Here is a 112119-nt window from a genome sequence, read left to right as displayed (position 1 = left end):
GTGCTGCTGCCCAACCTGTACGGCGAGCACGGCCGACCCTGGTACAACTCGGCCGTCGCCACCTTCTGCCGGGTCCTCGCCGAGGGCGGCCGGCCGGAGGTGCACGCCGACCGACAGCTGGACCTGGTGCACGTCACCGACGCCGCCGCCCGACTGGCCGGCGTCGCGGCGGCCGGCTCCTGGGACCCGGCGCTGCCGGCCCTGCGGATCGGCGTCCGCGACCTCGCCGACCAGCTCACCTCGTACGCCGGCGTCTACCGCACCGGCGAGATCCCGCCGCTGCGCGACCGGCACGACGTGCGGCTGTTCAACACCTACCGGTCGCACTGCTTCCCGGCGCACTACCCGTTGGCCCTGCCCACCCGGGCCGACGCCCGGGGTGCCCTCGTCGAGACGGTCAAGGCGCACGGCGGAGCGGGGCAGACCTTCTGCTCGACCACCCGGCCCGGGATCACCCGGGGTGAGCACTTCCACCTGGCCAAGGTGGAGCGGTTCGTGGTGTTGCGCGGCACCGCCGAGATCAGCCTGCGCCGCGTCGGCGACACCGACGTCGTCCGGTTTCCGGTCAGCGGCGACCAGCCCGTGGTCGTCGACATGCCGACCATGTGGGCGCACAACATCACCAACACCGGCCCGGACGAGCTGCTCACCCTCTTCTGGACCAACGAGCTGTTCGACCCGGAACGGCCCGACACGTGGCCGGAGCCGGTCGGCGACGAACACCTGGTGCCGGTGGGCGCCCGGTGAGTGACAGGCGGAGGAAGACCACATGACCAGGGTGATGACCGTCGTCGGCACCCGTCCCGAGATCATCCGACTGTCCCGGGTGCTCAGCCGGTTGGACGACACCGTCGACCACGTGCTCGTGCACACCGGGCAGAACTGGGACACCACCCTCTCCGACGTGTTCTTCAAGGAGCTGCGACTCCGCGAACCGGACCGGTTCCTGCGCGTCGACACCACCTCGTTGGGCCGGGTGCTCGGCGGCGTCCTGGTCGGCATGGAGGCGGCGATCGCCGAGCTGCGACCGGACGCGCTGCTCGTGCTCGGCGACACCAACAGCTGCATCGCGGCGCTGATGGCCCGGCGGATGCGAGTGCCGGTCTACCACATGGAGGCCGGCAACCGCTGCTTCGACCTCAACGTGCCGGAGGAGACGAACCGGCGACTCGTCGACCACGTCGCCGACTTCAACCTGGTCTACACCGAACACGCCAGGCGTAACCTGCTCGCCGAGGGCCTGCACCCGCGCCGGATCCTGCACACCGGCTCACCGATGCGGGAGGTGCTGGAGCACTACCGGGCACCGATCGCCAGCTCGACCATCCTCCGGCAACTGGAGCTGGACGACGGCCGGTACTTCCTGGTCAGCGCCCACCGGGAGGAGAACGTGGACCGGCCCGACCGGCTGCGGCGGCTGCTGGACTGCCTGGTCGCGGTCCGCGACCGCTGGGGCTACCCGGTGCTGGTCTCCACCCACCCGCGCACCCGCAAGCGGTTGGAGGCCCTCGCCCCGGACGCCACCGCGCTGGACGGCATCGCCTTCCACGACCCGTTCGGTCTGCTCGACTACGTGCACCTGCAGACGAAGGCGTTCTGCACCCTGTCCGACAGCGGGACGATAAGTGAGGAGGCCGCCATCCTCGGCTTCCCCGCGGTGACCCTGCGGGAGTCCATCGAACGCCCCGAGGCGCTCGACGCGGGCGGGATCATCATGACCGGTCTCGACCCGCAGGGGGTGGTCGAGGCGGTCGAGGTCACGGTGGCGCAGGTCGCGGCGGACGGCGTGCCCTGCCCGGCCGACTACCAGGTGCCGGACACCTCGCGGCGGGTGGTCGACTTCATCCTCTCCACCGTGCGCCGGCACCACGACTGGGCCGGCATCCGGCACTGAGCCGCCACCACGGGCGGTCGGTGGTCCGGCGGGACCGGCCACCGGCCGCCCCGCGGCGTGCTCAACGCCGCCGGCCCGCCACGTCCTCGACGATGTCCGCCACCTCGGCCGCCGCCCGCAGGTCGTCGAAGGACGTCAGGACGTGGCGGCGGGCCAACCGGCCGCACAGGCTGAGCCGGCCCGCGACCCACCCCTGGTACGCCGAGTCCAGCGCCGCCACCAGAGCCGTCGGATCACCCGGCGGGACGACCCAACCGGACCGCTCGGTCACCGCCTCGGGCAGACCACCGGCCGCGCTGACGATGCTCGGCACACCCATCGCGCCAGCCTGTACCGCCGCGCCGGGGCCGTCGCCGAGGGACGGGGACACGCTGACATCCGCGGCGGCGTAACAGGGCCGCACGTCCGGGACCGACTCCACCCAGGTGATCCCGGGGTCACCGGCGACGCCGAAGCGATCCTCGAGCTGCCGCCGGTAGTCCTCACCGGTAGCCGTCCAGCCGCCACCGACCAGCAGCAGGTGCGCGTCCGGGTGCCGGCGACGAAACGTCCGCCAGGCGTCCAGCAGCACGTCGTGCCCCTTGACCCCCCGACCCGAGTGGATGAACCACCTCGGCGGGTAGACGTGCGCGACCATCACCACCAGGAACACGCCCTGGTCGATGCCCAGCTCGGCGCGGAGCTTCGCCCGCTGGTCCGGGCCGGTGGCGTCCGGGCTGAACGCGTCGGTGTCCACCCCGTACACGGCGACCGGGCGACGCTGCGGCGGACACCCCAACTCGCCGTAGCGGGCGGAGGCGTAGCGGCAGCCGCAGATCAGCACGTCGTCCAGCCGCCACAGCAACCACTCCGCCGAGCGGACCAACCGGGATTCCAGGTACGCCGGGTTGGCCACCATGTGCACCCGGCGGAGCGGCAGGCCCAGCGTGGCCAGTCGCACCGCGTACGCCGAGGCGATCAGGTGGTACTGCACCACGTCCGGGCGCAACCGGCGCAGCAGCGCGCGCAGCAGCAACAGCCCGATGGGCGCGTACCGGCCCATGGTGAAGTCGTACGGGGAGCTGAGCACGTCGACCCCGCGGCGCTCCAACTCGTCGGTGAGTCGGCCGGCTCCGCGCGGCAGCACGACTGTCACCTCGTGCCCCCGGTGCCGCAACTCCTCGACCTGCGGCAGCAGCCACATCCCGCCGGTACTGGTCTTGACCAGCACCGCGATCCGGAGCTGGCGGACGCCGAGCGGCCGGCTCGCGCGGGGACCGACGCTCACCGGGCCGGGACTCCCTTGACCACCGCGCCGGCGGGTACGTCGCGGACCACGCAGGCCCCGGCGCCGACCGTGGCGCCCGCGCCGACCCGCAGCCTCTGCAACACCACGGCACCGGCCCCGATCAGCACCCCGTCGCCCAGGTGGCAGTCGCCGGAGACCGCCCCCAACGGGTTGACCGACACGTGGTCGCCCAGCGCGCAGTCGTGCGCCACCGCGCTGTTCTGGTTGAGGTGCACGTGCCGGCCCAGCGTGACGTTCGTGGTGACCCGCGCGCCCGGAAACACGATCAGGCCTTCGCCGTACACGGTGTCCGGGCCGACGGTGGCGTCCGGGTGCACCAGCACCGCCGCCGGCAGCCGGTACGCGGTCAGCCGCTGATCCACCGACCGTCGCGCGGCCGGATCCCCGATGCCCAGCGCCAGGTGGGTGCCGGCGGGCTGCTCGCCCAGGCGGGCACTGCCACCGAGGTAGGGCACCTCCAGCCGCTGCACCCGTTTCAGGTTGACCTCGCTGGGCTGGTCGTCGACGAAGCCCCGCACCCGCCACACCGGGCCACCACGGGCGGCGGCGTTGACGGCCCGGACGATGCCGAGCACCTCGCGGCCGTGCCCGCCGCAGCCGACGATGACGATGTCCAGGCTCACCGGCGGCCCTCTGCCGGTCCGCGACCGCCGGCAGTGGCCAGCTCGGCCGGGCCGAGGAACTCGTGGGCGGTGGCCGCGCCGGCCGCGGTGATCCCCTCCCGGAGCAGGACTGTTCGTACCGTGCGCAGCAGGATCCGCACGTCCAGCACGAGCGAGCGGTGCCGCACGTACTGCACGTCGAGAGCGAAACGCTCGTCCCAGCTCAGCGCGTTGCGCCCGTACGCCTGCTGGAGACCGGTGATGCCGGGGCGCACCTCGTGCCGGCGGAGCTGCTCCGGGCTGTAGCGGCTCAGGTACGCCGGCAGCAGGGGACGCGGCCCGACCAGGCTCATCTCGCCGCGCAGCACGTTCCACAGTTGGGGCAACTCGTCGAGACTTGTCGTCCGCAGCCAGCGGCCGAAGCTGGTGAGTCGGACGGCGTCGTTGGCGGGTGCCTGGTCCTCGCCGCCAACGGTCATCGAACGGAACTTGACCAGGCGGAACAGTCGACCGTGCCGACCCGGGCGGGCCTGCCGGAACAGCACGGGCCGACCCATGGTGACCAGCACGGCCAGCGCCACCGCGGCGAGCACCGGCGTCGCGAGCAGCAGGCCGGTGGCGGCCAGAACCACGTCCAGCATCCGTTTGACGGTGTCGTAGGGCCGGTTCATCGGTGTCCGTCCAGAAACTCGGTGGTGGCGGCGAGCACGCGCTCGACCTGGTCGTCGGCGAGGGCGGAGCCGCTGGGCAGGGACAGGCTGGTGGCGAACAGGCGGTCGGCGGCACCGGTCTGGGCGACCTGCCGGTCGGCGTACACCGGTTGGCGGTGCATCGGTTTCCACATCGGGCGGCACTCCACGCCGTGGCCGGCCAGGTGCTCGGCGAGTTGGCCGGGCTGCCAGCCGGTGCGCTCCGGTTCGATGACCACGGAGGTCAACCAACAGTTCGAGCCGGGGTCACCGGCGCCGAGGATCCGAGTGCCGGGCACGCCGCTGAAGAGCCGGGCGTACCTGTCGCGCAGCGCCCGCCGTCGGGCGACCATGGCGTCCAGTCGGGTGAGCTGGGCGCGGCCGAGCGCGGCCAGCAACGTGCTGAGCCGGTAGTTGTAGCCCACGTCGCGGTGCTCGTAGTGCGACACCGGCTCGCGGGCCTGGGTGGCCAGGTGTCGGGCTCGGGCGACAAGCGCGGGGTCGTCGGAGACCAGCATCCCGCCGCCCGTGGTGGTCATCACCTTGTTGTGGCTGAACGAGTAGATCCCGACCCGGCCGAACGTGCCGGCACACCGCCCCCGGTAGGTCGAGCCGAGCGCCTGCGCCGCGTCCTCCACCACCGGGACACCGACGGCCGCGCAGAGCGGCAACAACCTGTCGTAGTCGGCGCACCGGCCGTTGATGTCCACGGTCAGTACGGCGGCGACCCGTCGGCCCGCGTCGACGAGACGACCGAGCAGGTCGGCGAGCAGGTCGACGTCGAGATTGCCGGTGGCGGCGTCACAGTCCACGAAGACCGGTTCGGCGCCGGTGTAGGTGACCGCGTTGGCGGTGGCGGCGAAGGTGAGCGTGGGCACGACCACCACCGTCTCCGGTCCCGCGCCGACGGCGAGCAGTGCCAGGTGCAGGGCGGCCGTGCCGGAGGAGAGCCCCAGCGCGTAGCCGACGCCGACCCGCGCGGCGAGCTCCCGTTCGAACGCGCCCAGTTCCGGCCCGTCCGGGTCGAAGCGCCCGGCCCGGATGGCCCGCAGCAGGTAGGACTCCTCCAACTCGCCCACGTCGGGCGGGGACAGGAAGACCGGGTCGGCAACGCCGGGACCGCCGCTGCGCGCCACGGGCGGACGGTGGTGGATCAGCTCCACGGATGGCGCCTCCGATCGGTCGATAGGGAAGACCACGATTGTTGTATCAGGCGTTATGGGACTGAGCGGGGCTTTCCGCCGTTTGTGCGACGAATCCACCCGATCGGTCCTCGCGTTCGGCTGGTCACCGGACGTGGCCGGTAGAGTGCTGCCGGCCGCGCTGGCGATACGTCCACACCAGGGAGAACGAGTGCTGCACCTGAGGGTGATTGCCCCGGCGGATCGGTCGACCGAGGTCGTCGATCTGCTCACCGCCCAGGCGGGGGTGACGCACCTGGCCGTGCTGCCCGGTGCGGCCCGGCAGCCGAAAGGCGACCTCATCCTCTGTGACGTGGTGCGGGAGAGTGCCGACCAGGTGTTGCAGGGCTTGCAGCGGATCGGTGTGGACACCAGCGGCGGCATCGCGGCCGACGACGTCGAGCTGACCCTGTCGAGAGCGGCCGACCGGGCCGCCCGCCGGGCCCCCGGCAGCGGCGCCGACGCGGTGGTCTGGGACGAGATCGCCGCGAAGACCGGCGAGCAGACCGAGCTGTCCGGCACCTACCTCGTTCTGATCGTGGTGGCGACCATGATCGCTGGCATCGGTGTGCTGCTGGACCAGCCGATCCTCATCGTCGGGGCGATGGTGGTCGGCCCGGAGTTCGGCCCTCTCGCCGCGCTCTGCGTGGCGCTGCTACGCCGTAGGTTCGGGGTGATCGGCCGCTCGGTGCAGGCGCTCTCGGTGGGCTTCCTGGCGGCCATGGTGGCGACCGTGCTGAGCACCTGGGCGCTGACCGCCGCCGGCCTGGTCAGCGAGGAGATGCTGCTCGCCAAGCGACCCCTCACCGACTTCATCTGGCGTCCGGACGCGTTGTCCTGGGTGGTCGGTCTGCTCGCCGGTGTGGCCGGCATGCTGTCGTTGACGTCGAAGAAGTCCGGCAGCCTGGTCGGGGTGCTGATCTCGGTGACCACCGTGCCAGCCGCGGCGAACGTGGCGGTCGCCGCCGCCTACGGGGTGTGGGACGAGGCGGGCGGCTCGGCCCTCCAACTGGTGATCAACATCTGTGCGATCGTCCTGGCCGGACTGCTCACCCTCGTGGTGCAGCAGGCCTGGTGGTGGAACCTGGCCCGCCGGTCCCGTCGTCCAGCAGCCGGGTGAGCAACGTCCGCAACGGGATCGACTCGCCGTCGCGGCCTCCCGCGCCGACCACCAACGGCGCCGGGCTGGGCTGCGGGTCGACCCCGAACAGCCGGGCGCGCACGCCGCCGGGCACCGTCAACAGGTGGAACCGGCCGGCCACGTCCACCGCCCGGGTGCCGGCCCGGTCGACGTACCAACCGGTCAGCCTGGTCCGGTAGCGCCCGCGCCCGTCGTAGCCCCGGGCGACCAGTCGGGTGGTGGGCAGCCCTCGACGGGTCGCCTCGGCCACGAACCAGGCCACCAACTCCGCCGCTTCCGCCTGCTCGGCGGCCCGTCGGCGGGCGTCCGCGTCGGCGTGTGCCCGCACCGCCTGCCGCTGCCGCTCCCGCCACTCGCGGTCGTCGTCCTCACCCACGAGCCGACGGTACGCGACCCGACTCAGTCGAGTACGGCCAGCAGCGTGTGCCGGGCGATGCCGGCCATCACCGGGTTGGTCTCGACGTAGTACGGCAGCGCGACGATCGCCTGCGCCAGGGCCCAGCCGCGCCCCCGCTCCCAGGTGGCGTCGTCCACGCCCAACGCCCGCCGGTACGTCTCCCGCGAGCCGGGGTCCAACAGGTTCCACGCCGGCATCAGATCCACCGCCGGGTCACCGAGCTTGACCGCCTCCAGGTCGATGACCGCGGCCAGTCGCCCGTCGCGGACCAGCAGGTTGCCCGGCATCAGGTCGGCGTGGATCCACACGTCGGCCGGATCGTCCCGGCGTGCGTCCCGGCACCTGTCCCACACCTCGGCGAGCGCGGCGGTGTCGATGAGTTCACCGCTGACCGCGAGGGCGGCCCGCACGTCGACGTCCTCGCCCGCCAGTGGCCCGCCCCGGCCGTACCCCGGCCACGACCGCCCTCCGGCGTCGATGCCGCGCAGGGCGACCACGACAGCGGCCAGGTCACGGGCGAAGAGCTCCGGATCCTCGATCCGATCGGGCTGCGCCGTCTCCCCGGGAATGAACCGGTACGCCGTCCACGACCCGGGGTACCCCTCGCCGGGCGCACCGAGGGCGAGCGGTTCGGGCACCGCGACCGGCAGGTGCGCCGCGAGCAGCACGGCGTGTTCCTGCTCCCGCCGAAGTTCGGCGCGCAGGTCGGGATCGGCGAAGGGCCGCAGCGGAAACCGCAGCACGATCTCCGGCCCGAGCCGGAACAGCGCGTTCACCGTGCCGGCCGAACGGAGGGGGCGCACCGGCAGCTCCCGCCAGCGCGGAAACTGTTCGGCCACCAGCGCGGCAACGACGTCCACGCTCACATCCACCTGGTCGGCATGCATCCGCACCGCGAGATCATCGCCCAAGCCCCGCAGACACGCGACCCGATTTCTCGCCGCCCGCGCGCGCCTGCCGCCCGCCGATGGCTGGACCGGTCGCGGATGGCCGCGCTCAGACCCCAACCTTTGGATGCGCCCTCTCGAGCACGCCCCAGATCTGGGGCGTGCTCGACAGGAATCTCCGACAACTCCAGATCTTGGACACTCGCTGTCCGCCCGCCGAGTCGGTCAGCGCGCGTCCGGCCCGGGAGGCGCCGAAGGTCGCCGCCCCGCCGGGCGTCCCGGTCGCTTCCTCGCGCCGGCCCCGGGATCAGGCCAACCCGGCGCGGCGCAGAGCCTCCGCCATCGCGTCGTTGGCCGGCGCCGGTGCGCCCTGCCGCTGCTGCCCGCCCCGTGCGCCCTGGCCGCCGCGCCCGCCGGACCCGCCCTGGCCGCCGCGACCGCCTTGTCCGCCGGACCTGCCCTGTCCGCCGGACCCGCCGGACCTGCCGCCACCACCGGACCCGCCCTGGCCGCCAGCGGCGCCGCCGCGACCATCCTGCCCGCCGCGTCCGCCCTGCGCGGGGCCACCGCGCCCCTCCTGACTCGTCCGACCACCGCCACCGGCGGCGGCCGGCTCGTCCTCCAGGCGCAGGGTCAGCGAGATCCGCTTACGGGGTACGTCCACGTCGAGCACCCGGACCTTGACCACGTCGCCGGACTTGACCACCTCGCGGGGGTCCTTCACGAACGTCCGGGACATCGCCGACACGTGCACCAGGCCGTCCTGGTGCACGCCGACGTCGACGAACGCACCGAACGCGGCCACGTTGGTGACCACACCCTCCAGCACCATGCCCGAGGTCAGGTCGCTGATCTTCTCCACGCCCTCGACGAAGGTGGCGGTGCGGAACTCCGGCCGGGGATCCCGGCCCGGCTTCTCCAGCTCGGCGAGGATGTCGGTGACGGTGGGCAGGCCGAACCGGTCGTCGACGAAGTCGGTGGCCCGCAGCCCGCGCAGGATGCCGCTCTTACCGATCACCGAGCGCAGGTCCTGCCCGGTGGTGGAGAGGATGCGGCGCACCACCGGGTACGCCTCGGGGTGCACGCTGGAGGAGTCCAGCGGGTCGGTGCCGTCCGGGATGCGCAGGAAGCCGGCGCACTGCTCGAACGCCTTCGGCCCGAGCCGCGCCACCTTCTTCAGGTCGGTACGCGTACGGAACGGCCCGTTGGCGTCCCGGTGCAGCACGATGTTCTCGGCCAGGCCGGCGCCGATCCCGGAGACCCGGGTCAGCAGCGGCGCGGAGGCGGTGTTGACGTCCACCCCGACCGCGTTGACGCAGTCCTCGACGACCGCGTCCAGCGACCGGGACAGCTTCACCTCGGACAGGTCGTGCTGGTACTGGCCGACGCCGATCGACCGTGGATCGATCTTGACCAGCTCGGCGAGCGGGTCCTGGAGGCGGCGGGCGATGGACACCGCGCCGCGCAGTGACACGTCCATCCCCGGCAGCTCCTGCGAGGCGTACGCGGAGGCGGAGTAGACCGACGCGCCGGCCTCGGAGACCATCACCTTGGTCAGGTTGAGCTGCGGGTGCCGCGCGATCAGGTCGCCGGCCAGCTTGTCGGTCTCCCGGGAGGCGGTGCCGTTACCGATCGCGATCAGCTCCACCCCGTGCGCCCCGGCCAGCCGGGCGAGGGTCTCGACCGAGGCGTCCCACTGCCGGCGCGGCTCGTGCGGGTAGATGGTGTCGGTGGCGAGCACCTTGCCGGTGGCGTCCACCACGGCCACCTTCACCCCGGTGCGCAGGCCGGGGTCCAGGCCCATCGTCGGACGGGTGCCGGCGGGGGCGGCCAGCAGCAGGTCGCGGAGATTGGTGGCGAAGACGCGGACCGCCTCCTCCTCGGCCGCCTGCCACAGCCGCATCCGCAGGTCCGCGCCCAGGTGGATGAGGATCCGGGTACGCCACGCCCAGCGGACCGTGTCGGCCAGCCAGCGGTCGGCCGGGCGGCCCGCGTCGGAGACTCCGAACCGGCCGGCGATCGCCGCCTCGTACCGGGTCGGGCCGGTGGGTACGGCGTCCGCCTCGCCCGCCTCCTCCGACTCCATGGTCAGGTCGAGCACGCCCTCCTTCTCACCCCGGAACATCGCCAGGATCCGGTGCGAGGGCAGCTTCGGGTACGGCTCGGAGAAGTCGAAGTAGTCGGCGAACTTGGCGCCGGCGGCCTCCTGGCCCTCGCGTACCCGGGACACCAGACGGCCCCGCGACCACATCTGCTCGCGCAGCGTGCCGATCAGGTCGGCGTCCTCCGCGAACGTCTCGATCAGGATGGCGCGGGCGCCCTCCAGCGCGGCGGCGGCGTCGGCGACGCCCTTCTCCGCATCGACGAACCCGGCGGCGGTGGCCCGTGGGTCCTGGGTGGGGTCGGCCAGCAGCGTCTCGGCCAGCGGCGCGAGCCCGGCCTCGCGGGCGATCTGCGCCCGGGTGCGTCGCTTCGGCTTGTACGGCAGGTAGATGTCCTCCAGCCGGGACTTCGAGTCGGCCGCCATGATCTGCGCTTCCAGCGCCTCGTCCAGCTTGCCCTGGCCGCGGATCGACTCCAGCACCGCCGTCCGCCGCTCGTCCAGCTCGCGCAGATAGCGCAGCCGCTCCTCCAGGGTGCGCAGCTGGGTGTCGTCGAGCAGGCCGGTGGCCTCCTTGCGGTAACGGGCGATGAACGGCACGGTGGCGCCGCCGTCGAGCAGCTCCACGGCCGCCCGCACCTGACGCTCGGCCACGCCGAGCTCGTCGGCGATCCGCTGATGAACAGACTGGGTCACGATCTCGATCCGCCTTCGGGAGTGGGTACGCCTGCATTCTGCCGGGCCGGCCGGGGCGCTGTCGCCGCGCCCGGCCGGGGCGGAGGACCGAACCACCGCGCCCGGCCGGGCGACCCCCGGACGGCCCCCTCGGGCCTGCGCTAGCGTTGCGATCATGGAAACACCTGCGGAGCCGCGCGCCCGTCGGCTCTTCGGCGGCAGCGCCCGCGCCCTCGGCGATCTCGCCGCCGACCCGTTCCGCGCCGACCGGGACCGGATCGTGGGCTCGCCGTTCTTCGCCCGCCTCGGCGGCGTCACCCAGGTCATCAGCCCGGTCGGTTCCGGGCTGCTGGTGCACAACCGGCTCACCCACAGCCTGAAGGTCGCCCAGGTGGGCCGGTCGATCGCCGAGCGGCTGACGGCCGACGAGCACACGCGTGACCTGCTGGACAAGCTTGGTGGCTGCTCACCCGACGTGGTGGAGGCCGCCGCGCTCGCCCACGACCTCGGCCACCCGCCGTTCGGGCACCTGGGGGAGCGGGTGCTGGACCGGCTGGCCCGTCAGCGCCTCGGCCTCACCGACGGGTTCGAGGGCAACGCCCAGTCGTACCGGATCGTCACCAGCACCGAGATCCGCGGCGCCGCCACCACCGGCTTGGACCTGACCGCGGCGGTCCGCGCCGCGATGTTGAAGTACCCGTGGACGCGCCTGGACCACCCCGACCCGCACCCCCGCACGATGGACCCGCCGCCGCGTGGCGCCACCCCGCCGCCGGACGACCCGGAGAGCGGCTCGTCGAAGTTCGGCGCGTACCGCACCGAGCTGGACGACCTGCGGCAGGCGCGGGAGCCGTTCGCCGGGCGCATCCCGGACTGGCAGCAGACCGTGGAGGCGTCGGTGATGGACACCGCCGACGACATCGCGTACGCCATCCACGACGTGGAGGACTTCTACCGGGTCGGCGTGCTCCAGCAGGGGTCGGTCTCCGCGGAGCTGATGGCCTGGCAGCGCGAGAGCGGGCAGCTCCGGGCGATCACCGACTCGGCGCTGGCCACCGCGGCGCGACGACCCGGTGCGGCGATCGAGCGGCTCCGTCGGCAGTTGCACCGCAAGGACGCCTGGATCGCCGACGACGACGCCTTCGCCGCCGCCGTCGAGCACGTCCGCGAGGAGCTGGTCGACGGGCTGCTGGCGATGCCGTTCGACGGCTCGATCGAGGCCGAGCAGTACGTGGCGCGGTTCTCCGCCCGCTGGTCCACCCGCTTCGTCGAGGCGATCACGGTGACCGACCAGCCGTCGGTGCGCTCCGGGTACGTGCTGCTGGGCTGCGCGCAGTGGCACGAGGTGCAGGTGCTCAAGTTCGTCCACCACCGGTTCGTGCTGGCCCGCCCGGATCTCGCCCTGCACCAGCGCGGCCAGGCCCGGCTGCTGGGCACCCTGGTCGAGGCGCTCTGGGAGTGGCTGCTCGACCCGGAGGAGGAGTCCCGGTTGCCCCGCCGGCTGCACGACCTGGTCGAGTTGGCCGAGGCGGAGCTGCACCCGCGTACCCCGGACCGGATCGGACGGGCCCGGGGCCGAGCCATCGTGGATTTCGTCGCGCAGCTCACCGACGGTCAGGCGGTGGCCATGCTGGACGCGCTCTCCGGCCGCTCGGGTGCGCTCTGGACCGACGCGTTCGTGCTCTGAGCGGCCTGCCCGCTCAGGCGACGGCCTGCCACCACCCGTCGACGGCGGGCGGCTCGTCGACCACGACCCGCTCACCCGGGCGGGGCACGGCGAGCCGCACGTCGCGGGCCTTCGCCTCGGCCCACAACCGGTCGACCGGCTCGGACCAGTCGTGCAGGGCCAGGTTGAACGTCGCCCAGTGCACCGGCACGAGCAGGCCACCGCGCAGGTCGATGTGGGCGGCGACGGCCTCCTCGGGGAACATGTGGATCGTCGGCCAGGCGCTGTCGTACGCGCCGATCTGCATCAGCGTCACGTCGAACGGGCCGTGCTCGGCACCGATCTCCGCGTACCCCTCGAAGTAGCCGGAGTCGCCGGTGTAGAAGACCGTGCGGCGCGCCCCGGCCACCACCCAGGAGCTCCAGAGCGTGCCGTCGCGGCGCAACCCTCGACCGGAGAAGTGCTGGGCGGCGGTGGCGGTGATCTCCAGCCCGGCGACGTGGTGCGACTCGGACCAGTCCAGTTCGATGATCCGCTCGGCGGGTACGCCCCAGCGGTCCAGGTGCGCGCCCACGCCGAGCGGCACCAAGAACGGCGCGGACTGCCCGGCGAGCAGCGCTCGCACGGTGGCCATGTCGAGGTGGTCGTAGTGGTCGTGCGAGATGAGGATGGCGTCCAGCGGGGGCAACTCGTCGATGCCCACCGGCGGCTCGTGCAGCCGGCGCGGACCGACCAGGCCCGACGGTGAGCAGCGGTCGCTCCAGATGGGGTCGAGCAGCACCCGCCGGCCCTCGATCTCGATGAGCGTCGAGGCGTGGCCGTACCAGACGATGTTGAGCTCGTCGGCGGTGTCGGCGGCCTCCGGCCCGCCGGTGGGGCGCAGCAGCGGCACCGGCGCGGTGGGTCGCCGCTTCTGCTTGCCGAAGATCAACTCGCGGAGCAGGTTGCGCCCCGGCTCGGTGACCATCGTGCGGGTGCCGGCCCGGTTGTGGAAGGTGCCCTCGCGGAACTGGGGCGAGCGGGCCGCCCGTTCGGCCCGGGCTCCGCTGAGCCGGCCACCGAGGGCCGCCGGCACATCCCGGGCGACCCAGGCCAGGCCGGCCAGCGCGGCCAGTCCCGCCGCGCCCCGCATTCGCCGACCGAGCGACCGTTCGACGTCCGTGCTCCGCACTCGTGCCATTGCCGTCCCTCCGCCGTGTCCGCCCTACACGGTAGTCACCCGCGCCGGAGCGTGCCTCGGCGGTCGCCACGCCGGGCCGGCCGCCGGCAGCGGCGACCGACCCGGAACGGTGCGGTGGGTACCCTAGCCGCCGTTGCTGGGACGGCGGGCGGTGATCCGGAACGTCTTGCCGACGCCCGCGATCCGGTCCACCGCGGCCAGGAACTTGGGACCCATGGCGGCGCGGGCCTGCACCGCCGGGTGGGTGGCGCCGAAGTTGTCCGGGTCGGCCTGCCCGTCGGCGAAGAGCGCGTAGGTGAGCACCGCCGCGCCGGAGCCGTCGAAGATCACGCCGGCCTCGTGCCGGGCGTCGCCGTACCAGCCGGCCTTCGTGGCGATCCGCGCCCGCTCGTCGGAGGACATCGTGCGCCGGATGCCGTCGGTGAACGCCACCGGGGAACGCAGGATGCCCAGCAGGTACGTCGTCGAGGCGTGGGAGAGCAGCGTGCCGCCGACCAGGGCGCGCAGCAGGTCGTGCGTCTCCCGGGGGGTGCTGGTGCCGAGGAAGAACCGGTTCGGGTTGGCCACCGGCTCGACCTGGGTGTTCGGGAAGCCCTTGGCGACCAGGATGGAATTGATCTCGGCGGCCGGGGCGACCAGCCCGCACAGTCGCACCGCGGTGTCGTCCGAGACGGTCAGCAGGTTGGCCAGCACGTGCCCGATGGTCACCTTGCTGGGGTACGCGCCGTCCAGGCTGAAGATGCCGTCACCGCCGGGCACGACGATCGCCGCGGTCACCTCGACCTGCTGGTCCAGGGTGAGCAGCCCCCGGTCGACCTTGTCGAGCACCGCGGTGGCAACCGCGATCTTGTTGACGCTGTACGCCTCGATCCGCCGGTCGGCGTCGGCCGTCACCGCGACCACCGGCGCGCCGGCCGGGTCGGCGACGCTGATGTACGCCTGCCAGTTGCCACCGACCTCGGTGCTGTGCCTGGTGAACACGGAGGCGATCCGCCGGGCGGCCCGGGCGGGCGTGGTCGGTGTGGCCTCGTTGGTGCTCGCCGGAGTCGCGGCGCTCGCGGGCGACGCGGCGCCCAACACCGTCCCGGCGGTAGCCATCGTTCCCAAGCCGAGTGCCGTTCTGCGATTGAGTCGCATGGTCGATCGTCTCCCCCATAGTGGAGCGCCAGAGCGCTTGCTGGCCCACCACCCTAGGCGAGTTGATCGACGCACAACGACTCCAAACTGTCCCGAACAGTCCCGAACAGATCAGCCGAGGCGTCGGCGCAGCGCGGCACCGACCGCGCTCACCGGCCCGGACACGAGTTGCCGCAGGTCGGGCAGGTGACCACCGCGCACCGACTCGCCGGCCGGGTTCGCGACGAAGACGCTACCGTCGGTCGCGGCCACCGGCCGTCCACTCAGGCCGTACAGCCGCATCAGCGGCCCCACCAGGACGTCGTAGACGCCCGGCAGCACGGTGAACCCGGCTCGCAGCACCACGTTGAGCCGGCCCACCGAGACCTCGCGGCGCGGCCGGTCCCCACAGTCCACGATGGCGCGGGCCACCCGTTGCGGGCTGGTGACCGGCGGTGGGGGCCGGCCGACCCGGCCCAGATAGTTGGCCGCCTGCTGGTAGACGGGTGTGTCCACACTGCCCGGGTTGATCAGACACAGCTGGATCTCCGGACTGTCGCGTAGTTCCTGCTGCACCGTGCGGACCAGACCCTGCAAACCCCACTTGCTCGCCACGTACGCGCTCATGTACGGCGCGGTGATGTGCCCGAGCACCGAACCGGTGAGGATGACCACGCCGGCCCCGGCGGCCCGGAAGTGCCGCACCGCCACCCGTACCGAGCCGGCGGCGCCGAGCAGGTCGGTCCGTACCACCTGGTCGAAGACCTGCTCGGGCAACTCGTCGAAGCGCCCGTACGCCATCACGGCCGCCGTGTGCACCCAGACGTCGATCCGGCCGAACCGGTCGACGGCCGCGTCCGCGAGCGCCTCCAACGCGCCCGGCTCGGTGACGTCGGTCGGCACGGTCAGCACGTCGACGTCGGCGCACTCCGCGCGTACCTCGGCCAGGGTGGTGGTGGCCCGGGCGGCGAGGACGAGGCGGTCGCCGCGCTCGGCGAACGCCCGGGCTGTCGCCCGGCCGATCCCGCTGCTCGCGCCGACGACCACCACCACCCGACTCACGGTTCGAGCACGACCTTGATGCAGCCGTCCTCCTTCTTCTGGAACATCTCGTACGCCTGCGGCGCGCGGGCCAGCGGCACCCGGTGGGTACGCAGGTCCTCCACGCCCAGCGGGTCGTCGTCACCGGCGAGCAGCGGCAGGATCTCGTCGGTCCACCGGCGCACGTGGCACTGCCCCATCCGCAGTTGGATGCCCCGGTCGAACATCTCCATCAGCGGCATCGGATCCACCTCACCGCCGTAGACCCCGGAGATCGACACGGTGCCGCCGCGGCGGACCGCCTTGAGCGCGGCGTGCAGGACGGACAGCCGGTCCATGGCGGCCTTGTCGGTCATCACCTGGGCCAGCTTGTCCGGCAGCAGCCCGACGGCGGCGTGGGCCAGCTTGCCGCCCGGCGAGCCGTGTGCCTCCATGCCGACGGCGTCGATCACCGCGTCCGGGCCGCGTCCGTCGACCAGGTCGATGAGCGCGCCCGGCACGTCGGACAGTTCACGGACGTCGAGCACCTCGATGCCGTGCCGACGGGCCAGCTCCAGCCGCTCGGGCACCAGGTCCAGCCCGATCACCCGGCCGGCGCCGAGGTGGCGGCCGATCCGGGCGCAGAACTGCCCGACCGGACCCAACCCGAAGACGGCCAGGGTGCCACCGGGCGGGGTGTCCGCGTACTTCACCGCCTGCCACGCGGTGGGCAGGATGTCGGACAGGTAGAGGTAGCGCTCGTCGGCGCCGGTCGGCGGGACGACGATCGGGCCGAAGTGGGCCTGCGGGACGCGCAGGTACTCGGCCTGCCCACCGGGCACCGAACCGTAGAGCGAGGTGTAACCGAACAGCGAGGCGCCCTTGCCCTCGCTGGTCACCTGGGTGGTCTCGCACTGGGCGTAGAGCTGGCGTTGGCACATCCAGCAACTCCCGCAGGAGATGTTGAACGGCACCACCACCCGGTCGCCCGGCTTCAGCCCGGTCACCTCGGACCCGACCTCCTGGACGATACCCATCGGTTCGTGGCCCAGGACGTCACCGGGCTTCAGGTACGGCCCGAGAACCTCGTACAGGTGCAGGTCGGAGCCGCAGATCGCGGTCGAAGTGATCTTGACGATCGCGTCGGTGGGCTCCTCGATCCGAGGGTCCGGCACCTCCTCGACCCGTACGTCCCGCTTGCCCTGCCAGGTCAGTGCCTTCATGTCCCTCATCCCTTCTCACTACCGTCTCCGAAGACTGCTACCCGGGCTCGGGCACTTGAACCAGCGCGCCTCCGACGTCCGGGTTGTTGTCGACTCGGGCTGTGTCTCGGTGGTTGCGGTCGAGGGCTGGAGGGCGGCGTCTCGGTCGGTGGTTGCGGTAGGGGGGCTGGGGGCGACCGTCCCCGGCTCCGGGCGGTCAGGCTTGATCCCTCCGCCGGGAACGGTCGCCCCCAGCCCCGTGGGTGGCCGCTGTCCGTCGGGCTCGGGTACGCCGGTCGGTTTGCCGACCATCACGCGTCGATATGCCCGTCTTGCTCCATTGATCGTGCTCTCGAGGAGCTGCCGCGGGCCGATCTCGGGTTGATCGACTCGTGTTCCTTGAAGTCGCGGTATCCGAGGTGCGATGACAGCCCGACTTCAAGAAGTCCGAGTGGATCAAGCAGTTCGGGGGCGATGCCGCCGGGAGGACAAACGCCAAACCGCCGTACCCCCTGGGAGAGCGGGATACGGCGGTCGGTGCGGCGGACGGTCAGGAACCGGGGGTGTTGCCGGCGCCCTTGGCGGTGGCCGTGAGGTAGTCGCGGTTGAGGCGGCCGATGGTGTTCAGCGGAATGCCCTTCGGGCAGGCCGGGGTGCACTCGCCGGCGTTGGTGCAGCCGCCGAAGCCGGCCTCGTCGTGCGCGTCGACCATGCCGATGACCCGGGTGTAGCGCTCCGGCTGGCCCTGCGGCAGCAGCGAGAGCTGGGTGAGCTTGGCGGCGGTGAAGAGCATGCCGGAGCCGTTCGGGCAGGCCGCCACGCACGCGCCGCAGCCGATGCAGGCCGCCGACTCGAAGGCGGCGTCCGCGTTGGCCTTGGCGACCGGGGTGGAGTGCGCCTCGGGCGCGCTGCCGGTCGGGGCGGTGATGTAACCGCCGGCGGCGATGATCTTGTCGAAGGCGCCCCGGTTGACCACCAGGTCCTTGATCACCGGGAAGGCGCTGGCCCGCCACGGCTCGATGTCGATCGTCTCGCCGTCGGTGAACTGTCGCATGTGCAGCTGGCAGGCGGTCGTGCCGCGCTGCGGCCCGTGCGCGTCACCGTTGATCATCAGGCCGCACATGCCGCAGATGCCCTCGCGGCAGTCGTGGTCGAAGGCGACCGGGTCCTCGCCGGCGAGGATGAGCCGATCGTTGAGCACGTCGAGCATCTCCAGGAACGACATGTCCGGGGACACGTCGTCGACCGGGTAGGTCACCATCCGACCCTTGTCCTCAGGGCCCTTCTGGCGCCAGATGCGCAGGGTCAGGTTCACTTGTAGCTCCGCTGCGTGGGGTGGACGTATTCGAACTTCAGGTCTTCCTTGTGCAGCACGGAGGGCTCACCGGTGGCGGTGAACTCCCAGGCCGCCACGTACGCGAACCGGTCGTCGTCGCGCTGCGCCTCACCGTCGGGGGTCTGGTGCTCGGCCCGGAAGTGGCCGCCGCAGGACTCCTCGCGGTGCAGGGCGTCGATGCACATCAGCTCGGCCAGTTCGAAGAAGTCGGCGACGCGGCCGGCCTTCTCCAGCGACTGGTTGAGTTCCTCGCCGGTGCCGGACACCTTGACGCGCTGCCAGAACTGCTCGCGCAGGGCACGGATCTCGTCGATCGCCTTGCGCAGACCGGCCTCGCTGCGCTCCATGCCGCAGTGTTCCCACATGATCTGGCCCAGCTCCCGGTGGAACGAGTCCACGGTCCGGTCGCCGTCGACCGCGAGCAGCCGCTGGACGCGGTTCTCGACGTCGGTACGCGCCTCGACGGCCGCCGGGTGGCTGGCGTCGACCTTCTCCAGGCCGCCCGACGCCAGGTAGTTGGCGATCGTGGTGGGCAGCACGAAGTAGCCGTCGGCGAGGCCCTGCATCAGCGCCGAGGCGCCGAGTCGGTTCGCGCCGTGGTCGGAGAAGTTCGCCTCGCCGATCACGAACAGGCCGGGGATGTTCGACTGGAGGTCGTAGTCGACCCACAGGCCGCCCATCGTGTAGTGCACGGCGGGGTAGATGCGCATCGGCACCTCGTACGGGTCCTCGCCGGTGATCCGCTCGTACATCTCGAAGAGGTTGCCGTACTTGGCCTCGATGGCCTTGCGGCCCAGCCGGCCGATGGCGTCGGCGAAGTCGAGGTAGACGCCGAGCTTCGTCGGGCCGACACCCCGGCCCTCGTCGCAGACGTTCTTGGCGGCGCGGGAGGCGATGTCGCGGGGGACCAGGTTGCCGAAGGAGGGGTAGATCCGCTCCAGGTAGTAGTCCCGCTCGTCCTCCGGGATGTCCTTCGGGCTGCGGTCGTCACCCTTGGTCTTCGGCACCCAGACCCGGCCGTCGTTGCGCAGCGACTCGCTCATCAGGGTCAGCTTCGACTGGTGGTCGCCGGAGACCGGGATGCAGGTCGGGTGGATCTGCGTGTAGCAGGGGTTGGCGAAGTACGCGCCCTTGCGGTGCGCGCGCCAGGTGGCGGTGACGTTGCAGCCCTTGGCGTTGGTGGAGAGGTAGAAGACGTTGCCGTACCCGCCGGAGGCGAGCACCACGGCGTCGGCCATCTCGGTGCTGATCTCGCCGGTGACCAGGTCCCGGACCACGATGCCGCGGGCCTTGCCGTCGACGAGGACCAGTTCCAGCATCTCGTGCCGGGCGTTCATCTCGACGTTGCCGAGGCCGATCTGCCGCTCCAGGGCCTGGTACGCGCCGAGCAGGAGCTGCTGGCCCGTCTGGCCCCGGGCGTAGAAGGTGCGCTGCACCTGGGCGCCACCGAAGGAGCGGGTGTCGAGCAGACCGCCGTACTCGCGGGCGAACGGCACCCCCTGGGCGACGCACTGGTCGATGATGTTGACCGACACCTCGGCGAGCCGGTGCACGTTCGACTCGCGGGAGCGGAAGTCGCCGCCCTTGACGGTGTCGTAGAACAGCCGGTGCACGGAGTCGCCGTCGTTGCGGTAGTTCTTCGCCGCGTTGATGCCGCCCTGTGCCGCGATAGAGTGCGCCCGGCGCGGGCTGTCCTGGTAGCAGTAGGACTTGACGTGGTAGCCCTGCTCGGCCAGGGTCGCGGCGGCGGAGCCGCCGGCCAGGCCGGTGCCGACCACGATCACGGTCATCTTGCGGCGGTTGGCGGGGTTGACCAGCTTGGCCTCGAAGCGCCGGGTCTCCCAACGCTTCTCGACCGGGCCGGCGGGAGCCCTGGTGTCGGCGATCGGGTCGCCCTCGGTGAAGAGTTCCATGTCAGGACACCAATCCGGTGAGTACGGCGAACGGGACCACCAGGTATCCGGCGCAGAGCAGCACGGCGAAGACCAGCGCGGCGGTACGCGCCCGGCGCTCGCCGCGCGGTGTCTGCTGGCCGAGGCTGCGGAACGCGCTGAACGCGCCGTGGCGCAGGTGGAAGCCGACCGCGAGGATGGCGAGGGTGTAGAAGAGCGTGACGTACCAGCGCTCGGGCGCGAAGTCGGCGACGACGTTGCCGTACGGCTTGCTGGCGTCGCCGACCGGGTTCAGCGTGCCGGTGGTCAGGTCCAGCAGGTGGTAGATCACGAAGAGCAGGATGATCACGCCACCCCAGCGCATGGTGCGGGCGGCGTAGCTGCCGTTGACCTTCTTGCGGTGGGCGTACCTGACCGGGCGGGCCGCGCGGGCGCGCCGGGCCAGCACGGTGGCGGCCACGATGTGGGCGACGACCGCCAGCACCAGCACGGTGCGCAGGATCCACAGGAACCAGACGCCGGGCAGCAGCGGCTTGCCGATGTCGCGCAGCCAGTGCGCGTAGTGGTCGAACGAGGTCTCCCCCGTGAACACCTTCAGGTTTCCGAACATGTGCGCGATGAGGAACAGCGCCAGCAGGATGCCCGTCACCGCCATGACGGCCTTGAGGCCGACGTTCGAGCGGATGGGCGACCGAGTTTTCGTGATTACCACAGGACCGACGCTAGGAGCACTTCGATCAGTCGTCCAATGCATCAAACTCGCAGTGTTGATAGCCGTAGGCTATGTAGATGCAGCTCCATCAGCTCCGGTACTTCGTCGCGGTGGCCGAAGTACGACATTTCACCCAAGCCGCCGACCTCGTGGGCATCACTCAGCCTTCTCTCAGTAAGCAAATTCACGCTCTGGAGGCCGACCTCGGGGCACCGTTGTTCGAGCGGGTAAGGGGCAACATCGCCCTCACCGCGGCGGGCGAGGTGCTGCTGCCACTGGCCACCCGGATCCTCGCCGACGTGGAGACCGCCACCCGGGAGGTGCAGGAGCTGGTCGGGCTGCGCCGGGGCCGCGTCCGGCTCGGGGCCACCCCGAGCCTGGCCACCTCACTCGCCCCGCCGGTGCTGCGCCGGTTCCGCGACGCCCACCCCACCATCGACCTGCGCGTCGAGGAGAGTGGCTCCCAGGACCTCGTCCGCGACCTGCTGCGCGGCGACCTCGACCTGGCGCTGATCATCATGCCGGCCCAGGGCGCCGACCCGGGCCTGCGCGTCGACCCGATCCTGCGGGAGAGCCTGGTGGTGGCCTCGGTGGGGGAGGTGCCGACCGCCTCGGTGACCGGCGACCTGCACATCACCGACCTGCGCGACCAGCCGATGGTGATGTTCCGGGAGGGGTACGACCTGCGCGACGCCACCATCCAGGCGTGCCGCGACGCGGGCTTCGAACCGACCTTCGCGGTGGACGGCGGGGAGATGGACGCGGTGCTGAGCTTCGTCGAGGCGGGACTCGGCATCGCGTTGGTGCCGGGCATCGTGCTGGCGCGTCGCCCGGCCGTGCGGGCCACTCCGCTGGCCCCGCCCGGGGTGCGGCGGACGATCGCGGTCGCCCGGCGTCGCGACGTCGTGCCGACCCACGCCGGCCGGGAGCTCCGGCGGATCCTGCTCGACTACATCCAGTCGGCGATCGACGGTGACGACCTCCCGCCGGGCGTGGATCCGCTTTGATCGGGTCCGGTAATCGACCCGATGGGTTAAATAATGCTTAAGGCGTAGATATCAGCGATGGTGCCGACACTGGTCCCCTAAGGTGGTTCCTTGCGGGCAAAAGCCCCATTCGTCTCAGCGCGCCGACGGCCTTTCTCGCCGGCAGGGAGGCCATCCATGAGGATCCTGGTTACCGGCGGTGCTGGCTTCATCGGATCGCACTTCGCGCGGAGTCTGCTCGGCGGGCGCTACACCGGGTTCGAGCACTGCGACGTGACCGTCCTCGACAAGCTGACCTACGCCAGTGACCGGGCCAACCTGCCGGCCGCGCACCCCCGCCTGACGTTCGTCCGCGGGGACATCTGCGACCGCCAGTTGCTCGCCGACGTGGTGCCGGGGCATGACGCCGTGGTGCACTTCGCCGCCGAATCCCACGTCGACCGATCCATCGACGACCCGGCGCCGTTCTTCGAGACCAACGTGATGGGTTCGCACCACCTGCTTGCCGCGTGCGCACGCGGAGGCGTCGGCCGGGTCGTGCACGTCTCCACCGACGAGGTGTACGGCTCGATCAGCGCCGGTTCCTGGAACGAGACCTGCGTGCTGGAGCCCAACTCCCCGTACGCGGCGTCGAAGGCCGCGAGCGACTGCGTGGTCCGGTCCTACTGGCGCACCTACGACGTGGACGTGTCGATCACCCGCTGCGCCAACAACTACGGCCCGTACCAGCACGTGGAGAAGGTCATCCCGCGATTCGTCACCAGCCTGCTCACCGGTCAGGACATCACCCTGCACGGCGACGGCAGCGCGGTGCGCGAGTGGCTGCACGTGGACGACCACTGCCGGGCCATCGCGCTGGTGCTGGCCAAGGGCCGGGCCGGCGAGGTCTACAACATCGGTGGCGACCTCGAACTCACCAACCGTGCCCTCGCCGAGCGGATCCTGCGGCTGGCCGGCGCCGGCTGGGAACGGGTCCGGCACGTGCCCGACCGCAAGGTGCAGGACCAGCGCTACTCGCTGGACTACCGCAAGATCACCGACGAGCTCGGCTTCGAGCCGCAGATCCGGTTCGAGGACGGGCTGAGCGAGGTCTTCCACTGGTACCGGGAGAACCGGGCCTGGTGGTCGGCCGCCGCCGCACCCCCGCGTGGCACGGCGCTGACCAGCACCGTGCGGACCGCCGCGGGCGCCCGCGGGCTCTCCATCCAGGCGCGCTGACCGCAGCGGCCGCCGGTGTCAGCGGCCCTCGGCGTCGTCCATCGCGCGGTAGATCCGCTGTTCCGAGACGGGGTACGGGGTACCCAGCGCCTGGGCGAAGACGTTCACCCGCAACTCCTCGATCATCCAGCGGATCTGCCGCACGGCGGTCGCCTGTCGGCGGGCCGGCGGCAGCGCGGCGAGCAGGTCGTCGTACTCCTTCTGCACCACCGCGACGCGGTCCTGCTGCTGGCGGTCGCGCTGCGGGTTGCCGCCGAGGCGGTCCAGTCGACGCTCGATGGCGGTGAGGTAGCGCAACAGGTCGGGCAGCCGGGCGTATCCGGCCTCGGTGATGAACCCGGCGTGCACCAGACCGGCGAGCTGCTTGCGGATGTCGGCGAGCGCGGCCACCACGGCGAGGTTGCGGGTCGCGCCGAGCCGCTGTTCCACGGCGTACGCGGCGGCGAGCACCCGGCGGGCCCGGTCCATCACCTCGACCACGGTGTCGACCAGGTCGGCCCGGACCTTCTCGCGCAGCGCCGCGAACCCCTCGGCGTCCCAGGCCGGTCCGCCGGCGTCGCCGATCAGCCGGTCGATCGCCGCGCCGGCCGCGTCCTCGATCAGCTCCTGCACGCCGCCGTGCGGGTTGCGACTGAGCGCCAGCTTCGCCTCGTTGCTGAGCCGACCCTGTAGGAACCGGGCCGGGGAGGGCACGGTGAGCCGCAGCAGCCGGCGGGTGCCGGCCCAGTGCGCCGCCTCCGCCTCGGCGGGGGAGTCGAACACCTTCACCCCGACCGTGGCGCCCTCGTCGACGAGCGCCGGGTACGCGGTCACCGCGTATCCGGCGCGCACCTGCTCGATGGTCCTCGGCAGGGCGCCCAGGCTCCACTCCCGCAGCCCGGTACGGGCGATCTCCGGCGCGGCGGCCGCCACCACCTGGCGTACCTCCTGGCGGAGTTGACGTTGCAGGGCCGGCAGGTCCTTGCCCTCGGCGACCGGTTTGTCGTCGTCGCCGAGCACCCGGAAGGTCACCCGGAGGTGGGCGGGGAGCTTGTCCGGCTCCCACGCGTCGCGGGGCACGGTGACCCCGGTCATCCGGCGCAGCTCACGGGTGAGCGCGTCCAGCAGCGACGTCTCGCCGGGGGTGATCGCCGCCAGGGCGGCGCGGGCGTAGTCCGGCACCGGCACGAAGTTGCGGCGGATCGCCTTGGGCAGCGATCGGATCAGCGCGATCACCGTCTCCTCGCGCAGCCCCGGCACCTGCCAGTCGAAGCTCTCCGCCGGCACCTGGTTGAGCAGGGGAAGCGGGATGTCCACGGTGACGCCGTCGTCCGGCGTGCCCGGCTCGAACCGGTACGTCAGCGGCAGGCGCACCCCGTCGGCCTGCCACTCGTCCGGGTAGTCGTCCTCGTCCACCCCCGGCCGGCCGTCGTTGACCAGCACGTCGCGGGTGAAGGTGAGCAGGTCGGGCTGCTCCCGGCGGGTCTTCTTCCACCAGCTGTCGAAGTGCCGGCCGGAGGACACGTCGGCGGGGATCCGCTGGTCGTAGAAGCCGAAGATGGTCTCGTCGTCGACCAGGATGTCCCGGCGTCTCGCCCGGCTCTCCAACTCCTCGATCTCGGCGAGCAGCCGCTTGTTGTCCGCCCAGAACTGGTGGTGGGTCTGCCAGTCGCCCTCGACGAGGGCGTGCCTGATGAACAGCTCGCGGCTCAGCACCGGGTCGATCCGACCGAAGTTGACCTTGCGGGAGGTGACGAGCGGGACTCCGTACAGGGTGACCTTCTCGTAGGCCATCACCGCGGCCTGCTTCTTCTCCCAGTGCGGCTCGCTGTAGCTGCGCTTGACCAGGTGCTGCGCCAGCGGCTCGACCCACTCCGGCTCGACCCGGCCGGCGATGCGGCCCCACAGCCGGGAGGTCTCCACCAGCTCGGCGGCCATCACCCACCGTGGCGGCTTCTTGAACAGCGCCGACCCGGGGAAGATCCCGAACTTCGCGCCCCGCGCCCCCAGGTACTCGTGTTTCTGGGCGTCCTTGAGCCCGACGTGGGACAGCAGGCCGGGCAGCAGCGACTGGTGCACCTTCGGGGTGTCGATCTCCTCCGGCAGGTCCGCGCCGCCGCGCCGGCTCTCCCCCCGGCCGGCGTCCGCGCCGTCGGCGGTGTCGCGCGCCGGTCGCCCGCCGCGCCGATCACCCTCCTGCGGCGGGGTACGCAACACCTGACGCAACTGGCCGACGATGTCCTGCCACTCGCGGATCCGCAGGTAGTTGAGGTATTCCGCCTTGCACATCCGGCGGAACGCGCTGGAGGACAGCTCCCGCTGCTGCTCCCGCAGGTAACGCCACAGGTTGAGGTAGGCGACGAAGTCCGACTCCTTGTCGGCGAACCGGGCGTGCGCCTGGTCGGCCTGGGCCTGCTTCTCCGCCGGCCGCTCGCGCGGGTCCTGGATGGAGAGCGCGGCGGCGATCACCAGCACCTCGGTGGCGCAGCCGTTGCGTTCGCCCTCGACCACCATCCGGGCCAGCCGCGGGTCGACGGGCAACTGGGCCAGGCGACGGCCCAGCGCGGTGAGCCGCTTCGCCGGGTCGGCCTCGGTCGGGTCCAACGCGCCCAGCTCGTGCAGCAGGTTGACGCCGTCGGTGATGTTGCGCTTGTCCGGCGGGTCGATGAACGGGAACGCGGCCAGGTCGCCGAGCCCGATCGCGGTCATCTGGAGGATGACCGATGCCAGGTTGGTGCGCAGGATCTCCGGGTCGGTGAACTCGGGCCGGGAGAGGAAGTCCTGCTCGTCGTAGAGGCGGATGCAGATGCCGTCCGAGGTACGCCCACAGCGACCCTTGCGCTGGTTGGCCGACGCCTGGGACACCGGCTCGATCGGCAGCCGCTGCACCTTGAGCCGGCTGGAGTAGCGGGAGATCCGGGCGGTGCCCGGGTCCACCACGTACTTGATGCCGGGCACGGTCAGCGAGGTCTCCGCGACGTTCGTGGCGAGCACCACCCGACGCGAGGTGTGCGCGGCGAAGACGCGGTGCTGCTCGGCGCTGGAGAGCCGCGCGTACAGCGGCAGGATCTCGGTGCCGAGCAGGGAGCGCTTGGTCTGCACCAGTTTGGCGAGCGCGTCTGCGGTGTCCCGGATCTCGCGTTCGCCGCTGAGGAAGACCAGGATGTCGCCGGGACCCTCGCCGGCCAGTTCCTCGACGGCGTCGCCGATGGCCTGGATCTGGTCGCGGACGTTCTCCTCGTCGCCGTCGCCGTCCTCCTCGCCCTCGGCCAGTTCGAGCAGCGGCCGGTAGCGCACCTCCACCGGGTAGGTGCGCCCGGAGACCTCGACCACCGGTGCGGGCACGCCCTCCGGTTCGTCGGCCGTCGGTGGCCCGGCGAAGTGCCGGGCGAACCGGTCGGTCTCGATGGTCGCCGAGGTGATGATCACCTTGAGGTCGGGTCGGCGGGGCAGCAGCTCCCGCAGGTACCCGAGGATGAAGTCGATGTTGAGGCTGCGCTCGTGCGCCTCGTCGATGATCAATGTGTCGTACTGGCGCAGCATCCGGTCGGTCTGCAACTCGGCCAGCAGGATGCCGTCGGTCATCAGCTTGACCAGGCTGCGCTCGCTGACCTGGTCGCTGAAGCGCACCTTGTAGCCGACCACGTCACCCAGCTCGGTGCCCAGTTCCTCGGCGATCCGGTCGGCCACCGTCCGGGCCGCCAACCGCCGGGGCTGGGTGTGCCCGATCAGGCCGTGCACCCCGCGCCCCAACTCCAGGCAGATCTTGGGCAACTGGGTGGTCTTGCCGGAGCCGGTCTCACCCGCGACGATCACCACCTGGTGGTCGCGGATGGCGGCGGCGATGTCGTCCTTGCGCTCACTGACCGGCAACCCCGCCGGGTACGTGATCACCGGCACCGCGGCCTGGCGGGTGGCGAGCCGCTGTTCGGCCCGGACCAGGTCGGCGGTGATCTCGGCGAGCGCCGCCTCCCGGCGCTGCGGGTCGCGCAGCTTGCGGGCACCGTCCAGCCGCCGCTGGAGCCGGCGCTGGTCGCGGAACATCAGAGGGAGCAGGCGGCGGTGCAGCTCGCGAACCGGGTCGGTCGCGACGGAGGCGATTGGATTCTGCATGTCGTGCCCAAGGATAGGCAGCCCGACGGCGTACCGCCCCTGGGTTACCGCGCGGCCGGTCCGTCGACGTCCGGGGGTGGCACCTAGAGTGGGCGCTCGACGTCGAGCGCTGGGGGCCGAGATGGAGCTGCGGGACACCGACCGCGCGTTGGTGCAGGCCGCCACCGCGGTCGCCAAGCTGCGCTGCCGCAGCCAGCACCACACCGTCGCGTCGGCCGCCCGGACCGCCGACGGGAGGGTCTTCACCGGCGTGAACGTCCAACACGCCACCGGTGGGTCCTGCGCCGAACTCGTGGTGATCGGCACGGCCGCCACGCAGGGAGTCACCGAGTTGGAGACAATCGTCACGGTCGCCGACCGGGGCCGCGCCGTCAGCGAGCCGTGCGGCGACTGCCGGCAGGTGCTGGCCGACTACTTTCCGGCGCTGCGCGTGATCACCGGAGAGCTGGACGCGCTGCGGGTGGTCGAGATCGGTTCGTTGGCCGGCTGAGTCAGTCGCCCGCCGCCGCCTCCAGCATCGACCGGGGGATCGGCACGCCCTCGAACCGCACGTTGCCCTCCGGCACCAGCCAGCTCGCCACCTGCGCGACCAGGCGTCCGGCCCGCACCGCCGGATCGTTGGCGTAGAGGTCACGCGCCTCGTCCGGGGCGATGGAGAGCACGACGAAACCCCGCAGCAGGTCATCGTCGGGGTGCAGGAACGGCCCGGTCGCGAGCACCAACCCCTGCTCGACCAGCCCCGCCTGGTGGGCCAGATGCGCGTCCTGCAACCGGTCGATCGCGTCCTGCGGCAACTCCGGCGGGTCCGCCGGTCGGAGGAGCAGGACGACCGTGTGCTGGTCGAATCGCATGCCCACACCCTAGGACGCGACTGGTGCGGTTTGTCCCTCTTATGGGTCTGATCCGCCTTCTGCCCATCCGGTGGCACTCCGCGAAACCCATTCTTCTTCTGTCCGGGTCGCGAACACGTGGAGGTGCGCCATGGTCACCAGACGACGGCTGTTCGCGGCTGGTGCCGCCGGCAGCGCCGCGCTGCTGGGTCCGGCGGGTTGGACGACGTCCGGCCGGGCGGCCACCGCGCTGGCGACGCTGGACGCCCGTGACATCCCGAAGTACGTCACACCGCTGCGGATCCCGCCGGCCATGCCAGCGGTGGCGACCGACCCGGAGCGCGACACGTACGAGATCGCGGTGCGACAGTTCCGCCAGCAGATCCTGCCGCCGTCGTGGCCGCGCACCACCGTGTGGGGTTACGGCTCCACCGCCCATCCCGACAGCTTCGGCTACCCCGCCCCGAGCATCGTGGCGCGGGTCGGCCGCCCGGTGCGGGTGACCTGGGTCAACCAGCTCGTCGACGGCCGGGGCGACTACCTGCCGCACCTGCTGCCGGTGGACCCCACCCTGCACTGGGCCAACCCGGCCGGTGGCGTCGAGGGCCGCGACCGACACGGGCACTCGGACGGCAGCCCGCAGGGATACCGCGGGCCGGTGCCGCAGGTGGTGCACCTGCACGGTGGGCACAGCACGCAGGAGAGCGACGGGCACTCCGAGGCGTGGTACCTGCCGGTGGCCCGCGACCTACCGCCCGACTTCGCCGTGGCCGGCGGCGCGTACCGCGAGTTCCGGTCCCGCTTCGCCGAACGCTCCGGCCTGCGCTGGGCGCCGGGTTCGGCCACCTTCGAGTACGCCAACGACCAGCGGCCCTGCACCCTCTGGTACCACGACCACACGCTTGGGCTCACCCGGGCGAACGTCTACGCCGGGCCGGCCGGGTTCTACCTGCTCGGCGGCGGTGGGGACGACCTGCCGGACGGGGTGCTGCCCGGCCCGGCGCCGGCCCGCGCCGACGCGCCGCACACCGCACACCACGACATCCCGCTGATGATCCAGGACCGCAGTTTCACCGCCGACGGCGAGCTGCGCTACCCGCGGCGATACTCCGGCGGCGGCGACGGGCCGCCGACCTGGGTGCCCGGGTTCTCCGCCTCCACCATGGTGGTCAACGGTCGTACCTGGCCCACGCTCACGGTGCGGCGCCGGCGTTACCGGTTCCGGTTGCTGAACGCCTGCAACAGCCGGTTCCTGCTGCTCAGCGTGGCCGCCAACGCCACCGCGCGGCCGGCCCGTCCAGTGCTCCCGGTCTGGCAGATCGGCAGCGACGGCGGCTTCCTGCCCGAGCCGGTGCCGCACGAGCGCGTGGCGCTCGGCCCCGCCCAGCGGGTCGACGCGATCGTCGACTTCACCGACGTGCCGGCCGGCACCGAGCTGTACCTCGTCAACGAGGGACCCGACGGGATGTACGGCGGCGGCCGGCCGGGTGTGGACTTCGCGCCGGCCGACCCGCGGACCACCGGGCAGGTGCTGCGCTTCGTGGTCACCGATACGGCCGAGGTGGACCCGAGCGTGCCGCCGGAGCAGCTGCGGCTGCCGGGGCAACCGCGGCTCGGAACGGTCCAACGGGTCCGCCGGCTGTCGCTCAACGAGCGGACGTCCGACGGCTCGATGGCCATGCTCCTCGGCGTCCTCGACGAGCGTGGCCGTGGTCTGCCGCTGCGCTGGAGCGACCCGGTGACCGAACAGCCCACCCTCGGCACGACCGAGGTGTGGGAGGTGCGCAACTTCACCCGCCACGTGCACCCGGTCCACCTGCACCAGGTCCAGTTCGAGTTGCTGGGCCAGGGGCAGTCCGGCCGGGCGCGGCCCGGCCCGGGACACCGGGGGCGGATGGACACGGTGCTCGCGTACCCGTGGGAGGTGACCCGGATCAAGGCGCACTTCGACCTGCCGGGCCGCTATGCCTGGCACTGTCACCTCTTGGAGCACGAGGACAACGAGATGATGCGGCCGCTGACCGTACTGCCGCGCGGCGGCGCGGAGACCGGCGACGGTGGCGCGCCGGGCGTACCGGAGGAGCCCTCGACGGCATCGACCGACGCCGGTTAGGTCACTTTCCGCAGGTCGGCTAAGGTTAGGCGAACCTAAGCCCGATCGTGCAGGGAGATTCGTGACCGCGCTCGCCAGCCGGCCGACCCAGGTCCGCGGCCGGTCCGGCACCCGCACCGGCCGCCGGGTGGCCGTCACCGTCGGCTCCGCGCTGGTGCTGCTGCTCGCCGTGCTGGCCAGCTTCGCGCTCGGCAGTCGGGACCTCGGCGTCGACCAGGTCTGGCACGCTCTCGTCGCACCGGACGGCGGCGAGGCCAGCACCATCGTGCGCGAGTTGCGGATGCCGCGTACCGCGCTCGGCCTCACCGTCGGTCTCGCCCTCGCCGTGGCCGGCGTGTTGTTCCAGGCGCTCACCCGCAACCCGCTGGCCGAGCCGCGCATCCTCGGCATCAGCGCGGGCGCGTCGTTCGGTGTGGTGCTCGCCATCTCCGTCTTCGGCGTCAGCACGCTCGCCGGGTACGTCTGGTTCGGCATCGCCGGGGCGCTGATCGCCGGCCTGCTGGTCTTCGCCATCGCCACCCGCGCCCGCGAGGGCGCCAGCCCGGTCACCCTCGCGCTCGTCGGCGCGGCCCTCGACGCCAGCCTGGCCTCCGGGGTGTACGCGCTGCTCAGCATCGACGCCCGCACCTTCGAGGAGTACCGGTTCTGGGTGGTCGGCGGGCTGGCCGGCCGCGACCTCTCGGTCGCCGCGCAGGTGCTGCCCTTCGTCCTCGCCGGGCTGGTGCTTGCCGCCCTGGTGGCCCGAGGTCTGGACGCGCTGGCCCTCGGCGACGACGTGGCCCGCGGCCTCGGCCACCGCATCGGCCTGGTCCGCCTCGGCGGTGGTCTCGCCGCCGTGCTGCTGACCGGCGCGGCGGTGGCGGCAGCCGGACCGGTCGCCTTCGTCGGGTTGGCCGTGCCACACCTGGCCCGCGCCCTGGTCGGCGCGGACCACCGCTGGACCCTCGCCGTCTCCGCCCTGCTCGGCCCGGCGCTGCTGCTCGGCGCCGACGTCGTCGGCCGGCTCGTCGCCCCACCCGGCGAGATACCGGCCGGGATCGTCACCGCGCTGATCGGCGCGCCGCTGCTGGCCGTCCTGGTCCGCCGCGCCCGGGTGGTGACCGCGTGACCACCACCCAGCGCTCCGCGGGTTCGTCCGCCCCGGCCGGCCTGTCACCCACCAACGGCGACGCCCGGCTGGCCGGACGGTCGCTGCTGCGGCTCGGCCCGGTCAGCCTGGTCATCCGCCGTCGCGCGGTGCTGGTCGCCGCCGTGCTGACCGTGCTGCTGCTGCTGGCCGTCGTGCTCAGCCTCTCCCTGGGCACCCCGTACGTCGCCCCGGCCGACGTGTTGCGCGCCCTCTCCGGCGCCGGCACCCCGTACGACCTCGTGGTCTTTGATCTTCGGTTGCCGCGGGTCGTGCTGGCGGCGACGGCCGGCGCGGCCTTCGGCATCGCCGGCACCCTGATCCAGAGCGTGGCCCGCAACCCGCTCGCCAGCCCGGACGTCATCGGCATCACCCAGGGCGCCGGTCTTGCCGCGACGGTGGCCCTGACCAGCGGCATGGCGGCGGTGCTGGTGGCACCCACCGCGCTGGTGGGCGGGCTGCTCGCGGCGGTGCTGCTGTTCGCCCTGGGCGCCCGGCACGGGCTGGCCGCGCAGCGGTTCGTCCTCGCCGGCGTGGCGGTGGCGTTCGCCTTCCGGGCACTGACCGAGGTGGTCATGCTCACCGCCGACCCGATCGACGGGTTGCGCGCGCAGATCTGGCTGATCGGCACCCTGGCCGGCAAGGGCTGGACCGAGGCCGCCTGGATCGCCGGCACCCTGCTGGTGCTGCTGCCGGTGCTGGCCTGGGCCGGTTGGGCGCTGAACAGCACCGCCCTGGACGACGACACCGCCCGCGGCGTCGGGCTGCGCCCGGTGGCCCGCCGGATCGGCCTGGCCGGCGCCGGCGTCCTCGTCGCCGCGATGGTCACCGCCCAGGTCGGCGCGGTCGACTTCGTCGCGCTTGTCGCGCCCCAGGTGGCCCGTCGACTGGTCCGCGCCGAACGGCCACCGCTGGTCTGCGCCGCGCTGCTCGGCGCGCTGCTGCTGGTGCTGGCCGACCTGGCCGGCCGACGCCTGCTCGCACCCACCCAACTGCCCGCCGGTGTGCTGACCGCCGCGATCGGCGGCCCGTACCTGATCTTCCTGCTGCTGCGCGGACGGCGGCGGTCGTCGTGACGCCTCAAGGAGTCGTGTGATGCTCTCCACCCGCGACCTGGTCGCCGGCTACGACGAGCGGACCGTGCTCGACGGGCTCGACCTGGATCTGCCCACCGACGCGTTCACCGTGATCGTCGGCCCGAACGCGTGCGGCAAGTCCACCCTGTTGCGCACCATGGCCCGGCTGCTCAGCCCGCGCCGGGGCACGGTCCTGCTGGACGGCACCGCGATCCGCGAGCTGCCCACCCGGGAGGTGGCCCGCCGCCTCGGCGTCCTGCCGCAGAGCCCGCTGGTGCCCGAGGGCGTCACCGTGGCTGACCTGGTCGGGCGCGGCCGGCAGCCCTACCAGCGGTGGTGGCGGCAGTGGTCGCCGGAGGACGGCGCGGCCGTCGACCGGGCGATGACCCTGGCCGACGTGACCGACCTGGCCCACCGTCCGGTGGACAGCCTCTCCGGCGGGCAGCGGCAGCGGGTGTGGATCGCCATGACGCTCGCCCAGGACACCGACGCCCTGCTGCTGGACGAGCCGACCACCTTCCTCGACCTGGCCCACCAGGTGGAGGTGCTGGACCTCCTGCACCGGCTACGCGTCGAGCGGGGCCGCACCGTGGTCGCCGTGCTGCACGACCTGAACCAGGCCGCCCGCTACGCCGACCACCTGGTCGCGATGCGCGACGGTGCCGTGGTGGCCGCCGGACCGCCCCGGGAGATCCTCACCGCCGACCTGGTCCGCGACGTCTTCGGGCTGGCCTGCGTGGTCGTGCCCTGCCCGGTCACCGGCGCGCCGCTGGTGGTACCCGCGTACACCGGCGGCAACTCCGCCTGACCTGCCCCACCGGCGACGCGGCCATCCCGCTCGTCGGCTCGTACCCCTCGAAAGGACTCTGATGCGTCGTCTCGTCGCCGCTCTCGCCGCGACCGTCGCCCTCGGCGTCGGTCTCACCGCCTGCGGTGAGAGCGACCCGGTCGCCGGCTCCACCACCGGGGACACCCGGGAGATCACCCACGCCATGGGCACCACAAAGGTCCCGGCCGAGCCCAAGCGTGTCGTCGTGCTCGACACCGACAAGATCGACACAGCGCTCTCGCTGGGCGTCACGCCCGTCGGCGCCGCCACGGCCGGTGAGGCCAAGAGCTGGCCGACCTACTTCGGCGCGGACAAGCTCGCCAGCATCAAGACGGTCGGGGTGCTCGCCGAGCCCGACCTGGAGGCGATCAACGCACTCAAGCCCGACCTCATCCTCGGCAGCAAGTTCCGCCAGGAGAAGTTCTACGACGAACTGTCCGCCATCGCGCCGACCGTGTTCACCGACAAGGTGGGCATCACCTGGAAGGACAACTTCCTCCTCGACGGCCGGGCGCTCGGGCGTGAGCAGCAGGCCAAGGACCTGCTCGGCGCCTACGAGAAGCGGGCCAAGGACTTCGGCGCCACCCTCGGCGACGCCGCCGCCCGCAAGGTGTCGATCGTGCGGTTCCTGCCCGGCAACATCCGGGTGTACGGCCCGGACTCCTTCTCCGGCATCGTCCTGGGTGACACCGGGCTCGGGCGCCCCGAGCGGCAGTTGCTCGCCAACAAGGAGGACAAGCGCTTCGACCTGGTCAGCCCCGAGCGGGTCAACGAGGTCGACGGTGACGTCATCTTCGTGACCGCGTACGGCGACAAGGCCGCCGCCGAGCAGGCCAAGGTCGCGGGCGGGACCCTCTGGAAGGGCCTCAGCGCCGTCAAGGCCGGCAAGGCGTACTCCGTCTCCGACGAGGTCTGGATGACCGGCATCGGCGTCGGCGCCGCCAACAAGATCCTCGACGACCTGGCCAAGTACCTCCCCGCCGCCTGACAAGCCCCCCGGAGCCCCGCACCGCCCCGCCCCGCCCCGCGCATGATCGCGCTCGATCCAGGATGTAGTGGCTTCCCTGCGCAGGGAAGCCACTACATCCATGTTCGAGCACGATCATCGCGACCGGATGGCGCGGGATCGCGCTCGTAGGGCGGCCCTGACCTCGGCGAGGAATCCGTCGAAGTCGTCCCGGAGGCGTTTGGCGGTGACGTGCAGCACGATCCACTCGTTGCCGAGCAGTCGGTTCAGCCGTCGGCGGTCCCGCTGAAACTGCTCGGGATCGTCGTGCCAGAGCCCGTCATATTCCACCGCCACCTTGAACTCGGGCCAGGCCAGGTCGAGTCGGGCCACGAACCGACCCTGCTCGGCGACGACCCACTGCGTCTGAGGGCGGGGCAGGCCGGCGAGCACCAGCCGTACGCGGGTCCGCGACTCCTGGGGTGACTCCGCGCCGGCGTCCGCCAGATCGACGGCACGCAGCAGGGACCGCCAGCCGCGTCGACCGGCCCGGTTCAGTGCGTATTCGCGGAGGGCGGGCACATCGGTGAGCCGCCTGGCCAGCATGCCGTCGAGGAGTACCACCGCCTCGACCACGTCGAGCCATCGGGCGAGATCCCAGCAGGTGCGCTCCGGACTTGTCACCCTGAGTCCGGCCCTGTCCACCGCGTCGCCGGGGTCGAACTCCCCGCGGTGGATCCGAAGCCCGGCGGTCGGCCCGACCCGGGTCGCCCGGGGAATCAGCACGTCCACCGGCTCGCTCGCGGCGGGTGCCGGGCAGCCGTACAGGGCCGCCGCGGAGCGGCCCGCGATGGCCGCTCCTGGCGGAATCAGCCAACGATCGACGGCGGCGCACCTGATGCCGTGCGTGACCCGGACCCCGGCATCGGCGTAGATGTCCCGGAACAGTGGTCTCCATGCGGAACTGCGTAAGTCGTTTCGGCTCAGCAGGCCGCGCGAGACGGCGATCGAGCCGCGGAAGACCCGACCACGCAACTGCGGCGGGCGTCGCGGAGCTTTCGGCATGCGCTCCAGGCTGGCCGATCAGCCGCCCGCCACGCTGCCCCTGTGGATAACCATGGATCGTGCGTCGGCGGCCGTACGCATGATCGTGCTCGAACAGGGAGGTAGTGGCCTCCCGGGTAGGCGAGGCCACTACATCCTGCATCGAGCGTGATCTTGCCGAGTTACCCGTGGGGGTGGGTTGGCGTGGGGATGGGTGGGTGGAGGGGTGTCGGGTTAGGCGGCGGTGGACCAGATGGCGCGGAAGGCGGCGGCTTCGCCGGACAGCCAGCGTTCGATCTGGTCGGGCTTGGCGTCGCCGGGCATGCGGTGGGCCTGGCCACGGCGGACGTCGACCAGGACCGGCTCGGCGTGCGGGAGCACCGCGTCCATGTGGCGGGCCATCAGGTGCAGGGTGGCGAGCACCGATTCCTCGCTCGGTGGGGTCTCGTCGAAGTGCAGGCGGACCGCTTCGGCGCGACCGTCGCTGTGGCGTACGCCGAAGTGGGGGTTGATCTTGACGGGCAGGTCGCCCAGCATGGCCAGGGCGTCGCGGGTCTGGGCGAGGTCGACGGCGGCCGGCTCGCCGAGGGAGTGCAACCAGGTCGTGGCCCCGGGGACGAGCGCCTGGTAGAGCGGGCGCCAGCGTGGCTTGACCAGATCGACCACCCCGCTCAGGTGCGTGCCGCCGGTGTGGAAGGCGATGTCGGCCTTGAGGGCCTTGACGAACTGGCCGTGCGGGTTGAAGCCGGATCGACTGGCGCGCTGCTTGCGCAGCCCGCCCACGAAGGTCGCCTTGGTGGGGCCGGTGCGGTCGACGTAGCGGGTGAAACCGAGCAGCGTGGCGTACGGGGTGAGGGGCGTGGAGGCGGGAGCGGTCACGGGCGTCCTCCCTAGTCGTAATCCTGCAGGTCAGGAACTCGATTAGTACATACATTCTAATCGACGGGTCTGACATCGCCCAGTGAAAACGGGGGTGCGGAAAACGCGACAAAGGGGGCCGTCCGGCGTGCCGGCGACCCCCCTGGTGGAGATGGTCGGCCGCACACCGCAACGGTCCGGCTAGGCTCTCTCGGCGGCGAGTTCCCGGACCACATGGGCAAAACCGCCAACGAGTCGGGTGTCGGTGCGGTCGGGCCAGGCGAGGGCGATCCGGAGCGGTTCGACGTCGATCAGCGGCACCCAGGCGAGGTCGGGACGGGCGTAGTAGCTCGCCATGCTCTCCGGCACGAAGCAGATGGCCGTCCCCTCCGCCACCTGCTCCAACATCTCCTCGACGTTGTTGCTGGTCGGGCCCCAGCGAGGGCTCGACCCGTCCGGCCGCGGGTTCACCGCCCACCAGTCCACCCACTCGCGCGGCGCCCGCTCGGTCCACACCAACGGCTCGTCGTTGGTGTCCAGGATCGAGACGCTGTCCCGACCGGCGAGTGGGTGTTCCCGGGCCACGGCAAGCAGCCGATGCTCGGTCTGCACCACCTCGACACGCATACCGGTGAGGTCGTTCGGGAGCCAGACGAAGGCGACGTCGACCCGGCCATCGCGCAGCGCGCCGGCCTCCTCGCCCCAGTCGAATCGCCTTGGCTCCACCCGTACGCCCGGATACCGGCGGGCGAACTCCGCCCGGGAACGCGTCGTCAGCTCGCCCGCGCCGCTCGCCTCGAAGCCCACCCGCAGCACCCCGGTCTGGCCGCGCCGGTGCCGCTGCGCCACGGCCGTGATCCGGTCGACCTGCCGGAGCGTACGGCGCGCCTCGGTGATCACGTCGCGCCCGGCGGCGGTCGGCGTCACGCCCCCTGCGTGCCGGTCGAAGAGCCGCACGCCGATCTCCGCCTCCAGTTTGCGCAGAGCGTAGGAGAGAGCGGGCTGGCTGACGTAGAGCCCCTGGGCGGCCCGGCCCAGATTCCCGGCCTCGTCGATCGCCACCAGGTAGCGCAGTTGGCGCAGCTCCATCCCGGAATCATAAATCGGCCTTATGGCCTGAACGATCTTCTGTCTTGGACGCGCCAGGTAGCCGCTGGCCACACTGTTTTCAGCTCATCGCGCCACTGGAGGCCGAGATGTCCACCGAAACCCCGTCCCCCCGCCCGCCGACCGGCCGGGTCTGGCTGATCACCGGGACCTCCTCGGGCTTCGGCCGGACGATCGCCGAGGCGGCACTGAGCGCCGGTGACACCGTCGTGGCAACCGCCCGCCGCCCGCAGACGCTCCAGGACCTGGCCGCGGCCCACCCCGACCGGGTATGCCTGCTCGAACTCGACGTTACGGACGCAGCCCGGATCACCGCGGTGGTCACCCAGGTCATCCTCCGGTACGGCCGGATCGACGTCCTGGTCAACAACGCCGGCCGCGCTCTGGTCGGCGCGGTCGAGGCGACCACCGACCGGCAGCTACGGCACCTGATGGACCTGCACTTCTTCGGTCCTGCGGCCCTGACCCGGGAGGTGCTGCCGCACATGCGCCGGCGGGGTTCGGGTTCCATCGTGCAGCTCAGCAGCATGGGCGGGCGGATGTCCTTCGCCGGAGTCGCCGCCTACTCGGCGACCAAGTTCGCCCTGGAGGGACTCTCCGAGGCACTGGCGGCCGAGGTGGCTCCGTTCGGGATCAAGGTACTGATCGTCGAGCCGGGAGCCTTCCGGACGAACCTCAACGCCGCCGGGGCCATGCTGCGCGCTCCTGCGATCGACGCGTACGCCGACAGCGTGGGGGCGGTCGCGGCGAACCTGGACGCGGCCGACGGCCGGCAGCCCGGCGACCCCGCCAAGGCCGCCACCGCCATCCTCGCCGCACTCGACGCTGACGCGACCCCGCTGCGGCTGGTCCTCGGCAACGATGCGGCAGACGCGATCTCGGCCAGCCTGGAGCAAGCCCGCGCCGAGTTCCTGGCCTGGGAACCGACCGCCCGCAGCGTCCATTTCGCCGACGCCCGCTGAACGGGCAGCTCCTGCTGGGAACGGCCCGGGTCGAGATGGTCGCTAGAGCTGGCCGACGTCGGTGATCCGGACGACCGCGGCGCCGACCTCGTCGGAGGCCACCAGGTCGATCTCGGCGCTGATGCCCCAGTCGTGGTCGCCGTTGGGGTCGTCGAAGCTCTGCCGGACGGTCCACCGCTCCCGCCCCTGCTCGATCATGAGCAGCGCCGGCCCACGCGCGTCGGGACCGACGCCGATCGAGTCGTACTCCTCGAAGTAGGGCGCGAGCGCGTCGGCCCACGCGTCGTAGTCCCAGCCGTCGCCGCCGTCCAACTCGGCGAGCAGGTCCCAGCGGCGCAGCGCGGCCAGCTCCACGCGGCGGAACAGCGCGTTGCGCACCAGCACCCGGAACGCCCGCGCGTTGCGGGTCACCGCGGGCGGCCGGTCGGTCAGGGAGGCGTGCGCCTGGGCCACCTCGGCCACGTCCGACGGGTTGCGCAGCCGTTCCCACTCGTCGATCAGGCTGGAGTCGACCTGGCGGACCAGCTCACCCAACCACTCGATGAGGTCGATCAGCTCCTCGGTCTTGGCGTCCTCGGGCACGGTCTGGCGCAGCGTCTTGTACGCGTCGGCCAGGTAGCGCAGGACCAGGCCCTCCGAGCGGGTCAGTCCGTAGAACTGCACGTACTCGGTGAAGGTCATCGCGCGCTCGAACATGTCGCGGACGACGGCCTTGGGGGAGAGCTGGTGGTCGGCGACCCACGGGTGGCCCTGCCGGTACATCTCGTACGCGGCCTCCAGCAGCTCCGCCAGGGGCTTCGGGTGGGTCACGTCGTCGAGCAGTTCCAGGCGGGCCTCGTACTCGATGCCCTCGGCCTTCATCGCGGCGACCGCCTCGCCGCGCGCCTTGAACTGCTGCGCGGACAGGATCTGCCGGGGGTCGTCGAGGATCGACTCGATCACGCTCAGCACGTCGAGCGCGTACGACGGGGACTCGGCGTCGAGCAGCTCGATGGTGGCCAGCGCGAGGGGCGAGAGCGGCTGGTTGAGCGCGAAGTCGAGCTGGAGGTCGACGGTGAGCCGGATCCGCCGGCCGGTCTCGTCCGGCTCGGGCAGCTCCTCCACGACCCCACCGGCGCGCAACGCCCGGTAGATGGCGATCGCCCGGCGGATGTGCCGGCGCTGGGCGTGGGGCTCCTCGTGGTTGTCGGTGAGCAGGTGCCGCATCGCGGTGAACGCGTCCCCGGGTCGGCCGATGACGTTGAGCAGCATCGAGTGGCTGACCTGGAAGCTGGAGGTCAGCGGCTCCGGCTCGGCGTCGACGAGTCGGTCGAAGGTGGGCTGGCCCCAACCGATCGAGCCCTCCGGCGGCTTCTTGCGGACCACCTTGCGCCGCTTCTTCGGGTCGTCGCCGGCCTTGGCGAGGGCCTTCTCGTTGTCGATGACGTGCTCGGGGGCCTGCACCACGACCCGGCCGATGGTGTCGTAACCGGCGCGACCGGCCCGCCCGGCGATCTGGTGGAACTCCCGGTTCTTGAGCAGCCGGGTGCGGACCCCGTCGTACTTGGACAGGCCGGTGAACAGCACCGTCCGGATCGGCACGTTGATGCCGACGCCGAGGGTGTCGGTGCCGCAGATGACCTTGAGCAGGCCGGCCTGGGCGAGGGTCTCCACCAGGCGGCGGTACTTGGGCAGCATGCCGGCGTGGTGTACGCCGATGCCGTGCCGGACCAGCCGGGAGAGCGTCTTGCCGAAACCGGAGGTGAACCGGAAGGCACCGATCGCCTCGGCGATCATGTCCTTCTCGGCCCGGGAGCAGACGTTGACGCTCATCAGCGCCTGGGCGCGTTCCAGCGCGGCGGCCTGGGTGAAGTGCACCACGTACACCGGGGCCTGCTTGGTCTCCAGCAGTTCCTCGAGTGTCTCGTGCAGCGGCGTCATGGCGTACGAGAAGATCAGCGGGACCGGGCGCTCCGCCGTGCGCACGACGGCGGTCGCCCGCCCGGTACGCCGGGTCAGGTCGTCGACGAACCGGGTGGTGTCCCCCAGGGTGGCGGACATCAGGATGAACTGGGCCTGCGGCAGCTCGATGATCGGCACCTGCCACGCCCAGCCCCGGTCGGGCTCGGCGTAGAAGTGGAACTCGTCCATGATCACCTGGCCGACGTCGGCCTTCGTGCCCTCGCGCAGCGCCAGGTTGGCCAGGATCTCCGCCGTGCAGCAGATGATCGGGGCGTCGGCGTTGACGCTGGCGTCGCCGGTGAGCATGCCGACGTTCTCGGCGCCGAAGACCTCGCAGAGCGCGAAGAACTTCTCCGACACGAGGGCCTTGATCGGCGCGGTGTAGAAGGTCGTCCGGCTGTCGGCGAGGGCCGCGAAGTGCGCGGCGATGGCCACCAGGCTCTTACCCGAGCCGGTGGGCGTGTTCATGATCAGGTTGGCGCCGGAGACGATCTCGATGACCGCCTCCTCCTGATGGGGGTAGAGGTCGAGGCCGCGCTCCTTCGCCCAGCCGGCGAACGCGTCGAACAGGGTGTCGGGGTCGGCGCTTGTCGGCAGCGCGGCGGTGAGCGTCATATCCCGTCCATGGTGCCTGGATCATGCCCCGCTACGCCAACCCGGCGTCCACCGGACCCCCGTCCGGGCCGGCGGGTGCGGGTCGGCGGGACGGGCCAGCGCGTCACCGTCGGCGGTAGAGCAGGTCGGCCACCGGTCGGCCGGCCGTGATCGCCCGCCGCTCGAACTTCGTCACCGGCCGGTGCGCCGGACGCGGCGCGAAGCCGCCGTACGTGTCCACCAGCTCCGGGTCCGCGTCGAGGGTCTCCCGCATCGCCTCGGCGTACTCGGCCCAGTCGGTCGCGCAGTGCAGCGTGCCGCCGGAGCGCAGCCGGGACCTCAGCAGCGCCACGTGCGCCGGCTGGATGATCCGCCGCTTGTGGTGCCGGGACTTCGGCCACGGGTCCGGGAAGAAGACGTGCACCGCGTCCAACACACCCTCGGGCAGGCCGCTGACCAGGGACAACGCGTCGCCCCGCGCCACCCGCACGTTGCGCAGGCCGCCGCGCTCCACCAGGTCGAGCAGGTTGGCGATTCCCGGCGTGTGCACCTCGACCGCCAGATAATCTCGATCCGGGTCGGCGGCAGCCATCACGGCGGTGCTGTCACCCATGCCCGAACCGATCTCCAGCACCACCGGCGCCCGACGACCGAACAGGTCGGCCAGGTCGACGGGCGCGACCGGTCCGTCCGGCACATCCAGGCCGTACGCGGGCCAGAGCCGGCTCAGCGCGTCGGTCTGCCGGTCGCTCATCCGACCCCGGCGGGGGTGGAACGTTCGAATCGTCCGGCTCACGGGCGGGACGGCGGGGTCATGGTCGGTGGCGGTCACAGCCAATCGAGCGTACGCGACCTCGCCAGCGAATCGGATGTGATGTGCGACCGGAAATGAGAGGATCCAACTGGTACGGCAGGTCGGGTGCTCCGCTGCCCGACTCGGCCGCGCGGCGTCGAGAGGGGGCATCGTGGCAGTGACCCGCGGCGGCGTGACCCTGTCGGTGTTGACCGTTCTCGCCGGCCCCCTGCTGAGTGCAGCCCCTTCGTACGCCGCCGTCCCGGTGGCCGCCGCGCCGGTGTTCGCCGCGCCGGTGTTCGCCGCGCCGCAGCCTGGCCCGTCGGCTGGTCAGCCGCAGCCCAACCCGCCGATCGACATCTTCGTCGAGGTGAGCCCCAGCACGGTGCAGCCCGGCTACCTGGTGGGGATCCGGGCCAGTTGCCAGGACAACTCGGTGGGCGCCACCGTCGTCTCCGACGCCTTCGGCGCGGTCGGCGTCCAGCCGCAGGGTGGGGTGCTCACCGCCGCGCCGATGGTGCGGGAGCGCACCCGCCCCGGCAACTACCGGGTCAAGCTGGAGTGCCGCGACGGCGAGACCGCCTCGACCATGCTCCAGGTGGTGAAGAAGGTCCCGGCCCACCCGAGTCGCGGTCCCGCCACCGGCTTCGGTGGCGGTGCCGGTGGCGTGACCGGCAAACTGCTGCTGCCCGTCGGCGCGGCGTTGACGGTCACCGGCCTGATCCTCGCCGTGCTGGCGCTGCGCCGACCACGTGCCGCCCGTGGCATCGGACTCCACTGACCGCCATGGAGATCTTCCGCCCCACGCCACCGCCGCCCGGCTCCCGCTGGCCGGACGACGAGCGCCCGCCGGCCTCGGGTCGCCCGTCGGTGGCTGCCCGTCCGGCGACCGCGGTGACGCCGCGGCGTAGTCGTCCGCCCGGACGCAGCCCCTGGTCCGTGCCGCTGGCCGTGGTGCTGGTCCTGGTCGGGGTCTTCGCCACCGGGGCGGGGCTGGGCCGCTCGGTCGGACCGTTCGACCTGGCCCCGGCCGGTGGCGACCGGCCGGCACGCAGCGAGTCGGCCGGACTGTCGGCCAGCCGCCCGATCCGCCTCAGCGTCCCGGCGATCAAGGTGTCCGCGCCCGTGGCACCCGTCGGGCAGGCGCGGGACGGCTCGATCGCCGTACCGCCGCTGGAGCGGCACAACGAGACCGGCTGGTACGACCGCGGTCCCACGCCCGGTGAACCCGGTCCGGCGGTGATCGTCGGCCACGTGGACACCAAGAGCGGGCCGTCGGTCTTCTACGACCTGGGCAAGCTCAAGCCCGGCGACCTCGTCGAGGTGGCCCGGGCGGACCGGTCGACCGTGGTCTTCAAGGTCGACACCGTCGAGCACTTCCCGAAGGACCGGCTGCCCGCCGACCGCATCTACGGTGACAACGGGCCCGCCGGGCTGCGGCTGATCACCTGCGGCGGCCAGTTCATCGGCGGCCGCACCGGCTACGCCGACAACGTGATCGCCTTCGCCACCCTCCAGTCCTCCCGCAAGCCCTGACCCGAGCCCGGCCCTGCGTCAGCTGAGGAAGGCGAGGAGTTGGCGGGTGGTCTCGTCGGGGGCCTCCTCCGGAATGAAGTGCCCCACTCCGACCGGCTCGCCGCGTACGTCGTCGGCCCACTCGCGCCAGATGGCGAGCGGGTCGTCGTAGAGCTTCGCGACCTGACCACGTTGACTCCAGAGGAACAGCATCGGGCAGCCGATCTTCCGGTTGTCGCGGTCCGCCTCGTCCTGCTGGTAGTCCAGCGTCGCGGCCGCGCGGAACTCCTCGCAGATCGCGTGGACCCGGGCGGGATCGCTGAACTGCCGGACGTACGCCTTCCGCACCTCGGGCGGGAAGGCGTCCTTCACCTTGGGCCAGGTGTCGAGCATGAAGTCGACGAGCACCGCGGGCGCCGCCTTGATGAACTGCTCGGGCACCGGCGCCGGTGCCGCCAGGAAGGACCAGACCCAGTAGGAGAGGCTGAATGTCTTGTCGGCGCGGTCGTAGACGTCGCCGATGGGAACTACGTCCATGACGGCCAGCCGGGTGACCGCTTCCGGCGCGTCCAGCGCGAGACGGTACGCGCAGCGGGCGCCGCGGTCGTGGCCGACGAGGTGGAACCGCTCGTACCCCAGACTCCGCATCACCTCGACCTGGTCGCGGGCGATGGCGCGCATGCCGTACGGCTCGTGGTCCGCGGTGCTCGGCGGTTTGCCGCTGTCGCCCCAGCCCCGCAGGTCGGTGGCGACGACCGTGAAGTGCTCGGCAAGACGCGGCGCGACCTGATGCCACATGAGGTGCGTCTCGGGAATGCCGTGCAGGAGCAGAACCGGGGGCCCGTTGCCGCCCCGGCGTCCGTGGATCGTCGCGCCGGACGTGGCGATGTCGAACTCGTCGAATCCGTCGAACATGGCCAGGACCCCCGCACCGTGGGATGTGCCCTGAGCGAACGGCGTGCAACGGCAGGCAGGGCGACTGATGGCCGGCTACCGCTCGGGCCGTCTCGACGCTATCAACGGAGACGTCCGGCCCGGTGCGATTCGGCTGTGGTGCGGGCTGGCAGCACCGCGAGGGGTGGCTAGGGCTGCGGGACGTGCAGCGCCACCTCGAACTCCAGCAGGCTGGCCCCGCTGGCGACCGGTGGTCGGGGCTTCTCGCCGGGCGGGGCGGCGTGGGCGGCGCGCGAGGGACCGGCGGCCCACGCCTGGTACGCCTCCTCGCTCTCCCACTTCGTGTAGACGAAGTAGCGGGTCTCGCCGGCCACCGGGCGGAGCAGCTCGAAGCCGAGGAAGCCGGGGGAGTTCTCCACCGTGCCGGCCCGGGCGGCGAACCGCTTCTCCAACTCCGCGCCGGCGCCGGGCGGTACGTCGATTGCGTTGATCTTCACGACTGCCATCTGCCCACCCTAGCCACTCAGAACCCCTCCACCGCGGGCACCAGCTCCGCGTCGACCACGATCGGGGCGTGGTCGGAGGGGCCTTTGCCCTTGCGGGCCTCCCGGTCCACGTAGGCCGAACCGACCGCGCGGGCGAAGGGCGCGGACGCGTACACCAGGTCGATTCTCATGCCCTTGTTCTGGTGGAACATCCCGGCCCGGTAGTCCCAGTAGGTGAAGGGGTGCGGCCCCTTCATCGGGGTCGGCACCACGTCGACGAGGCCCAGGTCGCGCAGTGCCGCGAGGGCCGCGCGCTCGGCCGGGGTGACGTGGGTGGAGTGGGTGAAGACCGCCGGGTCCCAGACGTCGGCGTCGGTCGGGGCGACGTTGAAGTCACCGCAGACGGCGAGTGGGAGCCCGCCGGACAGCTCGGCCTCCACCGCGTCGCGCAGAGCCGCGAACCAGGCCAGCTTGTACGCGTAGTGCGGGTCGTCCGGTGTCCGGCCGTTGGGCACGTACACCGACCAGACCCGCACTCCGTCGCAGGTGGCGGAGATGGCGCGGGCCTCCGGGTCGGGAAAGCCGGGCTCGCCGGCGAACCCGACCCGGACGTCGTCCAGCCCGACCCGCGACAGGATGGCGACGCCGTTCCACCGGCCGTCGCTGTGGCTGGCCACGGTGTAGCCCAACGCGCCCACCTCGGTCACCGGGAAGGCGCCGTCCGGGCACTTGGTCTCCTGCAGGCAGACGACGTCCGGCCCGGTGTCGGCCAGCCACTCCAGCAGCCGGGGGAGGCGGGCCTTCACCGAGTTGACGTTCCAGGTCGCCAGGCGCATGCCCTTAGCCTGCCGCATCCGTCCCGGGTACGCCGGGTCAGCTGCCCGGGGTGTCGCCGGGACGGGTCTGTTCGGCGAGGAACCGCTCCAGTTCCGCGCCGAGTTCGTCGGCCGTGGGCAGCGGCCCGGCGTCCGGGGCGAGCAGGCTCTTCTCGCCCCGACCACGAGCGAACGCGTCGTACTGCTCCTCCAGGGCCTGGACCAGGGCGGCGGCGTCCTCGGTCTGGGCGACCTGGCGGTCGATCTCCACCCGGACCACCTCGGCGGCCGAGCGGAGCCCGTCGCCGGGCAGCAGCAGCCCGGTGCTGCGGGACACGGAGGTGAGCAGCACCTCGGCGGCGGCCGGGTACTCGGTCTGCGCCACGTAGTGCGGCACGTGGGCGGCGAAGCCCAACGCGTCGCGGCCCTGCTCGCCGAGGCGGAACTCCAGCAGGTGGCCGACGCTGCCGGGCACCTGGACGCGTTGCAGCCAGGGCTCGTATCCGGCGATCAGCTCGGGGCGGGTGGCGTGCGCCGTCACGCCGGTCGGACGGGTGTGCGGCACCGCCATCGGGATCGAGTTGAGCCCCACGGTGAGCCGGACGCCCAGGCGGGTGGCCAGCCCGGCCACGGCGGCCACGAACCGCTCCCACTGCAGGTCCGGCTCGGGGCCGGTGAGCAGCAGGAACGGGGTTTCGTCGTCGTCCTGCAGCAGGTGCAGCTCCAGCTTGGGCGCGTCGACGCTCTCCCAGTGGTCCTCGACGAAGGTCATCACCGGTCGTCGCGACCGGTAGTCGAAGAGTTGGTCGACGTCGAACGTGGCGATCGGTCGACCCTCCAGCGAGGTGAGCAGTTGCTCGCGCGCCAGCCGGCTGGCGTTGCCGGCGTCCACGAACCCGGTGAGGGCCTGGATCAGGACCGGTTGCCCGAGATCGGGCAAATCGTCGGTGAGCTGGTAGAGCTCGTGTGGGTCGAGCACCGGTGCGGACCTCCCTGAAATGTGCCTGCGGGGCGCCGACGCGACGGAGGGCACCCGTTCGGGCAACGTACCCGCCATCCTGGCGCATTCCTGCGCCGGGCGATTCGTCGCCCGGGGGATGGGCGTGACCGGACTATTCGCCTGATTACGCCGCCAGGCGGCGGTGGTCAGCCGATCGGCCGATGGGTGGTTCGACCCATCGGCCCAGTTTGTCGATCATGTTAGGACCGCAGGCCCGATGTCCGGGCCTGACACCGGCCGTGCCGGCCTGCGTGCGCCGCCGGGTTCATCCGGTACGCGAGGTACGTTCCCCGGGCGGGTCGACCCGCCCGCGACGTCCACCAGTGCGGCCCCGATCTGTGGCGATCACCACGTGATCACCGTGCGTGATCGGACTACCGCCGTGCCTAGCCTCGGTTGATGCGTGACGACGGCACCCTCGACGACCCGTACGCCCCGAGCAGCCCTACTGCCGATACGGAGGATGGCACCTCAGCCGAACGGACAACCGCCGCGAGTCGACTCCGGGCGTACGCCCGGGGCCTGACCGGTCGACGCCGGACCCAGCTGGCCCTGGCCACCGGCGTGGTCTGCTGCCTCGGCCTGACCGTCGTGGCCCAGGTCTGCGACGAGAAGCCCGGCGCGGCGACCCGCTCCGGCCGGCCCGCCAGCGCGGAGCTGGCCCAGCGGGCCGAGCAGGGCGTCGCCTCGCGTGGTCTCGACCGCGCCGCTGTCCCGGCGCCGTCCGCCTCGGCGACCCCCGGCGACCCGGACACCGCGGCACCCGCCCGCAAGGCCGCTCCGGCCCGCCCGACCAAGCCGGCGCCCGTGGCCGGGCTGGACGAGGACCAGATGGAGAACGCCGAGGCGATCGTGCGCGCCGGCCGCAAGATGGGGGTGCCCCGCCGGGGTCTGGTGATCGCGGTCGCCACCGCCATGCAGGAGAGCAACCTCTACAACGTGGCGAGCGGTGTGCTGCCCGAGTCGCAGGACTACCCGCACCAGGGCGTCGGCTGGGACCACGACTCGGTCGGCTTGTTCCAGCAGCGTTCCAGCAGCGGCTGGGGTCCGGTCGGCCGGCTGATGGACCCCGAGTTCGCCACCCGGCAGTTCCTCTCCGCGCTGGAGCAGGTGCCCGGCTGGGAGCGGATGCGACTCACCGACGCGGCCCAGGCGGTGCAGGTCTCCGCGTACCCCGAGTTCTACCAGCAGCACGAATGGCGGGCCAACCGGGTCGTCGACGCCATCGCGCCGGCGGGACGGTAGTCTTCCGGCCACTGTGGACGGTCAGGGTTGAGGCTGTCGCATCCCGGGTACATGTGTTGCGGGTTCGGGGTACACATGACTGAGGGACCATCGACAGGAGGACGCCATGTCACTGATGCAGCGGATCACCACGTTCTTGAGATCGCCGAAGGGGCAGCAGTTGGTTCAGCGGGGTCGTCAGGAGATGGCCAAGCCCGCCAACCAGCAGAAGCTCAAGGGTCTGGCCGCCCGGTTCTCCAACCGCCGCCGCTGACCGCTCCATCGGCCGCCCTGTCCGCCATTCCCATTCCAGGGGAGACCCGGTGACCGACACTCCGCCCGCCGGCGGCCAGCCCGCCCCTACTCCCCAGCCGTCCGTCGATCTGCCCGCCGGGCCGGCGGACGCCCCCGAGGGTCCGCCGGCCCGTCTCTGGGACCGGATGCGCGACGACCCCCAGTACGCCCCGGAGCACCTCGCCCTGGAGGCGGTGCGCCGGCTCGGGCCGGAAGCCGAGCAGTGGGCCGACCGGGCCCGTGCCGAGCAGCCCGGGGTGTCGTCCGACGCCCTGGCCGATCAGGCGGCCCGCAAGTTCGTCAACCTGGCCCGGCTGTCCGGCGCGGTCTCCGGCGTGGCCGGACTACCCGGCGCCGTGATCGACGTGGGTGTCCTGGCCTGGACCCAGGCGCGGATGGTGTTGCACATCGCCGCCGCGTACGACGTCGATCCGCTGCACAGCGACCGGGCCACCGACCTGCTGGTGCTGCAGCGCGTGCACAAGGTCGCCGAGAGCGCCCGACTGGCGCTCGGCGTGGCCGCCGGTCGGGAACGCGCCGACGCGCTCTTCGGCCTGGGCGGCCAGCGTCCACTCGGTCGGGTGATGCTGCAACTCGGCGTCCGGCTGGCCCAGATGGCCGGAGTCCGAGCCGCCAAGCGGATCGTCGCCAAGATCGTCCCGGGCGCGGCCATCGTGCTCGGCACCTGGGCCAACTCGTCGGCCACGAAGGACCTCGCGCAGCGTTCCCGGGCGCTCTACCGCCCCCGGGGCAGCGCGCTGCCGGGACCCCGCCAACCCTGACCGCCCCTCCGGGAGGGTCAACCGGCCATCCCGGAGGGTCGCCACGTCACCTCGGCGAGCCGGTCCTGGCCGCTGGCGTTGGGGTGGAACCAGTCCAGCGGGTTGAGCAGGTCCAGGGTGAACCGGACCTTGTGCGCCGCGCCGCCGTCGTGGCGGCAGCGTGAGCCGTACGCCCGGCAGGCCGCGACCAGCTCGGCGTTGTACGCGTCGATCCGATCCCGGACGGCCACCCGGCGCTCCTGGTCGGCGGGCGCCGTCGAGGTGGCCTCGGCCAGTAGGGCCGGGCAGACGCCCCGCCGCCACGCGCGGACCGCCCGCGGATCCTCGTGCCCGACCTCCCAGAGCCGGTACAGGTCGGGGATGCTCACCACCAGCACCCGGGCCTTGGGCCGGCCGGTCCGCAGCACCTGCATCCCCCGGTCCACGTCGGCCCGAAACCGCGCCACCGGTGTCATCGCGTCCACCCCGCCCCGGCAGATGTCGTTGGCGCCGATGAGCACCGTGACGTAGTCGGGACGGTCGCGTACCGCCGCCCGGGCCTGACCTTCGAGCGCGTCCGCGCGAGCCCCGGCCCGGGCGTGGTTGTACGTCCGGTCGCGGATCGCCGAATTCTGGTCGAGCAGCCGCCGGTAGTGGCTCTCCACCCGCAGCCCGTCGCCCGTGGACCAGGAGTTGCGTTCGCAGGAGGTGAGCACCAGGCAGGAGGCGAAGCCGGTGCTGATCGAGTCACCGAGGGAGGCGATGCCGCCCGGCCCGCTCGACGGCGGTGCGCTCTTCGTGGGGCGGGGTGTCGTGGACGTGCCGCCCTCGCAGGCCAACGCGACGAGCGCGACGAGACAGGCCAGCGCGGCGACCCACCGTCGAGGCATGACGTCCCCCGTTCCGCAGCGCAGAGCGACAGCGCGGTAACTCTATGCGTAGGAGGTGGTTCATCGGGAAGTTGCTGTCGGGTATGCGGCAGAGTGTCGATGGCCGGGCGGCGAGGTGCTTTAATCCAGCCGGGGTGCCGGCTGGCCGTGCAGCCACCCGTGCAGCGCCCGGGTGATCCGGGGCAGCACCAGATAGGTCATCAGCGGGGTCAGGCAGAGCGTCATCAGCAGCACCCGCGCCGCCAACGGCACGGCGGCGAGGAAGTGACTGGTCAGCAGGGTGGCGCTCAGGCTCAGCGGGAAGAACGCCAACCAGATCGTCACCGCCTGCTTCCACCTCGGCGGCGACGCCGGCCCGACCGGCGCCACCGGCTCCACCGAGTGCTCCAGCGGCGGGTCGAACCAGCCCTCGATGCCGGTACGCCGCTCGACCCGGGTGTGCTCGACGATCCCCTGAGCCGAGCTGAGCCACCAGTGCCGCTGCGGCGACTCCTCCCACCGGCGCAGCGTCTCGGCGTCGGCGAAGCGGTAGAGCATGTGCCACTCCGGCGAACCGGGACCGCTCTGCACCCAGCCGGCGCCGAGGAAACCGGGGAACGCCTCGGCCAGCGCGGTGCCGGCCCGCATCCAGGCCACCATCTCGCTGGACCGGGCCGGGTCGACACGGCGGGCGATGGCGACGGTCACCGGCACGGCGAGGGTCATTGACATGCGCCCATCGTGGGGGCAGTGGGGGCCGCGACGCGAACGGATGTAATCGAGCACACCGGTGCCGTCCGCCTGGGGAGCCGATCGGTCGGAACCTGTCGGTGGTCGATGGTCTACTCGGGCACATGGACGACAGCGCGATCCTCGTGCTCGGCGCGACGGGCACCACCGGGCGACGGGTGGCCGACCGGCTGCGGGCGTTGGGCGTCCGGGTCCGCGCCGCCTCCCGCGGCGGCCCGGTGCGCTTCGACTGGTCGGTCGAGTCGACGTGGGCGCCCGCACTGGCCGGCGCGTCCGGGGTCTACCTGATGGCACCGGACGGCCAGCCGGTCGAGCCGGCCCTCGTCCGGTTGGCGGTCGAGCAGGGGGTGCGGCACGTGGTGCTGCTCTCCAGCCGGGCGATCGAGGCGATGGGCGACGAGCGCCTGCTGGCCGCCGAACGGACGGTCCGCGAGGCCGACGCCGACTGGACGATCCTGCGGGCGGACTGGTTCGACCAGAACTTCGACGAGGGCGTGTTCCGGGACGCGGTGCTGGCCGGCGAGGTCGCCGTGCCGGTCGGCGGGGCACGCCAGGCGTTCGTCGACGCCGACGACATCGCCGCCGTCGCGGTGACCGCTCTCACCGAGCCCGGGCACGCTGGCGCGGTCTACGAGGTCACCGGGCCTCGGGCGATCACCTTCGCGGAGGCGACCGAGATCATCAGCCGAGCGGCGGCCCGACCGGTGCGCCACCTCGGCACGGCCGACGACTACCGGGCCGCGCTGGGTCCGCTGGGCGTCCCCGCCGAGGAGATCGAGCAACAGATCGTGGCCTTCGCGGCCCTGCGCGACCTCGGCCACGCCGAGCCCACCGACACCGTGCGCCGGCTGACCGGTCGCGACTCGCGCGACTTCTCGGCGTACGCGGCCGAGGCGGCCTCGCGCGGCGCCTGGCGCGACTGACCGAGGTGTCCGAGGCCGGTTAACGCTGGCGATCGGGGGTAGGTCCCTGGGCATGACGAGATCGCAGCCCCGGCGTGCCCGTGGCACGGTCGGGCACGCGTACAGCGCGCTGAACCTCCGGCTCACCCTCGCCGGCTTCGGGCTGGTGATCATGGTGCTCTTCGCGGTGCTGGCGTTCTGGGCCGGCATCGCCTGGCTCGGCGTACTCTGCGCGATCTTCGCCGTGGTCGCCGTGGTCGACCTGGTCGTGATCCAGCGCCGCCGCGCCGCCCGGCACCGCGAGGAGCCGGGCGTACGACACTCGTTGTTCGAGTGACAGGAGGACGAGATGCCCGATATCGCCACCACCAACCCCGCCACCGGCCAGGTGCTCAAGACCTACGAGGCGATGTCCACCGAGCAGCTCGACGGTGCCATCGAGCGCACCGACCTCGCGTACCAGCAGCTCCGGACGACGACCGTCGACCAGCGTGCCCGGTGGATGACCGTCGCCGCCGACCTGCTCGACGCCGAGCGCGACGAGATCGCCCGGATCATGACCACGGAGATGGGCAAGACGTACGCCTCGGCGCAGGCCGAGGTGACCAAGTGCGCCACGGCCGCCCGCTTCTACGCCGACAAGGCCCCGGGGTTCCTCGCCGACGAGCCGGCCGACGCCGACGCCGTGAAGGCGACCCGGGCGTTCATCCGCTACCAGCCGATCGGTGTGGTGCTCGCGGTGATGCCGTGGAACTTCCCGCTCTGGCAGGTGATGCGCTTCGCCGCGCCGGCGCTGATGGCCGGCAACACCGGCCTGCTCAAGCACGCCTCGAACGTGCCCCAGACCGCACTGCTGCTGGAGGACGTGTTTCGCCGGGCCGGCTTCCCCGAGGGAGCGTTCACCACCGTGCTGGTCGGCTCGGACGCGGTCGAGACGATCCTGGCCGACCCTCGGGTGCGCGCCGCCACGCTCACCGGCAGTGAGCCGGCCGGCCGCTCCATCGCCCAGATCGCCGGACGGGAGCTGAAGAAGACAGTCCTGGAACTCGGCGGCAGTGACCCGTTCGTGGTGATGCCCTCCGCCGACGTGGACCGGGCCGCCGAGGTGGCCACCACCGCCCGCTGTCAGAACAACGGCCAGTCCTGCATCGCCGCGAAGCGGTTCATCGTGCACACCGACGTCTTCGACGCGTTCGCCGAGAAGTTCGCCGCGAACATGGCCGCGCTGCGGGTCGGCGACCCGATGGACCCGGACACCGACGTGGGGCCGCTGGCCAGCGAGCGTGGCCGCGACGAGGTGCACGCCCAGGTCCGCGACGCCGTGGACAACGGGGCGACCGTGCTCTGCGGTGGCGAACTGCCGACCGGCGAGGGTTGGTTCTACCCGCCGACCGTGGTCACCGACCTCACCCCGACGATGCGGATGTGGTCCGAGGAGGTCTTCGGCCCGGTCGCCGGCCTGTTCCGGGTGTCGTCGTACGAGGAGGCGATCGAGGTCGCCAACGGCACCAACTTCGGGCTCGGCTCGAACGCCTGGACCCGGGACCCGGCCGAGCAGGAACGTTTCGCCACCGACCTGGACGCCGGCAACGTCTTCATCAACGGCATGACCACCTCCTATCCGGAGTTGCCGTTCGGCGGTGTGAAGAACTCCGGCTACGGGCGCGAGCTGTCGGCGCTGGGCATGCGGGAGTTCTGCAACACCAAGACGGTCTGGGTGGGCGAGGGTGCCGCCTCGGCTGGAGCCGGCGCGCACGCCGAGTAGCTTGCAGGCATCAGCCGGTGCCGTCATGGGTAGGAAGTGCGCCCATGACGCTGTTCGGATTCCACGCCTCGCATGAGCAGATCGGTCCGCGCGCCCTGTTGGAGGCGGTGAAACACGCCGAGCGAGCCGGCTTCGACGCCGCCATGTGCTCCGACCACTTCTCCCCGTGGAGCGCCCGGCAGGGCGAGTCCGGCTTCGCCTGGTCCTGGCTCGGCTCGGCGTTGCAGGCCACCGGCCTGCCGTTCGGGGTCGTGAACGCGCCCGGCCAGCGGTACCACCCGGCGATCATCGCGCAGGCGATCGGCACCCTCGGCGCGATGTACCCGGGCCGGTTCTGGGCCGCCCTGGGCACCGGTGAGGCCAGCAACGAGCACATCACCGGCGACCCGTGGCCGCGCAAGGACGTCCGCGCCGCGCGCCTGCGGGAGTGCGTGGACGTGATCCGGGCGCTGCTGGCCGGCGAGGAGGTCAGCCACGACGGCCTGGTCCGGGTGGACCGGGCGCGGCTGTGGACCCGCCCCGAGGAGCCGCCCGCGCTCGTCGGCGCCGCCGTCAGTGTGGCCACCGCCCGCTGGTGCGCCGAGTGGGCGGACGGTCTGATCACCGTGAACGCCCCGGTGGCACACCTGCGCGAGATGATCGACGCGTACCGGGGCGCCGGCGGGCGCGGCCCGCTGCACCTGCAGGTGCACGTCTCCTGGGCGCCGGAGCAGGAGCAGGCCGAGGCGCTCGCGTACGACCAGTGGCGCAGCAACGTCTTCGCCCCGCCGGTCTGCTGGGACCTGGAGACCGTCGAGCACTTCGACGTGGTCTCCGCCGACGTGCCGAAGCAACGGGTCGCCGAGATGGTGAACATCTCGGCCGACCTGGGCCGGCACGTCGGCTGGCTGGAGGAGTACGCGCAGCTCGGCTTCGACCAGATCGCCCTGCACCACGTCGGGCAGGAGCAGCGCGGCTTCATCGATGCGTTCGGCGCGGAGGTGCTGCCGAAGTTGCGGCCGACCGGCTGATCGAGGGACGGATCCGCGGACCCCTAGGCTCGTACCCCATGGAAAGCCTGTTTCCGGTCGTCGTCTTCCTGGCGATCGCCACCTTCGGCGCCGCGCTGGCCCGCCGACTCGGCCTGCTCGCGCCGATCGTGCTGGTCGTGCTCGGCCTGGCGCTCTCCTTCGTGCCCGGCGTCCCGCACGTCGAACTCGACCCGGAGCTGGTGCTCGTCGGCATCCTGCCGCCGCTGCTGTACGTCGCGGCGCTGGAGACCTCGGTGCCGGCGTTCAAGAACAACATCCGGCCGATCCTGTTACTCGCGGTCGGCCTGGTGTTGTTCACCGCGTTCGTGGTCGGGTTCGTGCTGCACCTGCTGCTGCCGCAGGTGCCGTTCGCGATCTGCCTGGCGCTCGGCGCGGTGGTCGCCCCGCCGGACGCGGTGGCCGCCACCGCGGTCGCGCGCCGGGTCGGGCTGCCCCGCCGGGTGGTCACCATCCTGGAGGGGGAGAGCCTGGTCAACGACGCCACCGCGCTGGTGCTGCTGCGGGTCGCCACCATGGCCACCGCCGGCTCGGCGGTCGGCACCGCCGACGTCACCATCGAGGTGCTGCGGGCAACCGGCGGCGGCATCCTGATCGGCGCACTCGGCGCGGTGGTCTTCGGCTACCTGCACCGGCGGATCACCGACCCCCTGCTGGACAACGCCCTCTCGTTGATCATTCCGTTCGCGGTGGTGTTCGCCGCCGAGGCGGTGCACTCCTCCGGCGTGGTCGCCGTGGTGGTCACCGGGCTGGCGCTCGGCCACAAGCTGTCCCAACTGCTCTCGGCGGCCTCCCGGTTGCAGACCGCCGCGTTCTGGCGGCTGGTCCAGTTCCTGCTGGAAGGGCTCGTCTTCCTCCTGGTCGGCCTGCAACTGCGGGAGGTGCTTCGCGACCTCGACGAACCGGCCGGGTCGCTCGCGCTGATCACCGTCGCGGTGCTCGCCACGGTCGTCCTGACCCGCTTCGTCTGGCTCTTCCCGGCCACCTACCTGGCCCGGCTGGTCCCCCGGGTCCGCCGCCGGGACCCGGCCCCGTCACCCCGGTTCCCGATCGTCATCGGCTGGGCCGGCATGCGGGGCGTGGTGACGCTGGCCGCCGCGTTGGCCCTGCCGCTGACCCTGGCCGGCGACGAGCCGTACCCCCGGGCACTGTTCATCTGGTTGGCCTTCGCGGTGATCGTGGTCACCCTGGTCGGCCAGGGCGCCACCCTGCCGCTGGTCGCCCGCCGGTTGAAGCTGCCCCAGGACGACCCGGTGCAGGACGCGTTGTCGGCTGCCGGGGTGCAGCAACAGGCCAGCCGTGCCGCCCAGGATCGCCTCGACGAGCTGGCCGACAGCGCCCCCGACGCGGTGGTCGACCGGTTGCGCCGCGCGCTGGAAGATCGCAACAACCTGGCCTGGGAGCGGCTCGGAGGCGCCGAGCGGGAAACGCCGTCGCAGGCGTACGGTCGGCTACGACAGAAGATGATCGACGCCGAGCGGGATGTCTTCCGGGCTGCCCGGGACTCCGGCCGGATCCCCGAGGAGGTGCTGGTGCGGGCCTATCGTGACCTGGACCTGGAAGAGTCGTTGCTGCGGGAGGTCGAGAAGTGAGCTGCCAGCATCTGGCCGAGGCGGACGCGGTGGAGCCACGCACCACCGAGGAGTGCCCGGACTGCGTCGCCATCGGCAACGCCGACTGGGTGCACCTGCGGGCCTGCCTGAGCTGCGGGCACGTCGGCTGCTGCGACTCGTCGCCGTACCAGCACGCGACGAAGCACTTCGAGTCCTCCGCCCACCCGGTGATCCGGTCGGTGCAGCCGGGCGAGACCTGGCGCTGGTGCTACGTCGACGAGGAGATCGGCTGACCGCTGCGGTTGGTCAGGGCCCACCGGGTCAGCGGTGGCACGGCCAGGCCGGTGCCGGCGAGGAGCCCGGCCAGGGCCAGCCAGCCGAGCGGACCACCGCCGAGGATCAGCCAGGTCAGCACCGCCGGCCCCGCCGCGCGGGCCAGCCCGGCGAGCAGGGTGTCGACCCCCTGGTAGGCCCCAACGGCGTCCGGGGCGGCGAGGTCGTAGGCCAGCGCCGCCCCGGCCCCGGCATGCCACAGGTCGCCCAGGGTGTAGATCACCGTTAGAGCGCCGAGCCGGTCACCCACAGCCCGGTCCCGACGGTGTTGGCGAGCGTGGCCAGCGACAGGGTACGCAGCCGGCCCGGCGGCGGCAGCGGCGACAGCGACCGCCAGCGGCCCCGAATCCCCGCCCGGATGCCCACACGTCCGACCCTAGATCCGACGCGTGGGTGTCGATGCCCCGAGCGCTGCGGCGCCCGTCACAGCCCGCCTACGGGCGCATCCGTTGCCCCAGCGCTCCCGAGGTGTCATGTGGCACGTGGGACTGTCCAGCATCGAACCCGTCGCCGCGGCTGGTCCGCTGATGGCGTGGGTAGCCGTGTGACGGGTGGCCGGGCGGGCTACGTCCTGCCCGGTCAGTCCGGGGTGTCGTCCTCGGTTGGGCGCGGTTGGCGGTACTTCTTGATCCACGCCTCGACGTCCTCGGCCAGCCAGACCTTCGTTCCCCGTAGCTCCTGGTACGGCTTCGGGAAGGTGGGGTACCGGGCGAGCTGCTGGAACCGCTGCCGCGAGACGCCCAGGCGCTCGGCGATTTCGTACGGCCCCATGAGCTGCCCTGGCCCTCGGTCCATAGCCCGAACGTAAAGCGACTCGCCCTTTCCTTTCGGATATTGCCAGTTGACTAATCCGACCGGGGCGACGACCGTGGACGCATGACCCGACACGTGCCCTACGGCGAATACTTGGCGGCAGTAGCCATGACCCTGGCTCGCAGGCATCAGCCGGTGTGGTCGTGGGTCAAGTGGCGGAACGTCTGCAAGTGCGGGAACGAGCTGCCCTGCCGGACGAGACACAAGGTCCCGATCAACCGGGGCCACTGGCCGGGTGAGAACCGATGACCGCGCACGGGCCGGTCCTCCCGCTGTGGCTGTGCGAGGGATGCGACCGGCCCTGGCCCTGTGCCACGCGCCGCGGGGAGCTGTTCGGGGAGTACGCCCCGTCGTCGGTAGTCCTCCGGATCTACCTGGGGCCGCACCTGGTGGCAGCAACGCAGGGCATGTCCTGGGCTCCCGCCGACGCCGTGTGCCGCAGGTTCCTCCGGTGGCTAGCGTGAAGGCCGGAGACGTCGTGCTGATCGGCGCTGCCTGCTCGCCGCAGTTCACCGGCGACCGAGCGCTACGGGTCCGGCTGGTGCTGGTCGGCGAGGTCGACCCGTACAACGGCTGGATGTGGATAATCGGGTACGTACTCGACGCGAAGTGGCTGGCTACGGCCAGGCGCGAGCTGTACGTCATGAGGGCCGGGATTGTCATCCAACGGCGAACCGCCCCGGCGGGTGTGCAACCGAGGCGGTCCAGTTCGCGCGTAACGGCCTAAGTCATATCGGCCTCTATCCCCGCACGGGTCAGTCGTTGAGCGTGTCTGTGTGGGCCATCGGGTGATCATCGGTCCTCGGTCGCCTTGGCGGTGGTGGCAGCGGGCTTGGTCGATTCGGCCATGGCTGTCCTCCGTGGCCAGTTGGACCGTTGTCCAGCCCACGTAAGAGGAGTCCTGACCATTCCTAATACCTTCCCATCTGGTCTGAGACGTCGTCTTCATCTGGCGGGACTGCCATGTCAGCGCCTGTCGAGCGTGTGAACCATTGCTAAGGCATTGTGCCAATCTTCCACATGGCGATTGCGGCCACCAGGCATGCAATGACTGCAAAGGTCAAATAGTCGCCAATTCTCGTGTGGCGTCGGTCGGACCAGAGGGTCATGTACAACACGGCGGGTATGCCCGCAAGCGCCAGGACTGCGAATGCCAGCCCAAGGATAAGCGGGTTCGACTTCAGGTAGCCGCCAAGAACTGCCAAGACGTAGACGATCGCGGCAGCTATGAGGTTGGCCAGGACGTTGACCAAGACGTCTCGGGCGAGGGACCGGGTCGAGGTGGCAGGCTGCAGGGGAGTGGTCACCTCGTCAGGATGGCGGACGAAGGCCAGAGTGGACAGATGGCCCTACCCTGGCCGGGTGCTTGCTGCTGAGGCTCCGAAGATCACCGACTGGATGCAGGCGTGGGGGAGCCTCGCCGGTCTGGTGATGTCGACCGCAGCCGTGATTTTCACCGGCCTGCTATTCCGCCACGAGATCCGTGTACGTCGTGATGAGCAGCGCGACAGCGAGGCAGCGCAGGCGCGGTTGGTCGTCGCTCAGATCGCTGGCCTAGAGATGGCCGGCACCGATAAGGAAACTGGCTATCCCGTCGGCACGATGGTCGGGGTGCACTGGCGGGTCAAGAACCACAGCCAAGCGCCGATCTTCGATGCCGTCGTCTCGATCGATGGGTGGACGGAAGAAAGGTGGGGCGAGGTAATCGAGGGGCAAGCCTCGGGGGTCGTGCAGTGTGATCCACCGTTGGCTCTCGACTACGGCTCGTATGATCCGCGAGAAGCCTTGGTCACGGTCGAGTTCACTGATGTCGCAGGTCTTCGCTGGACGCGGACGTTGGGAGATCCACCCGAGCGTGTAATCTTCCATCCGGCCAAGTACAGGGGCTTGAAGCGTTGGTTACCGTTCCTGCGTCGCAAGCCATCCACGTTCGACCCCACCCCGCCGTTCTGAACCAGCCAGGTCACTGTTACCCGCTGGGAGAACACCTTGGTCCGTGTAGGTCGAACCGCTGACGCCAGGCATCCTCGGTCTCACCCCGTACGTCGGGGGCATTCATGGACCTATCGGGGGTGCCCGGTATCTTGCGACGCGTCGTGCCCATCGCTCTCAGCCGGCCTCTGGGCCTGGCGTGTTCGTCGGCCGCACTGCGTTCGCCCGATTCGGATCGGCGCGGGCGATCACGTCCGCCGGTGGTAGTGGTTTCGGCGGGGGATCTGTTCGGGGTCGAGCCAGGCGGGTGGCACGAATTCGGGATGCCCGTCGCCGCCGAGCCGCACGACCCACTCGCTGTGGTGGAGATGTCGGTGGTGGTGGCCGCAGAGCAGGACGGCGTTGTCGAGGCTGGTCGGGCCGCCGTCGGCCCAGTGTCGGATGTGGTGGCCGTCGCACCAGCGGGGCGGGCGGTCGCAGCCGGGGAAGGCGCAGCCTCGGTCGCGCAGCACCAGGGCGCGGCGGAGCGGGCCGGTGATGAGGCGGCGTTGCCGGCCGACGTCGAGGACCTGACCGGTGCTGTTGAGGACGGCGGGCAGGATGGCGGCGTCGCAGGCGAGCTCGCGCACCGTCTCGGCGCTGATCTGCTGGCCGGTGTCGAGAGCGCCGGTGCCCAACTGCTGGGTCAACCCGTCGTAGCTGGTGGTGACGACGACCTGGACGGGGTCGCCGCCGTTCTCGGGTAGCTCGCCGGTGCGCAGGGCGAGCCGGCACACGTCGGTGAGGGCGTCGTGGCGGCGCTGGCCCGGGGTGCGGGTGTCGTCGGGGCCGCTGGGCGTGGTCAGTGGGTCGATGGCGGCGCGGAACGCGGCTGCGGCTTCGGTGTTGAGGATGCCGGTGAGGCGGAGCCGGCCGTCGGGCTGCTCGCTGACGATGACGTGCCGGTCGCGGGCGGCCCGCGACTCCGATGCCCGTAGCGCGGCCTCGGCGGCGGTGTCGGCAACCTCCGGGGCGACGTGGTCGAGGATCCGGGTGCCGAGTTTGCGCAGCAGGGTCGGCTCGAACTGCCCGGCCCACTCGACCAGCACATCGACCGCCTTGTCGGCGGCCTCGGCGCCGGCGGCGGCGTGCACGTCGCCGACCGTCGCGCCGATGACCCGGGCCTGCTCCACACTGATGGCCCCACTGGCCAGAGCTGCGCGCACCCCCGGTGGGCCGGTGTCCAGCGCGCCGGCGAGGTCGACAAGTCGGCGGGCGGCGGGGACCGTGAGCCGTAGCCGGTCGCGCAGCCAGACCGCCGTCGAGGACGCGTCCTGCGCCACCGCCGTGCCCCGGCCGTCCAGCTCACGCACCAGGGTCAGTCGCACGGCCGCCAGACGGCTCTCAAGCCGGTGCGCGGCGTCGAGAGCCGCGACGAGGTCGGGCTCGGTGAGAGCCCAGGCCGGCGCGTCGGCGCAGGCGGCGACCGCCGCCTCCGCCTGCGCCAACTCCTCGAACACCCACCGAGAATAGAACAGGTGTACGACAACTTCGGCGACCCGCGCGTGGGGAGGCTATTCGTGCCTGCCGACCTTGAGCGCGTTGCGCGCCCACGTCAACATCTCGCACCCGTCGTCCTGGCACTGCGCGCAGCGGCTCGGCGGCTTGCGATGCTGGTTGATCACCCGTTGTGCGGTCCAGATCAGGAGCGCTGGCGTCACGGGTCCGTCGTCCATGGGCACGGCTCCACCTCCGAAGGCAGGTAGGCACCGGGCGTGAGACGCGGGCCCGGGCGCACGCTGAGACGGCCCGAACTCCGGCCGGGGTCCGGGTCGCCGCCCGCCACGTCGACGATCGAGGCGGGCGGTCAGGGCCCGCCGCCGGAGTCGCTGGCGTGACCACTGTTGTAGGCCTGGCTGTCGTTGCCGCCGTAGCCCTTGCCGCGCATGGTGCCCCGGCGTTGGCGGCGCTGACGGTGCCCGCTCGCCGCGATCGCCTGGCGCGCCCGACGCATCGTCTCGTCGGCTCCGGTCGGGGCGCGACGACGGCGTCGCGCCCCGACCAGCAGCGCGGCCACCAGGAGTACGGCGAGCAGCAGGGCGGCCACCCCGACCGGGATCCACACTCGTCCATCCATGCTCGCGATGGTAGGTACCCGGGTCCAGCGGAGCTGGTGGCCGCCCGGGGGGAGGGCGGCCACCAGGCGTGCGTGCTCAGGACAGCGAGCAGGGATTCCCGTTGACGGTGACCAGGCCCGGGTTCGGGTTGGCGCCGCCGGAGGTCGTCGCGTTGAAGCCGAACGTCACGGTGCCGCCGGGATTGATCTTGGCGTTGTGTGACTCGTTCTTCGCGGTCACCGTCGCACCCGACTGGGTGACCTTCGCCAACCACGCCTCGCGTACCCGCTGGCCGCCGGTGAACGCGAAGCGCACGTTCCAGCCGTTGACGGCCGTGGCACCGGTGTTGCGGATGGTCAGCTGTGCGGTGAACCCGGTGCCGCCCTGCCAGGTGCCGTAGTTGCTGTAGCTCACCGAGCAGGTGCTGGCCGGCACCGCGCCGGCGTCACCCTGGTCGGCCAGGAACGAGGCGATCCAGGTCAGCGCCGAGTTCCAGTTGATCGCCACCTCGTTCGTCGAGTACGAGTTGATGTCGTCGACGTAGCAGAACATCGGCTTGCAGCCGGCGAGCAGCTGTGCCACGAACGGATCCTGCAGGGCGGCGTTCGGTCCACCGGCGATGGAGCCGGCCGGCGGTCGGGGCAGGTTCGGGTCGAGCTGGTGGCCGAAGATCCGACTGTGCTGGTTCTGCGCGGCGTGCTCGCCCCACCCGGTGACGTAGGAGATGTTCAGGGCGTTGCGGCCGAAGATGTAGTCCATCGCCTGCACGGCCCCGTCGCGGTAGGCGGGGTTCCGGGTCAGGTCGAACGCGGTGGCCAGCACGACGGCGTTGTTGATGACGTTGCTGTTGCCGCCCCAGAAGTAGCTGTTGGCGTCACCGGGCATCGGCAGCCCGTACGCCTGCCGGCGCAGCTCCGCGAGGTACGCGTCGGCCGCGGTGGTGACCGAGGCGCGGACCCGGGTGAGGTCGGCGGCGGGCAGCCCGTTCGGCACGGTGGCCAGGTCGAGGCGGCCCAGCGCGGCCACGCTCTGCCAGCCGAAGCCCCGCGCCTCGAACACGTCTCCGGTGTGGTGCGGCGACGCGGTCAGGTCGGTCAGGTAGGTCGCCGCGCCGGTGCTGAGGTACAGCTCGGACGCCGCCCAGTAGAACTCGTCGGTGACGTTGCTGTCGTCGTACGCGCCGCCACCGGTGCCGTCGGTCGGGCTGGCGTACACCGCGGGGTGGGCCTTGGCCGCGGCGTAGGCCGTGGTCGCGGCGGTGCCGCAGCGGGTCGCGAACGCCGCGTCGTAGGGGGCGAACAGTCGCGCGCACTGGGCGGCGGTGGCGGCCAGGTTGAGGGTGGCCGCGGTCGACGGCGGGTGCAGCTCACGCGGTTGTGGGTCGTCCTGCGGCGCGAGCGGCAGCCCGGTCCAGTTCTGGTCGTGGATCTTGTGGTGGACCATCCCGGCCAGTGGCTTGCCGGCTGGTACCTGCATGCGCAGCAGGAACTCCAGCTCCCAGCGGGCCTCGTCGAGGATGTCCGGCACACCGTTGTCGCGTTCCGGCACCCGCAGCGTGCTGTCGGCGAGTTCGGCGCCGCCGTCGGCGGTCGCCGCGGTCTTGGTGCGCTCGAAGGTGTTCAACAGTTGGTAGGTGGCGATGCCGCCGTTGACCACGTACTTGCCGTGGTCGCCGGCGTCGTACCAGCCGCCGCGCACGTCCAGCGAGTAGTCGCAGACGCCCGGCTGGCAGGGCACGTTGGTGTCGCCCTTGTTGGGTGCCACGTCGAGGTGTCCGGCGGGGCGGGCGTACTCGTCGCCGATCAGGTCGCCGTCGATCGCGATGCCGCTGCGCTGGGCGTAGAAGAACTGCAGCGAGTCGGAGCGCAGTTGGTCGTAGACGGCGCCGGAGATGTCGAACGGGTGACTGGTCTCGCCGTCGACGGTGAGGGTCAGTCCGCTGCCGGGGGTGCGGTAGCTGGAGAAGTCGACGGTCTGCACGTTCTGGCCGGAGGCGGCGTCGACACCGCGTGCGGTGGTGGTGCCACTGGCCACGACGGCACCGGCAGCGCTGCGCAGCTGCCACGGCAGCGCGCTGGTGGACTCGGTGACGACTGTGGCGTTCTTCGGCCCGCCGGGCAGGTAGCCGACCTGGTTGACGCGCACCCGCGGCCCGGTGTCCGGAACGTACGGCTCGGGCGGTTCGCCGCCGCGCAGCGAGACGTCGTCGAGGCAGATGGTCTGCGTCTGGGCGGAGCCGCCGACCTGGAAGATCAGTTGGGCGTTGGAATTGTCGTCCGGGACGGTGAAGGTCTGCTCGACCCGCTGGAGGGTGCCGGTCGCGGTGGCGTCGACGGCCGCGTACGTCGTGTACGGGGCACTGCCCAGTTGCAGCACGGCCTTGACGGCGGCGCCGGGGGTGGCGGAGACGGCGAAGCCGAGGGTGTATTCGGCGCCCGCGATCAGCGGCACCCCGTCCTGGCCGATGCCGGCGTCCCAGGGGTTGGCCAGCCCGCCCGCCACGGTGGTGCAGAGCTGCCCGTCGGTGACCGCGAGTGCGCCGGTGCCGAACGAGAACCAGGGGCTCACCCCCTCGCTGAAGTCGCCGTTGTCGATCTGCTCGGGGGCATCCGGCGGTGGCGCGGCGTGGGCCGCGCCGGCGCCCGCGCCGGTGAGGGCCAGGGTGGTCGCCGCGGCCAACAGGAGGCGGCGTCGGGATCTCGTCACGGGGAGTCCTTCCGGACGGGTGGGGGACGGTGGTGGTGACCGAAAACCTGGGAGCGCTCCCAGGTAACGGCTCGATGTTTCCAGCGGCGGCACCGCGTGTCAATTGATCTGACTGGATGGGTTCTGGCGCGCGACGAGGGCGACCGCCGCGCCCGGCTCGGCCCGGGACACCGGCGTGTGGACGTGAGATTGGCCGCGCCACGCGCCGTCGTCCTGATCTCCTAGAGACAACTGCGCCCTTCGCCTGGCAGGCTGCCTCCCATGACCCTGAAGCTGCGTTCCGTGGGAACGAGCGACCGTGGGCTGATCCGCAGCGGAAACCAGGACGCCCTGCACGCCGGGAACTGGCTCGTCGCCGTCGCCGACGGCATGGGCGGGATGGCCGCCGGCGACCTGGCCAGCGCCCTCACCATCGACGCGCTGGCTCCGCTGGACCTGGAAACCCCCGAGGACGCCCTGGTGGCCGCGCTCGAAGGTGGCATCGCGCTGGCCACCTCCCGGATCCGGCAGGCGGTCGCCGAGGATCCCGAGCGCCAGGGCATGGGCACCACACTCACCGCCCTGCTGTTCGCCCGGACCGGCAGTTGCCTGGCCCTCGCGCACGTCGGCGACTCCCGGGCCTACCTGTTCCGCGAGGGCGTGCTCAAGCAGGTCACCCGGGACGACACGTTCGTCCAGATGCTGGTGGACCAGGGCGTGATCACCGCGGACCAGGCCAGCAGCCATCCGCGCCGCGCCGTCGTCACCCAGGCGCTCCAGGGTGAGGAGGTCAACCCGTCGTACTCGACCATGGTGCCCCGGGTCGGCGACCGCTGGCTGCTGTGCAGCGACGGCCTCTCCAACGTCGTCCGCCCGGACACCCTCACCGAGGTGCTCAGGGACTATCCCGATCGGACCGCCTGCACGGGCAAGCTGATCGATCTGGCACTGCACGCCGGCGCACCGGACAACGTGAGTGTCGTGGTGGCCGACGTCCTGGAGGAGTAGCGCCGGCGCTCAGCGTCGGCGTGGCGCGGCGCGCCGGGTGGGGGTCGCCGTCCGAGGATCCTCCGGCCACGGATGCCGGGGATAGCGCCCGCGCAACTCGGCGCGCACCTGCGGGTAGCCGGTACGCCAGAACGAGTCCAGGTCGGCGGTGACCGCCACCGGCCGGCCGGCGGGGGAGAGCAGGTGCAGCAGCACCGGTGTCCGCCCGGCACCGATGCGGGGGGCCGCCGACCAGCCGAACGTCTCCTGGAGCTTCACGGCGAGCACCGGCGCGGCCGGATCGGTGTAGTCCACCCGTACCCGGGACCCGCTCGGCACCTCGATCCGCTCCGGGGCCAGCTCGTCCAGGCGGGCGGCCTGCGCCCAGGGCAGTAACCGGCGCAGTGCCGACGGCACGTCCACCCGGGCCAGGTCGGCCCGACGGCGAGCCCCGGCCAGCTCGGGACCCAGCCAGGTCGCGGCGGCGTCGAGCAACGCCTCGTCGCTGACCTCCGGCCACGGGTCGCCCAGGTGGTGCCGGAGGAACCCGAGGCGCTCCCGCAGCGCCCGCGCCGCCGGTGTCCAGGTCAGCAGCCCCAGCCCCTCCTGGCGAAGACCGGTCAACACGGCCGCCGCCACCTCCGCCCGCTCCGGCCGGTCCAGCCGCCGCTGGAGCAGCTCGATCGCGCCCAGTCGGGTCACCTCCCGGGCCACCACGTCACCGTCGGACCAGCCCACCTCGCGACTCGTCCGGAGCAGCGGGCCGGCCGCCTCCCGGGCCGTCGCCTCGTCCACCGGCGAGGCCCGGCGGATCCGGGCCGACGGCGCGCCGGGGTTGCGGTCCGCGACGGCCACCGCCAGCCAGTCGGACCCGGCCAGCCCCGACCCGGCCGTCAGCTCCGCGGCGGTCCCGCCGGTCATCAGGTACGACGATCCGCCCGGCCGCCGCACCCGGGCCAACCGCTCCGGGTACGCCAGACCGACGAGGAGCCCGGCGGCGAGATCGTCGCTCAGCCCACCCGAGCCGGGGGCGGCGCGGCCGTCGGTCGGGGAGCCGGTGGGTAACGCGGCCCGCAACCGGCGTACCTCGGTGCGCCAGCGGGCGGTCGCCCCCGCGTCGACGCCGGCGCGCAGCCGACGCCAACCGGCGACCAGGTCGTCGCCGGGGCCGGCCGCGCCCTCCTCGGCGAGCAGGGCGACCACCTCGGCCGCCCGGTCCGCGCCGACCCGACCGGCGCCGTCGAGCAGCGCCCTGGCCAGCCGTGGGTGCGCGCCGGCGGCGGCGATCGCCCGCCCCCGCGCGGTGATCCGACCGTCGACGTCGACCGCGCCCAGGGTGAGCAGGGTGTCCCGGGCCACCGTCAGCGCGGCAGCCGGTGGCGCGTCGGGCAGCGCGAGCCCGACGCCGTCCGGCCGGCCCCAGGCGGCCAGCTCCAGTGCGAAGCCGGTCAGGTCGGCGGTGGCGATCTCCGGCTCGGCGCGGGCGGGCAACCGTTCGTGGGTCGCCGCGGACCAGCAGCGGTAGACGTACCCGGGGGCCTCCCGACCGGCCCGACCGGCCCGCTGGGTGGCGGCGGCTCGGGAGACCGGCACGGTGACCAGCGCGCCCAGCCCACGGGCCAGGTCGATGCGGGGCACACGGGACAGCCCGGCGTCCACCACCACCCGTACGCCCGGCACGGTCAGGCTGGTCTCGGCCAGCGCGGTGGCCAGCACGACCCGGCGTCGGTCGGCGGGACGCAGGGCCGCGTCCTGCTCGGCGCCCCGCTGCCGGCCGTGCAGCGGCAACAGGGCGACGGTGTCCCGCAGGTCGGCCAGCCGCCCGCTGACCGCCGCGATCTCGCCGGCGCCGGGCAGGAAGACCAGCACGTCACCGGCGCGTTCGCGCAGCGCCCGCCGGACGGTCGCGGCCACGTGGTCGAGCAGTGCCCGATCCACCGGCCCGGCACCGGAGGTGACGATCGGGCGCGCCGGCGGGGCCCAGATCCGCTCAACCGGGTGCAGTGCCGAGTCGGCCCGTACCACCGGGGCCGGGGCGGACCCGCCGAGCAGCGCGGCGAAGCGGTCGGTGTCCGGGGTGGCGGACATCGCCAGCAGCCACAGATCCGGCCGCAGCGCGGCCCGCGCCTCCACCGTGAAGGCCAGCGCCAGGTCGGCGTCGAGTTGCCGCTCGTGGCACTCGTCGAGCAGCACCGCGCCCGTGCCGGACAGCTCCGGGTCGTGGTGCAGCCGGCGGACCAGCAGGCCGGTGGTGACCACCTCCACCCGCGTCGCGGAGCTGACCCGACGCTCGCCGCGCACCGCGTAGCCGACGCGGTCGCCGACCCGTTCACCGAGCAACTCGGCCATCCGTCGGGCGGCGGCGCGCGCGGCCACCCGACGGGGTTGCGCGATCACCACCCGACCGCTCACCCGGTCGGCCACGGCCAGTGGCGCGAGGGTGGTCTTGCCGGTGCCCGGCGGAGCGACCAGGACGCCGGCCCCGGCCGCGTCGAGTGCCGCGACAAGCGCCGGCAGCACCGGGCGTACCGGCAGGTCCAGGGTTACGTCGGAGAGCACGGCCCAGTCTCGCACCGGCGCGGGTGCCTCCGGGTACGACGGTGGGCCGGGTCTGTCGACCCGGCCCACCGTCGTCGCTACCTCAGTACGTGCCGTCGAGCTGGCCGCGCAGCTTGGTCAGCGCGCGGGTCAACAGCCGGGAGACGTGCATCTGCGAGACACCGATCTGGTCGGCGATCTGCGACTGGGTCAGGTTGCCGTAGAAGCGCAGCGTGAGGATCTTCTGCTCGCGCTCGTCGAGGGTGGCCAGCGCCGGGCCGAGAGCGACCCGCAGCTCCGCCAGCTCGAACTCGTTGTCCTCGCCGCCGAGCATGTCACCCAGCTCGGTGGCGCGCTCGCCGTCACCGGTCGGGGTGGACAGCGACACCGCGTTGTAGGCGCGGGCGCCCTCCAGGCCCTCCAGGACCTCTTCCTCGGTGAGCTTGAGGTGGGCGGCGATGTCGGCGACCGTCGGCGAGCGGCCGAGGGTCTGCAGCAGCGAGCTGTTGGCGTCGGAGATGGCCAGCCGCAGCTCCTGGAGCCGGCGGGGCACCCGGATGTCCCAGGTGCGGTCCCGGAAGTGCCGCTTGAGCTCGCCGATGATGGTGGGGATCGCGTACCCGGCGAAGTCGACACCGCGGGACGGGTCGAACTTGTCGATGGCCTTGATCAGGCCGACCGCGGCGGTCTGGGCCAGGTCGTCGGTCGGCTCGCCGCGGCCGCTGTAGCGGTGGGCCAGGTGGTTGGCCAGCGGCAGCCAGGCCTCGATGGCGCGGTCCCGCAGTGCGGCGCGCGACGGGTGGTTGGCGGGCAGGGCCGCCATGGCGTTGAGCAGGTCGGCGGCGCTGTCGGTGAGCGCGCGGGGGTCAAGCTTGGTGCTGGCCTTCGCCGTGGTGCTCGGCTGCTCGGTGATCGTTGGCGCGGTCATGGGTGGTCCTCCCTGCACCTCGTCCGCGGACAAAAAGGTGTGACGCTTTGGTTTAGCTTTCAATGGGCCGTTCGGGACTCACCTTAGCCTGATCGTCTCCCCGAAATCTAGCCGAAAGGCTGATGCACTTAAGGCGTTTCCTGTAACAAAAGGTACAAATAGGGCGCGGTTTGGGGGAGTTGTGATCACACTTACCCATCCGGGGCCCCGCTCAGCCGCTCGGCCCGGCCCGCCCCGGCCGGATGGAGCCACCGCATCAGTCGTGTGGTCAACATGGAATCCGACAGGTGAACAGAAGTGTCGACTATCCGTCGTTGTCCCGCCGGTGGGACCGGCCGTAGCGTCGCGTGTACACACCCGGTTCGGAGGCACCGTGCTCGATCCAGCCGCTCCCCAGCTCGTCGTGAACAGTCGCACGCTCTACTTCAGCTGGATCCCGGCCGACCCGGACGCCGTCGCCGCACTGGTCCCACCGGGCCTGTGCCCGCGCCCCGACCACCAGGTGTTCCTCAACCAGTACATCGTCGAGGACGAGACGCAGACCTCCGGCTTCGGCGCGTACTCGCTCACCTATCTCGGCGTCTCGCTCCTCGGCGTCGACGCGCCCGGTGGGCTCAACCCGGGCGGCTGGTGGACCACCTACGTGGCCTCCAGCACCGTGGTCCGTGAGTACGCGGCCGCCCGCGGCGCCCCGGTGTTGACCGGCCGGACCCGGATCGAGGTGCGCGGCGAGGCCCTGCTCTCCGAGACGGACATCGACGGGACGACGTTGATCCGGGCACGGTGCCGGGTGGGGGAGACCGGCCACGCGATCAGCAGCGGTCACCACCGCTACTTCACCCGCCGCGACGGCCAGCTCCTCAGCTCGGTCTACCCCTTCGTCGCCGAACCGGTGGCCCCGTTCGAGATCGAGTCGGTGGAGTTCCTCCAGCCGGGGCATCCGATCTACGCGCTCCGCCCGGCCAACCCGCTGACCATCGGCTTCGGCTACTACTCGCCGCGCTCCTCATTCGCCTACCCCGGTGGGTTGAGCGTGCATCCGGTCGCCGCCGCGGCGGAGCCGCTCCGGTCGACTCACCAGGTGCCGGCCAGCCTCGCCCGCAGCGGCCTGCCGTCCGGGTCGTAGACCAGCCGGTACACCGGCAGCGCCCAGGCACGGGTGTACCACGGCAGCCGCTCGGGGCGGTGCGGGCGCAGCCGGCCGGGCGGTCGCTCACCCACCTGGCCGTCGTCGTACCAGCGTTGCAGCGCGTCGGCGGCGGCCGTGACAGCCGCGACGGCGTCCGCCGGGTCGAGCAGGTCGGCGTCGTCCGCGCCGTCCGGATCCCGGTCGAGGTGCTCACGCCAGAGCCGTAGTCGCAGGTCCCGGGCGAAGGCCCGCGCGCCGTCGCCCTGGCCCGCCGGGTCGGTGGGCGCCCGCTCGTCGCGGGTGTCGTCGAGCACCGCGCAGGACAACTCGCTGTCGTGCGTCCAGGACCGGCGGTTGAAGTTGTCGCTGCCGACGCTGGCCCAGACGTCGTCCACCACGCACACCTTGGCGTGCACGTAGACCGGATCGCCGGCGTGGTTCTCCACGTCGAACACGTGCACCCGGTCCGGTGCGGCCCGTTCGCACAGCGACAGCGCCTGCTCGCGGCCGACCATGTTCGGTGGCAGCGCGAACCTGCCGTCCACGTCCGGGTGTCGGGGCACCACGGCGATCAGGTGCAGCTCCGGGTTGTCCCGCAGCGCGTGCGCGAACAGGTCCGCCACCTCGGCCGACCACAGGTACTGGTCCTCCAGGTAGATGAGTCGGCGGGCGCGACGTACCGCCTTGGTGTAACCCCGGGCCACGGTCCGCTCGCCGTCGGGCGCGAACGAGTAACGCGGGCGGACGGCGGGGTAGGTGCGCAGCACCTGGATCTGGTGGGGACCACATTCGGGCGGGTCGGCGGGTTGCTCGGGCAGCGGATCCGGCCGCAGGTCCGCGCCGCGCAACCGGTCCCGTAGGTAGGCCACCGGGTTTTCCGAGTCCAGTGGCATCGGGTCGGTCCAGCGTTCGCGGAACAGCGTGTCCAGCGCGCCGACGATCGGGCCCCGCACCGCGAGCTGGACGTCGTGCCAGGGCGGGTTGGTGCCGTACCGGGGGGACATCTGGACCGGCTGCGGATCACCGTGGTGAGCGGCGTCGTCGCGCCGGCTGTGGCACAGGTCGATTCCGCCGGCGAACGCGACGTCCCGTTCGGGTGCGTCCAGGTGCCGCAGCACCACGAGCTTCTGGTGGTGCGAGCCGCCACGGCGGACCCGCTGGTCGAGCAGCACCTCGCCACCGGCCGCGGAGATCGTCTCGCTGAGGTCGCGGTTTTCCGCCTCGCTGTAGGCGAGGACGTCGAGGTGCGAGCGCCAGATCAGTCCCTTGACCACCACGCCGCGCTGGGCGGCCTGGGCGAAGAGTTGGGCCACGGTCGGGCCGTCGGGACGCAGCCGCTCGTCCGGGTCACCGCGCCAGTCGGTGAAGAACAGGTGGTCGCCAGGCCCCAGTGCCTCCACCTCGTCGACCAGCCGGTCGAAGTAGGCGGCACCGTGAATCAGCGGCTCAGCGAGGTTTCCCCTGGTCCAGACGGGTAACCCAGACACCGGGTTGGCGCGTTCCTGCGCGGTGAGGAACCAGTCCTGCGACGGCAACGTCCAGCCCCCCTGGAGGTCGGCAACGTCCTCACGGTAGGACCCCCGACGCGGGTCCGCACGCCAGCCCGGCAGACCGGTGACCTGGCCAACGCCATCGCAGCGACGCGACAACAGCCGAGGAGGCCACACCATGCCCCGCGACACAACGAACCCCGTGACCGAGTACCGCGAGCCGGCGGTGGAGAGCGAACGGGGTGCGCTGGTAGCGGTGTTGGTGATGGTGATTCTTGGTGTGGCTGGGATTTTTGCGGTCTCCTGAGGTTTGCGCCGGCGCACCCGTGGTGAACCGGGGGCGCCGGCGCCGACCTCAGTGCCGACGAAGGGTCAGGGCCGGGCGCCCTGGCCGCCGGTGTGCGGCAGCCGCTCGGTGGGGATCACGCCGAGTCGACCGGCCTTGAAGTCGTCGAACGCCTGGAGCAGTTCGTCGCGGGTGTTCATCACGAACGGGCCGTACTGCGCCACCGGCTCCCGGATCGGCTTGCCACCCATGATGTAGAGATCCAGCGCCGGGGTGTTGCTGTCCTGCGCGGTGTCCGCGCCGAAGCGCAGCGCGTCGCCCGGGCCGTGCACCGCGAGCTGGCCGGTGCGGACCGGCCGCCGCTCGGTGCCGACCGTGCCGCGACCGCCGAGCACGTACACCAGGGCGTTGAAGTCGGGCTGCCAGGGCAGGTCGACCTGCGCCCCGGGCTGCACCGTGACGTGGGTGATGGTGATCGGCGTGAAGGTCGACCCCGGGCCGCGGTGCCCGGCGATCTCACCGGCGATGACGCGGATCAGCGCGCCGCCGTCGGGCGTGGTGAGCAGCGCCGACTGCCGGCCCCGGATGTCCTGGTAGCGGGGCGGGTTCATCTTGGCCGAGCGGGGCAGGTTGACCCAGAGCTGGGTGCCGTGGAAGAGCCCACCGCTCATCACCAGGTGCTCCGGCGGCGCCTCGATGTGCAGCAGGCCGCTGCCCGCCGTCATCCACTGCGTGTCGCCGTCGGTGATGGTGCCGCCACCGCCGTTGGAGTCCTGGTGGTCGAAGATGCCGTCGATGATGTACGTGACGGTCTCGAAGCCGCGGTGCGGGTGCCACGGGGTGCCCTTGGGCTCGCCCGGCGCGTAGTCCACCTCGCCCATCTGGTCGAGGTGGATGAACGGGTCCAGGTCGGTGGTCGACACCCCGGCGAAGGCGCGACGGACCGGGAAGCCCTCACCCTCGAAGCCGCTGGGCGCGGTGGTCACCGTGCGGACCTTGCGGAATGCGGTGCTCTCGCCGAGGTGGGGCAGGCGCGGCAGGACAACGACGTTGTCGACGGTGATCGCGGGCATCGGAGGCTCCTTAACGGGTGGCGTGGGTGGACGAGGCGGTCCGGGCCGCGCGCAGGCGGCGGCCGAGCCGGTCGAAGACCCGGGTGAGGCAGGCGACCTCGGCGTCGTCGAGGTCGTCCATGAGGTGGGCGCGAACCGACGCCAGGTGGTGCGGTGCGGCTTCGGACAGGGCGAGCAGCCCGGCGGCGGTGAGCACCGCCTCGCTGCCGCGTCGGTCGTCCGGGCAGGGTTCCTTGCTGACCAGGCCGCGGCGCTGCATGGAGGAGATCTGGTACGTCAGTCGGCTGGGCGAGAAAATCAGCCGGTTGGCCAACTCGCCCATCCGCAGCCGTTGCCCCGGTGCCTCGGAGAGCAGGACCAGCACGTGGTAGTCGGCGAAGGTCAGCTCGCTGTCGGCGCGCAGATCCTCTTCCAACTGGGTGTAGAGACGCTGGCTGGCCTCGATGTAGGCGCGCCAGGCGGCCTCTCGGGTGCGGTCCAGGCTCTCAGTCATGACCACGACGATAGCACTTGTTCAAAATTTAACTACTGCTGTTGAGCGTTGCCTGGGTCACGTTCGGGCCGCCGAGCCGCCGGTTTCTGCAAACTTGAAGGAAGTGGATGCAAAATCAGCGGTGCGACGGCGGCGCGATGTGCCAGACTCCGGCCTCGTGGAACACCTGGAGCTCACCACCGCCGACCTGCTGCTGCGCCCCTGGCGAGACGAGGACGCGCCGGCGGTGCGCGAAGCCCTGCTCGATCCGGCCATCGCCCAGTGGAACCCGCAGGGTGGCGGCCCGATCGACGATCAGGCCGCGCTTCTCTGGGTCCGCCGCCGGGCCGACTGGTCCGCCGGTGACCACGTCTCCCTGGCGGTGGCCTCGGCGGCCGACGGGAAGCTGCTGGGCTCGGTGTCGCTGCACAGCATCCACCACGGCGACGCGTCCATCGGTTATTGGACGGCGCCGGCGGCGCGCGGGCGGCAGGTGGCGGTGCGGGCCGTCGTCCGGCTCACCGACTGGGCGTTCAGCGACCTGCGGTTGCACCGGTTGGAGCTGTGTCACGCGGTGGCCAACCCGGCGTCCTGCCGGGTCGCCGAGCGCGCCGGCTACCCCGCCGAGGGCACGCTGCGCGAGTCGTACCGCTACGGTGACGGCCGCCGCTACGACGAGCACCTGCACGCCCGTCTGTCGACCGACAGGTAGTCGGGGTCCGCACACGTTTCGGCCCGGTCGCGCCGAGCCGTCACTCGGTGACCTTGCGGAGGAAGGTCGCGAGGGCGGTCTGGACGCGCTCGATCCGCTCCGGCAGGGGCAGTGGCTCGGGCGCGGGAGGCCCGGCGTGCTTCTTCCCGCGCAGATACAGCGAACAGGCCAGGTCCGAGCACAGGTACGTGCCCACGGAGTCACCCTGCCGTCCGCTCGGACCGGCCTTGGGGGCGGTCATCAGCGAGACGCCGCCGCCGAGGTGCGTGGTCAGGCAGAACGAGCACATGCTGTGCCGCACGCGCCCCATCTGGTGCTTCGCGGCCCGCAGCACCACCCCGGCCAGCTTGCCGTCGGTCTCGGCGACCAGATAGGCCCGCTGCGGAGCGGAGGGGTCCCGCCAGCCGAGGAAGTCGAGGTCGTCCCAGGGACGCATCGCAAGATCGTTGGGTACGGTGAGCCGCTTCGCCTCGCCCCGGCTGCAGTTGACGAAGGACGCGCGGATGGCGGATTCGGTCAGGACTAACATAGGTAGTAGCCTAGCTCTCCTAGGCAAGCGAATATTATGGCTAGGTTGGGAGAGTGCTGCATGCCACGTGCCGGGGTGACCGTCGAACGGCTGACGCTGGCCGGGGCCGAGCTGGCCGACGAGGTGGGCGTGGACAACGTGACAGTCGCCGCGCTCGCCCGCCGTTTCGGGGTGAAGGACGCGAGCCTGTACTTCCACCTCAGGAACGCACAGGACCTGCGGGTCCGCATCGCCCTGCTGGCGCTGGCGGAACTGGCCGACCGGGTGGGCGCCGCGCTCGCCGGCCGCGCCGGCAAGGACGCGCTGGTGGCCTTCGCCAACGCCTACCGGGACTACGCGACACAGCATCCGGGCCGGTACGCCGCCATGCAGATCGACCTGGACCCGGAGACCGCCGCGGCGAGCGCGGGCGTCCGACACGCCGAGATGACCCGGGCGATCCTGCGTGGCTACCGGCTCGCCGAGCCCGACCAGACCGACGCCGTCCGGATGATGCACAGCACGTTCCACGGGTTCGTCAGCCTGGAGCGCACCGGCGGCTTCCGGCACACCCCGCGGGCGACGGACGACTCGTGGTCGCGCACCCTGGACGCCCTCGACGCGGTTCTGAGCAACTGGCCGTCGCGCTGAGCTGCCCCACCGCGACGGCCTAGGCTCGGACACGTGGATCAACTGGAACTGGCCGACTGGCGCGAGCGGGTGGCCCGGCTGTACCTGTCCGACGCCGACCTGACCGGGTTCCGGGCCGGCCGCGACGACCTGTTCGCCACCCACCCGCAGAGCCCGATCCCGGCGGCGGAACGGCCGGGCTTCGCCGGGGTGCGCTACTTCCCGCCCAACCCGGAGGCCGTGGTCGAGGCACCCCTACGGTCGGCCAGCGGCGAGCTGCGGATCGACACCGGAGGCCCGGACGGAGTGGTCGCGTACCGGCGGGTGGCGGTGGCCGAGACGCCGTGGGGGCCGCTGACCCTGTGGTGGATCGAGGCGTACGGCGGCGGGCTGTTCGTGCCGCTGCGCGACGGCACCTGCGGGCGGGAGACCTACGGGGGAGGCCGCTACCTCACCGACACGGTGAAGGGCACCTTCGGTCGAGGCGTCGAGCTGCTGCCCGGCGACCGGGTCCGACTGGATGCCAACTACCTCTACAACCCCAGCTGCGCGTACGACGACCGCTGGGCGTGCCCCCTGGCGCCGCCGGAGAACCGGGTCGAGGTCGAGATCCGCGCCGGCGAGCTGGCGTACCACGACTGAACGGCCGCCCGCCCCGGATGGTGCCGGGACGGGCGGCCGGTCGATCGTCGCTCAGCGGTTGGCGGCCCCGCCGGGCATCTGCATCCGACCCATCAGCTGTCGGGCCTGGTCGGCGAGCTGCGCGTCGACGGTCACCGCGTACTGGCCGGCGCGTAGCGAGCTGGCCGAGGTGAAGTCCCGCTGCCCGCCCGTCATCGCGTGCGCGACCGCACCGAACACGGCACCCCAGATCGCGCCGATGACCAGCCCGACCAGGATCACCGCCAGCCAGTTGCCGACGGTGAAGATGCCGAACAGCAGGCCGATGAAGAGTCCGAACCAGGCGCCGGTGCCGGCGCCGAGCAGTGCGGCTCGACCGGTGGTCATCCGCCCGAGCACCGTCTCCACCAGGGTGAGGTTGGTGCCGACGATGGCGGTGTGCTCCACCGGAAAGCGATTGTCGGCCAGATAGTCGACGACCCGCTGTGCAGCCGGATAGTCCGGGTACGAGCCGATCGTCACGGTCGGCGCGCCGGTCTCCGGCCCGTGGCCGTCACCACCCGGTGTCGACAGGCGGCCGGCCGGCCCGGTTGGAAGCAGGTCGTCATCCTGTGTGCCGGGCCGCCACGCGGCGGTCGGCCCCGAAGCTGACGTCATGAGCATCCTCCCTCGTCAGCCCTCCGGGTTCCCGCCCGTGCCGAGCGGTAACGCCGGCCAGCACGCGGAGTGCCGTCCCCGGCTCGGAGGAATGGGGGCGGGCGGCCCGGGTAGCCAGGCGGGTGGAGAACGGACAGATCAGCGACTACGGGTTTCTCGCCGACGGACGCAGCGCGGCGCTGGTGGACTCCCTGGGCTCGGTTAACTGGTGGTGCCCGGGGCGGTTCGACGCCCCGTCGGTGTTCGGCCGGCTGCTCGACGAGGGCGCTGGACACTGGTCGATCCGGCCGGAGGCCGATTTCACAGTCGAACGTTGCTACCTCGACAACACCCTCGTGCTGCGGACCGTCTTCCGCACCGCGCAGGGGGACGTCGCGCTCACCGACGCGCTCGCCTTCGAGCCCGGCAGCCGTGGTCACGACATCGGGATGCGCTCCCCGCAGGTGCTGGTCCGCAGCGTGCAGGGGCTCACCGGCGCGGTGCCAATGCGGGTGCACTACCGGCCGCGCTTCGAGTACGGGCGCACCATCGCGTACCTGGTCGAGCGCGCGGACATGCTCGAAGCCATCGCCGGGGCCGCGCGGCTCACCTTCCGCAGCAGCGTGCGGTTGACGTGCGGCGAGGACGGCGATGCCACGGCGACGTTCACCGTCCGCGCCGGCGCGACCCACAACTTCACCCTCGGGTACGCCCCGACCTACGACGCCCCCCTGCCGGAGGTGCCGGACGCCGACCAGACGATCGCCGACACCGTCGCCGGTTGGCAGTCCTGGGCCGACGAGCACCACTACGAGGGCCTCTACGCCGAGGAGGTGCGGCGCAGCGGGCTGGTTATACAGGGCATGACGTACCGGCCCAGTGGCGCCGTGGTGGCCTCGGTGACCACCTCGCTGCCGGAGGAGCTCGGCGGAGACCGCAACTACGACTACCGCTACGTCTGGGTGCGCGACTTCAGCCACACCCTGCGGGCACTGTGGCGGTCGGCGTGCTTCGACGAGGTGCGGCGACAGTTCGCCTGGTTGGGGCGGGCCATGGGCCGGATCGACGACCAGCCGGTACCCATCATGTACGGGGTGCTGGGGGAGCGGGACCTCACCGAACACCGGCTCGACCAACTCGGCGGATACCGCCACAGCCCGCCGGTGGTGACCGGTAACGACGCGTGGCGGCAGCGGCAGAACGACATCTACGGCGCGGCCATGGACGCCGCCTGGCTGATGCGGGACCAGTTGGAGCCGTTCGACCCGGAGGTCTACCACTTGCTCCGGGTGCTCGCCGACCAGGCCGAGCAGGACTGGAGACAGCCCGACGCGGGGATGTGGGAGGAGCGAGGCGTCCAACACCACCACGTGTCCTCGAAGGTGGAGTGCTGGGTCGCCCTGGACCGGGCGGTCCGCTTCGGCGACCAGCTCGGCGAGCCGCAGGACCTGGCCCGCTGGACGGCGGCCCGGGACGAGGTGCGCGCGGCGATCCTCACGCGGGGGTGGAGCGACCGGCTCCAGTCGTACACCGGGATCTTCGACTCCGACGAGCTGGACGCGTCCGTGCTGGTGATGCCGCTGGTGGGTTTCCTGCGGGCCGACGACCCGCGGATGCGCGCGACGGTCCGCGCGGTGGAACGGGGGCTGTCGCACGACGGCCTGCTGCGGCGCTGGGACGGTGACCCGGCGGGCTTCGTCATCTGTTCGTTCTGGCTGGTGAGTTGCCTGGCGTTGGCCGGCGAGCGGGACCGGGCGCACGAGTTGTTTCGCGATCTGGCTGGTCGGGTCAACGACCTGGGCCTGTTCGCCGAGCAGATCAATCAACAGACCGGGGAGCAGTTGGGCAACTTCCCGCAGGCGTTCTCGCACATCGGCCTGATCAATGCCGCCGGAGTGCTCACCGACGTCGAGCGGAACCCGACGTTGCGCGAGTGCGGGATGCCCCCGGCGTACTTCACCCCGACGGGTCGTTAGCCGGGCGGGTCGTCGGGGCACGCGGGAGAATGGCCGGATGCGGTTGGTGCTCACGGCGGACACCCACGTACCGAAGCGGGCCCGGGACCTGCCCGACCCGCTCTGGGCGGCGATCGAGGCCGCGGACGTGGTGGTGCACGCCGGTGACTGGGTGGACGCGGCGCTGCTCGACGCGATGACCGCGCGGTCGCGCCGGCTGGTCGGGGTGTACGGCAACAACGACGGGCCGGTGCTGCGCGCCCGGCTGCCGGAGGTGGCCCGGGTCGACCTCGACGGCCTGTGCGTCGCCGTGGTGCACGAGACCGGGCCACGCACCGGTCGGGAGAAGCGGTGTGCGGCCCGGTTTCCCGATGTCGACGTGCTGGTCTTCGGGCACTCGCACATCCCCTGGGACACCGAGGCGCCCGGTGGTCTGCGCCTGCTCAACCCCGGCTCGCCCACCGACCGGCGTTCCCAACCCCACGCCACCTACCTCACCGCCGAGGTACACGGGGGCAGCCTGACCGAGGTGCGCCTGCACGCCCTGCCCCGTCCCTGACCGCCCCCGCAACCCGGGGTTACTGGCCTCGGCCGGTCTTGGCCTGGAGCTCGTCGATGCGCTTGGAGGCCTCGGCCTTGGTCAGGTCGTCCGGGAGATCCGCGTGGGCCTCCCGAGCCAGCGTGCCCAGGTAGGACTCCTGGGCGGCGGTCGGCGGCTCGTCACCGGTGACCCACTCGTCCGGGTCCTTGATCGCGGCGTTCTGGTCGGCCTGCTCGGTGCGGCGGTCCGTCATCACTCATCACCCTTTCTTTCGAACAGTTGTGCCAGTACCCAGGTCATCGGTGGTTCATGCCCGAACACCGCCACCTACGATCATCGAATGAGCGTGGACCGGTCGGGTGTGGTGGTGGTCGGGGCGGGCATCGCCGGGGTGGCCTGTGCGGTGGAGTTGACACGGGCCGGGGTGCCGGTGCGGGTCCGGGAGCGAGGGCACGTCTGCGGTGGCCGCATGGCCAGCAAGCGCTTCGAGGGACGACCCGCGGACATCGGGGCGGCGTACTTCACCGCCACCGACCCGGACTTCGTCGCCGTCACCGAGCAGTGGCGCGCCGCCGGTCTGGTCCGGGAGTGGACCGACACCTTCCAGGCGTACGACGAGAACGGGCGCCACGACGTGCCCGGCCCGATGCGCTTCGCCGCCCCGCGTGGGCTGCGTTCGCTTGTCGAACACCTGGCCAGCGAGGTGCCGGTGACCGTGGATCGGCTGGTGCTCGGCGTGGAGCCCGGCCCGGCCGTGGACGGCGAACCGTGCGCCGCGGTCGCGCTGGCCATGCCCGGTCCGCAGGCCGCCCTGCTGCTCGACCCGGCGCTGACCGACGCCACCCGCGCCGTGCAGGCACAACGCTGGTCACCGTCCCTGGCCGTGGTGCTGCGCTTCCCGACCCGGCGGTGGCCGGACTTCCGCGGCGCGTTCGTCAACGGCCATCCCGTCGTCAATCTCGTCTGCGACGACGGCGACCGGCGCGGTGACGGCGCTCCGGTGCTCGTCGCGCACACGGTGCCGGAATTCGCCGCCGGGCACCTGGCCCAGCCCACCGGTGCCGCCCCGGCCGTCGAGCAGGCCGTCCGGGACCTGTTGGGGTTGCCCGAACAGGCCGTCGACGTGCGGGTGCACCGCTGGACGTACGCGAAGCCTTCAAGCGGTGCCACCGGTGCCACCTACCACCTGGATGCCGACGGGATCGGCCTGGCCGGCGACGCGTTCGGCAAACCTCGGGTGCAGAGTGCCTGGCGCTCCGGTCGGGACCTGGGCCGCGCCATCGCCGCCCGCCTGGCCTGACCTGTTCGTTCAGGAGTGGCCGGCTGCGGCGACCGGCCGGGCGTCGGCGTCCCGCTCGGCCGGGTCGGAGGTGCGTTCGCCCTCCCGGTCGAGCAGCTGCATGACCGGGGTCGCCGTGATGCCGTGCACCACCACGGACACGAGCACCACCAGCCCGACGGTCGCCCACAGCAGCTCGGCCTGCGGGAAGTCCGCCTTCGTGGTGGCGTACGCGAGGTAGTAGAACGAGCCGACACCGCGGATGCCGAACAACGAGATCACCCAGTGCTCGGCCGGTCGCCCCGGCGCGCCCCGCAGCGACAACCAGCCGAACAGCGGCCGGATCAGGAACACCAGCGCCAACCCGACGGCGGCCGCCGGCCAGGTCAGCGGCGCCAGCAGACCACCCACGATCGCGCCGCCGAGCAGCAGCAACAGCACCAGGGTGAGCAGCCGTTCGACCTGCTCGGCGAAGTCGTGCAGCACCGAGTGGAACTGGTGGGTCCGCTCGGCGGCCCGGATGGCCCGCGCGGCCACGAACACCGCCAGGAAGCCGTACCCGCCGACGACCTCGACCAGCCCGTACGCCAGGAACGTGGCGGCCAGCGCCAGGAAGCCCTCGGCGTGCCGGGCCAGCCGCAGCTCACTGGGCGCGCGGAAGAACAGCTTGCCGAGCAACCAGCCGATCAGCAGCCCACCGCCGACCCCGACGCCCACCTTCCAGAGCACGTCGACGGTGAACCACTCGGCCATCCAGTCGCCCGGGGCGAGGCTGGTCGAGGCGATGGCGATGGCGGCGTAGACGAACGGGAACGCCAGCCCGTCGTTGAGGCCGGCTTCCGAGGTCAACGCGAAGCGGACTTCGTCCTCGGAGTCCTCCACGTCCGTCGGCTCGCCGACCTGCACGTCGGCGGCGAGCACCGGATCGGTCGGGGCCAGCGCGGCGCCCAACAACAGGGCGGCGGCCGGCACCAGGCCCGCCCACCACCAGCCGAGCAGGGTCACCGCCGCGATGCACAGGGGCATGGCGATGGCCAGCAGCCGCCAGGTGGACGACCACCGCTGCCAACTCAACGGTCGGTCGATCTTGAGCCCGGCGCCCATCAGCGCAACGATCACGCCGATCTCGGTGAGATGGGTGGTCAGCTCCGGGTGGGCCAGCGGGTCCGGTGTCGGCAGCCCGACCGGCAGCAGGAACACCAGCATGCCGAGGGCGAGGAAGGCGATCGGCATGGACAGCGGACGCTGCTCCAGGACCCGGGGCAGGATGCCCGCGAGCAGAGCGCCCAGGCCCACAAGCGCGAACGCCACGTCTACCGGCTCCACGGCACCACCTTTCGGCCGCACCCGCGGGGCGCGGGCAGGTGGTGACAGACCTTGCCCCGCAACGGCACCGGCTATGCGCGTACGTGCCGGTGAACCCGAGTGATCCTCAGCGCGGTCGGGTCAGTGGCGAGTCCGCCAATTCGTCGAGCAGCGCGGCCGGGTCGTCGTACACCGCCACCGCGCCGGCGCCGGCGAGTTCGCCGCGGCTGGTGCCGCCGCAGGTCACCCCGACGCACGGAATGTTGAGCTTGCCGGCCGCGACGACGTCCCACACCGAGTCGCCGACGAAGACCACCCGCTCGGCGGCCAACCCGGACTGCTCCAGCGCGGCGACCAGGATGTCCGGGGCCGGCTTGCTCTGCTGGGCGTCCGCCGAGGAGGTGACCGTGTCGATCACGTCGTCGGCGGCCAGCGCCCGGCGCAGTGCGCCCACCTCGGACTCGGAGGCGGAGGTGGCGAGCACCACCCGCAGGCCGCGCTCGGCGCAGGCGCGCAGCAGGTCCGCGGCCCGGGGCAGCGGGGTGAGGCGATCCCAGTACTCGGCGTACAGGGTGTCGTGCGCGTCAGTCAGCTTCGCGTCGGCGTCCCGGTCCCGTTCGGGGCCGAGCAGGTGGTCGAGGAGCTTGTCCGAACCCATCCCGATCGAGCGGTGCACCACCGCCATCGGCACCGGCTGGTCGGTCTGACGCAACGCCTCCCACCAACTCACGGTGTGCAGGTACGTGGTGTCCACCAGGGTCCCGTCGACGTCGAAGAGAACTCCGGCCGGCTGTTCGCTACGCATGGCGCCCTCCTACCCGTCGGGCGGCTCAGGGATGCGCGGTCGGCGGCGTCAGAATCTCGAACCAGACCGTGGAGCCGCGGACCGACGGGTCGGTGCCCCAGGCGTCGCTGAGCTCCTCGATCAGGCCCAGGCCACGCCCACGGCTGCTCAACGTGTCGGTGCGGGTCCGGGTCACGGTGCCCCGGGTGCCGGAGTCGGCGACCGAGACCAGGAGACGCTCGGGGCTGAGGTCGATCTCCACCCGGGCGGCGGTGCCGGCGTGCAGCAACGCGTTTGTGGTCAGTTCGCTGGTGCACAGCACCGCCGCCCCGATCACCGACTCGGCCACCTGCCATTCGGTGAGCTGACCGGTCATCCAGTGCCGCACGCGGCTGGGGGCGGTCGGCTCCGCGGGTACCTCCATGCTCGCCGAGCGGCTCGGCTTGAGCGCGTGCTCGACCGCGAGCACGGCCACGTCGTCCTCGGTGCCGCCGGGCACCGCCGCCGTGGCCACGGCGCAGAGGGCACGGGGGTCGCCACTGCCGGCCTTGGCGACGGCGTCGCTGAGGCCGGCCAACCCGGCGGTGAGGCTCTGCCGACGACGCTCCACCACCCCGTCGCTGAACAGCAGCAGGGTGTCACCGGGACGGAACGGGACAATCGTGGTGCCGGGTCGGCTGCCCAGACCCAGCGGCGGGCCGGCCGGCACGTCGACGTACTCGGCGTAGCTGCGGCCCGTCGGGTCGCTGCGGCGGATCAGCGGCGCGGGGTGCCCGGCGCTGGCCAGGGTCAGCTCCCGCCGCTCCGCGTCGATGACCCCGAACGCCACGGTGACGAACAGTTCGTGGGTGCTGGCCTCCGCGCCCAGGCTGGTGACCAGCCGGTCCAGTCCGGCCAGCACCGCGTCGGGCGCCGGATCGGCCAGGGCGAGCGCGCGCAGCGCTGCCCGGACCTGTCCCATTCGCGCGGCGGCCTGCACGTCGTGGCCCGCGACGTCGCCCAGCACCACGCCGAGCGCGCCGCCGGGCAGGAGGAACGCGTCGTAGAAGTCACCGCCGGCGGCGTTGCCGTCCACCCCCGGGTCGTAGCGGGCCGCCACCCGCAACCGGGGCAGGTCCGGCAGGTGCTCCGGCAACATGCTGCGTTGCAACAACTGGGCCGTGCCGTGCTGGGTCTCGAAGCGGCGGGCCCGCTCCGCGGCCTGGCCGATCAGCTCGACCGAGGCGGCCAGCAGCGCCCGCTCGGCGGGCGACCAGGTGTGCGGCACCTGGTAGCCGACCGCGAGCCCGCCGCGCACCACCGAGGTACCCAGGGGCAGGGCCGCCATCGAGCGGATCTTCTGATCGTGGCGGTCCACCGCGATCTCCCGCAGCGGCTGCCCGTCGCGGACGAAGAACGGGCCGGCGGAGCGGGCCGCCTGCACCACCGGGGCCGACCAGTCCGCCGGAGCGCGCCGCCAGAGCGGAGGAAGCCGCTCGTCGGCCTCGTCCAGCAACTCGCCGCGGACCCGGCGCACCATGCGCCAACCGCCGCCGCCCTCGTCGACCGCGAACGAGGCCTGGTCCGGGTCGAACGTGGTGATCGCGTACCGCAGCGCCACCCGGGCCACGTCGTCGAGGGTGAGCGTGCCGGCGAGCGCCGCGGCCACCTCGCTGAGGCTCTGCAACTGCTCGGTGACGTGGGTGGTCTCGGCCGCGACCGTCAACGTGCCGACGATCTTCCCGGTGCTGTCCCGCACCGGCGAGTAGCCCCGGGTGAAGACCGCCTGCTCCACCGTCGCGGAGTGCCCCCGCACCAGCGGCAGTGTGGACTCCTTCTCCAGGAACGGCTCGCCCTGCCGGTAGGTGCGCTCGAACACCTGACCGACGCCGGGCAGCGCCCAGATCTCGGCGAACACCTCGGCGGCCGGGCGGCCGAGGGCGCTCGGGTGTTTGGTGCCCAGCAGTTCGGCGTAGCCGGCGTTGTAGAGCAGGACGAGGTCGTCTCCGTATGCCAGGGCCATCGGCATCGGCGAGGCGAGGATCAGCTCGATCACCGCCCGCACCGCGACGTCCCAGCCCTCGGGTGGACCCAGCGGAGTGCCGGCCCAGTCGTGGGCGAGCACGGCAGCGGACGTACCGGCGCCGGTGGACGTACCCGGGACCGGAGTTGCTGGCGTGGGGACTCGCCCGACCGTTCCTGGCATGTTCGCAGCCTAGTCGGCTCGTCGGAAAAGGCATCCGATCATGGCGGCGGGGCGTCGCCGCGACCGCCGCGCTGCCCATCTGGGCAGTTCAGGACCCCTGCTCGTCGGACGGCCGGGAAAAACGCGGCGCGTTGCGCGGACTGCCGGACCGGTAGCCGGGTAAGCGCCCGGCGCAGTCCATGCGACAGGAGGGACATCATGCTGAAAACCCTCGCGGTTCGGCAGGCCGACATCGGCGATGCCATCGCCGACACCTGGAGGTCGGTGCTGCTCTTCATCCCGAAGGCAGTGGCCTTCATCGTCATCCTGGTGGTCGGCTGGCTCATCGCCAGAGCCGTCCTCAAGATCGTGGATACGGTGCTGGAACGGGTGCACTTCGACCAAGCCGTCGAACGTGGCGGTATCAAACGGGCCCTGGAGAGAACGAAGTACGACGCCTCCGACATTCTGGCCAGACTGGCGTACTACGCCGTACTGCTGTTCACGCTGCAGTTCGCGTTCGGAGTCTGGGGGCCCAACGCGATCAGTGACCTGATCAGTGGCGTGGTGTCCTGGCTGCCGCGGGCGTTCGTCGCGATCGTCATCGTGGTGGTGGCGGCTGCGATCGCCAACGCCGTCCGGGATCTGGTCACCGGGGCGCTGGGCGGTCTGTCGTACGGCAAGGTCCTGGCCGACCTCGCGGCGATCTTCGTCATCGCGCTCGGCGTGATCGCCGCACTGAACCAGGTGGGTATCGCCACCACGGTGACGACCCCGGTGCTGATCGCGGTGCTCGCCACGGTGGCCGGCATCCTGATCGTCGGTGTCGGTGGCGGTCTCGTGAAGCCGATGCAGAACCGCTGGGACGGCTGGCTGGACCGGGCCGCCCGGGAAGCTCGGGCGGTGCAACAGCAGCGTCAGGCCAATGCGGCCGGGCGCAGCGACGTGGAGCGGCAGATGGCCGACCGCGGGGGCGACCGTACCCAGGCGATGCCTCGGGTGGACGAGGAAGCTCCGCAGTACCGCTCGTAGCGAGGCGGAACGGCACGGCAGGTTGGGGAGGGTGCTCCGCGCAGCGATGCGCGGGGTGCCCTCCCCGCGTCCCGTCAGGCGCCGTCGAGCGGGCGGGCCAGCGCGCAGACCGCGAGCAGCCGGGTGAGCAGCCACTCCGGGTTGCTCCAGTCCACCGGCCCGTCCGGCGGGACCCACCCGTGCTCCAGCGCGGCGGCGCGGACGCCCTCGGCGTAGCCGGCGAGGGCCGCGGCGGTCAGCGGCTGGCGGTCACCGTCGAGGCTGTCCCGCACGGCAGCCGCGTGCTGGTCGACGAGGGCCAGCAGCCCCGGTCGCGCGGCGGCGGCTGCGAGCCCGACGGTGCCGAGGGACACGGTGAGGGCGGCCAGGGTGGACCGCGCCGAGTCGACGGCGGTACGGGTGGCGACCCGGTTGAACGGCACACGCATGGTGACCGAGGCTAACCGACGGGTGACGGTGTCGCCGTCGGTCACTCGGCGGATGTCGGCTGCGCCACTGGCCGTTCGGTGCTGACCGCGGGGGTCGATCCGCCCAGACGGGCCAACGGGAGAACCACGGGCGTTGCAGGACAGGAAGGCAGGCAGCGGGACAGCGGCCGGACGGACCGGCCGGGCAGCGTGGGTCAGTCGGTTGTCGCGTCGGCCGGGCGCCGCCGCGCCGCGTCGTCGGCGATGATCACGGTCGCCACCATCAGCGCGACGCAGAGGCTGAACAGCCACGAGTCGTCGGCGACCAGCCGGGCGGACACGGGTGCCTGCAGGGCGGCGAGCAGGAAGCCGAGCCAGGCGAGCCGGCGCTGACGCGACGAGAGGATTCCGGAGCCTTGATGCATTCCGAAATTCTTACGCGAGTCAGTCCGTTTGCCGTCCTCCGATCGGCCGATTCTGGATGAGCTGTCCGTTTTCTCGACCGTCCGGACACGACTTCTTTGCGCGGCGGGCGATCGGGCGCCGACGGCACTAAAGTGCCCCTGCGGCAGGATGGTGTCCCGTGTCCACCGCGCCCGCCCGCCCCCGCGCCGCCCTGCTCCTGCTGGCCTACCTCGCGTTCGTCAGCCTCGGCCTGCCCGACGGCCTGCTCGGTGTCGCCTGGCCCTCGATCCGGGACGACTTCCACGTACCGACCGAGGCCGTCGGTCTGGTGCTCACCGCGGGCACCGTCGGCTACCTGACCTCCAGCGTGCTGGCCGGGTTCACGCTGGCCCGGGTCGGCGTGGGCGCGCTGCTCGCCGCCAGCACCCTGCTGGCCAGCCTGGCCCTGGGCGGCTACGTCCTGAGCCCGGTGCTGGCCGTGCTGGTGGGCTGTGCGCTGCTGGTCGGGCTCGGGTCCGGCGCGGTCGACTCCGGGCTCAACGCGTACGCCGCCGGGGCCTTCGGGCCGCGCCACATGAACTGGTTGCACGCCTTCTTCGGCCTGGGCGTGGCGATCGGTCCGCTGATCATGACGGGGGCACTGAGCGCCGGGCTGTCCTGGCGGTGGGGGTACGGCATCGTGGCCGCCGCCCAGTTCGCCCTCGCCGTCGCGTTCGCGTTCACCGTGCGGGCCTGGCGACGCGGCAGCCCGGCCGCCACCGAGGGCGCCGCCCCGGGAGCCGAGCCCGCCGCGGCCGTCCGGGTGCCGATCCGGGCGACCCTGCGGCTGCCGGCGGTGTGGTCCGGCACGCTCGCCTTCGCGCTGTACGTCGCCATCGAGGTGTCCGCCGGCCTGTGGGCGTTCCTGCTGCTGACCGAGGGTCGGGGCCTGAGCGCGGCGGTGGCCGGCGGCTGCGTCTCCGCGTACTGGGGGAGCCTCTTCGTCGGCCGGGTCGTGCAGGGCGTGGTGGCCGAGCGCCTGGGGGCGGCGCTGGTGTTGCGCGTCAGTCTCGTCGGAATGGCCGTGGGCGCGGGGTTGATCGCCGCCCCCGGGCCGGGCGCGCTGGCGGTGCTCGGCCTGGTCGTGGTGGGGTTCGCCGCCGCGCCGGTGTTTCCCCTGCTCACCCTCACCACCGCCGACCGGGTCGGCGCGGCCCACGCCGACCGGGCCATCGGCCTACAGATCGGTGCCTCCGGCATCGGCGCGGCGCTCGCCCCAGCCGGCCTGGGTGTGGTGATCGGCAACACGTCGGTGCAGGTGCTGGGCTCGGCCCTGGTGGTGCTCGCGCTGGCGTTGATCGCGCTCTACGAGTGGGGCGCCCGTGGCGCGACCGGCAGGGCCGTGCCGGCTCAACCCGGCGGGGAGGGTCAGACGTCCGGACCGGTCCGGCCGGTGGTGGAGGGACGGTAGGGGCGCTCCGGGTCGGTCGCCTCGCGGCTGTTGCCCTGGGCCTGCCCGTCCCGGTCCGCGGCGGCCGGCCCGTGCCCGAACGCGGCTTCCTCGCCGGCGTCGTTGCCGGTCACGTCGTCGGCCTGCCCGTCGAGGCTGGAGCCCGACACCGCCTTCTCCAGCTCCTCCAGCGGAAGCCGTTCCTCGTCCCGCCACACCCTGATGTTGTCGTCGGTCATGTCTTCAGCGGTACCCGGGCGCGATGATCGCAAACGGGCGACAAGGCTCGGACACGGCGATGGCCGCCGGGATTCCGGCGGCCATCGGGTGTCGTGCGGGGATCACGGCTGCGGACGGTCCACCGAACCGCGCCACGCGCCGGTCTCCTGACCGCGCCGCTCGATGTAGGTCTTGAACCGCTCCAGGTCGCCCTTGGCACGCCGGTCGACGATGCCGAGCTTGTCGCCGGCCTGCTCGACCACGCCGTGCGGCTCGAACTCGAGCTGGAGGGTGACCCGCGTCTTGTCCGCGTCGAGCCGGTGGAAGGTCACCACGCCGGCCTGCTGGGTGCCGTCGGTCGAGCGCCAGGCGACCCGCTCGTCGGGAAGCTGTTCGGTGATCTCGGCGTCGAACTCGCGCTTCACCCCGGCGATGTCCACGGTCCAGTGGGTCATCGTGTCGGAGAGCTGCCGGACCTCCGACACGCCCTCCATGAACTGGGGGAACTCCTCGAACTGCGTCCACTGGTCGTACGCGGTGCGTACGGGCACGGAGACGTCCACATGTTCGGTCACGCCACTCATCTGAGAACCTCCTTCAGCCGCCGGTGGTCATCGGGTCGGGGGACGACCCGTCACCAGCGAGTTGTCTCGTTCTTGTTGCCGAGAGCGGCCCACACCTCGGAGACCGTCTGGTAGAGGGTGCCCTCGGGCAGTCGCTCCAACGCCGCCACGATGTCGTCCGGCGCCTCGTTCTCCCGGGCACTGGCGATGAGCACCAGGCGGTCGCCCGGCAGCGCGCTCATCGAGATGAACCGGCCCAGCCGGCTGCGCTGCTCGACGTCCGTGGAACTCATCCCCTGCGGGGTGCCGGTGCGCAGGTCTCCGGCCGGGGCGGTGGTCGTCTCCGGCTGGTCCTCGCCAGCCGGCTCCGGCACCCGCGACTCGTCGACCCGAGAGCCGCCGGTCCCCGGCCCCTGTACGAGGCCGCTGACCTCCTGACTCATCTGTTCGTCGATTCTCGGTCCGTGCTTGCTGTTGCCACGCTCCATGCCTTCTGCGCTACCCGGCACCCCGCCCGGTAAACCGGCACCGGGCCACGAACCGGCCCGCAGGCCGGACATCCGGGCGACAACCGGCGCTCAGTCGTCGGCGGGCTTGCGGGGCGGCAGCACCGGCTCGTCCGGGTCGGGGTCGCCGGCCTGCAACTGCCGCCCGCGCTGCACCTCGGCGTTGATCTGCACCCCCAGCATCAGCGCCGAGTTGGACAGGTAGAGCCAGACCAGGAACGCGATGGCCGCGCCCAGGCTGCCGTAGGTCGTCTTGTACGAGGCGAAGGTCGCCACGTAGAAGCCGAAGCCGAAGGAGACCGCCGTCCAGGAGACCAGGGCCACCGCGCCGCCGGGGGTGAGCCAGCGGAAGCGGGGTTGGCGCACGTTCGGCGCGATCCAGAACAGCAGCGACAGCAGCACCATCATGACCATGGCGAGCACCGGCCACTTCGCCACGCTCCACACCGTTCGGGCCAGGCCACCGGCGTTGATCAGATCACCCACCGCGTCGGTGACCGGGCCGCTGACGATCAGCGCGAGGGCGACCACCGCGAGCAGCACGAGCGTCACCGCGGCCAGGCCGATCTGTATCGGCCGCAACTTCCACACCGGCCGGCCCTCGGTCACCCCGTAGATGGAGTTGGAGGCCCGGGTGAACGCGCCGATGAATCCCGACGCGGACCACAGCGCGCCGAGCAGACCGAAGCTCAGCAGCACCTTGGCGTTGTGTTCCTGGACCACCACCGACCGGAGCACGCCGACCACGCCGCCGTCGTCGTTGGTCAGCACCGACCCGGCGCCCACCTGGTTGGCGAGGTCGACAACCGTGTCCAGGGTCCGCTCGCCGTCGGAGACCAGCCCGACCAGGGCGACCACCACGATGGCGGACGGAAAGAGCGCCAGGACCCCGTAGTAGGTGAGCGCGGCGGCCCAGTCGGAGCAGTTGTCGTTGACGAAGTTCTGCACACTGCGGACCAGCACCCCACGCCAGGTCCGCCAGCTCAACTGCCGCATCCGGCGGGGAACATGCGTGCCGCGCGTGTCGTCGCGCGTCGTACCGGGCTCCGTGGTCGTCATGCCCGCTCCCTGCGCCCCGGCCACCGGTATGACCGGTCGTCCGGTCGGGCCTGGCCACCGATACCCGGATCGGGAAATCGAGAAACTCGGCGGCGTCGCGCTCGCCGCACGTATGGTTTGCCGCCGCGTCGGCGGGGAACGGTCAGGGTGACCCTGTCGGCACGGAGGAGGACGAGATGCCCGGGCGCGAGGACCTGCCCAGCACGCTGCGACGCTCCCCGGAGAAGGCGCAGCGCACCTGGGAGAAGACGCACGACTCGGCGGTGGAGACCTACGGCGAGGGGGAGCGGTCGCACCGCACCGCCTTCGCCGCGGTGAAGCACCAGTTCGAGAAGGTGGGCGACCACTGGGAGCCGAAGGGCCGCAAGGGCCCCAGCGACCAGCAGGCCGCCGGCGGCGGGCCGGAACGGCGAGCCCCCACCGCCGGTGGAGTCGACGCCAACGCCAGCAAGGACCACCTCATGGCGGTGGCCCGCAAACTCGACGTGCCCGGCCGGTCCAGCATGACCAAATCGGACCTGGTCACGGCGATCGAGAAGGCCAACGACCGAGCCACCCGCAAGGCTCGCGGGGACTGACCACCACCGCGGCCGACAACACCGACACGGTACGGGCGGACGCGCCACCCCTGCGTCCGCCCGTACCGTTCACCAGTGCCCGCCGCCGGGCGCCCCGATGTGCACCGCCTTGGTGGCGGTGAACTCGTCCAGCAGCTCCGGACCGTAGCCGAAGCCCTGCCCACTGCCCCGTCGTGGGTGCGCGGCCCCTCCCGGCGCGCCCCCGAACACCGCGTTGACCTTCACGGTGCCCACCGGCAGCTCCCGCCAGGCCCGCTGCGCGTGACTCATCGACGTGGTCAGGACCGTGGCGGCCAGCCCGTACGGGGAGTCCGCGGCACAGCGCAGCGCCTCGTCGAACGAGTCGACGACCACGACCGGGGCGACCGGCCCGAACGTCTCCTCCCGTACCAGCGGCATGTCGTGCCGGCAGTCGGTGACGACGGTGGCCGGATAGAACGCCCCCGGCCCGCCGGGCACCTCGCCGCCCACCCGCACCCGGGCGCCGGCCGCCACCGCCGCCGCGACCTGCCCGTGGACCTGATCCCGGTGCCGCCGGTCGACGAGTGGACCCAGCTCGGTCTCCGGGTCCATGCCCGGCCCGACCCGCAGGGCGGTGGCACGCCGCACCAGCGCGGCCACGAAGTCCTCGGCCACCTCGCGGTGTACGTAGATCCGCTCCACCGCCACACAGAGCTGCCCCGCGTTGGCGAACGCGCCCAGCGCGGCCTGCTCCGCCGCCCACTCCGGGTCCACGCCCGCGTCCACGATCAACGGATCACTGCCCCCGTTCTCCAGCACCACCTTCGCGCCGGTGCGGGCCGCGGCGGCGGCGATCGCCCGCCCGGTCGCCGTGGATCCCACGTGCGCCACCACGTCGACCTCCTGGGCGGCCAGCGCCGCACCGACCTCGGGGCCGCCGGTGAGCAGCGACAACACGCCGGCCGGCAACGCCTCGTCCAGGGCCCGGGCCAGCAGCCAACCCGTCGCGGGAGCCCGCTCGCTCGGTTTGTAGAGCACCACGTTGCCGGTCACCAGGGCGGCACCCAACAGCCCGCAGGAGACCGCCACCGGGTCGTTCCAGGGCGTCAGCACGGCCACCACACCGCGCGGCTGCGGGGTCATGAAGTCCAGCGCGTCCGGTGCGCCGTTCAGCGTCCGCCCGCCGCGCAGCGGAGCCAGCTCTGCGTACTGTCGCAGGGTGCCGATACCCGCCTCGACGCCGCCGCGGGCGTCCGCCAACGGCTTGCCCATCTCGGCGGTGACCGCCGCCGACAGCTCCTCGACGACCTCCGCCACGGCGTCCGCGGCCCGGTGCAGCGCGGCGGCCCGCTCGGCCGGCGCGGTCGCCGCCCACTGGGCGGCCGCGTTGCGGGCCGCCTGCGTCGCCTTGCCGACCTCGTCGGCGGTGGCCACCGGCACCGTGCTGACCGGCGAGTCGTCCGCCGGGTCGCGCACCACCAGTTCACCGCCGTCGCCGCCCGCGCCCCACACCCCACCCACCAACTGCGCAACCGTGTACATGCGGCGCTGCATGCCCCGGCCCCGGCCGGGCAAACGCGTTTCGCCCGGTTGCGCGCCGGGTAGGCGGATCGGATGACAACCACCGCCGCGCAGAGCGTGGACGCCGTCGTCGTCGGGGCCGGTCACAACGGTCTGGTGGCGGCCAACCTGCTGGCGGACGCCGGCTGGGAGGTGGTGGTCCTGGAGGCGACAGCGGTGCCCGGCGGCGCGATCCGCTCCGCCGAGGTGACCGCGCCCGGCTACCTGAGCGACCTCTACAGCTCCTTCTACCCCCTGGGGTACGCCTCACCGGTGCTGCGCGGCCTCGACCTGGGTCGGCACGGCCTGTCCTGGCGGCATGCGCCGGACGTACTGGCGCACCTGCTGCCGGACGGTCGGGCCGCGGTGATCAACCGGGACCCGGACGTCACGGCCGCCTCCCTTGAGCAGTTCGCCCCCGGCGACGGCAAGCGCTGGCTCAACGCCTACACCGACTGGTGCGAGGTGGCCGAGCCGATGCTGACGGCGATCACCACGCCGTTCCCACCGGTACGCGGCGGGCTGGGCCTGCTGCGTCAGCTGCGCGTCGCCGGTGCGCTGCGACTGGCGCGACGCCTGGTGGTGCCGGTCCGCAAGCTCGGCGACGAACTCTTCGACGGCGCCGGGGGGCCGGCCCTGCTGGCCGGCTGCGCCCTGCACACCGACCTCGCGCCGGAGGAGGCCGGCTCCGGGGTGTACGGCTGGCTGCTGGCCATGCTCGGCCAACAGATCGGCTGGCCGGTGCCCGAGGGCGGCGCGCAGCAGATCACCAACGCGCTGGTGGCCCGGTTCCAGGAGCGCGGGGGGACGATCCTCTACGGCGCCCGCGTCGACCGGGTGCTCACCGCCCGCGGCCGGGCGATGGGGGTACGCACCGAGGGCGGCACGCTGTGGCGCGCCCGCCGGGCCGTGCTCGCCGACGTGCCCGCCCCCGCGTTGTTCCTCGACCTGGTCGGCGCGGCGGCCCTGCCGTCGCGGCTGGTGGAGGACCTGGCGCACTTCCGGTGGGACGGGTCGACGCTGAAGGTGGACTGGGCTCTCTCCGCGCCGGTGCCCTGGACCAACCGGGAGCTGGCCGGCGCCGGCACCGTGCACCTCGGCGCGGACCTCGACGGGTTGACCCACTACGCGGGGGAGTTGGCCCGTGGCGAGCTGCCCCGTGACCCGTTCCTGCTGGTCGGGCAGATGTCGGTGGCCGAACCCAGCCACTCCCCGCCGGGCACCGAGTCGCTCTGGGCGTACACGCACCTGCCGTTCCGGCGGGACTGGCGGGCCGAGGACGTCGCCGGGCACGTGCAGCGCATGGAGGACGTACTGGAAGCGGCGGCGCCGGGTTTCCGGCAGCTCGTCGTCGGCCGGCACGTGGCCGGGCCGGCCGACCTGGAACGGGACAACCCGAGCCTGGTCGGAGGTGCGCTCGGCGGGGGCACCGCCGCCGCGTACCAGCAGCTGTTCCTACGCCCGATCCCCGGCCTGGGCCGGGCGGACACCCCGGTGGACCGGCTCTTCCTGGCCAGCGCGTCGGCGCACCCCGGCGGCGGTGTCCACGGGGCACCGGGCGCGAACGCGGCCCGCGCGGCGCTGGCCCGAGACCGCGCCCTCACCGGCCGCGCCTACGCCGCCGCCATCGCCGCAGCCCACCGCGCCATCTACCCCAACTAACACCACCCCCTGCCCCCCACCCCCTGCCCCCACCCCCACTCCGCCGTCCGCCCCGTTGATCAAGAGGTTTGCGTCAGATCCGAGGGCGTCGGTGACGCAAACCTCTTGATCAACCGAGGTGGGGTGGGTGGGGTGGGGTGGGGTGGGGGTTGGGGGTTAGCGGGTGATGTTGCGGTGTTTGTTGCGGAGGCGGAAGGGCATCAGGGCGCTCTCCACCTTGGTCGCCGTGGTCATCTTGGAGATGCCGTCGCGCCGCTCCTCGAAGCGGATCGGCACCTCCAGGATGGTGTGGCCCAACTTGGTGGCGAGGTAGTGCATCTCCACCTGGAAGCTGTAGCCGTTGGACTGCACCCGGCCCAGATCGATGTCACGCAACGCGTCCGCGCGCCAGATCTTGAAACCGGCGGTCAGGTCCCGGATGCGCACCCGCAACAGGGTGTGCACGTAGAGGTTCGCCCAGCCGCTGAGGGCCCGACGGTAGAGCGGCCAGTTCTCGTCCAGCTCCCCACCGGGCACGTAGCGGGAACCGATCACCACGCTCGCCTGGGTGGACAGCAGCGCGCCCAGCATCCCCGGCAGCGCCTCCGGCGGGTGCGACAGGTCCGCGTCCATCTGCGCCACGTACTCGGCGCCGCCCTCGACCGCCCGGGTCATCCCGTCGACGTACGCCCGGCCGAGGCCCTCCTTGCCGGCCCGGTGCACGACCTCCACCCGGTCCGGATGCTCGATGGCCAGCTTGTCGGCCACGTCGCCGGTGCCGTCGGGGGAGTTGTCGTCGGCGACGAGGATGCGCAGGCCGGGCAGCGGCAGGGCGAGGACCCGCTCCACAAGCGTGGGCAGGTTGCCCGCCTCGTTGTAGGTGGGCACGACAACGGTCAGGCGTGCGTCCCGCCACGGCGACGGCAGCTGCACAGGCTCGATCATGTGGACATCCTCGGTTTGCGGAGAGGGGCTCCCGGAAAGGGTATCCAGTTGTCACATTCGGGTTGAAGAGGCACCCCTTCCGGGCGTTGCGGACGGCGGTGCCACGGCGGGTGCGGGCATCGATCCCGCTGGTCGTGGCTGGTGCGTGCCGGTGGCCGCGACGAGCGAGTCAGCGCCTGCGACGGCGTCGATGCCGCCGCGGGGCGGTCACCGTCGGCGACGGGTCACGGCGGTGAGGCCGAGCGCCACCGCGGCGAGCGCGACACCGGACACCACCGGTTTGTGGGTGCCGACCCACAGCGCCGCCGACCGGTTGCGGGCCCGCTCGCGGAACACGCCCGCCGTGCCCCGATCCGTCTCCTCGTCGCCGGGGTGGTCCAGATTGTCCCGCCAGGTGTGTGGATCGATCTCGTCGCCGGTCTGCTGGCTGTCGTAGCCGTCGCGGGCCAGCTTCCGGTCGAGCAGACCGGGAAAGAGGATGTCGGCCAGCCGGGCCTGCCACGTCGGGCCGCCCACGTTCAGCTCCCGGGTGCCACGGTCGGCGGCCCACACGATCGCCCTGGCGGCCAGCTCCGGGGTGAAGATCGGCGGCACCGGCTGCGGATGCCGCGGCAGCCGGGTGCGTACCCAGGAGAACTGCGGGGTGTTGACGGCGGGTAGCTGCACCATCGTCAGCTTCACCCCCGGGCAGTCGTGCAGCAGTTCGGCGCGCAGCGAGTCGTTGAATCCCTGGATGGCGTGCTTGCTCGCGCAGTACGCCGACTGCAACGGGATCCCCCGGTAGGCCAACGCGGAGCCCACCTGCACGATCGTGCCCCGCGCGTGCGCCCGCATGTGCCGCAGCGCCGCCAGGGTGCCGTGCACCGTGCCCAGGTAGTTCACCTCGGTGACCCGGCGGAACTCCCGCGCCGGGATCTCCCAGGCCGGCGCGAACACCGACACCATGGCGTTGTTGATCCACACGTCGATGCCGCCCCAGCGGTGCACCACGTCGTCAGCGGCCTGCTGCACCGCGCCCGCGTCGGCCACGTCCACCCGGTAGGCGCGGACGTCGGTGGCGCCGCGCTGTCGGCACTCCCGTTCGGCGGCGGCCAGGCCCGCCTCTCCCCGCGCCAGCAGCGCCAGTCGGGCGCCCCGGGCCGCGTACGCGTGGGCCACGGCCCGACCGACGCCGGCGCTTGCTCCGGTCACCACCACCGTCGGTGTCATCGCGGCCCCTTCTGTCGGGTGGCGATGTCGGCGAGCCGGTCCAGCGTCTCCCGGTTGCGCAGGTGCAGCACCAGGTCGTTGACCTTGTTGCGGACCCAGTGCAGCGGTCCGGCGGCGAAGTCCTCCCCGAGGCGGACCCGGGTGGCGCCCCCGTCGACGGGTTGCAGCGTGAAGGCGACTATCGCCTCGCCGGCCGGCCAGAGGCCCGCCTTCAGCACGAGCCGGTGCGGGGGCTCGCAGACCAGCACCGTCGACGCGTCCTGCAAGGAGAACGGCCACGGCCCGGCCCGGTGGTGCAGCTGGCTGCCCACCCGGGGCCAGGCGTCGTCCACGGCCCGCACGTGTGCCGTGCCCACCACCCAGTCGCTGTACGTCCACCCGTCGGCGAGCACGTCGAACACCTGCTGCGGGGGAGCTTCGATCACTTTCTCCACAATCGCCACTGGGCTCCCATACCCCCGGTGGGGCGAGGGCTAACGACCGGCGGGTTAGCTTCTCCCGGACGGCGGGTAAGGCCGACCTGGGACACCGCTGGCGGCGCTGCCCACCCCCTGACCGACGACGTTTACTCCTTCGGGCGCAGGGAACCCGCCGCCTGTGCGACAGGACCAGGAGGATCCGTATCAGCGCAGGTCAGCCCCGGTTTACGCCGCTGCTGACCGCGCCGGTTCCGCCGGGTCCGGGCGCACTCCCGGCGGGAGCGCTCGACCCGTCCTCTACGACGCGGTGTTGCTGGACCGCGACGGCACCCTGATCGAGGACGTGCCGTACAACGGCGACCCGGAGAAGGTGCGGCCGGTGCCGGGGGCGCGGGCGGCGCTGGACCGGTTGCGGGCGGCCGGGCTGCGCCTGGCGGTCGTGACGAACCAGTCGGGCCTGGCCCGGGGATATTTCAGCGCGGAGCAGATGCGGGCCGTGCACGCCCGGGTCGAGGAGCTGCTGGGCCGGTTCGACGCGTGGCTGGTGTGTCCGCACGACGACGCCGACGGCTGTGACTGTCGCAAGCCGGCGCCCGGCCTGGTGTACGCCGCCGCCCGGGAGCTGGGCACGACCGCGTCGCGGTGCGTGCTGGTGGGCGACATCGGCCGGGACGTCGCCGCCGCGTTGGCCGCGGGGGCGGCGGGAGTGCTGGTACCCACCCCGGTGACGCGACCGGAGGAGATCGCCGCGGCCGGCTGGGTGGCCACCGATCTCCCGGCGGCGGTGGACGAGATCCTGCGCCGCCAACAGGCGGTGCGTCCCGCGGCCTCGTCGGGCGACCAGGTGCGGACGGCGTTGGTGGTCCGCTCGGATTCGGCGGGGGACGTGCTGGTCACCGGGCCGGCGATCCGCGCCGTCGCGGCCGGAGCGCAGCGGGTGGTGCTGCTGTGTGGGCCACGCGGCCGGGCCGCCGCCGATCTGCTGCCCGGCGTCGACGAGATCATCGAGCACCCGCTGCCGTGGATCGACCCGATGCCGGGGCCGGTCGACCCGGAGGCGGTGCGGAGCCTGACCGCGCGCCTCGGCGCGGTCGGTGCGGACCAGGCCGTGGTGTTCACCTCGTTCCACCAGTCGGCGCTGCCGCTGGCGTTGCTGCTGCGGATGGCGGGGGTCGGCCGGATCGCGGCGATCAGCGACGACTACCCGGGTTCGCTGCTGGACGTCCGGCACCGGGTGCCGGTGGGCGTTCCCGAACCCGAACGTGCCCTCTCCCTCGCCGCCGCCGCCGGCCACCGGTTGCCCGACAACGACGAGCCCGTGCTCCGGCTGCGCCGCGACGCCGTGCCGCCGCGCCCGGCCGCTCTCGGCGACCCGGGGTACGTGGTGCTGCACCCCGGGTCGGCCGCGTCGACCCGGGCCTGCCCGCCGGAGGTGGCGACCCGGATCGCCGGGGCGCTCACCGCCGCCGGGCACCGGGTGCTGGTCACCGGCGGCCCGGACGAGCGCGCGGTCACCGCCCGGGTGGCGGCGGCCGGCGGCACCGACCTGGGTGGTCGAACCGACCTGGCCGGACTGGCGGGGATCATGGCGGACGCCAGCGCGGTCGTGGTCGGCAACACGGGTCCCGCACACCTGGCCGCCGCGGCCGGCGTGCCCGTGGTGAGCCTCTTCGCGCCGACCGTCCCGTTCGGCCAGTGGGGGCCCTACCGGGTGCCCACCGTCCGGCTCGGTGACGCCGCCGCACCCTGTCGGGACACCCGCGCGACCAACTGCCCGGTCCCCGGGCACCCCTGCCTGAGCGGCATCGACCCGGACGAGGTGGTCGACGCGCTGCGCACGCTCACCGTCAGCGGTGGTGGTGGCCCGCGATGAACATCCTGCTCTGGCACGTGCACGGATCCTGGACCACGTCGTTCGTGCACGGCAGCCACCGCTACCTGATCCCCACCACACCCGACCGCGGCCCCTACGGCCTCGGCCGGGCCCGCACCTACCCCTGGCCGGACAGCGCGGTCGAGGTCTTCCCGGAGGACCTGCCGGGCGCCGACGTCGACCTGGTCATCCTGCAACGTCCCGAGGAGATCGACCGGGCCGAGGCGTGGCTGCGTCGCCGCCCGGGTCGCGACATCCCGGCCGTCTACGTCGAACACAACACACCGAAGGGCGACGTGCCGAACACCCGGCACCCGATGGCCGACCGCGACGACCTGCTCATCGCCCACGTCACCGGGTTCAACCAGATCTTCTGGGACACCGGGGCCACCCGCACCACGGTGGTCGACCACGGCATCGTCGCACCCGCCGTCTCCTACACCGGCGAACTCGACCGGCTCGCCGTGGTGATCAACGAGCCGGTTCGGCGGGGTCGGGTCACCGGCACCGACCTGCTGCCCCGGTTCGCCGAGATCGCGCCGCTGGACGTGTTCGGGATGGGCGTCGCCGGTCTGGCCGACCACCTCGGGCTGCCCGCCGACCGGCTCGTCAGCCACGACGACGTGCCCCAGGACCGGATGCACGCCGAGCTGGCCCGGCGGCGCGCGTACCTGCACCTGTGCCGGTGGACCTCGCTCGGGCTCAGCCTCATCGAGGCGATGGCGATCGGCATGCCGGTCGTCGCGCTCGCCACCACCGAGGCGGTGACGGCGGTGCCCCCGGAGGCGGGCGCCCTCGCCACCCGGACCGACGTCCTGCTCGACGCCGCCCGCCGGTTCATCGCCGAACCGGCGACCGCGCGCCAGGCCGGCGCGGCGGCGCGTGCCGCCGCGCGGGACAGGTACGGCCTCGACCGTTTCCTCGCTGACTGGGACCGGCTGCTGGAGGAGGAAGTATGCGGATCGCGATGATCTCGGAGCACGCCAGCCCGCTCGCCGTCCTCGGAGGGGAGGACGCCGGCGGCCAGAACACGCACGTCGCGGAGCTGTCCGCCGCGCTCGCCGCCGCCGGGCACGAGGTGCGGGTCTACACCCGCCGGGACGCGCCCGACCTGCCGGTGACCGTACGCAGCCCGGACGGGTACGACGTGGTGCACGTGCCGGCCGGCCCGGCCGAGCCGGTGGCCAAGGACGCGTTGCTGCCGCACATGCGCGACTTCAGTAGTTGGCTGATCGAACGCTGGCGGGGCGGGGACTGGGTGCCCGAGGTGATCCACGCGCACTTCTGGATGAGTGGTCTGGCGGCGCTGACCGCAGGCCGGCAGACCGGGGTGCCGGTGGTGCAGACGTACCACGCGCTGGGCACCGTGAAGCGCCGCTACCAGGGCGTGCAGGACACCAGCCCGGCCCGACGGGTCTCCTACGAGCGCGAGTTGGGCAGCTCGGTGGACCGGATCGTCGCGCAGTGCCGCGACGAGGTCGGCGAACTGGTCCGGATGGGCGTGCCCCGCTCCCGGATGACAGTGGTGCCCTCGGGAGTCAACCTCGCCACGTTCGCCCCGCTCGGGCCGGCCGCCGACCGGGAGCCGGGACGGGCCCGGATCCTCACCGTGGGCCGGCTCGTCGAACGCAAGGGCTTCCAGACCGTGATCCGCGCGATGGCCCTGGTCGGTGACGCCGAGTGCGTGGTGGTCGGCGGCCCGCCCGAGGGGCTGCTGGAGACCGACCCGTACGCCCGGCGGCTGCGGGCCCTGGCCGAGACCTGCGGGGTGGCCGACCGGGTGCACCTGGTCGGCGCGGTACCCCGCGAGGAGATGGGCCGCTGGTACCGCTCGGCGGACCTGCTGGTCGCCGCACCCTGGTACGAGCCGTTCGGGTTGACCCCGCTGGAGGCGATGGCCTGTGGGGTGCCGGTCGTCGGCACCGCCGTCGGCGGCATCCGGGACACCGTGGTCGACGGGACGACGGGCGACCTCGTGCCGGCCCGGGACCCGCAGGCGCTGGCCGGCGCGATCCAGGGCCTGCTCGACGACCGGATCAGGCGCTTCGCGTACGCCACGGCGGCCCGCGAGCGGGCCCGCACGCGGTACTCGTGGGCGGTCACCGCCGAGCGGCTGGTCGAGGTCTACAGCGAGGTTTCCGCCGTCCGTCGACCGGCCCGGGTGGTGGCCTGATGCCGGCCGGCAGCCTGCTCGACACCCACCTGACGAACCTCGCCGCGGCGCTGGTGCCGTACCGGCGCTGTGAGTCGCAGCTGGCCCGCTGGGGCGCGGACCTGGCCCACCGGCTGGCCGCCGGGGGACGCCTGCTGGTGGCCGGTAACGGTGGCAGCGCCGCCGAGGCCCAGCACCTCACGGCCGAGCTGGTCGGCAAGCTGCACGACGACCGCCAGCCGCTGTCGGCGATCGCGCTGCACGCCGAGACGAGCGCGCTCACCGCCATCGCCAACGACTACGGCTACACCGACGTGTACGCCCGTCAGGTGCGCGCGCACGGCCGCCGCGGCGACGTCCTGCTGCTGCTCAGCACCAGCGGCAGCAGCCCCAATCTGGTCAGCGCCGCCCAGGCCGCCCGCGACGCCGGCCTGACCACGTGGGCCCTCACCGGCGCCACCCCGAATCCCCTCGCCGACGCGTGCGACGAGGTGCTGGCCGTCGCGTCGCCGGACACCCAGGTCGTGCAGGAGTTGCACCTCGTGACCAGTCATCTGCTCTGCGAGTACCTCGAACAGGAGTTGGCCGCGACCACCGACCCGGCGCTCGGCCACGACGTGCCGGCGCCGGTGCGGGCCGGGGTCGAAGTGGTGCTCGACGGTGAATCCGGACAGCAGGTCGACGCGTGAGGGATGGGGAGGTAGGCGTGAGGGGACCGGTGGTGGTGCTCGGCGACACCCTGCTCGACCGGGACGTGGAGGGGGTGGTGAACCGGCTCTGCCCGGACTCCCCGGTGCCGGTCCTGGACGAGACCGCCGCCAGCGACCGACCCGGTGGCGCCGGTCTGGCGGCGGTGTTCGCCGCCGCGCAGGGTGCCGAGGTGGTGCTGGTGACCGCGCTCGCCGACGACGCCGGCGGCGCCCGACTGAGCGCGCTGCTCGCCGCCGCCGGCGTGCAGGTGTACCCGCTGGCCCTGTCCGGTGCGACGCCGGAGAAGATCCGGCTGCGGGCTCGGGGTCGGGTGCTGCTGCGCCACGACCGGGGCGGGGCGTCCGGGGAGCCGGGGCAGCCCTCCGACGAGGTGCTTCGGGTGATCGCCGGAGCGTCGGCGGTGCTGGTCAGCGACTACGGCCGGGGGGTGGCCCGGCAGCCGGCGCTGCGTGCCGCGTTGTCCGCCACCCGCGCGCCGGTGGTGTGGGACCCGCACCCGCGCGGTCCGGCGGCTGTCCCCGGCGTCCATCTGGCCACCCCGAACGAGTCGGAGGTGCGCGAGCTGGTCCCCGCGCTGCCCGGCGCCTCCCGGCTGGCCACCGCGTCGCGGGGCGCGCAGGGCCTGCGGCGACGCTGGCGGGCCGGTGCGGTCGCGGTGACGCTGGGTGGGGACGGCGCGCTGCTCTGCCATGCCGGGTCGACACCGTTGGTGGTGCCGACCCCGGGCAGCGCCGAGGGGGACACGTGCGGGGCGGGCGACCGGTTCGCGGCCGCCGCCAGCCTCGCGTTGGCCCAGGGCGCGCTGGTCTCCGAGGCGGTGCAGGCGGCGGTCGCGGAGGCGTCCGCGTACGTGGCCGGTGGGGGAGTGGCGGCGGCCCTGCCACCGCCGGTGCGTCCCACGCCGACGAGCGTCGCCGGTCCGGGCGGCGACCGGGTGGGCGTCGCGGCGGTCGCCACGCTGCTCGGTGAGGTACGCGCCGCGGGCGGCACGGTGGTGGCCACCGGCGGTTGCTTCGACCTGCTGCACGCCGGGCACGTGGCCACCCTGCAGGCGGCCCGGCAACTCGGTGACTGCCTGATCGTGTGCGTGAACTCGGACGACAGCGTGGCCGGGTTGAAGGGACCGGACCGGCCGGTGATGTCCGAGGGTGACCGCAGTCGGCTGCTGGCCGCGCTGAGCTGCGTCGACGCGGTCCTCATCTTCGACGAGCCGACCCCGGACGCGGCGCTGTCCTGGGTCCGACCGGACATCTGGGTCAAGGGTGGCGACTACGCCACCGGCGGCGGCGACGCCGCCGCCACCCTGCCGGAGGCGGAGGTTTTGCGCCGATGGGGTGGGAACACGGTGGTGGTGCCCTACCTCGACGGCCGCTCCACCACCGACCTGATCGTTCGCTCCGGCGGGGAGCGCACCCGATGACCGCCACGCGGCCCGGCGCCGGACCGACAGTCCTGGTCACCGGCGGCGCGAGCGGGCTCGGCGCGGCGGTGGTCGCCGCGGTGGCCGCCTCCGGTGGCCGGCCCATCGTGCTGGACCGGCAACCGCCGGCCGACGGGGTGTCCTGGACGGAGTGCGACCTGGCCGACACCCGGGCTGCCGAGGTGGCCACCCAACACCTCGCCGAGCAGGCCGGCGGCCTGGACGCGGTGGTCACGGCCGCCGGCACGGACGTGCCCGGTCGGCTCGCCGACGTGCCGGGGGAGACCTGGGACCGGATCATCGCCGTGGACCTGCTCGCCACCGCGGCGGTGATCCGGGCCGCCCTGCCGTTCCTGCTGACGTCGCGGGGCCGCATCGTCACGGTCGCCTCCACGCTGGGCGTCAAGGCGGTCAGCGACGCCACCGCGTACTGCGCGGCGAAGTTCGGAGTGGTGGGGTTCACCCGCGCCCTCGCCGCCGAGCTGGCCGGTCAGGTCGGCGTCACGCTGCTCATTCCGGGCGGGATGCGCACGTCGTTCTTCGACGAGCGCGACCCGCAGTACAAGCCGGGGCCGGACGCGATCCTCAACGACCCCGCCGACACGGCCGCGGCGATCATGTTCGCGCTCAACCAGCCGCCCGGCTGCGCCGTGCGGGAGCTCGTGGTCTGCGCCGAGCAGGAGACCTCGTACCCGTGATCCTCGTGCTGCGCGCGCTGGGCGTCGGCGACCTGCTCACCGCGGTGCCCGCGCTGCGGGCGCTGCGGGCCGCGTACCCCGGTCCGGAGTTGGCGCTCGCCGCGCCCGCCTGGCTGTCCCCGCTCGTCGACCTGGTCGGCGGCGTCGACCGGCTGGTGGACACCACCGGGCTGGGGCGGCCCCTGCGGACCGGCGCGGCGGTGTCGGTCGCGGTGAACCTGCACGGCCGGGGTCCGGGGTCGCACCGGTTGCTGGCGGCCACCCGGCCGGATCGGCTGCTGGCCTTCGCCAACGCCGAGGCCGGCTGCGGCGACGGCCCGCCGTGGTCCGTCGACGAGCACGAGGTGGACAGGTGGTGCCGGCTGCTGTCCTGGTACGACATTCCGGCCGACGGCACCGACCTCGGTCTGCGTCGGCCCGGGGCGACCGGGTTGCCCACCGGTGTCACGGTGCTGCATCCCGGCAGCAAGGTCCCCGCCAAACGGTGGCCCGCCGAGCGGTTCGCCGCGCTGGCCCGGGCGCTCACCGACCAGGGGCACCGGGTCCTGCTCACCGGCTCGGCCGACGAGCGGGCGCTGGTCGCACAGGTGGCCGACGCGGCCGGCCTGTCGTCCGACGCCGTGCTGGCCGGGCGGACCGACCTCGGCGCGCTCGCCGCGTTGGTGGCCAACGCCCGGGTGGTGGTCAGCGGGGACACCGGGGTGGCCCACCTGGCCACCGGGTTCGGCACCCCGTCGGTCGTCCTCTTCGGGCCGGTGCCGCCGGCGCACTGGGGGCCGCCGGTGGACCGACCCCGGCACCGGGTGCTCTGGGCCGGCGCGAGAGATTGGCCGAGGTGGGACGGGGTAGGAAGCCACCCGACGATGGCGGCCCTGCGCCTCGACGAGGTGCTGGCCGCCGTGGCTGAGGTGGCGAAGGTGGTGCGGGTCTCCGGTGCGGTTGCGGCGTAGCGACCCGGGGCGACCGGGGTACGGGCGGCGTCGGCGCGGTCGGGGCTGGCTCTTCGTGGACCCGACCGGTGATCCGGTCCGGGATCCGGAGGTGCTGGCCCGGCTGCGGGAGCTGGTCATCCCCCCGGCCTGGCAGAGCGTCTGGATCGCGCCGCACGCGAACGGCCACATCCAGGCGATCGGGATCGACGCGGCCGGGCGCAAGCAGTACGTCTACCACCCGCAGTGGCGGGAGCAGCAGGACGAGGCGAAGTTCGACCGGATGCTGGAGGTGGCCCGGCGCCTGCCGGTGTTGCGGGAGCGGGTGGGCCGTGACCTGGACGGCCGTGGGCTGGGCCGGGACCGGGTGCTGGCCACTGTCGCCCGACTGTTGGACATGGGCATGTTCCGGGTCGGCAGCGACCAGTACGCGGCCGGCGACGACCCGACGTACGGGGTGTCCACGCTGCGCCCCGAGCACGCCCGGACCCGGCGCGGCTGCGTGGTCCTGGTGTTTCCCGCGAAGGGTGGCATCGAGCAGGTACGCCGGATCGAGGACCCGGAGCTGTGTCAGGTGTTGGCCAATCTGCGCCGCCGCCGGCGACGGGCGGATCGGTTGTTCGGCTACTGGGACGGCCGGGAGTGGCGCGACGTGCGCAGCGACGAGGTCAACGGCTACCTGCGGGACGCCAGCGGCGGGGAGATGACCGCCAAGGACTTCCGCACCTGGCACGCCACCGTGCTCGCCGCCACCGAGTTGGCCACCGCCGGCCCGGCCCGCTCGGTGACGGCCCGGCGCAGGGCGGTGGTCGCCGTGATGCGGGAGGTGGCCGAGCTGCTGGGCAACACCGCGACGGTGGCTCGCGCGTCGTATGTGGACCCGCGGGTGGTCGACCTGTACCACGACGGGGTGGTGGCGTCGGTGGACCCGCGGGCACCCCGTGCGGAGGCCGAGCGGGTGGTCCTGGAGTTGCTGGAGAAAGCCTGACCGGCCCCGTCGGCGATTCTGGGGGATGCGCACGACGGGGCCGGAGCCTCGGCATCACCGGGTGCCACCGGGCGGCCGCCCGCCGCTCGCGCGGCGGGCGCCTCGCCACGGCCCCCGTTGGCGGCCCACCTGGCGATGGCCGGCCGCCCTGGTGTCAGTCTGCCGGCAGCGAGTTGACCATGGATGCCTGGCGGTTGAGAATCCGCGCCAAATCCGAGCCACCGTCGCGGTGTTCCTGCGGGGTGGTGCCGTACGCGGCGCGGAACGCCCGGCTGAAGTGGGCCTTGTCGGGAAACCCCCACCGCGCCGCGACGGCCTGCACGGGCAGGCCGCGCAGGGCCGGGTCGGTCAGGTCGCGCCGACAGCGGGCCAGCCGCAGATCCCGGATGTACGACGCCACCGTGGCGTCCTCGGCCTCGAACAACCGGTGCAGGGACCGCACCGAGATGTGGTGGGCGTCGGCGACGACCTGTGGGCCGAGCGTCGCGTCGCCGAGGTGGCGGTGGATGTACGACTGCACCTGGGTGAGCAGCGCCCGACGGCGGACCTCGGTGGGCACGGCGTCCTCGGTGACGAGGTGCCGGCCGAGCATCGTGGTGGCCAGGTCGAGCCCCACCGCGCCGAGCCGGCTGGCGTCGGCCGCGTGGTACTGCTCGGGGTGCCCGGTCACCTGGAGCAGGAACTGCGCCAGCAGCGCCCCGATGCCCTCACTGCCGGACATCCGGCCGCCGTAGAGGGCGGCCATCCGCTGCGGTGGCAGCGGCAGCGCGGCGTGCGGGATCAGCGTGATGATCGAAGTGGCCTGGTCCTGCTCCGGCTCGGTGGCGTGGTGACAGACGTCGTGCGGCCGCGACCCGTCGTAGAAGGTGAACTCGCCGGCCAGGATCTCGCTGCGGCGCCCGTCCTGGCTGGACGCGCCGACGCCCCCGGTGGTGAGGGCGAGGATGTACAGCTCCGGGTCGGACCGCTGGACCAGCTTCCGGGTCCGGGTGGCGTCCAGGGACGGGTACTCGTACTGCACCAGCTCGATCGGGCCGAGCGCGGTGAAGTCGGCGCGAGCGGCGAAGTCGCCGCTGTGCGCGGACCGGATGCGCAGCGGTGCCGAGGTGCGCGCCACCAGGTCCAGCCACATGCCGAACCGTTCGCCCGGTGGCAGGACGGTGGTGTCGATGGTGTCTCTCGGTAGCATCGCAATCCCTCAGCCCGCTCGACGCTGGATCAGCGCCTCGACGCCGTCGAGGATCCGGTCCAGGCCGAAGGTGAACTCGTCGTCGGGATCGTCGTCCTGGTTGAGCACGCCGGCGGCCAGCACGCGGTGCAGGGCCGGGAAGCGGGCCGGGTCGATGAGCCGGGCCACCAGTCGGCCGTACGCCGGCATCATCTCGCTCGGTTCGACGCCTGTGGCCCGGCTGCCCTCGGCGACCTGCGAGGTGAGGGTGGCCTCGTTGCGGACGTACCCGGTGAGCAACAGGAGCACCGACATCTTCTCGCTCTCGGCGAGCGTGGAGCCGTCCAGGCAGCGCAGCCCGTCCTCCATCCAGCCGAGCTGCTGGGGGGTGATCGGCGGGCCGGTGATGGGCACGTGCAGCAGCCAGGACCGTTGCCGCAGGGCGTCGTGTTCGGCCCAGGCCCAGCGGGTCAGCCCGGCGCGCCAGTCGGTGCCCGGTGGGGGTGGGCCGGGCGACGGGCCGTACCCGACGTCCACCATGAGCATCAGCAGCTCGTCCTTCGAGCCGACGTAGCGGTAGAGGGCCATGGTGGCGGCGCCCAGTTCCTTGGCCACCCGGCTCATCGAGACGGCGGCCAGCCCGTCGGCGTCGGCCACCCGGACGGCGGCGTCCACGATGGCGGGCACGCTCATGCCCGGCCGCGGGCCCTTGGGTGGGCGGTCCCGCAGCCCCCACGCGTTCTCGATAGCCGGTGGGAGCACCGGCTCGTTGTCGTCTGTCGTCGCCGCCACATTTTCCTCCTTGCCCGGCCATCCTAGTTCTGCGTATGGTCTACGCATAACAGCGTACGTCATACGCAGAGAGGAAATTGATCATGACGACGACGACGACCACACCTGCACCACGGGCGGGCCGACGCGAGTGGATCGGGCTCACGGTGTTGATGTTGCCGCTGCTGCTGGTCTCGATGGACGTGTCGGTGCTCTACTTCGCCGTCCCGTTCATCAGCGCGGAGTTGCGTCCGACCGCCACCCAGCAGCTCTGGATCTTCGACATCTACGGCTTCGTGCTGGCCGGGCTGCTCATCACCATGGGCGCCCTCGGTGACCGGATCGGCCGACGCCGGCTCCTGCTCATCGGGGCCACCGCGTTCGGAGCGGCGTCGCTGCTGGCCGCGTACGCCGACAGCACCGCGACGCTGATCGCCGCGCGCGCCGTGCTCGGCGTCGGTGGGGCCACCCTGATGCCCTCGACGCTCGCCCTGGTGCGCAACATGTTCCCCGACGCCAAGCAGCGCGGCACCGCCATCGGCATCTGGACCGCCACCCTCACCGGCGGCATCGCGATCGGCCCGGTGCTCAGCGGCATCCTGCTGGAGCACTTCTGGTGGGGCTCGATCTTCCTGATCAACATCCCGGCGATGCTGCTGCTGCTCCTGCTCGCCCCGCCGTTGGTGCCCGAGTTCCGCAACCCCGCGACCGGGCGGTTCGACCTGGTCAGCGCGGCCCTGTCGCTCGGTGCCCTGCTGCCGGTGATCTACGGCATCAAGGAGATGGCCCGCGAAGGCGTCAGCCCGGTTCGGGTGCTCGCCATCGTCGGCGGCCTGCTGGTGGGCGCGCTGTTCCTGCACCGGCAGCGGACCCGGGCGTACCCGATGGTCGATCTCGCGTTGTTCCGCCGTCGCGGCTTCGCCGGATCGCTCGCGGTCAACCTGCTGGCGATGTTCGCCATCGTCGGCTTCGCCATCTTCACCACCCAGCACCTCCAACTGGTGCTCGGCCTGAGCCCGCTGCGGGCGGCACTGTGGAGCCTGGTGCCGTCCCTCGCCGTGGGTGGGGTCGCGCCGGCCGCCGCCGCGCTCGCCCAGCGCGTCGAGCGCGCCTACCTGATCGGCGCGGGGTTCGCGATCGCCGTGCTCGGCTTCGTGGTGCTGACCCGGGTCACACCGGACTCGGCGCTGTGGGTGCTGCTGGTCGGCGCGAGCATCTACGCGGGCGGCCTGGTGATGGTCATGTCACTCGTCACCGAGGTGGTCCTCGGCGCGGCACCGCCCGAGCAGGCGGGTGTCGCGTCGGCGCTCACCGAGTCCAGCAGCGAACTGGGCGGCGCGCTGGGCATGGCGATCCTCGGCAGCGTGGGAGCGGCGGTCTACCACCGCGAGATCGTCGGCGGCCTGCCGGCCGGACTGCCCGCCGAGGCCGGCGTCGCGGCCGAGGAGACCCTGGCCGGTGCGCTCGCGGTCGCCCAGGGACTGCCGGCGGACCTGGCCGACGCGGTGCGGCACGCCGCCGGAGTCGCGTTCACCGACGGGATGCACCTGGCCGCGATCGCCGCGATGGTGGCGATGCTGCTGGGCGCGGCGGCCGCGCTGACCACGCTGCGCGGCGTCCGACCGGCCGACCCCACGGCGCTCGCCGCCGAGCCGGCCGGTCCCGCCGATGTCTCGTTGTCGTCGGTCAGTCGGTGAGCACGTGCGCGAGCCGGTCGCGGAAACGCCGCTCGGAGTCGCTGACCGACTCGCCGCCGATGCCCAGCAGCCCACCGCTGGACGCGGCACCCACCACCTGCTCGGCGATCTTCACGAGCCAGTGCTTGTACGCGCCGGCCTCACCCTCGTCGACGCGGCCGGCCAGCAGAGCGGCGGCCTGGCCGGCCCGCACCAGCACGTCGTCGATGTACGCCCCCGGGTCGGCGGGCGCGATGGCCGGCAATTCCTCACCGGTGTCCGGGTCACCGACCCGGGTGACGATCTCGCCGGCCACGGCGGCGACCAGCGGGCTGGCCGACTCCCGGCCGGCGGCGATGGTCTCCAGTCCGGCCGCGTTCTCCGCCATGGTCCGGCGGGTGCCGTCGGACTCGGCGGCGCTCGCCGCGGTCAGCACCGACTGGGGAAGGCCGACCAGCAGCCCCCACTCGCCGTCGGAGAAACCGAACCCGGTGTACGCCGGCTGCTCGATCACGGCCACGCCCCTTCCGCCCTGCTCTACTTGATCAATCGGTGCTCTGTCTGGTGGATCCACCGGGCGCGCGGCGGCGCCCGGGTCAGGCTAGTCCAGGGTCAGCAGGCCCTGTTCGGACACCACGCGCACCGACAACGTCTTGTAACCGACCTCGTCGAAGAGAACAGTCATCTTGTCCTCCTCGTAGGAGAGCACCATGCCGCTTCCCCACTCCGGGTGACGCACGTGGCTGTGCACCGGGAACGGCCCGACCGCGCCCTGGTCGGCGACGCTGGTGCCGGCGTGGCAGTTGTCGCAGTGCCCGCAGACCTCGGTCATCTGCTCACCGAAGTAGGCGAGCAGGGTCTGCATCCGACACGCGTTGGTCTCGGCGAAGGCCCGCATCATGTCGGTGCGGGACCGGGTCACCGTCTGCTGGCGCTCCGCCTCGGCCACCGCCGCCGCGGCGGCCTCGGTCGCGGCGGGGGAGTAGCGCGGGGCGCCGATGCGCTGCCGGGCCCGCGGCTCGGCCGCGCCGATCTGCTCCAGCAGGGAGAGGTACTGGCCCAGCTTGCGCGGCCCGAGGCCGGTGGTCTCGCGCAGCTCGGTCTTGGTGGCCGGCTTCTTGCGCAGCAGTGCGGCCAGGTCCCGCAGCTCGTCCGCGTCCGGCAGGCCGCCACTGAAGAAGCGTTGCAGGCCGACGTCCTCGGCCCGCCAGAGCAGCAGCACCCGGGCCGGCTGCCCGTCGCGGCCGGCCCGGCCGATCTCCTGGAAGTAGCTGTCCGGCGAGTCGGGCAGTGCCATGTGCACCACCCAGGCGATGTTCGGCTTGTCGATGCCCATGCCGAACGCCGAGGTCGCCACCATGATGGGGACCTGGTCGGCGAGGAACGCCTCGTGCAGCTCGGCGCGCGCGCCGGCCGGCATCCCACCGTGGTAGAACTGCGCCGGGAAGTCGGCGTCGGTCAACCGGGTGGCCAGTTCCTCGGCGGCGCGGCGGGTCGGCACGTAGATGATTCCCGGCCGCCCCTCGTCGCGCAGCAGCGTCATCAGGCGCCGCCACCGGTAGTCCTCGGCGGGGCAGTGTGCCACCTCGATGAACAGGTTGGGCCGGTCCAGCCCGGAGACCACCACCTCCGGGTCGCGCAGCCGCAGCCGGGCGATGATGTCGTCGCGTACCGGCGGGGACGCGGTGGCGGTCAGCGCGACCACCGGCGGCCGGCCGATGCCGTCGATCAGGTGCCCGAGCGCCAGGTAGTCGGGCCGGAAGTCGTGCCCCCAGGCCGAGATGCAGTGCGCCTCGTCGATCGCCACCAGCGCCGGTTTCAGCGCGGCGACCTCCGCCATCCGGTCCGGGTTGCTCAGCTGCTCCGGCGTGATGAACAGGAACTCCGCCCGGCCCTCGCGGACCTCGGTGATCGCCTGGGCCTGTTGGCTGGGCGACTCGTTCGAGCTGATCCGCACCGCCCGCAGCTCCGGACGTTGCCGCTCGTTGAGCGAGGCGATCTGGTCCTGCTGGAGGGCCAGCAGCGGGGAGATCACCACGGTGGGGCCGGGGATCAGGCTGGCCGGGATCTGGTAGATGGCCGACTTGCCGGCGCCGGTGGGCAACACCACCAGGGCGTCGCGTCGCTTCATGACCGCGCGCATGGCGGCCAGTTGGTTGGGCCGCAGCGCCTTCCAGCCGAAAAGGCTGCGGGCCGCGCGGCGCAACGTCATCGAGTGCGTGGACAGTTTCATCGAGGGCCGGAGGTACCCGAGCCCATGACCGCCGAAACGCATCCCGGACGATCATGGGCTCGTCTGATCCCGGGCTCAGCGCAGCCGGGGCAGCACCTCGCGCTGGTAGAGGTCGAAAAGGCCCTGGTAGTGCGGGCCGGTGTTGGCGACGTAGATCTCGTCGAAGCCGGCCTTGGCGTACTTGTCGATCATCTCCAGGTGCGCGTCGACGCTGTTGCCGCAGACGAACGCCTCCTTGACCATCTCCGGCTTGACCAGCTCGGCGGCCTGCTCGAAGTGTCGCGGCGAGGGCAGCACCTGGGACAACTCGCCCGGCACCCCGGCGTTGGGCCAGCGCTCGTACGCGATGCGGACGCCCTCGTCCTCGCTGTCGGCGTACGCCGCCTTGAACCCGGCCTGGCACGGCTTGTCGCCGCCGCCGTTCTCGCGGAAGCGCCGGACCATGTCGCCGTCGGGCATGGTGCTCACGTAGCCGTCGCCGATCCGGGCGGCCAGGTCGATGGCCTTCGGTCCGAAGCCGGAGACGTAGATCGACGGTGGGGTGTCGGGCAGCGTGTAGATCCGGGCGTTCTCCACGGTGTAGTGCGTGCCGCGGTGGTTGACGAAGCCGCCGTCCCACAGCTTGCGCAGCACCTCGACGGCCTCCTCCAGCATCTCCAGCCGGACGTCGGCCTGCGGCCAGGCGTCGCCGAAGATGTGCTCGTTGAGGGCCTCGCCGGTGCCGACGCCGAGCACGAAACGCCCGCCGTGCAGCACCGCGCTGGTCGCCGCCGCCTGGGCGATCACGGCCGGGTGGATCCGTACCGTCGGGCAGGTCACGGCGGTGGTCACCGGCAGGGAACAGACCTGGCTGAGCGCGCCGATCATCGACCAGACGAACGGGCTCTGGCCCTGCGCGTCCACCCAGGGGTGGTAGTGGTCGGAGATCCACAGCGCCTCGAAGCCGGCGCGTTCGGCACCGCGCGCCTGCTCCAGCAGCTCGGCCGGCGTGAACTCCTCACTGGACAGAAAATATCCGATCTTCATGGCTCTCCCCTTCGGCGCGTACCTGCTGATGGGGAAGCCGTACCCCGGTCGTGGTCGGCCACACCCGACGCGCCGGGCCGGGCGCGCGGTGCGGGGCGCTCAGCGCCGGCCGAACATCGCCCGGATCGCGGCGAGCAGCAGCAGGGCGCCGACCACCAGGCCGAGCAGGCGTACGCCGGGGATGTCGGCCGGGCTCGTCGCGTCGGCCAGCAGGGCGGGGTCCATCCCCGCACTCTCCCCGGGAGCGGGCCGCCGGGCAACTGTAAGGTTTATTGACTATTGAATCGCTCAGTGTGACCATGGCAGGACCGCCTGCCGGTGGCGGTGCGCCGAGGGCGCGCGAGAGATGGGGTACGGGGGCCGCATGAGCGAGCGCAACCAGTGGGCCGACGGGGGCGTACCGACGCCGGTGATCGACGCCGAGCGCCAGGAGGGGGTGGCGTGACCACTCCCACCGGGCACCTCCCGGCCCTCGCCGCCGCCGTCCTCCAGCCCGGGTTCGTGGGCATCACCCCGCCACCCTGGGTGTGCCGCTGGCTCGGCGAGGGCCTCGGCTCGGTGGTGCTCTTCGCCCGCAACGTCGTCGACCCCGAGCAGGTGGCGACGCTCACCGCGACGCTGCGCGCCGAGCGTCCGGACGTCATCGTGGCGATCGACGAGGAGGCCGGCGACGTCACCCGGCTGGAGTCGGTCCAGGGCAGCTCCCGGCCCGGCAACTTCGCCCTCGGAGTGGTCGACGACCCCGAGTTGACCGAGGCGGTCGCCCGGGACCTCGGCGTCGAGCTGGCCGCGGCGGGGGTCACCCTCAACTACGCCCCGGACGCCGACGTCAACTCCAACCCGGCGAACCCGGTGATCGGCGTCCGCTCGTTCGGCGCCGACCCGGCGTTGGTCGCGCGGCACACCGCCGCCTGGGTTCGCGGGCTCCAGGCCGGCGGGGTGGCGGCCTGCGCGAAGCACTTCCCCGGGCACGGCGACACCCGCGTCGACTCCCACCACGACCTGCCCCGGATCACCGCCGACCGGGAGCGGCTGGACACCTGCGAGTTGGTCCCGTTCCGGGCCGCCGTCGCGGCCGGGGTGCAGGCGGTGATGACCGGCCATCTGCTGGTGCCCGCGCTCGACCCGCGGCTGCCGGCCACCCTGAGTCAGCGCATCCTGGGCGGGCTGCTCCGCGACGAGATGGGCTTCTCCGGGGTGGTGGTGACCGACGCGGTGGAGATGCGCGCGGTCGCCGACCGGTATGGCTTCGCCGGGGCGACGGTCCGCGCCCTCGCCGCCGGGGCCGACGCGAT

General features: G+C 72.5%; 110 protein-coding genes (2 of these 110 only partly in view). 48 read left to right on the top strand and 62 right to left on the bottom strand.

What is annotated here, in order from left to right; all coding sequences use genetic code 11:
- Both AB0O48_RS11235 and wecB read left to right on the top strand, forming a co-directional pair.
- Positions 1-747, top strand: partial view of an NAD-dependent epimerase/dehydratase family protein gene (locus AB0O48_RS11235; RefSeq protein ID WP_365064809.1) — the 3' portion only. Its footprint begins 378 nt before the window's first position; 747 of the gene's 1125 nt are visible here — the last part of the coding sequence; its start codon lies off the left edge, out of view; the stop codon is at positions 745-747.
- A 22-nt stretch (positions 748-769) separates the two neighbouring features.
- The gene (gene wecB, locus AB0O48_RS11230; protein ID WP_357569936.1) at positions 770-1894 is read left to right on the top strand and encodes a UDP-N-acetylglucosamine 2-epimerase (non-hydrolyzing); all 1125 of its coding nucleotides are present in this window, start codon (positions 770-772) and stop codon (positions 1892-1894) included.
- A 61-nt stretch (positions 1895-1955) separates the two neighbouring features.
- Here wecB and AB0O48_RS11225 read toward each other — a convergent pair whose 3' ends face one another.
- From AB0O48_RS11225 to AB0O48_RS11210, 4 genes are read right to left on the bottom strand one after another with little or no spacing between them, the layout of a single operon-like run.
- A complete protein-coding gene (locus AB0O48_RS11225) occupies positions 1956-3161 on the bottom strand; it encodes a glycosyltransferase family 4 protein (protein ID WP_365064806.1) in 1206 nt (401 codons plus the stop codon).
- Positions 3158-3805: a NeuD/PglB/VioB family sugar acetyltransferase gene (locus AB0O48_RS11220; protein ID WP_357245679.1), complete on the bottom strand. Its 648-nt coding sequence runs from the start codon at positions 3803-3805 to the stop codon at positions 3158-3160. The genes AB0O48_RS11225 and AB0O48_RS11220 overlap by 4 nt, the downstream gene beginning before the upstream one ends.
- Complete coding sequence (locus tag AB0O48_RS11215; protein WP_357245677.1) at positions 3802-4425, bottom strand: sugar transferase; 624 nt, start codon at positions 4423-4425, stop codon at positions 3802-3804. Before AB0O48_RS11215 ends, AB0O48_RS11220 begins: the two co-directional genes overlap by 4 nt.
- Before the next feature lie 26 nt (positions 4426-4451).
- A complete protein-coding gene (locus AB0O48_RS11210) occupies positions 4452-5609 on the bottom strand; it encodes a DegT/DnrJ/EryC1/StrS family aminotransferase (RefSeq protein ID WP_357245673.1) in 1158 nt (385 codons plus the stop codon).
- A gap of 217 nt (positions 5610-5826) precedes the next feature.
- Here AB0O48_RS11210 and AB0O48_RS11205 point away from each other — a divergent pair, with 217 nt between their 5' ends.
- Positions 5827-6774, top strand: a complete 948-nt coding sequence (locus AB0O48_RS11205; RefSeq protein ID WP_357245670.1) for a DUF389 domain-containing protein — start codon at positions 5827-5829, stop codon at positions 6772-6774.
- Here AB0O48_RS11205 and AB0O48_RS11200 read toward each other — a convergent pair.
- The 3 genes from AB0O48_RS11200 to AB0O48_RS11190 form a co-directional block, all read right to left on the bottom strand.
- A complete protein-coding gene (locus AB0O48_RS11200; RefSeq protein ID WP_357245668.1) occupies positions 6704-7171 on the bottom strand; it encodes a hypothetical protein in 468 nt (155 codons plus the stop codon). The genes AB0O48_RS11205 and AB0O48_RS11200 overlap by 71 nt on opposite strands.
- A gap of 23 nt (positions 7172-7194) precedes the next feature.
- The gene (locus tag AB0O48_RS11195) at positions 7195-8079 is read right to left on the bottom strand and encodes an aminoglycoside phosphotransferase family protein (RefSeq protein ID WP_357246173.1); all 885 of its coding nucleotides are present in this window, start codon (positions 8077-8079) and stop codon (positions 7195-7197) included.
- A 307-nt stretch (positions 8080-8386) separates the two neighbouring features.
- A complete protein-coding gene (locus tag AB0O48_RS11190; RefSeq protein ID WP_365064799.1) occupies positions 8387-10876 on the bottom strand; it encodes a Tex family protein in 2490 nt (829 codons plus the stop codon).
- Between the two features lie 154 nt (positions 10877-11030).
- Between AB0O48_RS11190 and dgt the strand changes: the two genes are divergently transcribed.
- Entirely contained in the window at positions 11031-12542 is a 1512-nt protein-coding gene (gene dgt, locus AB0O48_RS11185) for a dGTP triphosphohydrolase (RefSeq protein WP_357245662.1), read from the top strand.
- Positions 12543-12555: 13 nt separating this feature from the next.
- Here the strand turns inward: dgt and AB0O48_RS11180 are convergent, their stop codons facing one another.
- The 7 genes from AB0O48_RS11180 to AB0O48_RS11150 form a co-directional block, all read right to left on the bottom strand.
- Positions 12556-13701: an MBL fold metallo-hydrolase gene (locus tag AB0O48_RS11180; RefSeq protein ID WP_365064796.1), complete on the bottom strand. Its 1146-nt coding sequence runs from the start codon at positions 13699-13701 to the stop codon at positions 12556-12558.
- 123 nt (positions 13702-13824) lie between these two features.
- Positions 13825-14799 carry a serine hydrolase gene (locus AB0O48_RS11175; RefSeq protein ID WP_365064793.1) on the bottom strand — a complete coding sequence of 325 codons (975 nt, stop codon included), beginning with the start codon at positions 14797-14799 and terminating at the stop codon, positions 13825-13827.
- A gap of 150 nt (positions 14800-14949) precedes the next feature.
- A complete protein-coding gene (locus tag AB0O48_RS11170) occupies positions 14950-15879 on the bottom strand; it encodes an SDR family NAD(P)-dependent oxidoreductase (protein ID WP_365064790.1) in 930 nt (309 codons plus the stop codon).
- On the bottom strand, positions 15876-17060 hold the full coding sequence (locus tag AB0O48_RS11165) for a zinc-dependent alcohol dehydrogenase (protein WP_357245651.1): 1185 nt from the start codon (positions 17058-17060) through the stop codon (positions 15876-15878). Before AB0O48_RS11165 ends, AB0O48_RS11170 begins: the two co-directional genes overlap by 4 nt.
- Positions 17061-17589: 529 nt before the next feature.
- Entirely contained in the window at positions 17590-18354 is a 765-nt protein-coding gene (locus tag AB0O48_RS11160) for a succinate dehydrogenase/fumarate reductase iron-sulfur subunit (RefSeq protein WP_365064786.1), read from the bottom strand.
- Complete coding sequence (locus tag AB0O48_RS11155; RefSeq protein WP_365064783.1) at positions 18351-20288, bottom strand: fumarate reductase/succinate dehydrogenase flavoprotein subunit; 1938 nt, start codon at positions 20286-20288, stop codon at positions 18351-18353. Before AB0O48_RS11155 ends, AB0O48_RS11160 begins: the two co-directional genes overlap by 4 nt.
- Position 20289: 1 nt before the next feature.
- Positions 20290-21021 (bottom strand): succinate dehydrogenase cytochrome b subunit, encoded by a 732-nt coding sequence (locus AB0O48_RS11150; RefSeq protein ID WP_357245643.1) that lies wholly within the window; start codon positions 21019-21021, stop codon positions 20290-20292.
- A 35-nt stretch (positions 21022-21056) separates the two neighbouring features.
- Here AB0O48_RS11150 and AB0O48_RS11145 point away from each other — a divergent pair, with 35 nt between their 5' ends.
- Together AB0O48_RS11145 and rfbB are read left to right on the top strand one after the other, a co-directional pair.
- A complete protein-coding gene (locus AB0O48_RS11145) occupies positions 21057-21986 on the top strand; it encodes a LysR family transcriptional regulator (protein ID WP_357245640.1) in 930 nt (309 codons plus the stop codon).
- Positions 21987-22142: 156 nt separating this feature from the next.
- Complete coding sequence (rfbB, locus tag AB0O48_RS11140; RefSeq protein WP_357569930.1) at positions 22143-23183, top strand: dTDP-glucose 4,6-dehydratase; 1041 nt, start codon at positions 22143-22145, stop codon at positions 23181-23183.
- A gap of 18 nt (positions 23184-23201) precedes the next feature.
- Here the strand turns inward: rfbB and hrpA are convergent, their stop codons facing one another.
- A complete protein-coding gene (gene hrpA / locus AB0O48_RS11135; RefSeq protein ID WP_365064779.1) occupies positions 23202-27275 on the bottom strand; it encodes an ATP-dependent RNA helicase HrpA in 4074 nt (1357 codons plus the stop codon).
- Positions 27276-27363: 88 nt separating this feature from the next.
- Between hrpA and AB0O48_RS11130 the strand changes: the two genes are divergently transcribed.
- The gene (locus AB0O48_RS11130; protein ID WP_357569928.1) at positions 27364-27765 is read left to right on the top strand and encodes a cytidine deaminase; all 402 of its coding nucleotides are present in this window, start codon (positions 27364-27366) and stop codon (positions 27763-27765) included.
- Position 27766: 1 nt separating this feature from the next.
- Here AB0O48_RS11130 and AB0O48_RS11125 read toward each other — a convergent pair whose 3' ends face one another.
- On the bottom strand, positions 27767-28126 hold the full coding sequence (locus AB0O48_RS11125) for a YciI family protein (RefSeq protein ID WP_357569927.1): 360 nt from the start codon (positions 28124-28126) through the stop codon (positions 27767-27769).
- 130 nt (positions 28127-28256) lie between these two features.
- On the opposite strand from AB0O48_RS11125, the gene AB0O48_RS11120 reads away from it, so the two are divergent.
- The 5 genes from AB0O48_RS11120 (at position 28257) to AB0O48_RS11100 (ending at position 34237) form a co-directional block, all read left to right on the top strand.
- Positions 28257-30218 carry a multicopper oxidase domain-containing protein gene (locus AB0O48_RS11120; protein ID WP_365064774.1) on the top strand — a complete coding sequence of 654 codons (1962 nt, stop codon included), beginning with the start codon at positions 28257-28259 and terminating at the stop codon, positions 30216-30218.
- Between the two features lie 61 nt (positions 30219-30279).
- Entirely contained in the window at positions 30280-31326 is a 1047-nt protein-coding gene (locus AB0O48_RS11115; protein ID WP_357245625.1) for an iron ABC transporter permease, read from the top strand.
- Complete coding sequence (locus tag AB0O48_RS11110; protein ID WP_357245622.1) at positions 31323-32420, top strand: iron ABC transporter permease; 1098 nt, start codon at positions 31323-31325, stop codon at positions 32418-32420. The genes AB0O48_RS11115 and AB0O48_RS11110 overlap by 4 nt, the downstream gene beginning before the upstream one ends.
- Before the next feature lie 19 nt (positions 32421-32439).
- Positions 32440-33228, top strand: coding sequence for an ABC transporter ATP-binding protein (locus AB0O48_RS11105; protein ID WP_365064769.1), 789 nt, complete (start codon positions 32440-32442; stop codon positions 33226-33228).
- A gap of 61 nt (positions 33229-33289) precedes the next feature.
- A complete protein-coding gene (locus AB0O48_RS11100) occupies positions 33290-34237 on the top strand; it encodes an iron-siderophore ABC transporter substrate-binding protein (RefSeq protein WP_357245616.1) in 948 nt (315 codons plus the stop codon).
- A gap of 114 nt (positions 34238-34351) precedes the next feature.
- On the opposite strand, the gene AB0O48_RS11095 is transcribed toward AB0O48_RS11100, so the two are convergent.
- From AB0O48_RS11095 to AB0O48_RS11085, 3 genes are all read right to left on the bottom strand, one after another.
- The gene (locus tag AB0O48_RS11095; RefSeq protein WP_357245614.1) at positions 34352-35260 is read right to left on the bottom strand and encodes a hypothetical protein; all 909 of its coding nucleotides are present in this window, start codon (positions 35258-35260) and stop codon (positions 34352-34354) included.
- 213 nt (positions 35261-35473) lie between these two features.
- The gene (locus tag AB0O48_RS11090; RefSeq protein ID WP_357245611.1) at positions 35474-36118 is read right to left on the bottom strand and encodes a hypothetical protein; all 645 of its coding nucleotides are present in this window, start codon (positions 36116-36118) and stop codon (positions 35474-35476) included.
- 180 nt (positions 36119-36298) lie between these two features.
- On the bottom strand, positions 36299-37186 hold the full coding sequence (locus AB0O48_RS11085) for a LysR family transcriptional regulator (RefSeq protein WP_357245608.1): 888 nt from the start codon (positions 37184-37186) through the stop codon (positions 36299-36301).
- A gap of 107 nt (positions 37187-37293) precedes the next feature.
- Between AB0O48_RS11085 and AB0O48_RS11080 the strand changes: the two genes are divergently transcribed.
- A complete protein-coding gene (locus AB0O48_RS11080; RefSeq protein ID WP_365064765.1) occupies positions 37294-38166 on the top strand; it encodes an oxidoreductase in 873 nt (290 codons plus the stop codon).
- A 42-nt stretch (positions 38167-38208) separates the two neighbouring features.
- Here the strand turns inward: AB0O48_RS11080 and AB0O48_RS11075 are convergent, their stop codons facing one another.
- Both AB0O48_RS11075 and trmB read right to left on the bottom strand, forming a co-directional pair.
- Entirely contained in the window at positions 38209-40722 is a 2514-nt protein-coding gene (locus AB0O48_RS11075) for a DUF3516 domain-containing protein (protein ID WP_357245602.1), read from the bottom strand.
- 103 nt (positions 40723-40825) lie between these two features.
- Positions 40826-41455 carry a tRNA (guanosine(46)-N7)-methyltransferase TrmB gene (gene trmB / locus AB0O48_RS11070; RefSeq protein ID WP_357569921.1) on the bottom strand — a complete coding sequence of 210 codons (630 nt, stop codon included), beginning with the start codon at positions 41453-41455 and terminating at the stop codon, positions 40826-40828.
- A gap of 208 nt (positions 41456-41663) precedes the next feature.
- Here trmB and AB0O48_RS11065 point away from each other — a divergent pair, with 208 nt between their 5' ends.
- Positions 41664-42275 (top strand): hypothetical protein, encoded by a 612-nt coding sequence (locus tag AB0O48_RS11065; RefSeq protein ID WP_365065142.1) that lies wholly within the window; start codon positions 41664-41666, stop codon positions 42273-42275.
- A 5-nt stretch (positions 42276-42280) separates the two neighbouring features.
- Complete coding sequence (locus AB0O48_RS11060) at positions 42281-43030, top strand: class F sortase (protein WP_365064760.1); 750 nt, start codon at positions 42281-42283, stop codon at positions 43028-43030.
- An 18-nt stretch (positions 43031-43048) separates the two neighbouring features.
- Here AB0O48_RS11060 and AB0O48_RS11055 read toward each other — a convergent pair whose 3' ends face one another.
- The 4 genes from AB0O48_RS11055 to AB0O48_RS11040 all read right to left on the bottom strand — a co-directional run bounded on the left by AB0O48_RS11055 (position 43049) and on the right by AB0O48_RS11040 (position 46182).
- Complete coding sequence (locus tag AB0O48_RS11055; protein WP_365064757.1) at positions 43049-43924, bottom strand: alpha/beta hydrolase; 876 nt, start codon at positions 43922-43924, stop codon at positions 43049-43051.
- Between the two features lie 167 nt (positions 43925-44091).
- Positions 44092-44409: an antibiotic biosynthesis monooxygenase gene (locus AB0O48_RS11050; RefSeq protein WP_365064755.1), complete on the bottom strand. Its 318-nt coding sequence runs from the start codon at positions 44407-44409 to the stop codon at positions 44092-44094.
- A gap of 17 nt (positions 44410-44426) precedes the next feature.
- Entirely contained in the window at positions 44427-45224 is a 798-nt protein-coding gene (locus AB0O48_RS11045) for an exodeoxyribonuclease III (RefSeq protein ID WP_357569920.1), read from the bottom strand.
- 37 nt (positions 45225-45261) lie between these two features.
- A complete protein-coding gene (locus tag AB0O48_RS11040) occupies positions 45262-46182 on the bottom strand; it encodes a PAC2 family protein (protein WP_357245585.1) in 921 nt (306 codons plus the stop codon).
- A 420-nt stretch (positions 46183-46602) separates the two neighbouring features.
- Between AB0O48_RS11040 and AB0O48_RS11035 the strand changes: the two genes are divergently transcribed.
- The 3 genes from AB0O48_RS11035 (at position 46603) to AB0O48_RS11025 (ending at position 48503) form a co-directional block, all read left to right on the top strand.
- Positions 46603-47448, top strand: coding sequence for a peptidase M23 (locus AB0O48_RS11035; RefSeq protein ID WP_357245582.1), 846 nt, complete (start codon positions 46603-46605; stop codon positions 47446-47448).
- Between the two features lie 106 nt (positions 47449-47554).
- On the top strand, positions 47555-47701 hold the full coding sequence (locus AB0O48_RS11030; RefSeq protein ID WP_357245580.1) for a hypothetical protein: 147 nt from the start codon (positions 47555-47557) through the stop codon (positions 47699-47701).
- A gap of 49 nt (positions 47702-47750) precedes the next feature.
- Positions 47751-48503: an EcsC family protein gene (locus tag AB0O48_RS11025; RefSeq protein ID WP_357245577.1), complete on the top strand. Its 753-nt coding sequence runs from the start codon at positions 47751-47753 to the stop codon at positions 48501-48503.
- A gap of 17 nt (positions 48504-48520) precedes the next feature.
- On the opposite strand, the gene AB0O48_RS11020 is transcribed toward AB0O48_RS11025, so the two are convergent.
- Positions 48521-49372 (bottom strand): GDSL-type esterase/lipase family protein, encoded by an 852-nt coding sequence (locus tag AB0O48_RS11020; RefSeq protein ID WP_357569919.1) that lies wholly within the window; start codon positions 49370-49372, stop codon positions 48521-48523.
- Positions 49373-49492: 120 nt separating this feature from the next.
- A complete protein-coding gene (locus AB0O48_RS11015; RefSeq protein ID WP_357245571.1) occupies positions 49493-50083 on the bottom strand; it encodes an antibiotic biosynthesis monooxygenase in 591 nt (196 codons plus the stop codon).
- Between the two features lie 122 nt (positions 50084-50205).
- Between AB0O48_RS11015 and AB0O48_RS11010 the strand changes: the two genes are divergently transcribed.
- From AB0O48_RS11010 to AB0O48_RS10985, 6 genes are read left to right on the top strand one after another with little or no spacing between them, the layout of a single operon-like run.
- Positions 50206-51024, top strand: coding sequence for an NAD(P)H-binding protein (locus AB0O48_RS11010; protein WP_357569918.1), 819 nt, complete (start codon positions 50206-50208; stop codon positions 51022-51024).
- A 52-nt stretch (positions 51025-51076) separates the two neighbouring features.
- The gene (locus AB0O48_RS11005) at positions 51077-51340 is read left to right on the top strand and encodes a DUF6343 family protein (RefSeq protein WP_357245564.1); all 264 of its coding nucleotides are present in this window, start codon (positions 51077-51079) and stop codon (positions 51338-51340) included.
- Positions 51341-51352: 12 nt separating this feature from the next.
- Positions 51353-52768 carry an NADP-dependent succinic semialdehyde dehydrogenase gene (locus AB0O48_RS11000; protein ID WP_357569917.1) on the top strand — a complete coding sequence of 472 codons (1416 nt, stop codon included), beginning with the start codon at positions 51353-51355 and terminating at the stop codon, positions 52766-52768.
- A 44-nt stretch (positions 52769-52812) separates the two neighbouring features.
- Positions 52813-53778: a TIGR03885 family FMN-dependent LLM class oxidoreductase gene (locus AB0O48_RS10995; protein WP_357569916.1), complete on the top strand. Its 966-nt coding sequence runs from the start codon at positions 52813-52815 to the stop codon at positions 53776-53778.
- 38 nt (positions 53779-53816) lie between these two features.
- Complete coding sequence (locus tag AB0O48_RS10990; protein WP_357569915.1) at positions 53817-55388, top strand: Na+/H+ antiporter; 1572 nt, start codon at positions 53817-53819, stop codon at positions 55386-55388.
- Entirely contained in the window at positions 55385-55642 is a 258-nt protein-coding gene (locus AB0O48_RS10985; RefSeq protein WP_357245553.1) for a UBP-type zinc finger domain-containing protein, read from the top strand. The genes AB0O48_RS10990 and AB0O48_RS10985 overlap by 4 nt, the downstream gene beginning before the upstream one ends.
- On the opposite strand, the gene AB0O48_RS10980 is transcribed toward AB0O48_RS10985, so the two are convergent.
- From AB0O48_RS10980 to AB0O48_RS10970, 3 genes are all read right to left on the bottom strand, one after another.
- Positions 55618-55905, bottom strand: coding sequence for a hypothetical protein (locus AB0O48_RS10980; protein WP_357245550.1), 288 nt, complete (start codon positions 55903-55905; stop codon positions 55618-55620). The two genes, AB0O48_RS10985 and AB0O48_RS10980, sit on opposite strands and share 25 nt — an antisense overlap.
- Positions 55906-55907: 2 nt before the next feature.
- Positions 55908-56048: a hypothetical protein gene (locus AB0O48_RS10975; protein WP_357245548.1), complete on the bottom strand. Its 141-nt coding sequence runs from the start codon at positions 56046-56048 to the stop codon at positions 55908-55910.
- A 213-nt stretch (positions 56049-56261) separates the two neighbouring features.
- Positions 56262-56477: a hypothetical protein gene (locus tag AB0O48_RS10970; protein WP_334509531.1), complete on the bottom strand. Its 216-nt coding sequence runs from the start codon at positions 56475-56477 to the stop codon at positions 56262-56264.
- 469 nt (positions 56478-56946) lie between these two features.
- On the opposite strand from AB0O48_RS10970, the gene AB0O48_RS10965 reads away from it, so the two are divergent.
- Positions 56947-57222, top strand: coding sequence for a hypothetical protein (locus AB0O48_RS10965; protein WP_357245544.1), 276 nt, complete (start codon positions 56947-56949; stop codon positions 57220-57222).
- Between the two features lie 268 nt (positions 57223-57490).
- On the opposite strand, the gene AB0O48_RS10960 is transcribed toward AB0O48_RS10965, so the two are convergent.
- Positions 57491-57802 (bottom strand): hypothetical protein, encoded by a 312-nt coding sequence (locus AB0O48_RS10960; protein WP_357245542.1) that lies wholly within the window; start codon positions 57800-57802, stop codon positions 57491-57493.
- A gap of 55 nt (positions 57803-57857) precedes the next feature.
- On the opposite strand from AB0O48_RS10960, the gene AB0O48_RS10955 reads away from it, so the two are divergent.
- Positions 57858-58448, top strand: a complete 591-nt coding sequence (locus AB0O48_RS10955) for a hypothetical protein (protein ID WP_357245539.1) — start codon at positions 57858-57860, stop codon at positions 58446-58448.
- 227 nt (positions 58449-58675) lie between these two features.
- Here the strand turns inward: AB0O48_RS10955 and AB0O48_RS10950 are convergent, their stop codons facing one another.
- The 4 genes from AB0O48_RS10950 to AB0O48_RS10935 form a co-directional block, all read right to left on the bottom strand.
- The gene (locus tag AB0O48_RS10950; protein WP_357569914.1) at positions 58676-59926 is read right to left on the bottom strand and encodes a DUF222 domain-containing protein; all 1251 of its coding nucleotides are present in this window, start codon (positions 59924-59926) and stop codon (positions 58676-58678) included.
- A gap of 54 nt (positions 59927-59980) precedes the next feature.
- Positions 59981-60142 carry a hypothetical protein gene (locus AB0O48_RS10945; RefSeq protein WP_357245532.1) on the bottom strand — a complete coding sequence of 54 codons (162 nt, stop codon included), beginning with the start codon at positions 60140-60142 and terminating at the stop codon, positions 59981-59983.
- A gap of 131 nt (positions 60143-60273) precedes the next feature.
- Positions 60274-60543 (bottom strand): hypothetical protein, encoded by a 270-nt coding sequence (locus AB0O48_RS10940; protein ID WP_357569912.1) that lies wholly within the window; start codon positions 60541-60543, stop codon positions 60274-60276.
- Positions 60544-60619: 76 nt separating this feature from the next.
- Positions 60620-63229 carry a glycoside hydrolase family 9 protein gene (locus tag AB0O48_RS10935; protein WP_357569911.1) on the bottom strand — a complete coding sequence of 870 codons (2610 nt, stop codon included), beginning with the start codon at positions 63227-63229 and terminating at the stop codon, positions 60620-60622.
- 261 nt (positions 63230-63490) lie between these two features.
- Here AB0O48_RS10935 and AB0O48_RS10930 point away from each other — a divergent pair, with 261 nt between their 5' ends.
- Complete coding sequence (locus tag AB0O48_RS10930) at positions 63491-64216, top strand: protein phosphatase 2C domain-containing protein (protein ID WP_357245523.1); 726 nt, start codon at positions 63491-63493, stop codon at positions 64214-64216.
- 9 nt (positions 64217-64225) lie between these two features.
- Here AB0O48_RS10930 and hrpB read toward each other — a convergent pair whose 3' ends face one another.
- Positions 64226-66754 (bottom strand): ATP-dependent helicase HrpB, encoded by a 2529-nt coding sequence (gene hrpB, locus AB0O48_RS10925; RefSeq protein WP_357245520.1) that lies wholly within the window; start codon positions 66752-66754, stop codon positions 64226-64228.
- An 82-nt stretch (positions 66755-66836) separates the two neighbouring features.
- A complete protein-coding gene (locus tag AB0O48_RS10920; RefSeq protein WP_357245517.1) occupies positions 66837-67661 on the bottom strand; it encodes a SigB/SigF/SigG family RNA polymerase sigma factor in 825 nt (274 codons plus the stop codon).
- Positions 67662-68034: 373 nt separating this feature from the next.
- On the opposite strand from AB0O48_RS10920, the gene AB0O48_RS10915 reads away from it, so the two are divergent.
- Entirely contained in the window at positions 68035-68787 is a 753-nt protein-coding gene (locus AB0O48_RS10915) for a hypothetical protein (protein ID WP_365064733.1), read from the top strand.
- Here the strand turns inward: AB0O48_RS10915 and AB0O48_RS10910 are convergent.
- The 3 genes from AB0O48_RS10910 to AB0O48_RS10900 all read right to left on the bottom strand — a co-directional run bounded on the left by AB0O48_RS10910 (position 68736) and on the right by AB0O48_RS10900 (position 72132).
- A complete protein-coding gene (locus AB0O48_RS10910; protein ID WP_365064730.1) occupies positions 68736-70325 on the bottom strand; it encodes a phospholipase D-like domain-containing protein in 1590 nt (529 codons plus the stop codon). The two genes, AB0O48_RS10915 and AB0O48_RS10910, sit on opposite strands and share 52 nt — an antisense overlap.
- A gap of 327 nt (positions 70326-70652) precedes the next feature.
- Positions 70653-71639, bottom strand: a complete 987-nt coding sequence (locus AB0O48_RS10905) for a pirin family protein (protein ID WP_357245510.1) — start codon at positions 71637-71639, stop codon at positions 70653-70655.
- A gap of 10 nt (positions 71640-71649) precedes the next feature.
- A complete protein-coding gene (locus AB0O48_RS10900) occupies positions 71650-72132 on the bottom strand; it encodes a MarR family transcriptional regulator (protein ID WP_365064727.1) in 483 nt (160 codons plus the stop codon).
- Positions 72133-72289: 157 nt separating this feature from the next.
- On the opposite strand from AB0O48_RS10900, the gene AB0O48_RS10895 reads away from it, so the two are divergent.
- Positions 72290-72823: a GNAT family N-acetyltransferase gene (locus tag AB0O48_RS10895; protein ID WP_357245504.1), complete on the top strand. Its 534-nt coding sequence runs from the start codon at positions 72290-72292 to the stop codon at positions 72821-72823.
- 40 nt (positions 72824-72863) lie between these two features.
- Here the strand turns inward: AB0O48_RS10895 and AB0O48_RS10890 are convergent, their stop codons facing one another.
- Positions 72864-73352 (bottom strand): FBP domain-containing protein, encoded by a 489-nt coding sequence (locus AB0O48_RS10890; protein ID WP_357245501.1) that lies wholly within the window; start codon positions 73350-73352, stop codon positions 72864-72866.
- 60 nt (positions 73353-73412) lie between these two features.
- On the opposite strand from AB0O48_RS10890, the gene AB0O48_RS10885 reads away from it, so the two are divergent.
- Both AB0O48_RS10885 and AB0O48_RS10880 read left to right on the top strand, forming a co-directional pair.
- Positions 73413-73982 (top strand): TetR/AcrR family transcriptional regulator, encoded by a 570-nt coding sequence (locus tag AB0O48_RS10885; protein WP_365064722.1) that lies wholly within the window; start codon positions 73413-73415, stop codon positions 73980-73982.
- 33 nt (positions 73983-74015) lie between these two features.
- Positions 74016-74603 (top strand): DUF1684 domain-containing protein, encoded by a 588-nt coding sequence (locus tag AB0O48_RS10880; protein ID WP_365064719.1) that lies wholly within the window; start codon positions 74016-74018, stop codon positions 74601-74603.
- 51 nt (positions 74604-74654) lie between these two features.
- Here AB0O48_RS10880 and AB0O48_RS10875 read toward each other — a convergent pair whose 3' ends face one another.
- Positions 74655-75239, bottom strand: a complete 585-nt coding sequence (locus tag AB0O48_RS10875; RefSeq protein WP_357245493.1) for a general stress protein — start codon at positions 75237-75239, stop codon at positions 74655-74657.
- 122 nt (positions 75240-75361) lie between these two features.
- On the opposite strand from AB0O48_RS10875, the gene AB0O48_RS10870 reads away from it, so the two are divergent.
- Both AB0O48_RS10870 and AB0O48_RS10865 read left to right on the top strand, forming a co-directional pair.
- Positions 75362-77194 (top strand): glycoside hydrolase family 15 protein, encoded by a 1833-nt coding sequence (locus tag AB0O48_RS10870; protein WP_357245490.1) that lies wholly within the window; start codon positions 75362-75364, stop codon positions 77192-77194.
- A gap of 37 nt (positions 77195-77231) precedes the next feature.
- Positions 77232-77732, top strand: coding sequence for a YfcE family phosphodiesterase (locus AB0O48_RS10865; protein WP_357569908.1), 501 nt, complete (start codon positions 77232-77234; stop codon positions 77730-77732).
- 19 nt (positions 77733-77751) lie between these two features.
- On the opposite strand, the gene AB0O48_RS10860 is transcribed toward AB0O48_RS10865, so the two are convergent.
- Positions 77752-77967: a DUF3072 domain-containing protein gene (locus tag AB0O48_RS10860; protein ID WP_357245484.1), complete on the bottom strand. Its 216-nt coding sequence runs from the start codon at positions 77965-77967 to the stop codon at positions 77752-77754.
- Between the two features lie 108 nt (positions 77968-78075).
- Between AB0O48_RS10860 and AB0O48_RS10855 the strand changes: the two genes are divergently transcribed.
- A complete protein-coding gene (locus AB0O48_RS10855; RefSeq protein ID WP_357246165.1) occupies positions 78076-79014 on the top strand; it encodes an FAD-dependent oxidoreductase in 939 nt (312 codons plus the stop codon).
- 9 nt (positions 79015-79023) lie between these two features.
- Here the strand turns inward: AB0O48_RS10855 and AB0O48_RS10850 are convergent, their stop codons facing one another.
- From AB0O48_RS10850 to AB0O48_RS10840, 3 genes are all read right to left on the bottom strand, one after another.
- Complete coding sequence (locus AB0O48_RS10850) at positions 79024-80319, bottom strand: cation:proton antiporter (protein WP_357245481.1); 1296 nt, start codon at positions 80317-80319, stop codon at positions 79024-79026.
- 106 nt (positions 80320-80425) lie between these two features.
- Positions 80426-81103, bottom strand: coding sequence for an HAD family hydrolase (locus tag AB0O48_RS10845; protein ID WP_357245478.1), 678 nt, complete (start codon positions 81101-81103; stop codon positions 80426-80428).
- Positions 81104-81128: 25 nt separating this feature from the next.
- A complete protein-coding gene (locus AB0O48_RS10840) occupies positions 81129-83267 on the bottom strand; it encodes a SpoIIE family protein phosphatase (RefSeq protein ID WP_357569907.1) in 2139 nt (712 codons plus the stop codon).
- A 198-nt stretch (positions 83268-83465) separates the two neighbouring features.
- On the opposite strand from AB0O48_RS10840, the gene AB0O48_RS10835 reads away from it, so the two are divergent.
- Positions 83466-84278 (top strand): hypothetical protein, encoded by an 813-nt coding sequence (locus AB0O48_RS10835; protein WP_357245474.1) that lies wholly within the window; start codon positions 83466-83468, stop codon positions 84276-84278.
- 74 nt (positions 84279-84352) lie between these two features.
- Here AB0O48_RS10835 and AB0O48_RS10830 read toward each other — a convergent pair whose 3' ends face one another.
- Positions 84353-84706 (bottom strand): DUF6401 family natural product biosynthesis protein, encoded by a 354-nt coding sequence (locus AB0O48_RS10830; protein ID WP_357245471.1) that lies wholly within the window; start codon positions 84704-84706, stop codon positions 84353-84355.
- Between the two features lie 194 nt (positions 84707-84900).
- Complete coding sequence (locus tag AB0O48_RS10825; RefSeq protein WP_357245468.1) at positions 84901-85110, bottom strand: hypothetical protein; 210 nt, start codon at positions 85108-85110, stop codon at positions 84901-84903.
- A 158-nt stretch (positions 85111-85268) separates the two neighbouring features.
- On the opposite strand from AB0O48_RS10825, the gene AB0O48_RS10820 reads away from it, so the two are divergent.
- Positions 85269-86540: an MFS transporter gene (locus tag AB0O48_RS10820; RefSeq protein ID WP_357569906.1), complete on the top strand. Its 1272-nt coding sequence runs from the start codon at positions 85269-85271 to the stop codon at positions 86538-86540.
- Here AB0O48_RS10820 and AB0O48_RS10815 read toward each other — a convergent pair.
- From AB0O48_RS10815 to AB0O48_RS10800, 4 genes are all read right to left on the bottom strand, one after another.
- Entirely contained in the window at positions 86498-86758 is a 261-nt protein-coding gene (locus AB0O48_RS10815; RefSeq protein WP_357245463.1) for a hypothetical protein, read from the bottom strand. The genes AB0O48_RS10820 and AB0O48_RS10815 overlap by 43 nt on opposite strands.
- Positions 86759-86860: 102 nt before the next feature.
- Positions 86861-87322, bottom strand: a complete 462-nt coding sequence (locus tag AB0O48_RS10810) for an SRPBCC family protein (RefSeq protein WP_357245460.1) — start codon at positions 87320-87322, stop codon at positions 86861-86863.
- A gap of 50 nt (positions 87323-87372) precedes the next feature.
- A complete protein-coding gene (locus tag AB0O48_RS10805) occupies positions 87373-87789 on the bottom strand; it encodes a DUF2795 domain-containing protein (RefSeq protein WP_110564927.1) in 417 nt (138 codons plus the stop codon).
- Positions 87790-87879: 90 nt separating this feature from the next.
- On the bottom strand, positions 87880-88866 hold the full coding sequence (locus AB0O48_RS10800) for a YihY/virulence factor BrkB family protein (protein ID WP_357245457.1): 987 nt from the start codon (positions 88864-88866) through the stop codon (positions 87880-87882).
- Positions 88867-89042: 176 nt separating this feature from the next.
- Here AB0O48_RS10800 and AB0O48_RS10795 point away from each other — a divergent pair, with 176 nt between their 5' ends.
- Complete coding sequence (locus AB0O48_RS10795) at positions 89043-89444, top strand: ChaB family protein (protein ID WP_357375174.1); 402 nt, start codon at positions 89043-89045, stop codon at positions 89442-89444.
- Between the two features lie 69 nt (positions 89445-89513).
- On the opposite strand, the gene AB0O48_RS10790 is transcribed toward AB0O48_RS10795, so the two are convergent.
- Positions 89514-90947 carry an aldehyde dehydrogenase family protein gene (locus tag AB0O48_RS10790; protein WP_357245451.1) on the bottom strand — a complete coding sequence of 478 codons (1434 nt, stop codon included), beginning with the start codon at positions 90945-90947 and terminating at the stop codon, positions 89514-89516.
- A 72-nt stretch (positions 90948-91019) separates the two neighbouring features.
- Here AB0O48_RS10790 and AB0O48_RS10785 point away from each other — a divergent pair, with 72 nt between their 5' ends.
- Positions 91020-92627, top strand: a complete 1608-nt coding sequence (locus tag AB0O48_RS10785) for an NAD(P)/FAD-dependent oxidoreductase (RefSeq protein ID WP_357569905.1) — start codon at positions 91020-91022, stop codon at positions 92625-92627.
- A gap of 156 nt (positions 92628-92783) precedes the next feature.
- Here AB0O48_RS10785 and AB0O48_RS10780 read toward each other — a convergent pair whose 3' ends face one another.
- The 3 genes from AB0O48_RS10780 to AB0O48_RS10770 form a co-directional block, all read right to left on the bottom strand.
- Complete coding sequence (locus AB0O48_RS10780; protein ID WP_357245445.1) at positions 92784-93551, bottom strand: polyprenol monophosphomannose synthase; 768 nt, start codon at positions 93549-93551, stop codon at positions 92784-92786.
- Between the two features lie 207 nt (positions 93552-93758).
- Complete coding sequence (locus AB0O48_RS10775) at positions 93759-94760, bottom strand: SDR family oxidoreductase (RefSeq protein WP_357245442.1); 1002 nt, start codon at positions 94758-94760, stop codon at positions 93759-93761.
- Positions 94757-95185 (bottom strand): SRPBCC family protein, encoded by a 429-nt coding sequence (locus tag AB0O48_RS10770; protein WP_357245440.1) that lies wholly within the window; start codon positions 95183-95185, stop codon positions 94757-94759. Before AB0O48_RS10770 ends, AB0O48_RS10775 begins: the two co-directional genes overlap by 4 nt.
- A 301-nt stretch (positions 95186-95486) precedes the next feature.
- Between AB0O48_RS10770 and AB0O48_RS10765 the strand changes: the two genes are divergently transcribed.
- From AB0O48_RS10765 to AB0O48_RS10730, 8 genes are read left to right on the top strand one after another with little or no spacing between them, the layout of a single operon-like run.
- Positions 95487-97052, top strand: a complete 1566-nt coding sequence (locus AB0O48_RS10765; protein WP_357569904.1) for an HAD-IIIA family hydrolase — start codon at positions 95487-95489, stop codon at positions 97050-97052.
- On the top strand, positions 97049-98023 hold the full coding sequence (locus tag AB0O48_RS10760) for a glycosyltransferase (protein ID WP_357569903.1): 975 nt from the start codon (positions 97049-97051) through the stop codon (positions 98021-98023). The genes AB0O48_RS10765 and AB0O48_RS10760 overlap by 4 nt, the downstream gene beginning before the upstream one ends.
- Positions 98008-99225, top strand: coding sequence for a glycosyltransferase (locus tag AB0O48_RS10755; protein ID WP_357245434.1), 1218 nt, complete (start codon positions 98008-98010; stop codon positions 99223-99225). The genes AB0O48_RS10760 and AB0O48_RS10755 overlap by 16 nt, the downstream gene beginning before the upstream one ends.
- Positions 99222-99893 (top strand): SIS domain-containing protein, encoded by a 672-nt coding sequence (locus AB0O48_RS10750; RefSeq protein WP_357246162.1) that lies wholly within the window; start codon positions 99222-99224, stop codon positions 99891-99893. Before AB0O48_RS10755 ends, AB0O48_RS10750 begins: the two co-directional genes overlap by 4 nt.
- A gap of 17 nt (positions 99894-99910) precedes the next feature.
- Positions 99911-101335 (top strand): PfkB family carbohydrate kinase, encoded by a 1425-nt coding sequence (locus AB0O48_RS10745; protein WP_357245432.1) that lies wholly within the window; start codon positions 99911-99913, stop codon positions 101333-101335.
- Positions 101332-102033 carry an SDR family oxidoreductase gene (locus tag AB0O48_RS10740; protein WP_357245430.1) on the top strand — a complete coding sequence of 234 codons (702 nt, stop codon included), beginning with the start codon at positions 101332-101334 and terminating at the stop codon, positions 102031-102033. The genes AB0O48_RS10745 and AB0O48_RS10740 overlap by 4 nt, the downstream gene beginning before the upstream one ends.
- Positions 102030-102983: a glycosyltransferase family 9 protein gene (locus AB0O48_RS10735; RefSeq protein ID WP_357569902.1), complete on the top strand. Its 954-nt coding sequence runs from the start codon at positions 102030-102032 to the stop codon at positions 102981-102983. Before AB0O48_RS10740 ends, AB0O48_RS10735 begins: the two co-directional genes overlap by 4 nt.
- Positions 102967-103950, top strand: a complete 984-nt coding sequence (locus tag AB0O48_RS10730; protein ID WP_357569901.1) for a DNA topoisomerase IB — start codon at positions 102967-102969, stop codon at positions 103948-103950. The genes AB0O48_RS10735 and AB0O48_RS10730 overlap by 17 nt, the downstream gene beginning before the upstream one ends.
- A gap of 154 nt (positions 103951-104104) precedes the next feature.
- Here the strand turns inward: AB0O48_RS10730 and AB0O48_RS10725 are convergent, their stop codons facing one another.
- On the bottom strand, positions 104105-105139 hold the full coding sequence (locus AB0O48_RS10725) for a helix-turn-helix domain-containing protein (protein WP_357569900.1): 1035 nt from the start codon (positions 105137-105139) through the stop codon (positions 104105-104107).
- Between the two features lie 9 nt (positions 105140-105148).
- Positions 105149-105910: a TetR/AcrR family transcriptional regulator gene (locus tag AB0O48_RS10720; protein ID WP_357245423.1), complete on the bottom strand. Its 762-nt coding sequence runs from the start codon at positions 105908-105910 to the stop codon at positions 105149-105151.
- Between the two features lie 83 nt (positions 105911-105993).
- On the opposite strand from AB0O48_RS10720, the gene AB0O48_RS10715 reads away from it, so the two are divergent.
- Positions 105994-107586 carry an MFS transporter gene (locus tag AB0O48_RS10715; protein WP_357569899.1) on the top strand — a complete coding sequence of 531 codons (1593 nt, stop codon included), beginning with the start codon at positions 105994-105996 and terminating at the stop codon, positions 107584-107586.
- Here AB0O48_RS10715 and AB0O48_RS10710 read toward each other — a convergent pair.
- The 4 genes from AB0O48_RS10710 to AB0O48_RS10695 all read right to left on the bottom strand — a co-directional run bounded on the left by AB0O48_RS10710 (position 107576) and on the right by AB0O48_RS10695 (position 111049).
- Positions 107576-108079 carry a hypothetical protein gene (locus AB0O48_RS10710; RefSeq protein ID WP_357245419.1) on the bottom strand — a complete coding sequence of 168 codons (504 nt, stop codon included), beginning with the start codon at positions 108077-108079 and terminating at the stop codon, positions 107576-107578. The two genes, AB0O48_RS10715 and AB0O48_RS10710, sit on opposite strands and share 11 nt — an antisense overlap.
- An 87-nt stretch (positions 108080-108166) precedes the next feature.
- Positions 108167-109798, bottom strand: coding sequence for a RecQ family ATP-dependent DNA helicase (locus tag AB0O48_RS10705; protein WP_357245417.1), 1632 nt, complete (start codon positions 109796-109798; stop codon positions 108167-108169).
- A 75-nt stretch (positions 109799-109873) separates the two neighbouring features.
- A complete protein-coding gene (locus tag AB0O48_RS10700) occupies positions 109874-110824 on the bottom strand; it encodes a TIGR03557 family F420-dependent LLM class oxidoreductase (protein ID WP_357245415.1) in 951 nt (316 codons plus the stop codon).
- Positions 110825-110923: 99 nt separating this feature from the next.
- Positions 110924-111049: a hypothetical protein gene (locus tag AB0O48_RS10695; RefSeq protein ID WP_255421242.1), complete on the bottom strand. Its 126-nt coding sequence runs from the start codon at positions 111047-111049 to the stop codon at positions 110924-110926.
- A 216-nt stretch (positions 111050-111265) separates the two neighbouring features.
- Between AB0O48_RS10695 and AB0O48_RS10690 the strand changes: the two genes are divergently transcribed.
- Positions 111266-112119: the 5' portion of a glycoside hydrolase family 3 N-terminal domain-containing protein gene (locus AB0O48_RS10690; protein WP_357569898.1), read on the top strand. 637 nt of this gene lie beyond the right edge of the window; the window shows 854 of its 1491 coding nt (coding positions 1-854); the start codon lies at positions 111266-111268; its stop codon lies off the right edge, out of view.

It is taken from the genome of Micromonospora sp. NPDC085948 (assembly GCF_040686315.1).
GTDB lineage: Bacteria > Actinomycetota > Actinomycetes > Mycobacteriales > Micromonosporaceae > Micromonospora.
Note: the sequence above shows the minus strand (reverse complement) of the source record. Positions and strands in the feature narration are given on the sequence as shown.

Coding starts and splice junctions, on each gene's coding strand:
- AB0O48_RS10775 (WP_357245442.1), bottom strand. CDS start 94,760: ATGACACCGACGGTGGTGGTGACCGGAGCAAGCGCCGGCGTCGGTCGG.
- AB0O48_RS10755 (WP_357245434.1), top strand. CDS start 98,008: ATGCGGATCGCGATGATCTCGGAGCACGCCAGCCCGCTCGCCGTCCTC.
- AB0O48_RS10995 (WP_357569916.1), top strand. CDS start 52,813: ATGACGCTGTTCGGATTCCACGCCTCGCATGAGCAGATCGGTCCGCGC.
- AB0O48_RS10700 (WP_357245415.1), bottom strand. CDS start 110,824: ATGAAGATCGGATATTTTCTGTCCAGTGAGGAGTTCACGCCGGCCGAG.
- AB0O48_RS11100 (WP_357245616.1), top strand. CDS start 33,290: ATGCGTCGTCTCGTCGCCGCTCTCGCCGCGACCGTCGCCCTCGGCGTC.
- AB0O48_RS11120 (WP_365064774.1), top strand. CDS start 28,257: ATGGTCACCAGACGACGGCTGTTCGCGGCTGGTGCCGCCGGCAGCGCC.
- AB0O48_RS10780 (WP_357245445.1), bottom strand. CDS start 93,551: ATGATCGAGCCTGTGCAGCTGCCGTCGCCGTGGCGGGACGCACGCCTG.
- AB0O48_RS11095 (WP_357245614.1), bottom strand. CDS start 35,260: ATGCCGAAAGCTCCGCGACGCCCGCCGCAGTTGCGTGGTCGGGTCTTC.
- AB0O48_RS11055 (WP_365064757.1), bottom strand. CDS start 43,924: ATGTTCGACGGATTCGACGAGTTCGACATCGCCACGTCCGGCGCGACG.
- AB0O48_RS11155 (WP_365064783.1), bottom strand. CDS start 20,288: ATGGAACTCTTCACCGAGGGCGACCCGATCGCCGACACCAGGGCTCCC.
- AB0O48_RS10785 (WP_357569905.1), top strand. CDS start 91,020: ATGACAACCACCGCCGCGCAGAGCGTGGACGCCGTCGTCGTCGGGGCC.
- AB0O48_RS10860 (WP_357245484.1), bottom strand. CDS start 77,967: ATGACGGACCGCCGCACCGAGCAGGCCGACCAGAACGCCGCGATCAAG.
- AB0O48_RS10760 (WP_357569903.1), top strand. CDS start 97,049: ATGAACATCCTGCTCTGGCACGTGCACGGATCCTGGACCACGTCGTTC.
- hrpA (WP_365064779.1), bottom strand. CDS start 27,275: ATGCAGAATCCAATCGCCTCCGTCGCGACCGACCCGGTTCGCGAGCTG.
- AB0O48_RS11000 (WP_357569917.1), top strand. CDS start 51,353: ATGCCCGATATCGCCACCACCAACCCCGCCACCGGCCAGGTGCTCAAG.
- AB0O48_RS11165 (WP_357245651.1), bottom strand. CDS start 17,060: ATGAAGGCACTGACCTGGCAGGGCAAGCGGGACGTACGGGTCGAGGAG.
- AB0O48_RS11075 (WP_357245602.1), bottom strand. CDS start 40,722: ATGACGCTCACCGCCGCGCTGCCGACAAGCGCCGACCCCGACACCCTG.
- AB0O48_RS10805 (WP_110564927.1), bottom strand. CDS start 87,789: ATGGAGCGTGGCAACAGCAAGCACGGACCGAGAATCGACGAACAGATG.
- AB0O48_RS10905 (WP_357245510.1), bottom strand. CDS start 71,639: ATGCCCGCGATCACCGTCGACAACGTCGTTGTCCTGCCGCGCCTGCCC.
- AB0O48_RS10740 (WP_357245430.1), top strand. CDS start 101,332: ATGACCGCCACGCGGCCCGGCGCCGGACCGACAGTCCTGGTCACCGGC.
- AB0O48_RS11030 (WP_357245580.1), top strand. CDS start 47,555: ATGTCACTGATGCAGCGGATCACCACGTTCTTGAGATCGCCGAAGGGG.
- AB0O48_RS10715 (WP_357569899.1), top strand. CDS start 105,994: ATGACGACGACGACGACCACACCTGCACCACGGGCGGGCCGACGCGAG.
- AB0O48_RS10930 (WP_357245523.1), top strand. CDS start 63,491: ATGACCCTGAAGCTGCGTTCCGTGGGAACGAGCGACCGTGGGCTGATC.
- AB0O48_RS10800 (WP_357245457.1), bottom strand. CDS start 88,866: ATGACGACCACGGAGCCCGGTACGACGCGCGACGACACGCGCGGCACG.
- AB0O48_RS11085 (WP_357245608.1), bottom strand. CDS start 37,186: ATGGAGCTGCGCCAACTGCGCTACCTGGTGGCGATCGACGAGGCCGGG.
- AB0O48_RS10705 (WP_357245417.1), bottom strand. CDS start 109,798: ATGAAACTGTCCACGCACTCGATGACGTTGCGCCGCGCGGCCCGCAGC.
- AB0O48_RS10815 (WP_357245463.1), bottom strand. CDS start 86,758: ATGACCGACGACAACATCAGGGTGTGGCGGGACGAGGAACGGCTTCCG.
- AB0O48_RS10830 (WP_357245471.1), bottom strand. CDS start 84,706: ATGCGTGTGCCGTTCAACCGGGTCGCCACCCGTACCGCCGTCGACTCG.
- AB0O48_RS10840 (WP_357569907.1), bottom strand. CDS start 83,267: ATGCCAGGAACGGTCGGGCGAGTCCCCACGCCAGCAACTCCGGTCCCG.
- AB0O48_RS11010 (WP_357569918.1), top strand. CDS start 50,206: ATGGACGACAGCGCGATCCTCGTGCTCGGCGCGACGGGCACCACCGGG.
- AB0O48_RS10940 (WP_357569912.1), bottom strand. CDS start 60,543: ATGGATGGACGAGTGTGGATCCCGGTCGGGGTGGCCGCCCTGCTGCTC.
- AB0O48_RS11005 (WP_357245564.1), top strand. CDS start 51,077: ATGACGAGATCGCAGCCCCGGCGTGCCCGTGGCACGGTCGGGCACGCG.
- AB0O48_RS10725 (WP_357569900.1), bottom strand. CDS start 105,139: ATGCTACCGAGAGACACCATCGACACCACCGTCCTGCCACCGGGCGAA.
- AB0O48_RS11180 (WP_365064796.1), bottom strand. CDS start 13,701: ATGGCACGAGTGCGGAGCACGGACGTCGAACGGTCGCTCGGTCGGCGA.
- wecB (WP_357569936.1), top strand. CDS start 770: ATGACCAGGGTGATGACCGTCGTCGGCACCCGTCCCGAGATCATCCGA.
- AB0O48_RS11045 (WP_357569920.1), bottom strand. CDS start 45,224: ATGCGCCTGGCGACCTGGAACGTCAACTCGGTGAAGGCCCGCCTCCCC.
- AB0O48_RS10890 (WP_357245501.1), bottom strand. CDS start 73,352: ATGTTAGTCCTGACCGAATCCGCCATCCGCGCGTCCTTCGTCAACTGC.
- AB0O48_RS11195 (WP_357246173.1), bottom strand. CDS start 8,079: ATGCATGCCGACCAGGTGGATGTGAGCGTGGACGTCGTTGCCGCGCTG.
- AB0O48_RS10885 (WP_365064722.1), top strand. CDS start 73,413: ATGCCACGTGCCGGGGTGACCGTCGAACGGCTGACGCTGGCCGGGGCC.
- AB0O48_RS11020 (WP_357569919.1), bottom strand. CDS start 49,372: ATGCCTCGACGGTGGGTCGCCGCGCTGGCCTGTCTCGTCGCGCTCGTC.
- trmB (WP_357569921.1), bottom strand. CDS start 41,455: ATGAGCGACCGGCAGACCGACGCGCTGAGCCGGCTCTGGCCCGCGTAC.
- AB0O48_RS11175 (WP_365064793.1), bottom strand. CDS start 14,799: ATGGCTACCGCCGGGACGGTGTTGGGCGCCGCGTCGCCCGCGAGCGCC.
- AB0O48_RS10920 (WP_357245517.1), bottom strand. CDS start 67,661: ATGACCGCGCCAACGATCACCGAGCAGCCGAGCACCACGGCGAAGGCC.
- AB0O48_RS10695 (WP_255421242.1), bottom strand. CDS start 111,049: ATGGACCCCGCCCTGCTGGCCGACGCGACGAGCCCGGCCGACATCCCC.
- AB0O48_RS10825 (WP_357245468.1), bottom strand. CDS start 85,110: ATGCATCAAGGCTCCGGAATCCTCTCGTCGCGTCAGCGCCGGCTCGCC.
- AB0O48_RS11145 (WP_357245640.1), top strand. CDS start 21,057: ATGCAGCTCCATCAGCTCCGGTACTTCGTCGCGGTGGCCGAAGTACGA.
- AB0O48_RS11105 (WP_365064769.1), top strand. CDS start 32,440: ATGCTCTCCACCCGCGACCTGGTCGCCGGCTACGACGAGCGGACCGTG.
- AB0O48_RS10970 (WP_334509531.1), bottom strand. CDS start 56,477: ATGGACCGAGGGCCAGGGCAGCTCATGGGGCCGTACGAAATCGCCGAG.
- AB0O48_RS10810 (WP_357245460.1), bottom strand. CDS start 87,322: ATGAGTGGCGTGACCGAACATGTGGACGTCTCCGTGCCCGTACGCACC.
- AB0O48_RS10845 (WP_357245478.1), bottom strand. CDS start 81,103: ATGCGTAGCGAACAGCCGGCCGGAGTTCTCTTCGACGTCGACGGGACC.
- AB0O48_RS10865 (WP_357569908.1), top strand. CDS start 77,232: ATGCGGTTGGTGCTCACGGCGGACACCCACGTACCGAAGCGGGCCCGG.
- AB0O48_RS10990 (WP_357569915.1), top strand. CDS start 53,817: ATGGAAAGCCTGTTTCCGGTCGTCGTCTTCCTGGCGATCGCCACCTTC.
- AB0O48_RS11060 (WP_365064760.1), top strand. CDS start 42,281: ATGGAGATCTTCCGCCCCACGCCACCGCCGCCCGGCTCCCGCTGGCCG.
- AB0O48_RS10795 (WP_357375174.1), top strand. CDS start 89,043: ATGCCCGGGCGCGAGGACCTGCCCAGCACGCTGCGACGCTCCCCGGAG.
- AB0O48_RS11035 (WP_357245582.1), top strand. CDS start 46,603: ATGCGTGACGACGGCACCCTCGACGACCCGTACGCCCCGAGCAGCCCT.
- AB0O48_RS10835 (WP_357245474.1), top strand. CDS start 83,466: ATGCTGAAAACCCTCGCGGTTCGGCAGGCCGACATCGGCGATGCCATC.
- rfbB (WP_357569930.1), top strand. CDS start 22,143: ATGAGGATCCTGGTTACCGGCGGTGCTGGCTTCATCGGATCGCACTTC.
- AB0O48_RS11150 (WP_357245643.1), bottom strand. CDS start 21,021: ATGCATTGGACGACTGATCGAAGTGCTCCTAGCGTCGGTCCTGTGGTA.
- AB0O48_RS10945 (WP_357245532.1), bottom strand. CDS start 60,142: ATGGACGACGGACCCGTGACGCCAGCGCTCCTGATCTGGACCGCACAA.
- AB0O48_RS10875 (WP_357245493.1), bottom strand. CDS start 75,239: ATGACGTCAGCTTCGGGGCCGACCGCCGCGTGGCGGCCCGGCACACAG.
- dgt (WP_357245662.1), top strand. CDS start 11,031: ATGGAAACACCTGCGGAGCCGCGCGCCCGTCGGCTCTTCGGCGGCAGC.
- AB0O48_RS10790 (WP_357245451.1), bottom strand. CDS start 90,947: ATGTACACGGTTGCGCAGTTGGTGGGTGGGGTGTGGGGCGCGGGCGGC.
- AB0O48_RS11050 (WP_365064755.1), bottom strand. CDS start 44,409: ATGGCAGTCGTGAAGATCAACGCAATCGACGTACCGCCCGGCGCCGGC.
- AB0O48_RS10900 (WP_365064727.1), bottom strand. CDS start 72,132: ATGACTGAGAGCCTGGACCGCACCCGAGAGGCCGCCTGGCGCGCCTAC.
- AB0O48_RS11215 (WP_357245677.1), bottom strand. CDS start 4,425: ATGCTGGACGTGGTTCTGGCCGCCACCGGCCTGCTGCTCGCGACGCCG.
- AB0O48_RS11080 (WP_365064765.1), top strand. CDS start 37,294: ATGTCCACCGAAACCCCGTCCCCCCGCCCGCCGACCGGCCGGGTCTGG.
- AB0O48_RS11015 (WP_357245571.1), bottom strand. CDS start 50,083: ATGTCAATGACCCTCGCCGTGCCGGTGACCGTCGCCATCGCCCGCCGT.
- AB0O48_RS11125 (WP_357569927.1), bottom strand. CDS start 28,126: ATGCGATTCGACCAGCACACGGTCGTCCTGCTCCTCCGACCGGCGGAC.